The organism is Lewinella sp. IMCC34183 (assembly GCF_003390915.1).
GTDB lineage: Bacteria > Bacteroidota > Bacteroidia > Chitinophagales > Saprospiraceae > Neolewinella.
The window spans coordinates 288,019-403,361 of record NZ_QMEM01000004.1 but is presented as its reverse complement, the minus strand read 5'-3'; the positions used below and the strand labels follow the sequence as shown (position 1 = coordinate 403,361).

Here is a 115,343-nt window from a genome sequence, read left to right as displayed (position 1 = left end):
CCACCAACATCATCGCGGGACTGGCCGTGGGTATGCGCTCTACCGCCCTGCCCATTCTGGTCCTCGCGGCTGCCATCATCGGCGCGTACTACTTCGCGGGACTTTACGGCATCGCCATCGCCGCCGTAGGTATGCTCTCCAATACCGGTATCCAGCTGGCGGTCGACGCCTACGGGCCGATCTCCGACAACGCCGGCGGTATCGCCGAGATGGCCAACCTGCCCAAGGAGGTACGCGAGCGCACCGATAAGCTCGACGCCGTCGGTAACACCACCGCCGCCATCGGTAAGGGCTTCGCCATCGGCTCCGCCGCCCTGACGGCCCTGGCGCTCTTTGCCGCCTTCATGCAGACGGCCGGCATCACCAGCATCGACATCGCCAACCCCTACGTGATGGCCGGCCTCTTCCTCGGGGCCATGCTGCCCTTCCTCTTCAGCGCCTTCTCCATGGAGGCTGTGGGCCGCGCCGCCAACGATATGATCCAGGAGGTACGCCGGCAGTTCCAGGAAATCCCCGAGCTGAAGGCCGCCCTCGAGGTGATGCGCCGCTCCGGACACGACGAGACGAAATGGTCCCCCGCCGATAAGGCCACCTTCGATGCCGCCGACGGCAAGGCCGACTACGCCAAGTGCGTGGAGATCTCCACCGAAGCCTCCATCCGCGAGATGGTGATGCCCGGACTGATCGCGGTACTCGCGCCCGTCGTCGTCGGCTTCGCGCCGCGCCTGTTCGGGGCCGACGTGGGTGCCGAGATGCTGGGTGGCCTGCTGGCCGGCGTGACCTCTGCGGGCGTCATGATGGCCATCTTCCAGAGTAACGCCGGTGGCGCCTGGGACAACGCCAAGAAGATGTTCGAGGAGGGTGCCTCGGTTCAGGGTACGGTCTACTACAAGGGTTCCGAGCCCCATAAGGCCGCCGTCGTCGGCGATACGGTCGGTGACCCCTTCAAGGACACCTCCGGTCCCTCGCTCAACATTCTGCTCAAGCTGATGAGCGTAGTGGCGCTGGTGATCGCACCGCTGCTGTAAGCCGCGGCCACCGTCCGCCAGGACACGCCCCCCGGAATACCTTCCGGGGGGCGTTTTTTTTGGGTCCGCCCACCAAAATCCGGGTCCGCGGCATCGTAACTTCAAACACCCACTATGAAGACTTTCGACTCTCCCTATTTCCGACTGAGTGCCGCGCTGGCCGTCGTTGCCCTGCTGTTTGGCTTTTTTGTCGCTACCCCCACCGCCCCGCGGGTGACCACCGTACCCGCTGTCGAAGTGGAAGTTGCCAAGGACCGTGACGTGTTCAAGGTCGTGGAGCAGATGCCCCTGTTCCCGGGCGCCGACTGCGGCGACCTGGAAGACTACGCCGACCGCAAGCCCTGCGCCGAACGGGCCCTCCTGGACTACGTCTACGACCACGTCAAGTACCCAAAAGAAGCCAGGGACCGCGGCAAGCAGGGGATGGCGGTGGTCAGGTTCGTGATCGAGCCTCACGGCGTGATGTCCGATATCCGGCTGGTTCGCGACCCCGGCGCCGGTCTCGGCGAGGCGGCCCTGAAGGTGGTCGGCAAGATGAAGAACGACAATACCCGCTGGGAGCCCGGACTGCAAAAGGGAAAGCCGGTGCCGGTAGAGTTCAACCTGCCGATCCGCTTTAAGCTGGAGTAGCGGCGGGGTTTGCCCCACCCCGGCGGGTCCACGGGCAAGCAGGTAGTAATCAGCAACTAAACCCACAGTAGCATGCACGAACAGCTACCCGAAGACGAGATCTTCAAGATCGTCGAGCAGATGCCCCTTTTTCGCGCGGAAGCCTGCGGACAGCTCGAAGCCTACGCCGAAAGAAAAGCGTGCGCGGACCAGGCCATGCTAGAACATATCCATCAACATATTACGTACCCGCCGCAGGCCAGAGAAATAGGTAAAGAAGGCCTTGCCGTGATCACCTTTATCGTAGAAACGGATGGAAGCATATCCAATATTCGGCTCGCTCGGGATCCGGGGGGCGGGCTGGGCGAGGTCGCTTTGGCGGCGGTCGAGCAAATGGAGGCGAACGGGGCACGCTGGGAGCCCGGGATACAAAAGGGTAAGCCGGTACGGGTGCTGTTTCATTTGCCCGTCAAGTTTCAGATCACGGGAGCAAACTGATCCACCGGTAGCTCACTCCCGGTAGCGCGACCCCCGGCGGAGGAGGGCGGCGGCTGCGATCCACGCCGGGTTGTGTTGCCTTGCGTACCTTTCGGGCATGTCTACTTTCCCCAAAATCGGCATCCTCGGCGGCGGTCAGCTCGGTAAGATGCTCTGTCAGGCGGCCAGCGCGTGGCACCTGCCCGTGTACGTTCTCGACCGCGACGAGGGCTTTCCCGCCGCGCCCTACGCCACCGTCTTCGAGCGGGGCAACTTCCGCGACTACGACGACGTCATGGCCTTCGCCCATAACCTGGACGTGGTCACCATTGAGATCGAGCACATCGATACCCGGGCCCTCCACGACCTCGTAGCGCAGGGCGTGAAGGTGTACCCCCAGCCCGACAAGATCGACCTGATCAAGGACAAGGGCCTCCAGAAACAGTTCTACGCCGACCACGGCATCCCGACCACCGACTTTCAGCTCTTCGGCACCAAGGAGGAGGTGATTCGGGCGGTGGACGCAGGTGCAGTGTCTATCCCGTTCGTTCAGAAGACCCGGACCGGTGGCTACGACGGGCAGGGAGTGGCGGTGATCCTGCACGACCGCGACCTGGAGGAGAACCTCCTCGACGGTCCCTGCCTGATAGAGGACCTGGCCGACATCGATAAGGAACTGGCCGTCATCGTGGCCCGCTCGGCCACGGGGGAGATAAAGGTCTTCAATACCGTGGAGATGGAATTCCACCCCACGGCCAACCTGGTGGAATTCCTGGTATGCCCCGCCGCCCTCGATGGCGACACCGACGGTCGCGCCAGCAAACTGGCCGTAGACGTGGTCCGGCATATGGAGATCGTGGGCCTGCTGGCCGTCGAACTGTTCCTGACCAAGGACGGGGAGTTGCTCGTCAACGAAGTAGCCCCCCGCCCCCACAACAGCGGTCACCACACCATCGAGGCCTGCGCCACCAGCCAGTACGAGCAACACCTGCGGGCCATACTCGGCTTGCCGTTAGGCGACCCCCAGCTCCTGCGCCCCGCCGCCCTGATCAACCTGCTCGGGGAAGAGGGCAGCACCGGAGATACCGTGTACGAAGGCTGGATGGACGTACTGGCCATCCCGGAAGTCCACCCCCACCTGTACGGAAAAGCGGAAACGCGGCCCTTCCGCAAGATGGGCCACCTGACCGCCCTGGGCGATACGGTTGCGGTAGCCCGGCAGCGGGCCGCCCGCGCGAAGGAACTGCTGCGTATCGTGGGCGCCTGATACCTCTCTCAGGGGCGGGACAGGGCCGCCAGGATCTTGGCGTGAATCTCCGTATTTTCAAAAACGCCCCGGAAGGCTCCGGCGCCCGGGCCGTAGGCAAATACGGGAACGAGAATACCGGAATGGTCCACGCTGAGAAATTCCGCCCGCACGGTACCATCGTGGTCGCCGCCCGCCACGCCCAGTCCACCGGTTTCGTGGTCGGCGGTGACGATCACCAGCGTTTCGCCGTCGCGGTCCGCGAAGCGTAGCGCCGTGGCCACCGCGCGATCGAAGTCGAGCATCTCGGTGACGACGGTGGTGATGTCGTTAGCGTGGCCCCCGTTATCGATCTGAGCACCCTCCACGAGCAGGAAGAAGGGCCGTTCGTCGTCTTCCAGTACGGAGAGGACGTGGCCAACGCCGCGCGGGAGGAAGTCGCCTCGCCCGGCCAGGATCGTCGGCATCTTTTCCGCCCCGTGATACACGGCCCGTGGCGTGGTGAGGTCACGAAATTCCTCAAGTTGAGTGGTGGTAAATCGGGCATCGATCATTTGGTCCCGCGACTTTCCGCCGGCCACGAAGAAGGACAAGCCGCTACCCACCAGATCGTCGACGATGCCATCGGTGTCGTCCCGCTCGGGCGTGTGCGCGTAGAAGGCGGACGGCGTAGCCCCGTAGATGGCATCGGTAGTGACGATGCCGGTGCGGAAGTCGCGCTCGGCCAGAATTTCGATCAGGGTGGGGAGGGGACGCCCCGCCGTGTCCACGCCGATGGCGCGGTTGTTGGTTTTGCGGCCGGTAGCCATGGCCGTACCCGCCGCGGCGGAGTCGGTGACCGGATCGTCGGCCGACGCCGTATTCATAAGGCCCACGTCGCGCAGGTTGGTAATTGTCAGTTGGCCCCCGTTGGCCAGCCGCGCCGCTGAGAGTTGCGCCAGACCGTTCCCGTCGCCGATCAGCAGGATGACGTTGCGGGGCCGGCCCGCGGGATCAATCCGGTAGGCGGGCGCGTAGACGGTCGTGGCGGAATCTGCTGTATAGGTGTTTGTGTCAAGCCGGTCCAGGAAAGCGCGGGCAGTGGCGGGTTTATCGGTATTGATGTACCCTACCCCCAGCTTCGCCAGCCGGGCCCAGGCCGTTTTCGTGTCCGGTGTCGCCCAGAACCGGAAGGGTTTACCGGTAGCGGCGGCGCGTTGCAGGACGGAATCCACCCGCGCCTGGTCCGCCGCCGTCATCCGGCCGTAGCCGTTCCAGACGGAGTAGGGCGTGAAGGATTGGCTGATCAGGGCCACCCGGTCCAGGTTCACCCGGTCCAGGTCGTCCAGCCGCTGGTGGTCAAACCGGATGAAAGGGGGATAATTGTCGTAATCGTCGGGGCGTGGCCGGTTGCCGGAGATGGCAAAGGTCACGGCATCATTGTCCGTCAGGGTAGGATAGGCCGCAATTTCGGCCACCACCTTATCCAGCGTGGAATACGCGTCGGTCTTCAGGTCCACGAGCAGTTGAACGGGGCGCAGGGTACCCTTCGTCGCCAGCCCGTCCAGGGTCTCCAGGTACTCGCCGGCGAAGGTCTTGCCCGGGGTGATATCGTCGTGGCCGTGGGCCGTGTACAGCGTGTCGTTCCGGAGTACCAGGTCTACCTCGATGGATGCCGCGCCGGCACTGTAGGCCTGCCAGAAGGGAACTTCCCGCAGGTAGTCGTTGTGGGAGTGTACCCGGTAAGTTTCCTGGGCGGGCAGGGACACGCAGAGGGCCGGGAGCAAAAAGAAAAGGAGGTGATGGCGGAGGGACACGGGCATTACTTTAGTGACCTAGAATTACTGTTCCGTTCGAACGGCCCGGAGCAGGCGCGTGAAAATTTCGTTGTTCTGGTAGATCCCCGGGAAGTGGTCTTCGCCCGCGCCTTTGGCGAAGATCGGCACGAGTTCGGCACTGTGCTGGTTGGAATTGAAGCTAACCGCTACCTCGTCGGGGATTTCCTTCCGCTGCCCGAACACCACCTGCGAATGGTAGCTTTTCGCCAGGCTCACCCCCCCGGTCTCGTGGTCGGCCGTGACAATCAGCAGGGTATTGGGGTGCTCCTCTACGTAATCCAGAAGTATCCCGAGCGTCTTATCGAAGTCCGCTACCTCCCGGATCAGCATGGTATCGTTCTCCGCGTGTCCGGCCCAGTCGATGTACGATCCTTCCACCATGAAGAAGAAGGGCGCTTCCTGGTGCGAGAGGTAATCCAGTCCCATCCGGGCCGCGTCGGGCAGGAAGTCGCCTCGCCCCTCGACTTTGGACGGCAGGGATTCCGGGGCTAACAGGTAGCCGTTCTTCCGATCGGGGTCGGCGGCGGAAAGCTGCAGGCTATCGAGGCGGTAGCCCTGCGCGGCGAGTTCCCGGTATAGGTCGCGGCCGTCGCTACGTCGCCTGAAGTAGTCCAGGCCCCCGCCCGCGAAGAAGTCCACGCCGCTACCGACCAGGTGGGCGGCGATGTCCTCGTGCTGGTCGCGGTCGGCCACGTGGGCGTAAAAGCAGGCCGGGGTGGCGTGGGTGATCGAGGTCAGGCTGACCAGCCCGGTCCGGTACCCGTACTCCTCCCGCAATTGCTCCAGGATGGTGGGTACGGCTACGGTATCGGGAGAGACAGAGATCGCCCGGTTATACGACCGTACGCCGGTGGCTATCGCCGTAGCCGCCGCGGCGGAATCGGTCACCTTATTGCTCACGCTGTTGGTCTTGACCAGGCCAATCTTGGTAAAACGCTGAAAATGGGGCGTCCCCTCCCCGAAATAGAACGCCGAGGATACCTGTGGAACGCCCATACCGTCACCGATAAGTAAGATCACGTTGGGCGGTTGCTGGGCGAAGGCCGGCACGTTCAGGGTGAAGCACAAAAGAAGGGTCAGCGGAAAGAAGAGGTAGCGCATACGGAGGTGGCTTGATAAAAACGGCCGACGGGAAACCCTGTCCCCGCCGGCCCCGATGAAGAATGAAGGTGCTAGTAGCCTACGTTTTGCTGCAGATAGCCCGGGGTGTTGGAGGCCCCGTCGATGGCCGATTGCGGAATCGGGAACAGGCGGTTCTGAGGATCGCTGTCGGTTTTCTCCGTCCAGCTGTCCTCGTACTTGCCGAAGCGTATCTGGTTGGTCCGACGCAGGCCTTCCCAGTAGAATTCAAAGCCCAGCTCCCGGAATAGGATGTCCAGGTCTATGCTTTCCAGCGCCGCCGGAACGGGCTCGCGCGCCGTGCGCGACGTGCGGACCGTGTTCACGTCGGCCAGGGCACCGGCTTCGTCTACGGTGCGCAGTCTTGCCTCGGCCCGCATCAGGTACATCTCCGCGAGACGCATCAGTACGATGTCGATGCTGCTGTAGTTATTCGCGTTCGGGGACGTACGACTGAAGGCATACTTGGACACGCGGTAGCCCTTGGAATGGAGGCGACCCTCGTTGGTGAAGTCGATCTGCAGTTCGTGATTGACGTAGTCCACGTCCCGGTCGGGACCGTTGCCCTTGATCTGAATGACGGGGTAGATACGGTAAACGTTGGGATCGTCGTCGCAGCGCAGGAACGCGCCGTTCTCATCCTTCCGCGGCCCCCAGATGACGCCCCGGATGATGCCCCGATTGAATTCGTACTCCTCGGCGGTGGTGCAGTAGTAGTGTTCTTCGTCATTGGCCGGCGTCACCCCCGTCAGGTCGCGCAGCTCTTCCGGTACTTGCTGGTTTTGCATATAGAAGCGGTTATCCGCCTCGGCCGGATCGACGTCGTACGCCTCCGTCCAGGAACGGTAAAAGTCGGGAGTGATGGCCGGTCCGTCGGTGCCGTCGGAACTGGGAAATTCCGGGCGTCCCCACATCGAGCCCGCCAGCGACCAGTACGTCCACCGGCTGTGTTCCTCCTCCAGTACGCCCCGCTGGTCCAGGGCGAAGATCAACTCGCGGTTACCGGAGTTGGTGTCGTCGAAGAGCGCGAAGTATTCCGGGCTCAGTTCGTACAGTCCGGAGTCGATCACTTTACCGGTATATTCGATGACCCGGTCCATATCGTCCTGCGTGAAGTTAGGCGTCCCGTAGGGGTCGCGGTATACGGCCGCGTTTAGGTGGAGGCGGGCCAGGAAGCCCCAGACGGCCGTTTGCGTCATGCGGCCTGCCCCCCGGTCGGTATTGATGACGTCGACTACCGAGGTGAATTCACTTTCGATGTAATCAATCGCGGCCTGTCCACGTAGAATTTCCGACGTTTCGAAGGAATTCTCCTTCCGGAATACGACGCCCCAGCTGTCGAGCATCAGCATATTCAGGTATCCGCGCAGGGCAACCATCTCATACAGGGCGGCCTGGGCTTCTTGATTGCCGTTATCGGCCAGGGGGCGCAGGGTTTCCAGGGCTGTGAGGGTCCGGGAAATGTTGCGGGTCAGTTCGTTCCAGGAAGTGGTGACCAAGTCGTTGGTCGGCGTGATACTGTGCGTATGGGCTGCCAGGAACTTGCCGCCGTCGAACCAGTCGGTGCCGCCGCGGTGGGGAAGAATAGCTTCGTCGGAGGCGAGGAGCTGCAGGCCGTAGTAGTTGGTGTGGCGCCAAGTCCAGGATACCTGCCCGTAGGCCGGTGCAATGGCCCCGCTGATGGTTTCCGATAGGCCGCTGCCCGTGAATGATTCGTCCAAAACGACTTCCTGCAGGTCGGTACAGGCACTCAGGATAGTCACTGAACCGACCAGGAGGGTGGGGCGAAGTAAGTTTTTCATTGGGTTATTTTGCTGGGGGGTTAGAAAGTGACGTCCAGGGAGAAGAGGACCGTACGGGCCCGCGGGTAGCTGAAGTAGTCGATTCCGAAGGTCTGGATGTCACCGACTGAGCTGCCGGTATTGATCTCGGGGTCGAAGCCGGAGTAGTCGGTAAAGAGGAGCAGGTTCTGGCCGGTCACGGACAGGCGGATGTTCTGGACGGCCTGCCCGATACCCAGCCGTTCCAGGTCGAAGGTGTAGCCCAGGGTAGCGTTGTTCAGCCGAAGAAAACCACCGTCCTCCAGGTAGCGGGTGGAAACGCGATTTGAGTTGGACACGTCCTCGTCGGGGTACTGTACCGCCAGGTCAGTGGTGTTGAGCGAATTGGCCAAGTTGCCTTTGCTAAAGATGGAAAGGGCTACGTGGTTGAAGATCCGGTTGCCGGCCACCCCGTTGAAATTGACGCCCAGGTCGAAGTTCCGCCAGGCGATGTCGGCGTTCAGGGCATAGATGTACTTCGGCAGCGCGGTACCTGCGGCGAAGCGGTCGTTGTCCAGGATCTCGCCGTCGCCGTTGCGGTCGGCGAACAGGTTCAGTCCGTCCTCGCCGATGCCCAGAAAGTCTTGCAAGAAGAAGGTACCGATCGGCTCCCCGTTCAGGACACCGTTGACGGTGGCGCCGGTCTGCCCCGCTCCGATCACCGACCCGGTGGTCAGTATGCTGTAAGGGGAGTCGGTCACCTTGTTGGTAGTGTAGGAAACGTTGCCACCGATGCCGTAGATGAAGTCGCGACTTTCGTTGCTGCGGTAGTTCAGCGCGAGTTCCACCCCCGTGTTACGGATCTCCATATTGGGGATATTGGTCCAGTAGCGGTCGGTGGGCTGAATCGGATCGACGGGGGCAACCTCTAACAGGATGTTCTCCGACACCTTATTAAAGGCATCCAGGTTACCGGTCAGGCGATAGTTGAATAGCGCAAAGTCCAGTCCGACGTTCGTTTGGGTCGATACCTCCCACTGGATGTCGGGGTTGGCCAGGCGGGTGTAGATCGTCCCGTAGGGGTACTCGCTCAGCGTCGTAGCGCCCGGGTCAAGCGGATAGGTATTATTGCCGGTATTGCTTTCGGTGAAGCTGGCCTGGGTGATCTTGGCCGGTATTTCCTGGTTGCCGGTCTTTCCCCAGCTACCACGGAGCTTGAGGTAAGTAAGTACGTCCCCGGCGGGTAGGAAATCTTCGTTGGTTATGTTCCAGCCCAGGGCTACGGAGGGGAAGTAGCCGTATTTATTATTGGTGCCGAACTTGGACGAGCCGTCGGCGCGCATGGTTACCGTGACCAGGTAGCGGTCGTCAAAGCCGTAATTCACACGGCCGAAGAAGGACTGTAGTTCGTTGATCGTGGCGAAGGCCGACTGCCGCGTTGGTTCGCTGGCTGCCCCTACTTGGAAGCGGGGCTCTACGCCGTTGTTGGGGAAGCCTTCGGTAAAGAAGGCCTTTTGGTTTACCTCGATCTGCTGGTAGGTATGGCCGGCCAGGAGGGTCAGGTCGTGTGCACCCCGGTCCCATTCGTAGGTCAGCGTATTTTCCGCTTGGGTATTAGTGTTGGAGGTGGTATAGGTATTCAGGCTTCCCAGCTCGAAGTCCGTAATGCTGGGGAAGGGCAGGTACTGCACGTCCCGGTTGGTCGTCGAGTAATCGACCCCCACGCTGAGGCGATACGTCAGGCCCTCCACGATTTCCAGGGACGGGGAAATGTTGGCCAGGAAGCGGTTGTTAAGGGCGATGTCGTCGAAGATGCGCTCCCGTACCAGGGGGTTGATGTTGTCTCCCACGAGTTCCGGAAGCGCGTCGCCGGCGGTGGCCGGGAAGGTCGGGTTGAGCTGCAGCATGTCCGTCACTACCGAGTTGCTGTTGGCACGGTTATTCTCAAAGCGGGTGGCGGATAGATTCAGGGCTACGCTGAGCCGGTCGTTCAGCCCGCGTTGGGTAAGATTGAGCCGGCCGGCGTACCGTTGCAGGTCGTTGTTCCGCAGGATGCCCTCCTGGTCGTCGGCGGAAAAGGAAGCGAAGTACGACCCGCTGCCCGCCCCCCCGCTCAGGGAAAGATTGACCCGGTGGGTGTTGGCTGTACGGGTCAGTTCGTCCTGCCAGTTGGTAGTTGCCCCGCCGTCGTTCAGTACCCCGTTGATGGCATTGATCTGCGCACGAAATTCGTTGGCCGAAAAAACGTCGATCTCGCGGGCCAGCGAACCCACGGCGGTGGAAGCCGAAACGTTGATCTGCGATTGCCCCGCCCGGCCCTTCTTCGTAGTGATCACGATTACCCCATTGGCCGCACGTGCCCCGTAGATGGCCGCGGCGGAGGCATCCTTCAGCACGTCGATGCTTTCGATGTCCGCGGGGTTGATGAAGTTGAGCGGGTTGGTGGGTACGCCGTTACCGGAGTTGTCCAGCGCGAAGCCGTCGACTACGAAGAGGGGAGTCGTGCCGGAGCGCAGACTGCCTACCCCCCGGATGACGATATCCTGGGCCGCTCCCGGTTCTCCGCTGGCTGCGGTAACGTTAACGCCGGCGACCTTGCCCTGGAGCAGTTGCCCGGGATTGACTACGACGCCCTTGTTAAAGTCTTTGTCGCTGACGGAAGCAATGGAGCCGGTGACGTCGGAACGTTTCGTAGTACCATAACCCACTACCACGACCTCATTCAGTTGGGTGGCGTTGTCCTGCAGCACGATTGACAGTTCCTCTTCGTTGCGTACGATGATTTCGCGGGGCTGCATGCCTATATAACTTAGGCGAAGGGTATCGCCCACGGCGGCGGAGACTTCAAAACGGCCATCAATGTCGGTTACGGTTCCGGAGCCGGAGTTTCCGACCATTACCGTGACGCCGGTCAGGGGCTGGTTATCAATATCCCGGACCGAACCGGAAATGTATTCGGATTGGCCGTATCCATAGGCGCTGATTAAAAACGCGCAGAGCAGGCAAAGCGGTAATTTCATATACTGTGAGTTAGCTGGCCGCAAAGCTATTTGCTACCGTAGCGCACTGAAAAAGTTAGCCCGTTACGTTTGCGTTAAGTTGCCCGCCCGTGTATTACGGTAGTATTAACCCGACCCTGCCAACCGTCAGCTGAATTCGGACGCCAGCGCATCCTGCGCTACCCCACCACCACCGAAGAATTCCGAACAACAGGTACCAGGCAAAAGATCCCTGGTCCTCTTCTCTTGTGGGTTTCTTTACTACTATCGCCGGAAGGATAAGCAGGGCGCTTTTCAGTCTGTGCTGACCAACGGCTACCGGTCCCTGCTGACGCTACTAGAAAATTTATATGCAAGTTTAAACTTGATGAATCCGATATATTCCGGTACATTACAATTAGGCCGTCGGAACACCGGAATATACACATCCCGATTTATTTATCTGCCAGTCCGGGCGATACCCTTTAGTATCCTATCCTAAACCTTTGCTTCGCGGTGGTCCCCCAGACCCGGCCGGGAAGGTAGTTTATTCTCTATTCACAACGGATCACACTATGAAACACTTATGGTTAGGCTTAGTATTATTGGCCAGCACCCAGCAGCTATTTGCCCGTGTATTGCGGGTAAACAACTCGGTAAATAGTACTGCCGAATATACCGACCTTACTACGGCCCATGCGGCGGCGGAGGCGGGGGACACGCTAATGGTTGAGGGCTCTAGCATCGGGTATGGTAGATTAACTATTACGAAACAGCTGACGATTATCGGGCCTGGATATTTTCTGGGTGAAAACGCCAAAGCCCCCGCAAGCCTGAGTGCAATCGTCGGTCAGTTCTTTATCAAACCAGGAGAGAATAATGATCCAAGCGCTGGTGGCGTAGGTACCGAGATTATCGGTCTAAGCTTTACTGAGGAAGACAATACCAGTATTATTGTAAGCGCTAATAATGTTTTGATAGCAAAATGCTTCCTCAGCCGCGACATATATATTGGAAATGTCAACGCTATAACTATCGTACAAAACTTTTCGATCGCCAGTTATGCGCTGAGATTTGCAAATGCTTTTGGAGCGGTGGCTAATAATTTAATTTTTACCAATAATATTGTAAATAGCTTTCGGGTCCACGATATGTCATCCGGAGTAGTAAACCATAATTTGTTCTTAGGTGCTGATGTACATATAACAAATTTCGTGGGCGAATTTCGTTCTAATATTCTAGCGAGTACAAGGAGTGAGGATATTAAAGTTTCTACAGTAGGGGTTGGTAATACATCCCATAATACAGCTGCAACCGGCCAGATTGGCGACGACCACTACAACAACACATCAACGCCTCCGGAAATTTTCGTCGGTGAGTCCGGCAACAGTACCGATGGTCAGTACCGCTTACAGCAAGACGCAACCGCCGCCACGGGCAATGCCCACGACGGTACCGACCGTGGCCCGTTCGGGGGCGAACTGCCCTACGTGCTGTCGGGGCTGCCGGACCTACCGGTTATACTAACGCTACAGGTGCCCGGCGCCGCCCACCCATCTTCCACGCTCAGCGTCACCTTACGGGCTATTTCCGGCCACTAATTCCTGCGCTATGCATCTACTGGTATACTTACTTGCCCTGCTGGGCACGGGACCCCTACTGGCGCAGGCGTCGGTTGCCGGGGGGGAATGGTTCATCGACACGGACCCCGGTTACGGCAGGGCCACTCCCTTTGCCTCCGTCGCCGGAGGTTCGCCTGTCCGAATCGACCACGAGTTTACCGCAGCCGACCTGGGGCTGACGCCCGGCGTACACACGTACCACGCGCGGGTCCGCGATACCGCCGGCAGGTGGTCCCAGACGCTATCTCGCACCTTCTACGTACTCAGTGGCCTGGGCCCGGCCGGCCTCGTGGGGGGTGAGTGGTTTTGGGATGCCGACCCCGGCTATGGTATGGGGCAGGGGTTCGTCCTGACCGGCGATACCGCTACGGCGAGTATTCCGCTGGACCTATCGGCCCTCGATCCGGGGGTGCACTACTTCCAGGTCCGCGCCGCGGATGCGGCCGGCCGTTGGGGCCCCACCCTGCTGCGGTCTACCTTCATCCGCAGCCAGGCGCAGGCCCGGATCGACCGCCTTACGTATTACTACGCCGCCGGCGGAGATACTACGGCTACCTTCACGTACCGCCTGGCCGAGCCGGTGCATTACGTCGAGGTAGCGTTCGCCCCCGAGACCACGGACCTGGTCGACGATGAAACCTACGACATTTGCCTGACCGCCATCCGCACGGACGACCGGGCAAGTTTTGCCACCTGCCGCTCCTTCCAGTATCGGGCGGGAAGCACTGCGGTGGAAGATGCGGCGGACAGCTTCCTGCGGCTCTTTCCGAACCCTACTACCGGTACCTTCCGTGTCGTTCTGCCAGGAATGGAAACCGCCGCGGGGGAATTCCACCTGTTTGACACGGCGGGAAGGTCCGTGCTACGGCGGCATATTGTGGCCGGCGAAACGGGTACGATGGACTTTGCCGTCGGTAATCTGGCGGCCGGCGTATACTTTGCCGTGCTCGAGCGCGGCCGGTCGGTACGGGTACAACGCGTCACGATCCGGTGAGGGTCAGGTACGTAAAAAGCCCCTCCCCCGAAGCGTGACCGAGGTCGTGCTGCCCAGGGAAGGGGCCCAATCAACTAAACTGTTCTCACTCCATTATTTCCATCCGCCGCCGAGGGCCTGGTACAGGTTTACGGTGGCGGCCAATTGATCTTGCTTGGTCTGGATAAGTTCCTGCCGGGCCTCCAGGGCTTCCCGCTGGGTAAGCAGTACCTCCAGGTATTCCGCCCGGGTGGACTGGAAGAGCTGGTTGGCGATGCGGATCGACTCGTCCAGCGCCGCCACCTGCTCCTCCTTGCGGCGGTAGGTATTGGCGAGCTGTTCGATGTTGGACACCTCCGTAGCTACCTCGCGGTACGCTTTCAGGATCGACTGCTCGTACTCGAACACGGCCTCAATCTGCCGGGCACCCGAACTCTGGTAATCGGCCTCGATGGCCCGCCGATTGATCAGGGGGGCCATGGCGTCGCCGGCCAGCGAGAGGAGTAAGGACTCGGGCAGCTGCACCAGGTACCTGGGATTAAAGGACTGCAGTCCCAGTCCCGCGCGGATGCCGAAGGAAGGCAGGAAGTTGGCCCGGGCCACCTGGATATTCAGGTCGGCCGCGGCCAGCTCGAACTCCGCCTGCCGGATGTCGGGGCGGTTGCGCAGCAGCTGGGAGGGGACCCCGGTCTCCACGTAGGCAGGCTCCCGCTCCAGGAAGCCCTCGGACCGACGGGCGATCGGCTGGGGCGTGCGCCCCAGCAGAAAGTTGATCCGGTTCTCCACGGCGGTGATCTCCTGCTCGATGGCGAAGGTTTCCCCGGCGTTCTTCTGGATTTCCGCCTCGAAGCGCTTCACGCCAAGCGAGTTGGCGCGGCCCGCCTGCTGCATCAGCCCCACGACGCGGAGGGCGTCCTCCTGTAGGGCGATGTTGTTACGGAGGTTGACAAGCTTGTTGTCGAGGGCGATCAGTTCGTAGTAGGAGTTGGCCACCTCGGCCACCAGGTTGGTCACGACGAAGTTGCGGCCCTCACGCGTGGCGAGGTACTCCAGGACGGAAGCCTTGGCGGCATTGTGCAGCTTGTTCCAGATATCGAGCTCCCAGCTGGCGTAGAGGCCAACCTGGAGGTTGGTCAGGAACTCCGGGAAGTTGCGGTCCTCGCGGATGTCGAGGCTTTCCTCCAGGGCCCCGTTACGGGTGTAGCGTCCGACCTTTTCCACGTCCGCGCCGACCCCGGCGTCGACGAAGGGCAGGTACTCACCCTGACGGGCCTGGATCTCGTTGCGGGCCACGCTGATGCGCTGGGCCAGGATGTTTATCTCCCGGTTGTTGGCCAGGGCGGTATCGATGAGGGAAACGAGGAAGGGATCGGTGAAGTAGTCGTCCCAGCTGTGGCCGGCGACGGCCTGCGCCGTATCCTGGCGCGCGGGCGCCAGCGGGAAGGCGTCCGGAACGGCGACCGTCGGTGTACGCGTGGCCACCTGCGGAATAGAGCAGGCGCTGAGCAGTAGCAGGAGCATTCCCGCCAGGAGGAGGGGGTGCTTAGATGAGGTCGGTATCATTGTAGGGGTATTCTTCGGTTAACGGATCGAAATCTTCGCCCTGGATCAGTTGCTTTCCTTCGCCAAGCTTGCCGAAGAGGTAGTAGAGACCAGGGATCAGGAGCACCCCGAACAGGGTACCGAACAGCATGCCGCCGAGGGCGGAGGTGCCGATGGTGCGGTTGCCGACGGCGCCGGCACCGGTGGCCAGGACCAGCGGAATAAGGCCGGCCACGAAGGCAAAGGAGGTCATGAGGATGGGGCGGAAGCGCATCTTGGCCCCCGAGACGGCGGCGTCGAAGACCGACATCCCCTTCTGGTGCTGCTGCACCGCGAATTCCACGATCAGTACCGCGTTCTTGCCGAGCAGGCCGACCAGCATGACGAGTCCCACCTGGGCGAAGATGTCGTTGGCCAGGCCCATGACCTTGAGGAGGAGGAAGGAACCGAAGATGCCCACGGGCAGCGACAGCAGCACCACGAAGGGCAGCAGAAAGCTCTCGTACTGGGCGGCCAGCACCATGTAGACGAAGATGACCACGAGGCCGAAGATGACCAGCGACTCGTTACCGCGCCGCGCCTCGTCGTAGCTCAGGCCCTCCCAGGCGATGTCGTAGCCCTGCGGCAGCGTGGCCTTGGCGACCTCCTGTACCACCTTGATGGCGTCGTTGGAGGTGTAGCCCGGCGCGGGTTCGCCGCGGATGGTAGCCGAGTTGTAGAGGTTGTAGCGGGTGATCTCGTTGGGGCCCTGCTGCTTGACCAGCTTCATAAAGGCGGAGTAGGGGACCATCTGTCCCTCCTCGTTCTTGACGTAGTAGTTCAGGATGTCACTCGGAAAGCGGCGGTACTCGGGGCCGGCCTGGGTGTACACCTTGAAGAAATTATTGAAGCGGATGAAGCCCTGCTCGTAGGTACTGCCGATGAGGATGTTCAGGTTCTCCATGGCCGCGCCGATGGATACGCCCTTCTGCATGGCCAGCTTGTTATCGATCTTCAGTTCGTACTGCGGGTAGTTGGCCGCGTAGAAGGTGAAGAGGCCCTTGAGCTCCTTGCGCTCCCGGAGGGCATCCATAAACTCCTGGTTCACCCGGTCGAATTCCTGGTAGTCGGTACCGTTGGTCTTGTCGAGCAGGCGCAGCGCCAGGCCGCCGGCGGCACCGTAGCCCGGTACGGCGGGCGGCTCGAAGAACTCGATGATCGCGCCGAAGTCGCGCGTTTCCTCCTCCAGTTCCTCGATGACCTCGCGGACGGAGTGCTTCCGTTCGTCCCAGGGCTTCAGGTTGATGATACAGGTACCGGCGTTGGAGCCCCGGCCCTCGGTGAGGATCTCGTAACCGGCCAGCGAGGACACGGACTGTACGCCATCGATCTCCTCGGCAATCTTCTGCAGCTCCCGCGACACCTTGTTGGTGGCCTCGAGCGTGCTGCCCGGAGGCGTCTGGATGATGGCGTAGACCATCCCCTGGTCCTCGCCGGGGATGAAGCCACCGGGCAGGACCTGGTTGACCAGCACGATGCCCACGATGCCCGCCCCCAGCAGCAGCAGGGTGACGAAGCGGCGGGCGACGATGCCGTTCAGTACCCGCACGTAGCGGCCGGTCAGCCGCTCGAACCACCGGTTGAAGCCGTCGATGAGGTAGTTGATGGGGTTGCGGCCGCGCTCCTTGCCGTGGTTGTTCTTGAGGATCATGGCGCACAGCACCGGCGTGAGGGTCAGGGCCACGATGCCGGAAATGACGATGGAAGACGCCATGGTGATCGCGAACTGCCGGTAGAAAACGCCCACCGGACCGCTCATGAAGGCCACCGGGACGAACACCGAGGTCATCATCAGCGTGATGGCCACGATAGCCCCGCCGATCTCGCCGAGTACCTCGCGGGTCGCCGCATAGGGCTGCAGGTTCTTCTCTTCCATCTTGACGTGGACGGCCTCCACCACCACGATGGCGTTGTCGACCACGATACCGATAGCAAGCACCAGCGCGAAGAGAGTGATCAGGTTGATGCTCAGTCCGAAGATCTGCATCACGAAGAAGGTACCGATCAGCGAGATCGGCACGGCCAGGGTAGGAATGAGCGTCGACCGCCAATCGCCGAGGAAGATGAACACTACCAAAGCCACCAGCACGAAGGCCTCGCCCAGGGTGTGCAGTACTTTCTCGATCGAGGCGTCGAGGAAGGTGGAGACGTCGTAGTTGATCTCATACTCCATACCGCTCGGAAAGGCCTGCTGCAGGTCGGCCATCTGCTCCTTCACGTTCGCAATTACGTCGGAAGCGTTGGTGCCGTAGTTCTGCTTCAGCACGATGGCCGCCGAGGGGAAGCCGTCCTTATTGGAGTAGATATCCTGGAATTCGCTGCCAAGTTCCACGTCGGCCACGTCGCGCAGCCGCAGCACCTGCCCGTCGGGGTTGGCGCGGACGATGATGTCCTTGTACTGGTCTACCTGGTTGTAGCGGCCTTCGTACACCAGGGTGTATTCCAGGCTCTGGGCGGCGATGCCCGAGCTGCGACCGAGGCGGCCGGGGCGGCCGATCACGCTTTGTTCGTCGATGGCCTCCATCACCTCCTCACTGGATACCTCGTAGGCCCGCATGCGGTCGGGCTTCAGCCAGATGCGCATGGCGTAGGTCTGGCTACCGAGGATCTGGGCGCTGGCGATGCCGTCGATGCGCTGGATCTCGGGGATGACGTTGATGTTGGCGTAGTTGTAGAGGAACTTCTCGTCGGCGGCGGTGTCGCGGCTGTAAAGGTTCACGTACATCAGCATACTGGGCTGGACGCGCGAGACGACCACGCCCTCCAGCTGTACCAGGGGGGGCAGGCGGTTGATAGCCTGGTCGACGCGGTTCTTGACGTTGACGACCGCCTGGTTGGGGTCGGTGCCGAGCTCGAAGATGACCTGGATGGTCGCCTCGCCCGCGCTGGTGGCGTCGGAGGCGATGTACTTCATGCCCTGCACCCCGTTGATGGCGCGTTCGAGGGGGATGAGGGTAGACTGTACCAGTACGTCGGCGCTGGCGCCGGGGTAGGCTACGGTGACGATCACCCGCGGCGGGGCGATCTCGGGAAATTGGGAGATCGGCAGCGAGAATATCGCCAGTACGCCGATCAGCACGATAAAGAGGGAGACCACGATCGCGAGGACGGGCCGCCGGATGAAATTCTGGAACATGGGACGGTTCTTTTGGGGTTAGGCGACTAGTCTACACTGAGCGCGAGTTGGGACATGGCCCGCTCCGGGGCCTGGTAGTCGACCTCGATCGTGTCGCCGTTGCGCACCTTGCGCAGTCCCTCGATTAGGATGCGGTCGTCGGGCTGGAGTCCGTCACGGACGACGTAGACGTGCGGCAGCTCCTCGGCGATGACCACCGGCCGCTGCTCCAGTTTGTTGTCCTTGGTGACCACGTAGACGTACTTCTTGTCCAGGATCTCGAAGGTGGCCTTCTGGGGGATGACCAGCGCATGCTCGTAGGGGATCGGCAGCAGTACGCTGCCGGTTTCGCCGTGGCGCAGCACCTTGCCGGGGTTGGGGAAGGTGGCCCGGAATTCGATGTTGCCGGTTTCGTGGTCGAATTCGCCTTCAATGGCCTCGACTACGCCGTCCTGTCCGAAATCCTGCCCGTTGGCCATGCGCAGGCGCACGTGCTGTTGCTTGGGCTTGTCGGTGTTGGCCACGTAATCGAGGTACTCGGCTTCGGGGACGCTGAAGTAGATCCACATCTTGCTGTTGTCGGACAGCGTGGTGAGCAGTTCGCCCTCTTCCAGCAGGCTGCCCTCGCGGGCTTCCAGGTGGTCCATGATGCCGTCGTAGGGTGCCCGGATATTGGTGAAGTCGAGGTGGGCTTCAGCCAGGGTTACCTCGGCGTTGGCGCGGTCGACGTGTGCCTTGGCCATTGCCAGTTCGTTGGGGGCTACGACCTTCTCGTCGGCGAGCAGCTTGGTGTTTTTATACTCGATACCGGCGAGTTCGGCTTCGGCCTTTTTGATCTGCAGCTCGGCCTCGTAGATGTTGGGCAGGATCTTGAACATCTTCTGGCCCTTGCGGACGGACTGGCCCTCGTCGACGTAGATCGACTGCAGGTAGCCCCGCTCCAGCGCCCGCAGCTCAATGTGGCGGCTGGCGTGGACTTGACCCACGTATTCGCGGGTCACGGTGACGTCCTGGATGAGGGGGGTGGTGACCTCCAGTTTTGGGGTCACTTCGTGGTGTTCGGCTTCCTCGTGTTGGCAACTGCCGGCGAGGATGAGCACGAGCGAAAGGAGAACGGCTAATTTGCTCATTCTTGAGTTTAGTTGATGGTAAACGGAAAAGAGGTAGAGTGCCGGCGGAGCCGGATGCGGAGACGGAAGTCACCTGCGGGGTGACGCGTCAGAAAAGCAGGGGAGGGGAAATGACCGGTTGAAACGCTCCGGAGAAAGGAGGCGTGCGGCGACTGGAGATCAGTTACCGAACCGACTGAAGGGTGGCGGTCAGATCACAAAAACCTGGTGCAGGATAGTACGGGAGGTAGCCACGACGGGCTCTACTATGGGCTTGCGCAGCACCTGCGGCGGACTCGCCAGGCAGGGGCTCGGCTCCAGGAAGGCAGCCAAAAACGACAGGCAGGTCCGCAGCACGGCGGGGGAATGCGCGTCGTATCCCTTGAATTCGCGAACTTCCTCTTCTTCCCGCTCGGCGGGGGATTCGGGGAGGTGCGATTGACCGTGGGGAGCCTGGTACATCACCGCGTGGTCGTCATCCGCGAGCCGGGCTGAATAGGAAACTTCGCCGGCCGTGGTCTGGGATACCGTATCCATTCCCCGCGGTGCGAGGCCCGAAAGGAGGGCAAGGATCAGGTACAGAAGCGTCATGCGAAGCCGGCGGCTAGTGACAGCAAATGTATTTCGCGGGAAGGGGTGGATAAATGCTTCGCGGGTGCGGCAGTATTACTATTGCCCGGCCCGGTGACCAAATGCCAAAGCGAATTTTATAGTGGAAAAGCGGACCGGCATACCCGAACCGGTCATTTTTCTTCCCGTAGCGTATGAATATTTCGCTTTGGAAAGGGGCGGCGGCGGCGCGCGGGTGCGGGGAAAATCACAAAACGATACTAAATTGACACGCCGGTGACGCCGATATGCCGTTCCGGGGCGCAAATCGGTCGCGGGGAAAAGGCTGACGGTCAGAACAGGGCAGCTGACTCGTGCCGCAGCAGCCAGGTTTTCCGTTCGATACCTCCCGCGTAGCCGGTAAGTTTTCCGTCGGTGCCCACCACGCGGTGACACGGAACGATCACGGCGAGCGGGTTTTGCCCGTTGGCCGCCCCCACCGCCTGGCTGCCGTTGGGGTTACCGACAGCCCGGGCCAGCTCGCCATACGTAGTGGTATACCCGCGGGGTACGGCCCGGAGCTTTGTCCATACGGCCCGCTGGAAGTCGGTCCCCCCGGGATCGAGAGGCACGGTAAATGGCGCGCGGTTGCCGGCGAAGTAGGAGTTGAACTCTTCCGCGGCCAGGGCCAGGTGACCACCGGCGGGCGTATCCGGGTCCCAGGCCTGCTCGTGCGATGGTGGTTCATCCAGAAAGGTAGCGTGGCTCAGGCCCCGGTCGGTGGCCCGCAGCTCGATGGGGCCGAGGGGGCTGGGAATAATTCGTCTCACCCGATCAAGGTAAGGCCGGAGAGATGATTGGCCGCTTCCCAGGGCGAATGATTGCTGGTTCTACTCCCGGTAGGCGTGGCTCCTTACTGGACAGACCCGGCACCCGCGACCCCGCCCGCACATCGGATGTCCTGCATTTTCAAATGCAGGCCAAGTCAATATTTAGAGGACGGACACCGTTAACCCAATCATTCCAATTATTTGGTTGGAATCGATCAGTTGTCGTCTGAACCTAAACCAATGAGTAATCTCATCAGGGGCCTGTTCGCAGGTCAGTACCGTCAGGTAATATGCATTCTGGTGGTAGCGCTTTTACCCTATACTTCCGTGGCCACTGCCCAGGGAACCGCAAACCTAGCCCTTAATCGCGAGATCCTGGCCTCCTCCGAGATAAACGGTAACCTTGCCGCCCTCGCAGTCGACGGGAACCCATCCGACACCCGCTGGGAGAGCGTGGTCAAGGTAGATCCCCAGTGGATACAGGTAGACCTCGGCGCGACACAGAGGATCAGCCGGGTCAGGCTGGCGTGGGAGGGCGCCTATGGAAAAGACTACCAAATCCAGGTATCGGACGACGCCGGTACCTGGCAAACCATCCAGACGGTTACCGGCAACACCGCCCTGGACAATGACCTCACCGGCCTGACCGGCGAAGGACGATACGTCAGGATGTACGGAACCGCCCGCGGCACGGAATTCGGCTATTCGCTGTGGGAATTCGAGGTGTACGGCGACGCGAGCGCCCCCGACGTAAGCCTTACCGCACCGGCCAGCGGGACCGTCGTGACCCTCCCCGACACCATCACGTTGACCGCCAGTGCCACGGCAAAGGACGGTAAGACGATCACCAAGGTAGATTTTTACAGCGGCGACGCTTATCTGGGTTCAACAACTACCGCTCCCTTTTCCTACACCTGGCCGGATGCCCCCGCCGGAACGCACACGCTTACCGCCCGGGCTACCGATAGCGACGGCTTGCTGACCGTTTCCACGCCGGTCAGGATATCGGTCAATGCGGTAAACGTTGCGCTCAATGCGCCGGCCACCGCATCCAGTAGCGAAAAGCCGGCCGCCTTCGCTTTTGACGGTAATCCTGCTACCCGGTGGGAAAGTGTACACGACGTGGATCCGCAATGGATATACGTCGACCTGGGGGAAGAATACACCATCGACCGGGTGAAACTTACCTGGGAAAGAGCCTACGCGGGCAACTACCGCATCGACCTGTCAAACAATGCTGTGGACTGGACCACGATCGCCAGCGGGACGAATAATTCCGGGCTGGGGAACAACCTGGTGAATGACCTGAACCACCTGACCGGCTCGGGCCGCTACGTAAGGATGTACGGTACCACCCGGGCGTCGAATTCCTTCGGGTACTCCCTGTACGAGTTCGAAGTGTACGGCTCCCAGGGGGCCAACGTGATCACGGCCCCCGTCGCTGGGTCGACGTACACCGCACCGGGTACGCTGGACGTGGAAATAACGGGCTCGGCCGCCGGTAACGACGTGTCACGCATTGAATTATTGGTTGACGACGGCGTGGTGGATACCCGCACCGCCGCCCCCTTCGACTATACCGTAGCGGTGACGGACCTTCCCGCCGGGAACTACGAGTTGCACGCCCGTATTTATCACCAGGACGAATCCGTGACCGTTTCTTCCACCGTCCACGTCTACGTGGTGCCGGCCACCACCGGCGCGTACAGCTGCGGAGAACCGGTGACCTTATCCGCCGCGGGAACCCCGGACGGCGGCACGTACCGGTGGTACACCGTCCCCATGGGGGGTACGCCGATCGCCAGCGAAACCGCAGCGGAGTATACCACGCCCCCGGTTGACGTCACCCGGACCTACTACGTGGCCGCCGTGAGTCCGCAACAGCAAGAAAGCCAGCGGGCCCCGGTGACGGCCAGCTCCAACAAGCTGGCGCAGGCCAACACCACAGGGCTGACGAGTTCCTACCCCTTCCACGGCAACGCGACGGACGCGACCGGTAAGGGCAATACCGGTATCGTCAACGGCGCTACGCTGACGGCGGACCGTTTTGGTAAGGCCAACAGTGCTTACAACTTTGACGGGGTGGACGACTTCATCACCACCAGTACCTCGTTTCCCACCGACATTGAGGGTACGAATATTTTCTCGCTGAGTGTGTGGTTCAACACTACCACCACCCAGGGGGGGAAAATGCTGGGGCTGGGCACGAATCAGTACCAGGCGAGCGGACAGTACGACAGGCACATCTACATGACCAACGACGGGCGCGTCGTCTTCGGCATCTTCATCGATACCCACCGGATCATTGCGACGGATGATTCCTACAACGACGGGGCCTGGCACAACGCCGTGGCCATCCTGTCGCCGAGCGGGATCAGATTATACATCGACGGGGTATTACAGGCAAGCGATGCAACCGTGACGGAAGGGGAAAAGTATACGGTCCCCGGCTACTGGCGGATCGGCTACGATAACCTCGCGGGATGGCCGGATCAGCCCACCAGCCACCATTTCCAGGGAGCACTGGACGATATCAACATTTACTACTCCACCGAGATCACCGCGGATGACCTGACGAGCCTGTACGGTGCCAGCGTGCGGCCGGTAAGTGCCGGAGAGACGATCGAGCTGAAGGCCAACTACCGCGAAGGCGTTAGCTACTCGTGGACGGGCCCCGCCGGCTTCACCTCAACCGAACAGAACCCGACCATCCCCGACGCTACCCTCGATAACGCTGGTGATTATACCGTCACGTCCTCCAACGGCACCTGCACTTCCGACCCGGTCACGGTGGCCGCAGTAGTGAGCGCCGCCGCCGTGCTGCCTACGGCGCTTCTTTCGTTCCGGGCCGAGCAAGTGAACGGTAGGGTAGCGTTGCGGTGGACGACGGCCAGCGAGACCAACAACCGGGGGTTCGAGGTCGAGCGCTCCGCCGACGGCAATTTCTTCCGGCCTATCGGCTTCGTGGCGGGGGCCGGAGACAGTCGCAACCTACTCGCGTACACGTATGCGGACGATGCCCCGGGGACGGGCGTTGTGTATTACCGGCTCCGACAGGTGGATTTCGACGGCGGAGCGATCTACTCCGGAATAGTCACCGTCCGATCCACCGCACCCGAGTCGTTTTCTATCCACCCCAACCCCGTCCGGACGGCCCTGACGCTGACGTACGACGGGGCGGTGGCCGGTACGGCCACCTTCACGCTGACGGATGCCCGGGGGCAGGTCGTTCTGACGGGCCCGCTGGAGGGGGGCGGTAAGATTCCGCACCGGCTGGACATGGAGCGGTGCGTGCCGGGCCTGTACTGGCTAACGCTACGACGGGAGGGCAAGGTGATCCACCAAAGCAGGGTGGCGAAGCAGTAGCGGAATGCACATCGGATGTGCGCCTACCGCTCGTTGTACCCCCGGCCGGACAGGATCCGTTCCCGGCATTTCTCCACCCGGGCCGTACGGGTCTTTGCCTGCTTGGCCGAGGAGAAATACTGACGGTAGCCCCGTTGCCGCCCGGCCGTGAGCGCCTCGAAGCCGGCCTGCAGCTCGGGGTCATTGGCAAAGACTTCGCGGACCTCATCCGGAAGGGTTAGCTCCTCATCCGCTATCCCCGGCACCTGCGTCCCCGCCCGTTCCAGTTCGATGGCTTGCCGGATGTAGTCCCTCAGTTCCGGTTCCAGGTTGGTAATGTCCGTGGGCTGTTCGAAGCGGAATTGCCGTCCGACGCGGCTATTCTCTCCCGGTCGGGTGAGAATGCCGTTCTGATCCTTCATAAGGACCCCCTTGAAGAAGAGCAGGGCACCATACCGCTTAAAGCCCTGCAGGATGGCGACGTTGCCGCCCGCGTAGGTGTAGCAGGGTTTGCCCCATTTGATGGTCTCATCCAGCCCGCAATCGAGCAGCAGCGAACGCAGGAGCAGCATCTCTTCCCGCCAATCTTGCTGTCGGTCCAGGAACCGATCTACTTTCGGATTCATACGCTGTCGTTTAGGAATCGAAAATACGCCTTGCTGCCCATCGGGCGCAAGCCTAGAGCCCTGGCTACTCCACCAACGTCATGGTTGTCGGGGCGCCCTGGTTGCGGGCTTCACAGGGGTCGTCGATGGCCGTCAGGGTTACGGTATCACCTTCGCGGGTGAATCGGTATACGCCCGGGGTATCGTAGCAGGGATCTTCCGCCTCGGTAGCGTGAACGGTGATCTCGTTACCGTCGATGGTATACTCGGAGACCACGTCCACCTCCCCGTCGGTGCCCATGTCGATGGTGATGGTGCCGTCGTCCTTCACGATGAGCAGGTTGTGCAGGGTTTCACCCGAGGGTGTTGTCAGGGCATACGTCCACTGGCCGGTGAGCGATTGGGCGGAAAGCGTGGAGGCGGCGGCGAAGAAGAGCAGAAGAGAGGTCAGGTAGGATGCGTGCATGGCGTTGTATAGTGTGTTTATACCCGGTCCGTACCGTAGTGGGTGGGACCGGCCGGTGTGTCCTGTATAAGATAGCGGCTTCCCCGCTGAGAAGCAAGGCATAGGGCGGGGAAGCCCCGGCGCGGCGCGGGTCTTCCAGGTGACGCTGGTCCGAGAACCGTTCAGTCGTTTCCGCATTACCGTAGCATGCCGCAACCACGTATCGAAGCGATCGACGCCCTGCGGGGATTTGCCCTCGCGGGGGTGGGCCTCGTGCACTTCCTGGAGCGGTTCGGGGGCGGTCTCTTGGCCCCGGAGGCCCTGGCGCGCATCGATCACGGGTGGGTAGACCTTGCCTTTCGCGCACTGTTATGGAGCAGTTTCGGCAAGTTCTTTGCCTTGTTCTCGATCCTGTTCGGGCTGAGCTTTTACCTGATGCGGCAGTCGGCCGCCGAACGCGGGGAATCCTTCGCAGCGCGGTACGTCTGGCGTGCCTGCCTCCTGGCCGGCATCGGCTTCCTGCACCAGTGTATTTACCGGGGGGATATACTGCTGATTTACGCCACCCTGGCGCCCCTGCTGCTGCTCGCTGACCGCCTTCGTACGCGGTGGCTGCTGGTGCTGGTGGCCGGCTGCTTCTTCAGCGTGCCCCGGCTGCTGTCGTTCGCGATCTGGGGCGATGCCCCGGTCTTTGACGCCGCACCGGTGCTGGAGGCGGACCACGCTTCGGTAGGCGCCTACACGGCCCTCCTGCAGGAGGGCAGCTTCGGGGAACTGGCGCGGCGGCATACCACTACCGGACTGGCCATTAAGGCCAACCTTTACCTCGGTGTGCTCGGCCGGTACTACTACACCTTCGGCTACTTTCTGGTGGGGCTACTCCTCGGGCGGCTTCGGTTTTTTGCGCGGCCCTGCTACCTGCGGGGAGTGCGGCGAGCGATCGTGCGGAGCAGCCTGACGGGTCTGAGCGTGGGTACGGTCCTGATGCTGTTGCTGTTCAGCCAGGCGGAGCAGCCCTTCGACTGGTCGGGCTGGCTGCCGGTGGTCGCTCTCAACTTTTACGACTGGACCAACGTCGCCGTCGCCGCGCTGCTGCTCGTCTGGTTCGTTAACCGGTTCCAGACTGCGGCGGGCCGCCGGGCCCTCACCATGTTCGCTCCGTACGGGCGGATGGCGCTGACAAACTACGTGCTGCTGTCCGTGATCGGTACCTTTTTGCTGTTCGACTGGGGGCTCGGCTTGTTTTCCGTACTGCGTATCCACCAGCTCGGGGTGCTGGCCGTGGCCGTGATCGCGGTGCAGATGACCGGGAGCGCGCTGTGGCTCAGGTATTTCCAGCAGGGTCCGCTGGAGTGGGCGTGGCGGTCACTGACCTATCTCGGCGAGCGGAGGCTAAGGTGGCGGCGGCGCGCGGCGGTCCCCCGACATCGGATGTACCCCACATCCGATGTCGGGATCGAGAAAAGGGGGGGAGTTGCAGCGAAATGATACCGCGGTTACGGATGGACCTCCCGTGCGATCTCGTCGGCAAGCTTGTAGAAAGGAGCATTGATCTCCTGGAAGATGGTTCCCTGGGCGTCGATGTATGCCTGGGAAGCGCCGCCCTCACAGAAGGTGGCCAGGTTGCGGGCGGTGAAGTCGTTGAGCAGGCCGTCGTTGCCCTCGATCGGCACGAAGTAATGTTCGGCGTCCCAGTCGCTGTCTATGATGCGGGCTGCCCAGAGGTCTTTGTGCCGCAGGCTGTCGACGCATATATTGATGACCGCGAGCTTTCCCCGGTTGCGTGCCTGAAAGTCCTGCATCAGGGGGATGTCGTCAACGATGGAGGAGCCGGCAAACTCCGCGGACCAGAAGTTGATCAGCAGTTCCTGGCCGGCGTAGCGGTCCAGCAGGGCCCGCAGTTCGGGCTGGTCGAGGATAAGGGAGTCCGCCTCCAGGCCCTGCTCCAGGCGGGTTCCCCGCTCCAACAGGTGCTCGAATTGCTGTAGCCTAGCGGTAAAGGCACCGTCGGCTGCCGGATCGAGACGGGCGTAGTATTGGCCGGGATCCTGTCCCATGGTGAGCATCCACCCGGCCAGGGCGCTATAGTAGGAGGTATAAATGTTGTCAGGAAAATTCTCCCGCAGGAAATTGGTGTTCCAGTCCCCGCTATCCTGCCACAGGCGTTCGCGCCAGTCTCCGTAGGTGAGGGGGGTATCGCTGCGGCGGGAGAGGTCTTTCACGTGCTCCAGGGTCAGCACGGCCTCGAGACCGTTGGCCAGCCGGAAATCGTTGATGTGGTTCAGTCTGACCGATGCCGCGTCATCAAAGGGCGGGAAAGCCTGACCGTCGATGGGCAGGGCTGCCAGTTTTGGGTCATCGGCCATTCCTGACAGCCAGCTTTCGGTGAAGGTAAAGCGGCGTAGCCGCAGCAGCTGATCCAGGTAGGAGTATTCCTCCGGGCTAAGGGGCGTTTGCGTCATGAGGTGTTCTAGGTCCGCCTGGTTGCTTGCGCCGGTCACTACGGGGCTTTGTACATCTCCGGCGTAGACCGTTTCGAGGATTCTGCGGTGGGCGGCGACGACGCTGTCGGCCCGGGCGGCGAACGCCACCGGGGTATCCGGAGCTACGATGTAGCCGTAGTCAAGGTCCAGCTGATCGAGCCGCTGGAAGTTGATCTTGCCGGCGCCGGTACCCGCGGCGATGATGGTGGCATCCGGATTGGTGGGATCGAGGGTGAGGGACAGCACATCGCCGGCCGAAAGGATAAGGGGATAGAAGCCATTTTTCAGCCGCAGGGCGTAGTTGCCGCCTTCCGTAACCTGGTCGACGGTAAAGTGGAACGCACCATCCGGCTCCATGCGCATCCCCTTGGTGCGGAAGCCGTCCGGGTTCAGGTTACCCCGCAGCCGAGAAGCGTAGAATAGGGTGATGTACTCGCCCGCTCCGCCGGCAACGCGTCCGCTGACGGTAGCTCCCCCGGTGGGAAGGTCGGTCGCGGTGGGTGCTTCGGTAGGGCCGCAGGTCAGAAGGATGCAGGACAGCAGGAGCAAGGTGAAAACCTTCATAGCGGGAAGTATGGCCGCAGGAAGCCCTCCGTCAGCCCGTTGGTCATATGGGTACGACGTGTAATATAGTCCGTGAGGTAGTGCTGCACAAGGGGTTGTGGGATCGGGGGTGACCCGGAAGAAGGGCTCGGCGAGGGTTGAGCTGCACATCGGATGTGGACCACATCCGATGTGCAGGCAGAGGTGAGCAAATAATTATTTGCCCAGGAATCAACCTGGCATCCACGTTGCCGGTAAAGTGATTAGTAATCAATCAATTAGGCCTTTGAATTGCAAAAATATCCGTCCGGAAGAAGCCCGCTGAGCGGGACCCACATCCGATGTAGTCACGTAAATCCGGGCGATGGTGAGCGTATTTTCAACATCCGATGTCGGGTACATCCGATGTGGCTAGTTGACCGTAGACAGGCCTTACAATCCGTGCGTCAAATAGTAAACTCCCACTCCCGAAAAGTACCCCAGCAAGGCCAGCCAGCTGATGCGCTTGAGGTACCAGACGAAATCGATCTTCAGGATACCCATCATGGCCACCCCGGCGGCCGAGCCGATGATGAGGGCACTGCCGCCGGTCCCCGCGCAGTAGGCGAGCAACTCCCAGAAGTCGTTGTCCGGTGGGAAGATATCGAGGGAGTACATCCCCATAGCACCGGCCACCAGCGGTACGTTGTCCACGATGGAGGAGACCAGGCCGATGATGATGTTGATGAGGTAGATGCTGCCAAAGGTATCGCTCAGGACCACCGCGAACTGGCTCAGCAGTCCCGTAGTCTGCAGGCTGGCCACCGCCAGCAGGATGCCCAGGAAAAAGAGGATACTGGGCGTATCTACCCGCCGGATCACGTGGGCCACCGAGAGGGAGTGGCGCTCTTCTGCCGGCTTGTGCCGATGGAGGAGCTCGGTGACGACCCACAGCACACCGAGGCTCAGCAACATTCCCATGAAGGGCGGCAGGTGGGTAAGGCTCTTGAATACCGGAACGAACAGCAGCGCGCCGACGCCCAGCCACAGGACGAGGGAAGACTCGCTGGGCGCTACCTCAACCTGCGCGTGGAGGTCGTCCACCTCCGCGGGCGGCTCCACGGTACCCCGTTTGGTAACGGAGAGGACCGCCAGGGGTACCAGCAAACAGGCGAGACTCGGCAGGAGAAGGGCCAGGACGATATTAACGGCCGTGACCTGCCCGCCGATCCAGAGCATGATGGTGGTAACGTCGCCAATGGGCGACCAGGCGCCCCCCGCGTTGGCCGCGATCACGACCACGCCCCCGAAGAACCACAAGTCGTCTTTGTCGCCGATCACCTTGCGCAGCAGGGTGGCCATTACGATGGTCGTGGTGAGGTTGTCGAGTACCGAGGAGAGGAAGAAGGTCACGAAACTCAATATCCACAGCAACTTCACGCGGTCGGTGGTCTGGATGCGGGACGTGATGATCTCGAAGCCGCCGTGGGTATCGATGAGCTCGACGATCGTCATGGCGGCCAGAAGGAAGAAGAGGATCTCGGCGATCTCCCCGGTATGTTCCAGAATGCTTTCCTCGATGAAGCCCTCCTCGGGACCGCCCGGGAAGAAGGTGTTCTGCCCGACGACCAGGATCGTCCAGCAAACGACGCCGGTCAGGATGGCCGTGGCCGCCTTGTCGATCTTGATGGTGTGCTCCAGGGCGATGCAGGCGTAGCCGAGGACGAAACAAAGCAGGAGGAAGGTAATCATCGATCGCTTTAGCTTGTGCAGGCAGCTACCGCCCCCGCAGTACGGGACCGGCAGTCGCTTCCGTCTGACGATAACCCGGTTTTTGGGTCACATTCCCCCGATGGCTGGAAAAAAAATTACGCGTGAATAAATCGATCCGCTACGGGTCGAAGGGAAGGGTAAGGCTACTGCGGTCTATCGTAGGTGCTGTTTTGGGCATTGGAAGCTACGCTTGCTGGAGTTCACCGCGTATTCCGGGGATGGGGGCACGGATATAGGCGCGGATTGCAGCCCGCGCGGCGACCGGATTTCAGGAACCGTATGTCTTCGTCGCCCGAAGCCCCAGGGCATTTCCGATCACCGATACCGAACAGAAGCGTAGCGCCACAGGGTGAAGAAGCTCTGCCGGATGTTGCGCATGACGGTATCAATGCGGTGAGTCTTCACGATGCCTCGCAGATCAGGGTGATCATAGTGCTCTAGATGCCCACATACGGGTGCGCACCTATGGGAACCGTTGCACCCGCGCCCTGCCGCCGTTTCCCCTCGCGTGGCTTGTCCCGTGGCAGCAGGCCGTGGTCCTGATGTAGAGCTTCAGGCTGGCGGGGCTATCGTACGGCTGCAAATTCGTCGGTGCGCAGGAGAACGCTTAACTCGATCCGAGCGTGCCGAACGACTTGCGGAGGTGCTGCGATGGACTGATCCACGGCAGCGGATGTTCCGGCCGGACCGAAGCGTCGATGGCATTGTGCGGATGGGCGTTGGCGACAAGCAGTAATACGATCCCGGCAAGACCGGCGTACCTTGTCTTTGACCAGTAACCGCTGCTCCCCTCCATGAACCGACTACTTATTCTTATTCTCTTTCAGGGCTTCGCCGCCACGCTTTTCGCGCAGACGAACCGCGTGTACTCCTACTTCCCGGAGGGAACGGTATTACACGCCGATCTAAACTACGCCGGGGATACGCTCAGTAAGCACCTACTCGATCTATACCTGCCCCCGGACGCTACCGGGCCGCTGCCGCTGGTCGTCTGGATCCACGGTGGGGCATGGATGCTCAACGACAAGTACGCCGATATGAGCTACATGCAGCAGACGGTGCATGACATCGTAGCGGAGGGTTACGCGCTAGCGTCCATTGATTATCGCTTCAGTACCCAGGCGGTCTTTCCCGCCCAATTGCAGGATTGCTACGGAGCGCTGGGCTTTCTGACGGAGCACGCCGCTGACTACGGGCTGGATACTTCGCGCATCGCGCTCATCGGGTTCTCTGCGGGCGGGCACCTGGCTTCTCTTGCCGGACTGGCCCACAACGCGCGCATTGACGACTTTTACCCGTACGGTTCCCCCCGCGATTTTCGTATCCGTGGCGTAGTTGACTTTTACGGGCCGGCCAGCCTGATCATGTTCCCCGGTGCCGATGACCCGGATTCCCCCGAAAGTCGCTTGCTGGGCGCCGCGCCGATGGAACGGCCCGACCTGGCGGCGGCAGCCAGTCCGGTCACCTACGTCGATACCGGCGACCCGCCCTTCCTGATTGTCCAGGGCGAAAAAGATGAATCGGTCGACCCTTCCCAGTCGCGGCTCCTGAGTGCCTGGCTCAGGGTCCGGCTAGTGGATAACGAACTGATTATAGTACACGACGCGCCCCACTACGGCCCCATGTTTGATGTGGCGGAGGTGCGGAGTCGGGTACTGGACTTTTTACGCCGGGTGCTACAGTAGGCCGGGCTACCGGGCCGAACGGTGGTGGAGGGATGAGGCCGGCAGCGGCCGATGATCCGGGATCCGCCGGTCTTCGCGACGCGGCGAGGTTCTGCCACGCTCTTGCGGGCCAGTCCGTGGCGCGGGCCGGGTGGGGTAGGGTTCGCGGGTGTGGTAGCGATCGTGGGGAGCAGCTTTGTGTCCGGATTTGCGGCGGTTCTTTCGCGCTTTGTGTCTGGCTTTGCGTTGCTCGCGATAGCGTTCGTGATCAGCTTTGCGCTGCTCGCGGTAGCGTTCGTCCTGGGCCTTTTGCAGGTCGCGCTCGTGGTGCATGCGCTGCACGTGGGGCGGCTGCGCCAGGACCGGTACGGAGGCCAGTGCAGCAAAGAGGAAGAGGAGCAGTTGGGGAATCCATTTCATAGCAGACGGTTTGTCTTACAGTCACTATAAACGGAAGCAACCGCCCCGCTACCCTTACGTGGAGGTTAAAGGAAATCTAGGGAAGTATTATCGTGGCGGCTACCAGCCGAAGGTCTTCCGGTCAAACGATCAGCAACGGCACCTGCGCTCCGCCGCCGGTCATCAGCTTGCGGGTGATGTCCCCCACGCGGCTGCCGAGCAGGTTCTTCTGGCTCCAGCGGCCGATGACGAGCAGGTCGACGTTGTTTTTGGTGGCGTAGTCGCGCAGGGCGGCAACGACGTTTTCGCCGGCGGTCAGGGCAAAATCGGCGCCCCGGACGGGATCCAGATCTACCCGCTGGCGGAATTCGCTGAACTTCTTCCCGGCCGCCTTCTTCACGCGCTCCACCATCTCGGCGTCCTGGTCGCGCAGGTAGGGGAAGTAGGCGTTCGGCAGGTGGTAGACGTGTACGAAGGTGAGCCGGGCGGAAAAGAGGTCGCGCAGGGCGGCGGTGGACCGCAGGGTACGCTCGGTAGCGGGTGTGAAGTCGATGCCGGCCGCCACGTGCCGCCAGTTGGTCTTGACGCGGCGCGGGAAAAGCCACAGGGGGGTGCCGTCGAGGTCGTTGTTGATCACCCGGAAGGGCAGGTGGCCGGACCCCTCCGTTTTCTTCTTCTTGCCCATCACGAGCAGGTCGATGCCGTATTCCTTGCGGGCGGAGAGGATGGCCGCGGCGGAATTGTTCTCCTCCCGGACTAAGGTTTCTACCGTACAGTCGGTGGCGGAGAAGGCGGAGCGGTATTTCTTGTCGATCTCCTTCGCGATGGCGCCCTTGAGCTTTTCATAGTCGGACGCCTCCAGGGCCTCGTTGACCAGGAAGTCGTAGCGCACGTTGTGGAACAGGGTAACCTGCCGGACGGCGCTTCACCGCCTGGCCAGGTCGGCCACGTAGGCCACGATACCGGCATCGGTGGGGGAGAGGTCGAGACAGATCAGTACGCTAGTTGGCTTCATCTTGGGCGTTTTGCAGCAGGTTTTTGACGTGGTCCACGTACGACTTCCGTTCCCGTTCGGTGGCCCGTTTCTTGAGCAGGTTGACTTCTTCCTGCAGTCCTTTCCGCAACGAATAGATCACGAAAAGGATGAGCACGGCAAAGGGTAGCCCGGCGGCGATGACCACCGACTGCAGGGCCTCCAACCCGCCCGCAAACAGCAGGGCGGCGGCAACCGCACCCTCCAGCAGCGCCCAGAAGACCCGCTGCCCCACCGGGGCGTCCAGCTTACCGCCGGTGGTGATGCTGTCGACCACCAGGGAGCCGGAGTCGGAGGAGGTCACGAAGAAGATCGTAACCAGGATGATCCCGATGAATGAGGTGACCTGCGACCACGGCAGGGCCGCCAGCATCACGAACAGCGAAGTCGAGATATCGTCCTGTACCGCGGCTACGATGTCGGCCGTACCCTGCAGCTGCAGGAAGATGGCCGTACCGCCGAAGACGGACATCCATAGGAAAATCAGCAGAGGAGGCACCAGCATGACGCCGAGCACGAACTCGCGGATGGTGCGCCCCTTGGATACGCGGGCGATAAAGATGCCCACAAAGGGTGACCAGCTGATCCACCAGGCCCAGTAGAAGATGGTCCAGTCGTTCTGCCAGTTGCCACCGGTGTAGGTTTCGGCCCAGGTACCCACGCGAATGATGCCGTCCAGGTACTGCCCGGTATTCTGCACGAAGCCGTCGAGCAGGTAGACCGTCGGCCCGAGCAGCAGGATCGCTACCAAAAAGATGATGGACAGCCGCATATTAAGTACGCTCAGCAGGCGGACGCCCTTGTCAAGCCCCAGTACCACCGAGGCGGTTGCGGCCAGGGTGATGAGCAGAATCAGGGCCAAAAAGGTACTCGTGGTGTTGGGGATCCCAAAGAGGTAGTTTAGCCCCGCGGCCACCTGCTGCACGCCGATGCCCAGGGTAGTGGCCAATCCGAAGAGGGTGGACACCACGGCCAGCGTATCGATCGCGTCGCCGCGCCAGCCATATATCTTATCACCCAGCAGGGGATAGAACAGGGAGCGGATCGTAAGCGGCAACCCGCGGTTGTAGGTAAAGAAGGCCAGTGCCAGGCCGATAATGACGTAGGGCCCCCAACTGTGCAACCCCCAGTGCAGGAAGGTGTATAGCATGGCCTGCCGCACACGGTTCAGGGCGTCGCCGTCGCCGGGTTCCAGAGGCGGCCGGTCGAAGTGGCTGATGGGCTCGGCCACGCCGTAAAAGAGCAGCCCGATACCGATGCCCGCCGAGAAGAGCATGGAAAACCAGGAGAAGGTGGAAAACTCCGGGCGCGCTTTCTCTCCCCCCAGCCTTAGCTTACCGTACTTACTCAGTGCGAAGTACAGCGCGGCTACCACGTAGACGTTGATCGCCAGTACGAAGAACCAGCCGGCGTTGTCGGACGTCGCCCGCTGGTAGGCACCGAAGACGGTAACTATGTCCTCGCTGAAGAAGAAGGAAACCGCGATGAGCAGCAGGATGATCGCGGCGGCCGGATAGAAAACCGGACCGTGAATGTCAAAGTGCTTGCTCTTGAATAGATTTCCCATGTTGCAAGGTATATATTAAACTAGCCGCCCATAAGCGGAGGGCGACTGACTTACTCTACCAGCCACATCTCGGCGTTCTGGGTATTTCCGCCGAGGTCATTCACGGTCTGTTCGTAATTGGCGGCGTTGAGGCTCTGCTCCTGGCCGGGATAGAGGAAGCGCAATGGCAGCCGGTCGTCGTTGAGGTTCTCGCAGGTGGCACTGACGAACGGTACGCCGTCGAACGACTTGCCGGACGCCACGTACCAGCGGCGCAGCTCGAAGTAGGGCTCCAGGCCGGTGAAGAAGAGGGCCAGCCACTTCTGCTCCCAGATGTCGGTCATGCTTTCGTAGGCTACGCCGGAATTGTCGTAGTAGTCAGCAAAGCCATCGTAGCCGAAGGGGCCGAAGTCGACCTGCCAGTAGTCCATGCTCGCCAGGATACCCTCTCGGTAGAGCTCCTCCACGTCGCCGTCGGTCCAGCCCTTCGCCGCGGCCTCGGCCAGCAGGGAGGAGGCGCGGGCCAGCTCGGACAGCAGGTCCGCATAGATGTCGGCCTGGTCGTCGTAGCGGGGGGTAAAGACGTCCTCGGTGCCGGAAATGGCCTCGGCGTAGGGAATATCGCCGTAGGCGTTGGTCAGGTTGGCGTAGATCCACGCGCGCAGGGTGATCGCGGCCCCCTCCAGGGCGGCATTTTCGCGCTCGATCGCCAGCCGCTCCACGGCGATGACGTCGGTAAGGCTACCGAACCAGCCCTCCCAGTCGGTCGGAAAGGCGTTCCAGTTGTAGGCGTCGACCTATAGGCGGAGGGTCTTGGCGGTCAGCTGGGCGGCGTTGTTGCCGACCAGGAAGGAAGCGTCTACGGACGTATTCACGCTCTGGCGGATGGCACCGGGCAGGAGGACCTCCGGCGAGACCGCGGTCGGCTCGTTGGGGTTGGTATTGAATTCCTCGAAGCTGTCGCAGCCCGCGAAGAGCAGCAGCCCGAGGGAAAGAAAAACGAATTGGGTGAAAGACATACTGGTTTTGCTGTGCGCCGGCGCAGCGGCCGTGCGATTTCTTGATTGGTTGGTTACAGGGGCCCGTGACTAGAAGCCGAGGTTCAGGGAGAAACCGATCTCGCGGGTGGAGAAGATCTGGGTACTCTCGAAGCCCGGCACGAACAGTCATTGCGGATGCTATAGGTCTCCGGATCGATGGTCGGCACGTCCGTGAAGAGCAGCAGGTTGCGGCCCACCAGGCTCAGCCGGGCGCGGTGCAGGCCCATCCGTTCGGTGAAGGTGGCGGGCAGGTCGTAGCCGAGGGTCACTTCCCGGAGCTTGAACCAAGTGGCGTCGTAGGTGGCCGCCTCGATGTTGTCGCAGTTGAAACCGTTGCCGTAGTAGGTGTAGAAGTAACCCACTTAGCCGACACCTCCGGGCTGTACGGCCACGTCGTTGGGGCTCAGCTCGGTAGCGTGGTCGATCTCGCCGTTGCCGTTCTCGTCGGTCCACTTGAGGCCCGGGCCCACCACACCCGTGCCCGGCTCGTCGACGGTGTAAACGGGCTCGCCCTCGTTGTTGTAGTCCACCAGGAAAGACTGCCGGCCGTCGAGGGTGGAAAGGGGCAGGTTGGGGTCGTCGTCGTCGGTGATGGTACCGCCCGTAGCGTAGAGGGCGTGGGATCGGGAGTAGATCCGGCCACCGATCTGCCCGTCGACGAGGAAGCTGAACTTCACCGGGCCGAAGGGGAAGGAGTTCATCACGCCCAGCCGCAGGTCGGGCTGGTAGGAACCGGCGCTGACCTCCTCGTCGCCGATGAGGGGCAGGCCGTCCTGATGGATGATCTGGTTGGTTTCCGGGTCACGGACGAAGCCGAGGCCGTACAGTTCGCCTTCCTCGGCAACGTACTCCAGGTCGGAGCCGTAGGAAAGCAGGGATTCCGCATTGGTCTCGTAGAAGGAGATCTCGTCCTCGCGGTAGCTACCCAGCAGGATGCCCCGGGTGGAGGGGGCGCGGCGGTATTGCCGGCCCTCGTCGAGCACGTCGGTGCCGTAGCGCAGGCGCAGGTCGAGGCGGGGGGCGATCTCGTACTCAAGTTTCAGGTTACCGATCAGGCGGTTGCTCTGGAAGGAGTTGGTGTTTTCGTTGGCGATGAACCAGGGGTTGTTGACCCACAGGTTCTCGACGTAGCGCTGTTGTACGCCCTCCTGTCCGGGTTGCCAGTAATCGCGCAGGGCGCCGATCTCCACCTGCCGGGGGTACCACAGCCAGCCGTACTGTACGGAGCTGGACTCATCATAGCCCGCGTTGGGCACGTTGTCGGAGCCGGCGTCCACGAACATGGCGTTCAGCCGGATCTTCAGGCGGTCGTCGAAGAGGCGGCGGCCGATGCTCGTCTGGAAGGTGTTGCGTTCCACGCCGGTGTTGGGTACGATGCCGCGGTTGTCGAGGCGGGTGTAGGACAGGCGGATGTCGCCGTCGTCCGTCGCGTTGTTGATGGCGACGTTGTTGATGGAGGTAACGGCCGTCTGGTAGAAGTCGCGGACGTTATCCTCGGCGGGCGTGAAGGGCACGGCCTCCCCGTTGGAGTTGAACTGGCGGATCAGCTGCCCGTTCATGCGGGGCCCCCAGTTTTCGCCGTAGGCCTCGTAGGATTCGTTGGGGCCGATGTAGTTGGTTCCGTTGACGTAGCTGTACTTACCGCCGCCGCCGAAGCCGTACTCGTTCTGAAAGTCCGGCATCTTCAGGATTCCGCCCACGGTGGTGGTGGTACCGATGTCGACGCCCCAGCCTTCGATGTTCTGGCCGGTCTTGGTCTCGATCAGGATGACGCCGTTGGCCGCGCGGGCGCCGTAGAGGGCGGAGGCGGCCGGTCCCTTGAGTACGTTGACCGACGCCACGTCGTCGGGGTTGACGATCTGGGCGGCGTTGCCGAAGTCGATGGTGGTGGAGCCGTTTAGGCCGTCGTCGAAGGTGTACAGGTCGTTGGTGATCGGCAGGCCGATCACCACGAAGAGCGGCTGGTTGTTGCCCAGCAGGGAGGCCGCGCCGCGGATGTTGATGTTGGCCGAGGCCGTGGGGCCCGTCGATCCACCGGTCACGTACACGCCCGCCACCTTACCGGCCAGGGGGTTGGTTACGTTGGTGGGTTTTACAGTGGAGATCTGCTCGGCGTCCAGCTTCTGCACGGAGTAGCCGAGGGCCTTCTCCTCCCGCTCCACGCCGAGGGCGGTCACCACCACTTCGGAGAGGTCCACGGAGCCGCCGAGGCGGCTGGTGATCTTTGATTTTCCGGCCACGGAAACCGTCCGGCTCTGGTAGCCTACGTAAGAAACCACCAGGGTATCCCGGCCGGCGGGCACAGAGAGCGAGAAGGTGCCATCAAAGTCGGTCACGGTCCCCTGGGAGGTACCCTTCACCAGCACAGTAGCGGCAATTATGCCCTCGCCGTTATCGGCATCGATGACCTTACCGGTAAGGGTGCGGGACTGGGCGAAAAGCAAAGAGCGACCAGCAAAATGGGGAATCTGCCGGCCCGGAAGGGTAGGTGTTGAACCATCGGAAGTGTATTGTTTAGCTAACGGCCCGCAAAACTATTAAAAATAAACTTATTAGTTTCTATAGAAACTAAAAGGGTTACTCTTTCAGACGTATTCCCTGGCCAGGTATCTTAAAAGGGTGGTGGCGGGGTATTTTCTCCGGTGGGATCGAGGTCCAGGCCGTCGACCAACAGGCCGATAGTCGCTTCCAGTTGCTCGATCTGGCTGGCGGACAACCGGCCGATCAGGGAGTGGGAGCTTTCCGCAAATTCATTGAGTAAATCCAGTCCCTGCGAGGTCAGGGAGATCTGAATGCCCCGGAGGTCACGGGTATCGGGGCAACGGACGATCAGTTCGCGCTTCTCGAGTCGCTGAATGATGCCGGTCACGGTGCTGGCGTTCAGCTGCAGGTAGTCCTTGATGGCCGTTGCGTTAGTCGTGTAGTCGGGTTGCAAGTGCAGCCAGTGCAGGCAGAGTACCTGCGGCAGGCTGACGCCGAATAGCTTTTCGGTCCGCTTGTTTTCCAGGTTTATGATGCGCGTCACCTTTCTGAGCTTCGCTAGAACCGGGAGTGATTTCATACTTCGGGAGAACGGTAGCTTGCGCGGAAAGGTACTTTACGCCCGCCGAACCTGGCCCTCTTATTCAGCCCACGTGCTCCGGCACCCGCGTCCGCGCCCGCGCCTGTACCGGGGAGCGCCGCCCCTTCTTTCGCCGGCCGAGCCATAGAAGAAAGCCGGTGACCGGCAGGGAGGCCACCACCAGGCTCGCCAGCAGCGCGATCACCTTGCCGGGAATGCCGCCGATCGCGCCCACGTGTACGTCGTAGTTCATGCGCATGACCAGCCGGGCGAAGTCGGCGTCGCCGTACTTCGCGTAGACGCTCGGGGAGGGGATTTCCTCCAGGGTGTAGCGGTCGAAGAAGCGGTAGTCGTTGCGCCAGTACGTGCCTTCGTCGCGGGAGATCTCCACGTAGACGCTCGCTTCCCCGTCGTGGGGGTAGTGGATCTCGAAATTCCTCGCCGTGGGGTTCTCCACGCGCAACCGGGGTACCAGCAAATCAAAGGGCTCGGTAGCCATTGCCGTGGTAGCGGGGGCCGCGCTGACGTTCCCGGGGATCACGAAGCTCGGATCGCCGTCGCCGCCCAGGGCCCGGTACATCCCCTGGTAGAACCACGGCAGGCCGATCGCCGAACCCGTCACGGCGAAGAGCAGGCCGAATACCGCTACGTACGTGCCGCCGATACCGTGCAGGTCGAAATTCTTGCGCCGCCAGCCGGTGGTGGGTTTCCAGCGGAAGGAGAGGTTGCGCCGTAGGTGCTTCACCCGGCCCGGCAGCCAGATCAGCAATCCGGACAACAGAATGAGTAGGAACACCAGCACCCCGTAGCGGACGAGCGGGCCGCCGATGTCCGGCGGCAGCCACAGGTACATGTGCCCGCGCAGCAGCCACGGAAAGAAGCCGGCCCGGTGATCTTTGATGTGCAGTAGCTCACCGGTGGTGGGGTGCAGCAGGGCACTGCGGTAAAACTCCGGCTCGAGCTGGTAGAATATCACCTCCACGGGCTGCCCCGGGTCGGCGTAGAGGGTGCCGTGTACGGCCCGGTCGGGGTAGATGGCCCGTCCAAGTTCCCGCGCCCGCGAGGCCGGCAGCACGTCGGCGGCCGCCACGTCGAAGGCGTAGGCCGGCTCGAAGAGGGGCTCGATCTCGTCCCGGAACACCCAGGCAGCCCCCGTGAGGCTCACGAGCAGTACGATGATGCCGGTCGCCAGTCCCAGGTACTTGTGGACGGCCAGTAGCAGGCGGTAGCGGGTGGTGTTCCTTTTCACTGGTTGCTGGTTGCTGGTTGCTGGTTGCTGGTTAGCGGAAGCGGTAGGTGACGGCCAGGCGGCCGTTGATGCCGGGCTCGGACTGCCAGTAGAGGTAGCTGCCGTAGTTGGCGCCGGAGTAGAGGTATTCGTTCAGCAGGTTGTTGACGTTGAGCTGCACGCGGAACTTGTCGTTCTTCCAGAACAGGCCACCGTCCATGCGGAAGTAGTCGGGCAGGTCGGTCTGGTTGTCGGCGCCCCAGGTCCAGGTCGAGCGGTTGATCTGGTACTGGTAGCCCAGCGAGGCCCCGAAGCCGGCCAGGGCGGAGGTGCGGCCGAAGGCGTAGGTGAGCCAGCCGTTGGTGACGTGCTCGGCGTGACCGGCCACGCGGGTGCCGATCAGGCTGGGGTCGCTGTCCTCGGTGATCTCCACGTTGGTGTTGGCGTAGTTCAGGACGAGGTTGAGGCCGGGGTAGAGCTCGCCCTGCAGGTCGAATTCGAAGCCTTTTGAGCGGATCTCGCCCAGCTGGATGGAAAACATGGTATTCTCGGGGTCGGTGACGAGCACGTTGTTCTTCGTGATGCGGTAGGCCCCGAGGGCGGCCCGCAGTTTGCCGTCGAAGAAGGACTTCTTCACGCCGCCCTCGACGTCGCGGGCGCGGACCGGATCGAAGGGTTCGTCGTCGGCGCTGACGCCGTTGCTGGGCAGGAACGACTCGTCGTAGAGGGCGTACACCGCCAGGTCGGGCAGTACGTCGTAGCTGACGCCGACGCGCGGGGTGAAGGTGTCGTCCGCCGCATCCTTACCCACGGTTTCCAGGTGGGTGAAGCGGCCGGCGAGCGTCACCCGCAGGCGGTCCCCGAAGAAGCCGAGTTCGTCCTGCACGTAGAGGGCCGTAGACCGAAAGCCGTTGTAGGGGTCGGGGTAGCGGTCGCGCAGGTCCTGCGAGCGGTCGAAGGTGAGCGCCCCGAAGCGGCCGTCGCCGGGCGCGTAGATGTTAAAGGGGGTTTCCTCGGTCTGCGAGCTGTAGAAGTCCGCATAGTACTCCTTGTCCGTATAGTCGAGTCCGGCCAGCAGGGTGTGGCTCACCTGGCCGGTACGGGCTTCACCGTTCACGAAGGCCTGGGCGTAGTTGCCGAGCGAGAGGGCATCCCACAGGCTCACGGTACGGTACACGTCGCCGTTGTCCTCCAGGCTCGCGATCCAGGCCGAGTAGCCCTCCTGCTCGTAGTCGAGGCGGGCGACCTGTACGGTGGCCTGCCAGTCCGGGGAAAAGCGGTGGTTGAAGTTGAGGCGGACCGTGGATTCGGTGATGTCGGTGGCGGGGTAGTCGGGGTCCACGAAGCGGAAGTCGCGGTCGAGGCTACCGTAGCCCGCGCTCACCGGTGCGAAGATGTAGGCCGAGCCGAGGAAGCTCTCGGCCTGCTGGTAGATGACCTCGCCGGTCAGGGTGGTCCGGTCGGAGAAGCGGTAGGTCAGGGCCGGGGCGATGGTCAGTCGCTGCGCGTCCTCATCGCCGCGGTGGGTGTCGGAGGTCTGGTACATGCCGTTGAGGCGGTAGAGCAGCTTGCCGTTCTTGGTCAGCCGCCCGCCGAGGTCGAGGGCACCGCGGTAGTAGTCGAAGCTGCCGCCCATCAGGGTCACTTCGCCGACGGGCCGGTCGGTGGGCTGCTTGGTCACCACGTTGTAGAGGCCGCCGGGCTCGCCGGCCGAGAGCATAAAGCCGGCCGGCCCCTTCACGAATTCGATCCGCTCGACCAGGCTCATGTCTTCCGACAAGGGGCCCCAGCTGTCGCTCACGTTAAAGCCGTTGCGGAAGGCCGGGATGCGGAAGCCCCGCATGTTGAGGCGCGCGAAGTTGCCCCAGTGCTCCAGCATCGTGACCCCGCTGACGTTGCGCGACAGTCCCTGCATGATGTTGGTGATCTGCTGGTCGCGCACCAGCTCTTCGCTTACCACCTGGATGTTCTGCGGCAGCTTGGCGATGGGCGTCTGTAGGCGCAGTGACGGTGAGGTCGCCGATTGCGCGTAATTATCGCGGCCGCTGCGTACCACCACCTCGGCCAGCTGCTCGTCCTGTACGGTCAGGCGGATGCGGCCCACGTCCGTGGTCTGTCCGTCGCTGATGCGCACGTTCACGCGCTCGTTCGCCAGGCCGATACCCGAAAGGAGCACCACATAGTCGCCGGCGGGGATCCTTTCCAGCCGGAAGTTGCCGTCGCGACCGGATTCGACTCCACGGGTGGTGCCCTCCAGACTTACGCCCACGAACTGCAGGGGTCGGTCGGCTTCGTTCACGACCGATCCGCTAAGGGCGCCGTGCTGGGCGGAGAGGGTAGTGGTCAGTGCCAGCAGGGCAAGGAATAATGGTGCTCTCATGTCTTTTACTTTATTTAGACTAAGTCCAATTAAAAGCAAAAGTAAGTAAGTCTCGGAAACTGACAAGGGCTCCTAGCCAATTTTTTGGGCGCAGGGGGTGCGGGTGCGGGGTCTGTCGGGGAAAACCAGCGGATTTGGCACCCCGGCGAAGTCAATTAACGGAGGTTTAATGTGAGTTTACCTGTGCTTTGCACGGGCTGGCGTCCTTTACGGCTATTACCTACCGCCTTCTGTTTCAGCGCTCTATCAGACTTATCAGCTACCCTCTAGACCAAGCCAGTATGGGAACGTTTTACCACCTGAGTCTCCGCCTCCTATTGTGTATGTGCTGTGTGCACGGCATACTGCTGCCCTCCCTGTCGGGGCAGGCGTCGGTGGCGGCGCCGCCGGTCGGCGCACCGGTCGTGCGCGACACCGTCCGGGGCACGGTACACGATACGGGGGGGCTGCCGCTGCCGGGCGCTACCGTACGCGAGCGGGGGACCACCAACGGGACGGTGACGGACTACGACGGCCGCTTCGTACTACCCGTAACCACGACCCCCGCCGAACTGGAGGTTTCCTATGTCGGCTTCGGCAGCAAAACGGTCACGGCGACTCCCGGTGCCGCGCAGGACATCACGCTGTCCGACAACGTCAACTCCTTCAACGAGGTGGTGGTCACCGCCCTCGGCATCAAACGGGAGGAGAAGAAACTGGGTTTTTCCCAGGCGACCGTACAGGCCGACAACCTGGCCCAGACCGTACCCAACAACTGGACGTCGGGCCTGAAGGGAAAGGTAGCCGGGCTCAACATCACCCAGGCCGGTTCCGGGCCGATGGGCTCCCAGCAGATTACCCTACGGGGAAACAATTCCCTGGACCCCAACGGGAACTACGCCCTGATCGTCGTCGACGGCGTGCCCGTCTCCCAGGAGTTGACCGCCTCCGGCTCCTCGAGCGCCTACGGCGGCAGCGACTCGCCGATCGACTACGGCAACGCCATCTCGGACCTTAACCTGGAAGACATCGAGAGCGTGACGGTACTCAAAGGTCCCGGAGCCACCGCGCTCTACGGCAGCCGGGCGGCCAACGGGGCACTGGTCATCACGACAAAGTCGGGCCGGAAAACTCCCGGTCTCGGCGTTACCTATAACTCCAGCATTGCCCTCGACCACATCCAGCGGTGGCCCGACTGGCAGTATGAATACGGACAGGGTACCGGCAGGAGCTTCGACGCGAACGGCGACCCCTACTATTCCTACGGCTCCTCCGAGGACGGCAACAACACCGGCAGTACCAGCAGTGCCTGGGGGCCGGCCTTCGCCGGCCAGTCGTTCTACCAGTACGATCCGGCGACCGAGGGGCAGTCGGCGGAGCGGCGGCCCTGGCGCGCCTATCCCGATAACCGCAAGGATTTCTGGCGAACGGGCGTGACCTACAACAACAATGTCTCCCTCCAGGGCGGCAACGAACAGGGCTCCATGCGCCTCTCGGCCGGTCACTCCAAGAACGAGTGGATCATGCCCAATACGGGCTTCGAGCGGCTCACCGCCTCCATCAATGCCGACTACCAGGTGTCCGACCGGATCAAGGTCGGCTCGGTCATCAACTACAACAACCGCAGCAGCGACAACCTCCCCAGCACCGGCTACAACAACGGATCGATCGCCTACTTCATGATCTTTCAGAACCCGAACGTGGACCTCGACTGGTACCGGCCGATCTGGCAGGACGGGCAGCGGCAGATCCAGCAAATCCAGCCCTACAGCTCCTACATTGATAACCCCTTTCTCATCGCCTACGAGGCGACCAACTCCCTGGCCAGCAACCAGCTCGTCGGCAACATCTTTACCCGGATCGATCTGGCCCCGCGGCTGGAGTTGATGTTGCGTACCTCGCTGAATACGTACTACCAGGACCGGGAACAAAAGCGCCCGTACAGCATCAACCGCTACGAGCGGGGCTTTTACGAAAAGCAAAACGTCTTCAAGCAGGAAGTGAATTCCGACTTTCTACTAAGCTATTCGGACCAGTTTACCGACCGGTTCAGCTATTCCGCTTCCCTGGGGGGCAACGCCCTGGACTACCGCTACCGCCGCACGGATGCCTACGTGGACGCCCTGGTGGTGCCCGGCACGTACAAACTGGCCAACGGCGTGAACAACCCCATCGTCCAGACGTACGACCGCAACCGGAAGGTCAACAGTCTCTACGGGCTGTTGTCCCTGTCGTACGACGAGAAGGTCTTTCTGGACCTGACCGGCCGCAACGACTGGTCGAGTACCCTGCCGGTGCAGAACAATTCCTTCTTCTACCCCTCGGCCAACGTAAGCGTCATCCTCTCGGAGCTTTTCGAACTGCCCGGGGCGTTGCGCTTCCTGAAGTACCGCTTCTCCTTCGCGCAGGTCGGCAACGACACCGACCCCTACCGCACCAGTAAGTATTACAGCCAGAGCGCCTTCCCCAGTTCCGCCTCCCTGTCGACCAACCTGTACAATCCCAACTTCAAACCGGAGATCACCACCAGCTACGAAACCGGCGTGGAGGCGCGCTTCCTGAAGAGCCGGTTGAACGTGGACCTCACGGTGTACCAGACCACCACGAAGAACCAGATCATCTCCATCCCCCTTGACATCACCACCGGCTACAGTTCGGCGGTGCTTAACAGCGGGGAGGTGCGCAACCGCGGCGTGGAGCTGACCCTTACCGGCAAGCCGGTACAAACCGAAACGCTCAACTGGACCAGTACGCTCACCTTCTCGCGCAACTGGAACGAGGTACTCGCGCTGGCCGACGGCATCCAGGGCCAGCAGGAAATCGGCTCCGCCGGGCAGGCTACGATCATCGCCAAAGAAGGGGGCACCACCACCGCGATTTACGGTGCGGCGTTCGTGCGCTCACCCGACGGGCAGATCGTGTACGACGCCGCCGGGCTGCCGGCTTACCCCAGCGATATCTCCTACATCGGCGACGCCGCTCCCGACTGGAAGGCCGGCCTGTTCAACAGCTTTAGCCTGGGCAAGGCCACCCTCAACGTTACCCTCGACGGGCAGTACGGCGGCATCATCTATTCCCAGACCCACCACAAGCTCGTGGAGCAGGGTAAGCTGCGCTCCACCTTTGCGGGGCGGGAAACGGGTTACATCGTAGGCGACGGCGTGGTGGTCAACAAGGACGGCACCTATTCTCCCAACACTACCGAAGCCCTGACCCCGGACTGGTACACCCGCTACTACCGGCGCGCGAACGTGGAATCCAACTCCTTCGATGCCTCCTACCTGAAGCTACGGGAAGTGAGCCTCCAGTACACCTTTACCGGCAACTGGCTGAAGAACATACATATAGAGGGCTTGCAACTCGGCCTCTTCGGCCGCAACCTGGCGGTACTTTCCGACTTCCCGATCTACGATCCCGAGACGGCGACCCTGAATGGCGACACCTTCCTGCCGGGTGCCGAGATCGGCCAGATGCCCTCTCCGGCCACTTACGGCTTCAACCTCAAGCTCACCCTCTAAGCTCCCCTTCCGTATGAAATATCCAGCATTCTCCTGGCTAGCCCTGCTTATCCTCCTCCTACTCGGCGGCTGCACCGGGGACTTCGCGGAGGTGAACGAGGACCCCAACCGGATCGCCACCATTAGTCCCGGTACGCTCGTCAACCCCATCCTCTACGACCTGGCCACCCACAACGCCGGCCGGAGCCACGCCATCACCTTCGACCTCATGCAGGTCACCGTACCCTTCCCCAGTGTATCCGGTGGGCTACACCGCTACGACGTCAGCCAGAACATCGGCAATTCCTCCTGGTACTGGTATTACCGCATCGCCAACAATATCAAGGAGATGCGCGCGGCCGCCGTAGAGGCGGAAGACCCCAACTACGAAGCCATCGCGCTCACCCTGAACGCCATGGTGTACGCCAACCTGACCGACCTGTTCGGCCCGGTACCGCTAGAGGAGGCCTCCCGTGGGGAGGAGGGTAAGCTGTACCCCGCCTTCAACTCCCAGGAGGAGGTGTACGCCACGATCCTGGGCGACCTGGAACGGGCCAATACGCTCTACGAGGAAGACCGGGACATGGTCTACGCGCCCGACATCCTGTTTCAGAACGACGTAAGCCGCTGGCGGAAATTCACGAATTCACTGCACCTGCGCCTGCTGCTGCGGATATCCGGCCGGGAGACCTTCGGCTCCTTCGGGCGGGTAGCGGAATTGCTCAATGCTCCCGAGCGGTATCCCGTCTTCACCTCCACCGGGGAGTCTGCCGTCCTGGAGGTGACCGGCGTCACGCCGAACGTTTCTCCGTGGGGCCGCCCCCAGGATTTCCGGCTGAGCACCAAAATGACCACCTTCTTCCTGGATTACCTCAACGCGGTCGACGACCCGCGCCGGCCGGTCATCGCCACCCTGGCGCGGGATTCCGCCAACCAGAGCATCGGCTACCGCGGTATTCCCAGCGCGTATGCCGGCCCGGAATCCCAGTTTACCTACAATGCCTCCACCCTCAACATCGAGCAGGTGGAAAATCCCATGGAGATCTTCTTCCTGACCTACGCGGAGGTGGAATTTATCAGGGCCGAACTGGCCCAGCGCGGGTATACCGACGGTGCCAAAGAGCACTACGAAGCGGGGGTGACGGCCGCGATCGAGCAACTCGGGGCCACGGTTCCCGACGATTACTTCGGTACGGCGGCAGCTGCCTACGACGGTACCCTCGCGCGCATCATGCTTCAGAAGTACTACGCTTTGTATTTTGTTGATTATCAGCAGTGGCTGGAGTACCGCCGGACCGGACTGCCCGAACTGCCAACCACCGAGGCGATGCTGAACGACCGTCGCATGCCCGCGCGGTTCTTCTACCCCCAGGATGTCCGCATCAACAACGAGAGCAACTACCGGACCGGGCTTGACCTGCTTGGAGGCCCCGACGATATTAACACCCGGGTCTGGTGGGATACCACCGATTAACCCCCTAAAAGCTGCCATGAAATTTATCGCATACTTCCTTCTGCTATCTTCCCTGGGCCTCACCGCGCAGGAAACCGCTACCGGTACCGTGTACGCCGACGCCAACGGTAACGGCCGGCGGGACCGCAACGAAAAGGGGATCGCCGCCGTCAGCGTTACCAACGGCGAACGGGTCGTGCAGACCGACGCTTCCGGCAACTATTCCCTGCCGGTCGGCGACGACAACATCATTGCCGTCGTCAAGCCCGCGGGCTACGCGGTTCCCGTCGACGAGAGCAACCGGCCCCGGTATTTCTACCGGCACAAGCCGAAGGGTTCCCCCCGGTCCGACTACCCCGGGGTACCGGCAACCGGTGACCTGCCGGCTTCCGTCGACTTCGGCCTGTTGCCGGCCGACGAGTCCGAGCAATTCACCGCCCTCATCTTCGGCGATCCCCAGCCGTACACCCTCGAAGAGATCGAATTCTTCGCCCGCGGCGTAGTCGCTGAGGTGGAGGGGATCGAAAACATCCCCTTCGGGCTCAGCCTCGGCGACTTGGTCGGCAACGATCTCGACCTGTTTCAACCTTATATCGATGCCGTCAAACGGGTGGGTATTCCCTGGTACAACGTCATGGGCAACCACGATATGAACTTTGATGCGCCCCGCGACGAGCTATCCGACGAAACCTTTGAGGCACACTTCGGGCCGGCCAACTACGCCTTCACCTACGGCAAGGTCCACTTTATCGTGCTGGACGATATCCTCTATCCCGACCCCCGCGACTCCAGCGGCTACTGGGGGGGATTCCGGGAGGACCAGCTAAACTTCGTAGAGAACGACCTCCGGTTCGTACCCGAAGATCACCTGATCGTACTAGCTTTCCACGTTCCCCTCAACGAATACGGCGGGGAAACCTACCGCGATGCGGACCGCCAGCGCCTGTTCGATATCCTGAAGGACTTTCCCCACACGCTCTCCCTTTCGGCCCACACCCACATTCAGCGGCAGGATTACTTCTCCCCGGAAGAAGGCTTCGAGCGCGACACTCCCCACCACGAGTACAACGTGGGCACCACTTCCGGCGACTGGTATTCCGGGCGGCTGAACGAGGACGGCGTGCCGGTGTCCACCATGCGCGACGGTACGCCCAAGGGGTACGCCTTCCTCCACTTCGACGGCAACCGCTATACGACGGAGTACCGCGTAGCCGGCAAGCCCGCAGACTACCAAATAGAAATCTTCAATCCCGAGGTCGTGGCCCACGGCCGCAACACCCAGGCGGGGATCTACGTCAACTTCTTCATGGGCCGCGCGGGCGACGAGGTCCTCTACCGCGTGGACGACGGCGACTGGAAGGCCATGGAACACGTGGAAGAGCAGGACCCCACCTACGAGGCCTCGGTCTACGAATGGGATACCACCCCCGAGCTCCCCGCCGGGCGCCGCGGGTCCAACCCCATCCCGAGTACCCACCTCTGGCGTGGTGGTATTCCGGTGAGGCTCGAACCCGGCGAGCACACCATCGAGGTTCGTGCTACGGACCAGTTCGGGAAGACCCACCGTGGTACGAGCACCTACCGGCTGGAAAAAAGCGTTTCGCGGTAGGGGGAGAGTAGACTATGCGGTGCCTAGCCATTCCCGTTGAGTGCCTCCCGGTGCTCGCGCGCAAAGTCCGCGAAGCTCAGTGGTTTGTGCTTCGTGAGGCGCCGCACTTCCCCGTTTAGGTCCATGGCGTGCCCCCCGGCGACTACATCGGCAAACTGCACCACCAGGCCTTGGGCAAACCACTTCGAAAGACCGGATAGGCGAAGTATGATCCTAAACACCGAAGACGGTAGGTTGAGGTACCGTACTTTTCTACCTAGTGCATCGGATAGCTGTCCGGCAATTTCCCCCATCGTCAGCACTTCCGGACCGGTGAGGAAGTAGGTCGCCCCGGCGTGGTCGTCCTCCACCAGTACGCGGTGAGCGACGCGGGCCACGTCAGTGGTGTCGATGTAGCCAACCTTTCCCTTGCCCGCTACTTGCGGTAAGAACCCCTTGGAGACGGATTTCGCCAGCGACAGGAAGTTTTGCATGAAGGCCGTCGGCTTCAGGATGGTCCACGCTATGTCCGCTCCCCGCAGGTAGTGGTCGATTGTGGCGTGCGATTTTGCCCAGGGTACCACGGATCCCAGGTTCGCGTCGGACGCCGACACCTTAACGATGCGGTGAATGCCCGTGCGTACGGCGGCATCTATGGCGTCTTTTTCCCACCTCACCTGCCGCGGATCGGGAGGCGTGATCAGGAATAAGCGGTCGCACCCCTGCATACAGCCGGTCAGTGTTTCGGGCCGTTCGAAGTCGCCCAGTACCGCTTCGATGCCCTTACGTATAAATTGATCGATCTGCGCTTGCTTGCGGCACATCGCACGGAATGGCACCTGGTGGTCATACAGTAGGCCACAGAGTTTACCACCGATATCTCCGGTGGCTCCGGTTACAAGGATCATCTGATCAATACTTTGGGGATTATTAACGAAAGACCCGGCTTCAGGGGGTCGCACGTACAAGCCAGGCACTAATCATATTGTTCAATCATTTGATTTAAAGTATTTGCGTCTTGTCCGTTTTCGGTCAACTCCCGTGCCCCACCTACGTTTGCTACTGCGATGCCCGACGACCATTCCTTGCCCAGCATTTCCAACCTGTCCGTCTCCACGGAAGAAAAAATCCGTCTGGCCGCGCTGCGCGTATTCATGCAGAAGGGGTACGACGGTACCCGCACGCGAGACATCGCGGAGGTCGCCGGTATCAATGTCGCCACCCTTCACTATTACCACCGTAAAAAGGAGCAGCTTTTCGAGTTGGTAGCGCGGGAGGCCATGCGGGACTTCACCGGCATGTACCGCGAGGTATTCACCCACGACCTGCCCCTGGAGGAAAAGATCCGGGCCTTCGTTAATCGCAGTATGGACCTCTTCTCCGAGCAGCCCGACCTGGCGATGTTCTGCCTGGCGGAGAGCGAGCGCAATCCCGCCGCCTTCCGCAGGATAGTCGACTTTCGGGAAGGCTACGAGGTGGTTGCCGCCGACCTCCGGGCCCTGAGCGCAAAGCAGAAAATCCGACCGATATCCGCCCCCGTCTTCATCAACGCGCTGGTCGGCATGACGATCTACCCCTTCCTCACTCGGAACACTATCCAGCAGACCGCTTCCGTGCGTGGTACGGAGTTTCAGGAGATGCTGGCCGAACAGCGACGGGTGGTACCGGAGATGATCATCGCCTATCTCTTCGGCCACCCGGCGGGTCCGGCGGCTATTCCTTCTGAGAAGTAATGCACAGAACTACCGTGGTGGCGGTCGTTGCTGGGTTTATCGATCACCTCGCGTCCACTAGGCCGCAGGGGCCGAACGCGCTGTCCGTTTCCGAGATTTCGATGCCGGTTACCGATAATCCCGCGGCAAGGAGCCATCGGGCGTTGCTGCCGTACCCGAAGTCGGAAATGAGTACGCGTTGCAGGTTCAACCGACCAGCTCCGCTACCCGCTTTGCGCACCCCCAGCATACGGTATAGCCCGCTCCACCGTGGCCGTAGTTGTGGATGACCTTACCCTCCCGTTCCACGCGGATTTCGGGCCGACCGGGGCGCAGGCCTACTACCACTTCGTCGACCACCACGTCGTCCAGGTTAGCGTTCGTGATGCGGCGGCAACGTTCCAGGATCCCGGTGGTAAGTTCCGGATCGGGGGTGGTGTTCCAGTCCCCCTTGATGGAGGTGCCCCCCATGATGAGGAAATCGCGGCGCGGAATGAGGTAGGCCGCCTGCTCGCCCGCCGCGTCGAAGGAATAATCGGCGATGGTGTGGCGTACGTCCGCCCGGTTCTTGACCTTCAGAATCTGACCCTTGACCGGGTACATGGTGGTATCGCCGACCAGCTCGCGGGCGCCGAGTCCCGCACAGTTTACGACCAGGTCGTAGTCGTCGGCCAGTTCCACCAGGTCGCTGACGGCCGAGCGTTCAATTTTTCCGCCCAGTTTCAGCACCTCCGCTTCGAGGGCAGCGAGGTATAGCTGGGTTTCGATCAGCGGGGCCTTGACAGTGTAGCCGTATTCGGTGTCGCCGGGCAGTTCTTCCGGAGGCAGCGTGTGCAGGGTGCCCGGCGGAATGGCATCCTTCCACCAGGCGTCCGGCTCCTTTACTAATACGGTAAGGTCCACCAGGCTGATGCCGGCCTCCGGCCGGTCGAGCTGGGTCAGGTAGCGTTCGTAGGACTCCCGCGACCAGCGGTTGACGGCCGCCACCGGGCGGGCCAGATAGGGGAACCAGATGGCCGCGGCCTTGCTGGAAGTGATCTCGGAAAGCGCGTCCCTGGTGAATGCGCGCACCCGGTGTCCCGCGTGCAGAAGTTCGTGGGCCGTCGAAAGCCCGATGATGCCGCTGCCGACGATGGCGATGTTCAACTGATTGGCTTTGTTACCGGACAAGGTACGCACGGCGGATCACCGAAAGTCGCGCCCGGCGTTCAGGAGTAGGGGGCGGTCTGGTTCCGCGAGTAGTCGGCTCCTGCGCAGCCCGCCCCGGCCAGGCTCCGGTGAGGGGCACCACCCACTCGATCTCCATCAGCGCCGTGAAGTCGTTGGGCAAGTCATCCGGAACCGGCATGTAATTGAAGAACTTGTTGGGTCCGCCGTTGACGCGGAGCAGGCCCGTGAGCACGACCAGGACGGTAAGGATGATCCGTTTTATAAGGGCCAGTTTTAACGCTGGGTCAGCAACTGATCGAGCTGCGCCAGCCCCTGCGAGAACCCTTCCTGGAAGCCCATTTCGACGGATTTTTCGAGGTCGGCCAGGTCCTCGTAGCGGATGGTCACCTCTACCGTGGTAGCGTCTTCCCGCGGCACGAAGCGTACCTCCCACTTGGAGCGGGGCCAGTCCTGATTGATGTTGCCGGCTTCGTCGCAGAAGGCGTCCAGGGCTTTGAACTCCGAGGGCGAGGTGACGCTGCTGTAGTCGGCCAAGCAATAGTGGGATTCTCCCCCGGGGCCGGTCATGGCGTAGCGCCACCGGCCGCCGGGGCGAAAGTCCATGCTGATCGTTCGGTTCCGCCAGGGGGCGGGGGCCCACCACTGGTCGAGGAGCTCGGCTTCCGTTCACGCGGACCAGACCAGGTCGCGGGGCGCACCGAAGCTGCGCGTGACGTGGATGGTTTTGGCTTCCTTGTTGACGGTGAAGTCCAGTAAGGCACTACTTCTCATGTTGCTCATGTTTAAGGTTAATTAGTAAAGCATCAAGCTGGTCGAGGCGCTTCTCCCAGATTTGGCGGAACGGGGCCAGCCACGCATCGATCTCCTTCATTTTGTCGATCTCGAGCGAGTAGTACACCTCGCGCCCCCGCTGCTCCTGGGAAACCAGTTCGCATTCGTGCAGAATTTTCAGGTGCTTACTCACGGCCTGCCGGCTGCTGTCGAAGTGTTCGGCCAGGGCGTTGGGCGTCATGGCCTGTACCGCGATCAGCGTCAGAATGCTCCGGCGGGTCGGGTCGGCAATGGCCTGAAAAATATCTCTGCGCATGGGTCGGGCTTGATTTGAAACCGATTGGTTGCAAATTTATGGGCAACCGATCGGTTTCGCAATATCCGGCTTAACATTTTTGTACGAGGGCGGTGTACCCGGACCGGGCGGCGCCCCTTCGCGATGGCGCCCCCTCCAGCATTCGTAGGTGCGGAAGGCGCGGTGGGAATCAATTCCCCCAAACCCCCCAGGGAATTTCGGGTTCTACCACCGCCCCACTCCCCGCACATGCCGCACTCCCTACGCCTCCTGACCGCCTTTTTCCCCCTGATCATCTTCGCCTGCGGCCCTTCCGAAAGCGAAGCGGGCGAAACCGTTTCCGTAGATCCCTCCGAGGTAGGGGCCGGCCCGGAAACCGATACCACGGAAGACAACCGCCTGGCCCTCGACCCCGGCCTGTACGTGACCGACGGCTCGAACTGCAGCGACCCGGCCAACGCCGGCTACCGCGTCTGGACCGGTCGGGGACTGGAAGGATCCGCCACGAAGGGGTGCACGCTGGAAATCACCTCCCGCGACGGCGAGACCTACACCGGCCGCCAATCGTGCGTGAATACCTACGACGACTCGCGCACCGACACCGACGTCACCATCGAGGTGCTCGAGCCCGGGTCCTTCGTCCTGACGGAAGCCGACGAAACCACCCACCTTACGCTCTGCCCGGAAGGAGAAGCCCCGGAATGGGTACAGGAAAAACTGTGGGGAGAATCGAAATAGGAGAGTTCAGTAAGCGTCCCCGATCCGGAGCGACTTGCCGATGGCCTGGGCCTTGCTCTTGCGCGGGGACAACCGGTGGAACCAGGAAACCGTCTTGATGACCTCCACCCCCCGGGAAACAACCGTGGTATCGTTCCCCACGAAAGTCCGGTACTCGAAAAGGTAACGTTCGGGAAATTTGACGGGATAGAACCCCAGGGTAAGCAGACTTACCGTGACATGGGGGGTAATGCACAGCGTATAGGGAGTCCGTAACTCCAGCAATTCGATCGTCCGATCGGCCCGCAGCGAATCCTCAACCAGCGCGTAGGCACCGGAGTGTCTCAGGATCCGGTATTCCCGCCGGTACGCCCCGCGGTTGCTGACGTAGGCAGTTGGAACGGAGGCCTTGGGATTCTCGTCTACGCCCGCCGTCGGGTACGCCCGAAAGGACACGCAGGAGGGCAGAAGACTTACGGCCAGGAGAATAACGCCCGTCAGAATTCTCATTTCGCAGTGATTTACGTGGCGGTAACTACCTCCGTACCCGAAAGATCGGCACCCGCGCTCCGCCGCCGCTTCGCGCCTACCGGGGTGGTAAGATCCTACCCGGATCCGGGCCACCGGCCCGGCTGGCCGGTATTTTCCGGGGCGTACCGCCACAGCGTTTCCCTGGACAGATCCTTGGCGTCTATGCCAAGTTCCTGAACGAACAGGTCGGTCAGCAAGGATTCGATCTCGGTTCGGTTCACCGTATGGGGGTAACGCCGCGAACGGCGGTAGTACTTACCGGCCATTCGGCGGGCGAGGTGCCCCAGGGTGGGTTGCGTAATTTGCGTCCCAAAGCGATAAGCCACCATCAGCCCGACCAGACTTACGGTTAAGCACACCCCCCCGGCAATTCCCGCGAAGTGCATGAGGGGCAGAGAAGCAAGCACGGCCAGCAAAAGGGGGACGATTACATAAGCTGGTGGCTCCAGGAGCCCCAGGTCTATTTGTAGCGCACCTTCCAGCCGGCGCACGAGCGCACGCCGCCCAGCGCGCGGCAGTAGGGTTGACGTGAGGGTGCCCGGTGCCAGGGGGATCGAGCGGGTGGGTTCGACTTGTCTGAAGGCCGCACGAAGCCGGTAGAAGGCCTGTTGTAGCGTACAGTCGCTGCGTTCCGATCCGGGAACCAGCGCACTTACGTAGTCGCATAGTTCCCCGAAGGTTGCTACGTTCCGTACCGCCTCCACCTCCAGCGTAACCCCGAAGGAGCGCTGCAGCGACATCAAGGCATCCGCCAGGTCGCCGGGGTCGGTAGTAACTAGGGTGTCGCGCACCCTACCAAGGTAGGGGATAAACTGGTGGCCAAGCAAGCGGTCGGGCTACCCGATCCGCCCGGCACCCGCGCCCCGCCGCCCCCATGCCGTACCTTGCGGTGAAGCAGCGCCTCTCCCGCAACAACGCAAAGACCCAACAACCCAACCACGCACCAACCGAAAATGGAAACCACCGAACTCCTGAAGCGCGTCCGCCGCATCGAGATCAAAACGAAGGGGCTGAGCAAGCAGATCTTCTCCGGCGAGTACCACTCGGCCTTCAAGGGGCGGGGCATGTCGTTCTCGGAGGTGCGCAACTACCAGTACGGCGACGACGTGCGCAACATCGACTGGAACGTGACCGCCCGCTCCGGCGAGCCCTACGTGAAAGTCTTCGAGGAGGAGCGCGAGCTGACGGTGATGCTGCTGGTGGACATCTCCAAATCGAGTTTCTTCGGTACCGTCAAGCAGCCGAAGAACGAGCTGATCACCGAGATCTGCGCCACCCTGGCCTTCTCGGCCGTCAACAACAACGACAAGGTGGGCCTGCTGCTCTTCAGCGACCGGGTGGAAAAATTCCTGCCGCCCAAGAAGGGTAGGGGACACATCCTGCGCATCATCCGCGAATTGCTCGACACCCGCCCGCAGGGCAGCGGCACGAACATCGGTATGGCCCTCGACTACTTCACCAACATGGTCAAGAAGCGGAGCATCTGCTTCCTGGTCTCCGACTACCTGGCCACCGGCTACGAGCGCTCCCTCCGCCTGGCCGCCCGCCGTCACGACCTGGTGGGCCTCCACCTCTACGACCCCCGCGAACGGGAACTGCCCCGCGTGGGCCTCCTGCGCGCCCGCGACGCCGAGAGCGGCGAGGTGCACTGGATCGATACCGACAGCAAGCGGGTACGGGAGCGCTACGCCGACTGGTACGCCGACAACCTGGCCTACTTCAACGCCTCTTTCCGCCAGAGCGGCGCCTCGTCGATGAGCGTGGAAACCACGGAAGATTACGTGAAGGAGCTGCTGCGCTTCTTCAAGCAGCGGGGGTAGCCCGCCACCACTTACACTACGGAACGGAGCAGGGACCGCCGGCGGGGCCGCGGGTGCCGTGGGCGTGCCGTGGATTTCACCTCCTCAGGCCGGCAGAACAGGGATTCTACGGTATAGTCCACCTGAATTACGGTATTGTCCACCCCCGGAACCGGGAGGCGTTCTACTTTCACCGATGCGTTATTTGTTAGTAGATCATGCACTTTATGAAACAAATGACGCCCTACTTATACCTCACGGTATTTTATTTGGAATCGGGTGAAGTGTGAGCCGCTACTACTGGTCGTGCGCCGTCCTCCCGCCTCCACCCCGGATTTACGAGCGGCCCCGGCCGCATTTACCTTAATCAATTGACACGATATGATCATGTTCAGCTACAGACGTCTCCCGCACTCCCGTGCGCAGCCGGACGGTAAGTACGGTATGCGGTTGCGCCTGTGCCTTGCCCTCTTACTCTTCTCCCTGTGCGTAAGCGCCCAGCAGACGGTCACCGGCACCGTTATCGATACCGATGGCGTACCGCTGATCGGGGTCAACATTGTAAAGGAGAATACTTCCAGTGGTACGGTCACCGATATCGACGGTGCCTACTCCATTTCCGCCAGCCCGGAGGAGGTGCTGATCTTCTCCTACACCGGCTACGAAACCCAGCGATTTACGGTTGGCGACCAAACCACCATCGACGTTACCCTGGCGGAGAACGCCGAAATTCTCGACGAGGTAGTGGTGATCGGTTACGGAACGGAGCGTAAAGAGGATCTCACCGGCGCGGTGAGCGTCGTCGACACCGAGGAAATGCAGAAGCAGGCCTCGAACGACGTCACCCAGATGATGCAGGGCCGCGTCGCGGGCGTCTCCATCACTTCCGACGGGCAGCCCGGCGCCACGCCCACCGTGCGGATCCGGGGGGTAAGCACCTTCGGTCTCGGGGCCGGCGCCGAGCCGCTCTACGTGGTCGACGGCTTCCCCCTGCCCGGCGGCATCCGGGATATCAACCCCAACGACATCGAATCCATCCAGGTACTGAAGGACGCCACCTCGGGAGCCATCTACGGCAACCGGGCCGCTAACGGGGTCATCATTATCACGACCAAAAGCGGCCGCAAGAACGCGGGCTTCAACGTAAGCCTGAATGCCTACGCGGGCATTCAGACCGTGCCCGACCGCATCCCCCTGCTGGAGCGGGAAGGCTACCAGATGATCAACCGCGAGCTACTTACCAACGCCGGCGAAGCGCTGGTGCCGGGCAACGATCCGTCCTCGCCCTCCTTCGTCGACGACATCAACACCAACTGGCAGGACGAGGGCTATACCGACGGCTCGATCAAGAACGTCAACCTGTCCGTATCGGGCGGCACCGACAAGTCCAACTACTACGCCTCCCTGGATTACCTCGACAACCAGGGTACGCTGGTGGGCACCGGGCCGAACTACACCCGCTACTCCCTGCGCGTCAACTCGGAAACCCAGCTCAGCGATCGCCTGACCTTCGGCGAGAACGTGTACGTGATGCGCTCCAACGAGAACCCGCTGTTCTACACCGGTGCCTTCACCCTCTTCCTGCCCGGCGGCCGGCCGTCCCTGGTCAACGACCTGCTGCAGGCCGCTCCGACCATCCCGCTGCTGGACCCCAACCGGGAAGGCGGATTCGGCGGTGCCGACGCGGTGATCAATAACTCGATCTCCCTCAACGTCCCCGGTTTCAACCAGCTGGTATCCAACGAGGCCCAGATCAATCGCCTGCTGGCGAATGCCTATGCTACGTACGAGTTCATCGACGGACTGACGTACAAGCTGAACTTCCAGTACGATAATACGGACATCACCGACCAGCTCTTCGCACCCCAGTACGACCTGGGCTACTTCTTCCCCCGGCCCATCGCCGAGCTGCAGGTGGGTGACCGGTCCTCGAACTCCTACCTGATCGAGAACACCCTGACCTACACCACCGAGATCGGCAAGCACAACCTGACCGTGCTGGGCGGACAGACGTTCCAGAAGTTCAACTTCCGGCAGGTGGCCGCAGTAGGATCCGGCCTGGAGAAGCCGTACAACCTGAACCTGACCAGCGCGTCCACCTTCAGCGTCACGGACAACCAGCAGCCCGCCGCCCTGGCTTCCTTCCTGGGCCGCATCAGCTACTCCTACGACGACCGCTACCTGCTGACGATCAACGGTCGCTACGATGGCTCGTCCCGCTTCCGCGCTTCGGACCGCTACGCCTTCTTCCCCTCCTTCGGCCTGGCCTGGAAGATCCACAACGACTTCGAGTTGCCCCAGGCCATCACCGCCCTCAAGCTGCGCGGCGGCTACGGAAAGCTGGGCAACCAGGAGATCGGCAACTTCCGCTACCAGAGCACCATCAACCGGGCTATTCCCTACGAATTCGGAACGGGCCGGGTACTGGGTGCCGCCACCACCATCCTGGTGGACCCCTCCATCGCCTGGGAGACCCGCACCACCCGCAGCGTGGGTATGGACCTGGAACTCATGGACGGCCGCGTCGAATTCACGGCGGAGTACTACTCAAACAAATCGGAGAACGTCCTCATCGACCTGCCCATCCCGCTCTCCAACGGTTCGCTGGCCGGCCTGACGACCAACGCCGGCTCGATCCAGAACTCGGGCTTCGAGGTTTCCGCGACTTGGCGGCCGACCCTGGGGCCGGTGAGCTTCGACATCGCGCCTAACTTCTACACGGTCAAGAACGAGGTACTCGACATCGGCACCCTCGACTTCCTGTCCGGCACCGGCGCCCGTACCGAGGTCGGCAATCCCATCGGCCGCCACTACGGCTGGGTGTACGACGGCATCTTCCAGAGCGAAGCCGAAGTGGCCGAGGCCGCCTTCCAGAACGACAACACCGCCCCCGGTGACATCCGCTTCCAGGACATCAACGGCGACGGCACCATCGACGGGGAAGACCGTCAGTACCTCGGCAACGGTAATCCCACCTACTTCTACGGCATCAACTTCGTAGCCAACTACAACAACTTCGACTTCACCGTCTTCGGCCAGGGCAGCGGCGGAAACCTGATCAACAGCAACCTCTACCGGGGACTGATGGTCACCTCCGGCTACACCAACTGGCACACCGACATTCTCGACCGCTGGACCCCACAGAACACCAATACCGACGTACCGCGGGTCGTACTGGGCGACCCCAACAACAACCAGCGGGATTCTGATCGTCCGGGCTGGCTGCAGTCCGGCAATTACTTCCGCATCAATACGGTATCCCTCGGGTATACCCTGCGCGGCGGCCTGCTCGGACGCCTGAACATGCAGAGCGCGCGGATCTACGCGACCATGCAGAACGTCTACACCTTCTCCGCTTACAAAGGATACAACCCTGACTTTCAGGCCGGTATCCTCAACCCCGGCTTCGACTTCGGCACCTTCCCCCGGCCCCGGACCTCCATGGTGGGCGTACAAATTCAATTTTAAACGATCATGAAGAACCGCATTCTATTCCTCCTATTGGCCGTTGGTGCCCTCGCGGGTAACTTCGGCTGCGACGACGAACTCGACATCGTCGACCCCAACCGGCTCTCGTCGGCGCAGTTTTACGTCAACGCCGATCAGGCCGTGGCCGCCGTCGATGCCATTTACAACACCCTCATCATCGACGGCCTCTACCAGCGGATGACGCCGGTCTACAACGACGGCCGCGGCGACGAAGTAAGCAGCCGCAGCCCGTGGATCTTCTTCACCGGGATCAGCTCCTTCACGCTGCCGCCCACCATCGGCGACCTGGATATCTTCTGGCACGGCCACTATATCCTGATCGGCCGGGCCAACCAGGCACTCGAGAACATCCCGAACGTCGAGGACATCGACGGCGATCTGCGCGACCGACTGCTGGGGCAGGCCTACTTCCTGCGTGCGCTGGCCTACTTCAAGCTGACGAATACGCACGGGAACGTACCCATCATCCTGAATACGCCCCAGGGAGGCGACGACTTCTACCCCAGCAACGAGGGCGTGACCCGCGAAGACGTGTACGCCCAGGTAAAGAATGACCTGCAAAACGCCATTGACCGGCTGCCCCTCTCCTACGACAACGTATCCGGTCAGGACGCCGGCCAGGAGGGGCGCGCCACCCTGGGCGCGGCGAATGCCCTGATGGGTACGGTCTTCCTCTACGAGGGCAACTACACCGGGGCGCTGCCGTACTTCCAGGCCGTGGTCGAATCCGGCGAGTACGCCCTGGCCGCCAACTACGCGGACCTCTTCTCGCAGGACCCCGGTACGGAAGCAGCCAACCCCGGCAAGATATTCTGGGCGGACTTCACCACCAGCGCCGCCGCCGAGTTCAACTGGGGTGGAGACCCGAACGTCAACTGGCGGCAGTTTCTCGCCATCACCCCGACCTATTCGGTGGGTGACTTCTACGACTTTATCCCCACGCCCTTTCTCTACGAGGAAATGCGCAAGGAGCGGACGGTCGACGGCCACCTCGACCCGCGGTACCATTCCACGATCCTTTCCTACGAACCCGACGACGGCTACACCACCGCCTACGGCGTAGACTGGTTCGAGCGGGGGTTTGCCGAAGACGCCTACTTCATCAAGAAGTACACCAACGCCGTCAACGGCACGGACGCCTTCACCGCCGGTTTTGACTACCACATCATCCGCTACGCCGACGTCCTGCTGCTGTATGCCGAGTGCCTGGCCAATACGGGTGACGTGGCCGCCGCCGCGGGCTACGTGCAACAGGTACGCGACCGGGCCAACCTGCCGGACCGGGAGGCTGAATTTGCCGGTTACTCCCTGCAGCAGTTCATGGACCAGCTGGAGCACGAACGTATCATGGAACTGGCCATCGAGGGCAAGCGCTGGTGGGATATCCGGCGGTGGGGCAAGCTGGAAAACGACCTGCAAGAGCTGCAGGCCCATGACTTCGAGTTCGACACCTATACCCCGCGGTGGGATGTAGTCCCCATCCCCCAGGCGGAACTGGACCGCAACCAGAACCTGGTCGGCAATTCCGCTAACTAGGCAGTCCCTTTCCCGCCGCCCCGCCAAAAACCCGATTTCCTATGCGATCCTCCCTGCTAATTCTGTTGCTTGCCTGTATTTGCACCCTGGGTTGCGAGAAGGAAACTGAAATCACTCCCACCCCAACGACGCCACCGGCTCCGCCCACGCCAAACCCGGTGGGAGACACGACCTCGCTGGACGACGGGCCCATTGATTTCTCGACCTTCTCCGATACCTACGGCGACCTGGCCTCCGCCAGCCGCACGGCCGACTGGAGGCACTACAATGTACACGACCCGACCTACGTGGTCGACGACGACTTCACCTGGTGCTACAACACCGACGTCGCCTTCGGTACGGACATTCGCCCCGGTATCCAGATCCGGCGCAGCATCAACCTCGTAGAGTGGGAATTCGTCGGCTGGGCGTTTCCCGGACTGCCCAGCCGTGGGGAAAACTTCATCCGCCGGAACGGCGGCGAGCCCTTCGCCGGCCTCTGGGCCCCCTACGTGATGAAGGTGGGCGACGAATACCGGCTTTACTACTCCCTGTCCTCGCCGACCCCCCGCCTCAGCGTAATCGGGCTGGCCACCTCCGACCGGCCGCAGGGCCCCTTCATCGAACGGGACCTGGTAGTCACCTCGGTAAACGACGCGACCCGGCAGACCAACGCCATCGACCCCACGGTAGCCATTGCCCGCGACGGCAGCTACTGGATGTACTACGGATCGGCCTGGGACGGGATCTACAAGCTGGAGCTGGACCCCGCAACCGGCCTGGCCAGACGCACCAACGACAAGGGAACGCGGGTCGCCCAGCGGGGCTTCACCGGGAACCGGATCAACGGAAACCTGGAGGGGCCGGAGGTCATCTACCACCCCGAGTTCGACCAGTACTACCTCTTCCTCTCCTACGACTGGCTGGAAACCAAGTACAACGTACGGGTAGGCCGCTCCGACAACGCCACCGGCCCGTTCTACGATATTCGCGGCCGGAACCTGAACGAGGACGTCGACGATCTGCCGATGCTCATTGCGCCGTACCGCTTCACCGGGCACGGCGGCTGGCAGGGGGTTTCCCACCCGGGCGTCTTCGAAAAGAACGACACCTTCTACATGGGCCACCAAGGCCGCCCGGACGTCAACCCCTTTTTCATGGTGATGCACGTTCGTCAGCTGTTCTGGACGGAGGACGGCTGGCCCGTGGTCAGCAGCCAGCGGTACGCCGCCGAGGCGGAAGACGCCGTGCAAGCCGATGAGATTGCCGGCGACTGGGAGATCATTCGCTTTGATTACCAGGTCGTGCCCGGCTACGCCGAAGAGCAGACCTCGGCCGACTACGTCAATGCCGAACCGGTCCGGCTGGGAAGCGACGGCACCCTGTCCGGCGCCCTGGAAGGTACCTGGACCTACAGCGCCCCCTGGCTCACCCTCACCGCCGGCGGAAACAGCTGGTCGGTCCGGATAGAGCGGGGCCGGGACTGGGAGAATGAGGTAGCCCGAACCATTTTGTTTACCGGACTGCAGGACAACGGCTACGCCATCTGGGGCAAGAAAATCGGGGAATAGTGATGCATGTGCCTACGGTTTCGGATCGGGCGATGGTCCTGGTGGACAAGCCGCGAAAGAACGCTGCAGGACAAAGCCCTTATTTGTCGGACGGGCTCGACGCCGCGGGTCAGTTCACGGGAACCAACGGTGGGAAACCGGGAAAGCTGACTCAGGATTCTGGCAAATGGCCGCTAGAGTGGAAGCAGGCGAAGGGCTTACCTTGGACCGTCACGTCAAAAAACCTCAGACGCATGCAAACAAAAAATAGCATCAACATGAAATCATACACCTTCTTGCTCACCCTGCTGCTGGGACTGGCCACGGGCCTGCAGGCCCAGACAGTCGCCATCTCGGTGGACGCCGACGCGGACTCCACCACCATCAGCCGCCACATTTACGGCCACTTCGCCGAGCACCTCGGACGCAGCATCTACGGCGGCTTCTACGTAGGCGATACCAGCGATATCCCCAACCGCGAAGGCATCCGGATGGACGTGGTCGAGGCGCTGAAGGAGATTGAGATCCCGAACCTGCGCTGGCCCGGCGGCTGCTTCGCCGACACTTACCACTGGATGGACGGCATCGGGCCCCAGGAGGACCGCCCTTCCATCCTCAACGTATGGTGGGGCAACGTGAAGGAAGACAACAGTTTCGGCACCCACAACTTCCTCAACCTCTGCGAGATGCTCGACACCGAGCCCTACCTCTCGGCCAACGTGGGCAGCGGTACGCCGCAGGAGCTGGCCGACTGGATTCGCTACACCACCCACCCGGCGGGCAGCAGCCCGATGCCCGACCTGCGCGCCGAGAACGGCCGCGAGGAACCCTGGGACGTCAAGTTCTGGGGCATCGGCAACGAGGCCTGGGGCTGCGGCGGCAACATGCGCCCGGAATACTACGCCGACCTCTACCGCCGCTTCGCCACCTTCATGACCGGCTGGCAAAACAACGAGCTGTACCGCATCGCCTCGGGCGCCAGCAGCGGCGACTACGAGTGGACGGAGGTGCTGATGAAGAACATTCCAAAGAACCTCATCGAGGCCATCGCCCTGCACCACTACGCCGTCATCGACTGGGGCGCCAAGGGGCCCGCCGTTGACTTCACGGAGAATCAGTACTTCATCACCATGAAGGAAGCCCTGAAGATGGAGGAGCTCATCGAGAAGCACGTAGCCATCATGGACGAGTACGACCCCAACAAGCGCGTCGACCTGCTCGTCGACGAGTGGGGTGGCTGGTACGACGTGGAGCCCGGCACCAACCCCGGCTTCCTGTACCAGCAGAACACCATGCGCGACGCCATGCTGGCCGGTGCCACCCTCAACATCTTTAACAACCACGCCGACCGGGTCAAAATGGCCAACATCGCCCAGGCCATCAACGTACTGCAGGCCGTCATCCTCACCGACGAGGAGAAGATGCTGCTGACGCCGACCTACCACGTCTTCCGCATGTACGTACCCCACCACGACGCGCAGCTGATTCCCCTGTCCTTCGAATCGCCGATGTACACCTTCGAGGGAGAAAGCCTGCCCGCCATTTCGGCGTCCGCTTCCCGCGACGAGGAGGGGAAAGTGCACTTCTCGCTGGTCAACATCGACAGCAAGCAATCGCACGAGATGGAACTGGACGTAGCGGCCCTGGGCCTCGGCAGCGTAACCGGTGAGATCCTCACCGCGGAGACCCTGCAGGAGCACAACACTTTTGAAAACCCCGATCAGGTAACGCCTTCCGGTTTCGACGGCGCCAAGATGAGCAATGGCAAGCTGCGGCTGACCATCCCGCCCTTCTCCCTGGTCGTCCTGGAAGCCACGAAGTAATGATAAAGCCGATGTCACGTCTGACTGCACAACTAATGGGAGTGTACCTCCTGGGGCTGCTATGCTGCCTCACCGGAAAGCTGGTCGCGCAGACCAGTGACATCTCCGTCCACGACCCCGTGGTCATAAAGCAGGGGGATACCTACCACCTGTACTGCACCGGACGCGGCATCGGCCACTTTACTTCTACTGATCTCGAGAACTGGGAGGAGGCCCCACCGGTCTTCGCCGAGAAGCCAGCGTGGACGGACGGGGTCGTCCCCGGGTTCCGCAACCACATCTGGGCCCCCGACGTGCTCTTCCACGACGGCCAGTACTACCTCTACTATTCGGTCTCGGCCTTTGGGAAGAATACCTCGGCCATCGGCGTGGCCACGACCGCGAGCCTGGACCCCGACGACGCCACCTACGGCTGGACCGACCATGGGATCGTCATCCAGTCGCAGCCGAACCGGGACCTCTGGAACGCCATCGACCCCAACATCGTATTCGACGACGCGGGCACCCCCTGGATGTCGTTCGGCTCCTTCTGGAACGGACTGAAGTTGGTCAAGCTGGACCCCTCCCTGACCCGGATCGCCGAGCCCCAGGAGTGGCATACGATCTCCCGGCGGGAACGTGACTTCGACCTGGCCGACGCCAATCCCGGCAACGCGGCCCTGGAAGCTCCGTTCATCTTCAAGCGGGACGGGTGGTACTACCAGTTCCTCTCCTGGGACCTCTGCTGCCGCGGCGAGAACAGCACCTACAAGGTGGTGGTGGGCCGCTCGCGCGACGTGACCGGGCCCTACTTCGATCAGGAGGGCAAAAACCTCTTCCACGGAGGGGGCACGCTGGTCATCCAGGGCAACGAGAACTACTACGGCGCGGGGCACTGCAGCGTCTACACCTTCGACGGTGAGGACTACCTGTTCCTGCACGCCTACGACGCCGCCGACCGCGGCCGGTCGAAACTCAAGGTCCGTACGATCCGCTGGTCCGACGAAGGCTGGCCGATGGTGCGGGGGCTGGAATAGATACACGCCTCCACCAGGGATTCGCCATCGATCCGGGGAGGTGCCAAACGACAATCAACGACGGCTACGGCCAACTACAACCTGCAATAGACTATGAACTTTGAGCTGAAATACTTGGCGCTTGCCTGCCTGCTTTGCACCTGCGTCCCCGCCGCCCTCTCCGGGCAGACTGCCGCGCGCCACGCGCTGACGGTGGACGCCTCGAAGTCCGTGGCAGCGGTGCAACCTACCATGTACGGCATCTTCTTCGAGGACATCAACTTCGCCGCCGACGGGGGACTCTACGCCGAGATGGTCAAGAACCGCGGCTTCGAATTCACCCTGCCCAAAACCGGCTGGGTGGAGCCTAACAGCGACCGCCACTCCATGAACGCGGCCTCCGGCATGGCCGACATCGTCAAGGTGAAGGACGACCCCGCCAACCAGAACTACCTGCGGGTGACCGTGAAGGACCCCGCCGGGTACCAACTCATCAACGAGGGCTTCCGGGGCATGGGTGTCCGGGAGGGGGCGACGTACGACCTAACCTTCAGGGCCGCCGCCGGAAAGGGTGACCTCTCGGCCGTTACGTTTCAGTTTCTTTCCCAGGACGATGAGGTGATCGGCGAAACTACCGTATCCCTGGACGGAGACGGCTGGCAGGAGTACGCGGCCACCTTCGAGGCTACCGCTACCGACCCGGAGGCCCGCCTGTTGCTCACCTTCGACAAGGCGGGTACGGCCAGTATGGATATGATCTCCCTTTTCCCCCGCGACACCTGGAAGGGACGGGAGAAGGGGCTGCGCAAGGACCTGGTACAGCTGCTGTACGACCTGGAGCCCGGCTTCCTCCGCTTCCCCGGGGGCTGTATTGTCGAAGGACGTACGCTCGCCCGCCGCTACCAGTGGAAAAAGACCGTGGGCTCGATCGACGAGCGCGAACTGTTGGTCAACCGCTGGAACACGGAGTTCGACCACCGGCTCACGCCCGACTACTACCAGAGCTTCGGCCTCGGCTTCTTCGAATACTTCCAGCTGGCGGAGGACCTGGGCGCGGAGCCCATGCCCATCCTGAGCTGCGGCATCGCCTGCCAGTTCAATACCGGCGAGCTGGTGCCGCTGGAGGAGCTGGACCCCTACGTGCAGGACGCCCTGGACCTCATCGAATTTGCCAACGGCGATACCACCACGGCCTGGGGGAAGGTGCGGGCTGACATGGGCCACCCCGAACCCTTCGACATGAAGTATATCGGTATCGGCAACGAGCAGTGGGGACCGGAGTACATCGAGCGCTACAAGGTCTTCGATGCGGCCATCAAGGCCAAGTACCCCGACATCGCCATCATCTCGGGCAGCGGCCCCTTCCCCGAAGGGGAATACTTCGACTACGGCTGGGAGCAGCTGAAGGAGATGAACGCGGAGATCGTCGACGAGCACTACTACAACTCGCCCGAATGGTTCCGCGAGAATGCCACCCGCTACGACGACTACGACCGGAACGGACCCAAGGTCTTCGCCGGGGAGTACGCCGCCCAGAGCGTGGCCATCGCCAGCCCCGACAACAAGAACAACTGGAACTGCGCCCTCTCCGAAGCCGCCTACATGACCGGCCTGGAACGCAACGCCGACATCGTGGTCATGACCTCCTACGCCCCGCTGATGGCCCACGCCGACGCCTGGCAGTGGACGCCGGACATGATCTGGTTCGACAACCTCCAATCCTACGGTACGGCCAACTACTACGTGCAGAAGCTCTACGCCAACCACGCCGGTACGGACCTGCACCACATCACCGAGAACGGCGAGGCCGTCACCGGCCAGAACGGGCTCTACGCCTCTGTGGTCAGCGACGCAGAGCGCGGAGAAGTCTACCTGAAGGTAGCCAACACCAGCGATGCCGCGCAGGAGCTCGACATCACCATCCAGGGGATGTCCCTGGCCCGGCAGGGTACCGCCTACACCATGAGCGGTACGGATATGGACGCCGTGAACTCCTTCGATGAGCCCATGAAGGTGAGCCCGGAGGAAAGCGACATCAGCCTGCGCAACGGCAAACTGAGCGCTACGCTGCCCGCCAAGGCCTTTGCGGTGTACAAGCTGCGGGTGGCCAAGTAAGCCATCTATTCGGGGAAGGATCCTAGAATACGGAGGTGCCACGGAGCGTTCAGCTCGGTGGCACCTCTTTTTATGGGCGGTACGGCATGCGCCGTTCCCGGAGCAGTGTCGGGGATTTTGCGCCGTCGGTCGATAAAGCAGGCAGGTGCGTGGACGCGCGCCTAATTTGTAGGCAATGCTCATCCCCTACCGTATAAATAGCCTATGCAAAAGATACTTATTACCCTGCTCCTGTTGGGGTTGGTGACCCGCCTCTCCGCGCAATCCTCCGCCATCGATTCCCTGGACAAGGCATTTGCGCGGCTCGCCGAGGATGGCTACCTGAGCGGAAACCTACTGCTAGCCGAAGGAGACCAAATCCTGCTCCGGAGAAGTTACGGCTACGCGGACTTTGACGGGAAAGTGCCCCTGCGGGAGGATGCCGTGCTGGAACTGGCCTCCGTATCCAAGCAGTTCACCGCCGCGGCGGTCGCCCTGCTGGTCGCCGACGGCGAACTCGATCTCGATACCCCGGTAGCGGAGTACCTGCCGGAGCTGGCCGCGTACCCCGACCTTACTACCCGCCACTTGGTGCATCACACCGGAGGACTGCCTGACTACATGGCGGCGGCCGGGGAATTAGAGGACCTCCCGGAATTCATAACCAACACCTTCGTGCTGGAGTACCTGCGGGATGTGCGGCCGGCCGCCGAGTTCAGTCCCGGCGAACGATTTGCGTACAGCAACACCGGCTATGTGCTCCTGGCGTCGTTGATCGAGCGGGTCAGTGGACGAGCCTTCGACGAATTCTTGCGGGAGCGTCTCTTCGAGCCGTTGGGCATGGAAGACAGCCAGGTATACCGGCGGCGGTACGAAGCGGAGCGCACGGTAAACCGTTTCGTTCCCGGTTACGTGTGGGACGGGGAGGGGTACGTCATCCCCGATTCGCTGGAGGAATACGCATTCGTCAGGACCCTGGATGGCGTATACGGCGATGGCATGGTAAATTCTACACTGGACGATCTGTACCGCTGGGACCGGGCCCTGGCCGCCGGCGAGTTGCTCGATACCGCACTCCTATTCCGTCCCGGAATTACCGCCACGGGGGATACCACCACGTACGGCTTCGGGCAGGGTATCGGTCAACATCCGGACTACGGCTACACCATCAGTCACTCCGGAGGCTGGCCCGGGGTAGTCACCCATATCTACCGCTTCCCCCACAGCGACCGGGTCCTGATCCTGCTGCGGAACGACGGCGGCGGGCGCGACGAAAGGGTAAACCCCTTACGTAACGCCCTGCGCGCCCTGCACGGTCTGCCCCTCGAACCGGAGTCGCTTGCTCCCACCCGGGCCGGGACCGTCGACCCGGCCGCGGTAAAGGAACTGGAGGGCGTCTACGCGGTATCTCCGGCCTTCAAGCTGACCTTTTTCCTGGCGGAAGATGGCAGGTTTATGACCCAGGCTACGGGGCAGCCCGCCTTCGAGATCGGTAAGCATTCCACCGCGGATCGGTACATGTTGCTGAAGATCGCGGCGGAATTGCAGTTTCAGCGGAACGCTGCGGGAAAGGTGACGAGCGTCATGCTGTACCAGGGTGGGCAGGAGATCGAAGCCGTACGGGAGGAGTAAGGGTATATTTGGGGCTTACTACCTTTCCCCCATGAACATAGCCCTCGCCCAGATCAACGTCCACGTAGGCAACTTCGACGCCAACCTGAAGAAGATGCTCGAGTATACCGAGCGGGCCAAACGGCAGGGGGCCGACATCGTGGTGTTCCCGGAGCTGGCCACGGTGGGCTATCCGCCGCGCGACTTCCTGGAATTTGACGACTTCATCGACCAGGCCAACCTGGTAGTGGAAGAATTGGCCCGGGCCGCCGACGGCATCGCCATCGTGGTGGGATCGCCGACCAAGAATCCGGTGGTCGAGGGCAAGGACCTGTACAACAGCGCTTACTTCCTGGCCAACGGACGCATCCAGCAAGTGCAGCACAAGACCCTGCTGCCGACCTACGACATCTTCGACGAATACCGCTACTTCGAACCCGCCGCCGAGTGGAACGTGGTGCGCTATCAGGACAAGACCATCGCCATGATCGTCTGCGAGGACAGCTGGAACGTCGGCAACGAGAACCCGCTGTACAAGATCAACCCGATGGACCTGATGCTGGAGCACCAGCCGGACTTCATCATCAACATTTCGGCTTCGCCCTTCGCCTACGATCACGCCGAAGAACGCGTACAGGTACTGCGGGCCAACACCGAGCTATACGACCTGCCGATGTACTACGTCAACCACGTGGGTGCCCAGACGGAAGTGCTTTTCGACGGTGGCTCCCTGGTACTAAATGGGCGCGGGGAGGTCGTCGACGAGATGCCCTACTTCGAAGAGTGCCTCCGCGTCTACAACACCGAGGAGGTAGCCGGAGGAGAAGACCTGAGCGGCGAGCGGCAACGCGACAAGATGACGCTCATCCACGACGGGCTGGTCATGGGCATTAAGCAGTACTTCGGTAAGCTCGGCTTCAAGCGGGCGATCCTCGGTCTCAGCGGGGGCATCGACTCGGCCCTGGTGGCCGTGCTGGCCGCCCGCGCCCTGGGGGCCGACAACGTCCGCTGCGTCCTCATGCCCAGCCAGCACAGCAGCGACCACAGCGTCAACGACGCCCGCCAACTGGCCCAGAACCTCGGCAGCCAGTACGAGATCGTACCGATCGAGAGCGTCTACCACACCTACATGGACCTGTTGAAGCCCCACTTCTTCGGTACCCAGGAGGGCCTGACCGAGGAAAACCTCCAGGCCCGCATCCGGGGCATGATCCTCATGGCCTTCAGCAATAAATTTGGGAACATCCTCCTCAACACCAGCAACAAAAGCGAGATGGCCGTCGGCTACGGCACCCTCTACGGCGACATGTGCGGCGGCCTCAGCGTCATCGGCGACGTCTACAAGACCGAGTGCTACGAGCTCGCCAAGTTCATCAACAAGGACGGCGAGGTCATTCCCGACAACATCATCACCAAGCCCCCCAGCGCCGAGCTCCGCCCCGACCAACTCGACAGCGACAGCCTGCCCCCGTACCCCGAGCTCGACGCCGTCCTCTACCAGTACATCGAGCTCCACCAAAGCCCCCAGGACATCATCGAGGCCGGTGCCGACCCGCTGCTCGTCCAGAAGGCCCTTCGCCTCGTCAACATCAACGAATTCAAGCGTCACCAGACGGCCCCCGTGCTGCGGGTGAGCCGTAAGGCATTTGGGATGGGTAGGCGGTTTCCTATCGTGGCCAAGTACCTTAGTTAGTGAATTACTGCGTTGGTGCATTACCGCGTTAGCCCGCAGGCAGTGCGCGCAAACGCAGTAATTCAGTAACGCGCCAACGCAACAACTCCTTCCCTTGGAACCACTCATCACCAACGACGCAGTAGTCTTCGGCCTCCTCATGGTCATCCTCGCCGGGGTATTCACCACGGCCAACAGCGAGCGACCGTTCTGGAAGACCTTCTACACCTACGTGCCGGCCCTGTTGCTGTGCTACTTCCTGCCGGCGCTGCTGAACTGGCCGCTGGGCATCATCGCCTACGACTGGTACGACTACGACGTGATTGACGCGCTGGCCCGGCAGGGGGTGACGCTGCCGGAGGGGCTGTCGTTCGGGGAGATCAACCGCTACATCGAAGCACAGGGGCTCGACCCCGCCGACTTTGCCGGCTATACCGGGCACAGTGCACTGTACTTCATGGCGAGCCGCTACCTGCTGCCGGCCAGCCTCATCCTGCTCTGCCTCAACATCGACATTCCGGGCATTATCAATCTCGGCTACCGGGCCATTGTGATGTTCCTGGCGGCGACGCTGGGCATCGTGCTTGGCGGCCCGATCGCGCTGCTGGTCGTCACCAACTTCTTCCCCGGCCTCATCGACCTGGATCCCGACCTGCTCTGGCGGGGGCTGAGTACCATCGCCGGCTCCTGGATCGGCGGCGGGGCCAACCAGGCGGCCATGCAGATCATCAACGAGGTGCCGCCGGGCATCTTCGGGCAGATGATCGTGGTCGACGTGCTCGTGGCCAACATCTGGCTGGCGTTCCTGCTTTTCGGGGCCGGGCGGGCCAGGCGGATCGACCGCTTCGTCGGGGCGGACAACCGCGCCATCGACCAGCTCGTCAAAAAGATGGAGGACTACGCCGAGGAGGTCCGTCGCATTCCCACCAGCGTCGACACCTACAAGCTCATCGGCGTCGCCTTCGGGGGCGTGGCGGTGGCCCACCTCGGGGCGGACCTGCTGGCCCCTTTCTTCGGGCAGTTCGAGGAGGCGCTGGAGGCCCTCCGCCTGAATACCCTCACCAGCGGCTTCTTCTGGATGGTGGTGCTGGCTACGACGGTCGGTTTTCTGCTCAGCTTCACCGGGGCGCGGCGGCTGGAGGGCGTGGGCGCCAGCCGGTGGGGCGGCGTATTCATCTACATCCTGGTGACCACCATCGGCATGCAGATGAACATCGGCGACGTGCTCGATAACCTGGGGCTCTTCGCCGTCGGCCTCATCTGGATGCTGGTGCACATCACCGTGCTGCTCGTGACCGCCTGGATCATCAAGGCGCCCTTCTTCTACGTAGCCGTTGGCAGCCAGGCCAACGTAGGCGGCGCGGCCAGCGCGCCGGTCGTGGCCAGCGCCTTCAATCCCGTTCTCGCGCCCGTCGGTGCCATCATGGCGGTGATCGGCTACGCCCTGGGCACCTACGGCGCGCTGCTGTGTTCCTACCTGATGGAGATCTCGGTAAGCTGACCGTTCAACCGCTGGCGGCCTTCGCGGCGCTCCGTCGATTTCAAGTAGTTTTGTCCCCCGGCGCGGCCGGAAGCCGCATCTGACTCCGCGGTCTGAAACCGCGTCTAACTCCGCGGCCGGAAGCCGCATTGTACGCCCATACCTATGCAAGATTCCATCCTAGTTACCGGCGTTTCCTCCGGCATCGGCCTCACCACGGCCAAGTACCTGCTCGATCGTGGCTTTCACGTGTACGGTTCCGTGCGCGGGGACGCGGGTGCGGGGGAACTCGCGGAAAAGCCGGGTTTCACGGCTTTGCAGTTCGATGTCCGCGACCGCGACGCTATCCGCGCCGGTATCCAACGCATCCTCGCCGACGGCAACCGGCTGGTCGGGCTCGTCAACAACGCCGGGGTGGCCATCACCGGGCCGGTGGAGACCGTCAGCGAGGTGGAGTACCGCCGGCAGTTCGAAGTCAACGTCTTCGGACTGGTAGCCGTGTGCCAGGAGGCCCTGCCGCTGCTGCACGCCACGAAGGAGGCCGGCTTTGAGCCCCGTATCGTGAATATTGGCAGCGTATCGGGCTACCTGACCTCGCCCTTCACCACCATCTATTCCGCTTCCAAGTTTGCCGTGGAGGCCCTTACCGACGGCCTACGCCGCGAGTTACTGCCCTTCGGCATCGACGTGATCAGCGTGGCACCGGGCCCCGTCAAGACACCCATCTGGAAGAAGGGCCGCGAGCAGAAGGAAGCTTTTCAAAACAACCGCTACAGCGAGATGCTCGACAAGCTCGACCCCTACACGGAGGCCGCCGAGGCCGACGGCGTGGAGCCGGAGGTAGTGGCCGCCGCCATCTACGAGGCCCTCACCGCCAAGGACCCCCAACCCGCCGTCCTCGTCATGAAGAAGGGCTGGATGGCCAAGTTGCTGAAGCTCACGCCCAAGCGCTTCCAGGATCGCTTCTTTGTCAAGCGCCTAGCCGAAAACCGCCGCTACTAGTACAACGCGGTCTCCGACCGCGCAGTCCGATGCGGCCTCCGGCCGCGCCAGTAAAACGCTGCCTCCGGCAGCGATAGTAAAATGCTGCCTCCGGCAGCGAAGTAAGAAGCGCTTTCCAAGCGCGAATTCCCAAAGCGTAATGACCCCACCCAGTATCCTAATCACCGGCGTATCCTCCGGCATCGGCCGCGTTACCGCCGCCCATCTCCTGCAACGGGGCTTCCACGTTTACGGCAGCGTACGCGGCGGCGATGCCCCGCCCGAACTGGCCGATAACCCCTCCTTCACCACCCTCACCTTCGACGTGCGCGACCGCGCGGCGATGGCCGCCGCCGTAGCGGACATCGGCGCCGCGGGCCGCCCCCTCCTCGGCGTGGTCAATAACGCCGGCGTGGCGGTCCCCGGCCCCGTGGAGACCACCCTGGAAGCCGAGTACCGCCGGCAGTTCGAGGTGAACGTCTTCGGCCTGATCGCCATGTGCCAGGAAGCGCTGCCCCTGCTGCACGCCGCCAAGGAAGCCGGTCACGAACCCCGCATCGTCAACGTAAGTAGCGTGAGCGGCTACCTCACCTCGCCGTATATGACCTTCTACTCCGCCTCCAAATTCGCGGTGGAGGCCCTGACCGACGGACTCCGGCGCGAGCTCCTGCCCTTCGGCATCGACGTAGTCAGCGTGGCCCCCGGCCCCACTAAAACACCCATCTGGTCGAAAGGCAGCACCCAGACCTCCGGTTTCGAAGGCAACCGCTATAGCCACCTGATCCCCCAGCTCGACCCCTACACTAAGGCCGCCGAGCGCAACGGCGTGGAACCCGAGCAGGTTGCCGCGGCCATCCACCGCGCCCTGACCGACGAGCGGCCCCGCCCCCACGAACTGATCATGAACAAGCGCTGGCTGGCCAGGCTGGTGCGGCTCATGCCCCGGCGCTGGCAGGATAATTTCTTTACTAAGCGGTATCGATAGGGTGGCGCAGCCGGAGGCTGCTTTGAACTCCGCAGCCGGAGGCTGCATTTTACTTCCGCGGCCGGAGGCCGCATTCTACTATGCACCTGACACTCGAAGACATCATGGCCCGCCCGGCCGCCTACCGCCGCGACCTGCTCAATACCCTGCCCGGTCCCCGTGGCGTGCACCTGATCGGTACCAAGGGGTATCGGGGGACGGAGAACCTGGCCGTCTTCAGTTCGGTAGTGCACGTGGGGGCCAGCCCGCCGCTGCTGGGCTTCATCATGCGGCCGCTCACGGTGCCCCGCCATACGTACCACCACATCCTTGCCAACGAGTGGTTCACGCTGAATACCCTGCACCCGGACTTCCTGGAGGCGGGCCACCAGACCAGCGCCAACTACGCGATCGGTACGTCTGAATTCGGCGCTACCGGACTTACTCCCCTGTACAGTGAAGCCTGCACCGCCCCCTATGTGCAGGAAAGCCCGGTACGCATCGGACTTACCCTGGAGGAGGAGCATGCCATCGCGGCCAACGGGACCATTTTCCTGGTCGGCCGGGTGCGGGAGATCTTCGTGCCCGACGACTGCGTGGCCGATTCCGGTCACGTCGACCACCTTCGCCTGGATACCCTCACTTGCGCGGGACTCGATACCTACTATCCGGTAGGAAAACCTACCCAACTCGGGTACGCCCGTCCTAATACCCAGAACCCATGAAAAACTGGTTGCTCCTTCCACTTTTCAGCCTGCTTCTCGCCTGCGGTGGGGCGGATGAAGTCCAGACCGCTGGTTCGGGCACGGCGGACCATACCGTCGCTCCGGCTCCGGGTGTACAACCGCCGCCGCCGCCGCCGGCCGCCGGGGGAGAGTCGTACACGCTACTGGAGCTGTCCGACTTCCGCGAGGTGGAAGGCTGTACCGTACTGCTGTGGCCGGAAGACGGGGAATCGGGCCGTTACGTCTACGGCTTCAATTACGCCGAGGGGCCGGCCGAGGGCCGCTTCGGCGGTCGCTTGCAGTCTCTGGAGGTAGAAAGTGAGGAAGCCGGTACGGAGGGACGTCCGAATACTTACGTACACGCTAACGACGACTACGAAGTGACCACCACCTTTACCCGCGAAAACCAGGTAGACAGCGAGCTGTGGGAAATTTCCGGGACCGTGATCGTACGGGAAAAGCGGTCGGGCAAGACCGTCCGGATATCGGTACTCGGGGAGCAGGGCTGCTGAACGACTCCCGCGCCGCTACCGGCGGAAAACCTTGCCCGTGCCGGACCTCGTCACCACGGTATACGCACCCGCCGGCAAGCCGGAAAGATCGAGCTTGATCAATCCGGTTTCGCTTGTGGCGATCGCTACCCGTGCCGTTACCTCCTGCCCGAGGGCATTGTAGACGCGCAACCCCGCGAGCTCCCTGACGGGGCCTTCGACCATGAGAACGTCATGGGTGGGATTGGGATACAGGCTCAGGGTGTGTGGGGAAAGGTCTACCCGGCGGACGGGAGACTGGGTCTCCGTACCGTCGAAGTCCGTTTGGGTGAGGCGGTAAAAGGTGGTGCCGGGGTAGGGCGACCGGTCGGTGGTCTCGTAGGTGTGCCGGCCCGATGAAGTTCCGGCGGCCGGTACTTTCTTAAGGGTCTCCCAGATGTGACCGTCCCCCGATTTCTGTACCAGGAAGAAGTCGTTATCCGTCTCCTGGCCGGTGGCCCACCTCAGGAGAACGGCTCCCCCCGGCCGGGCGGACGCGGTGAAGTACAGGAGCTCGATCGGCAGGCTTGCATTGGCGCTGGCTAGGGTGAATGTGCGTCCGTCCGTAAGCGCCGTCACCCCGGCGAACTGGAAAATTCCGTCTTCGAGGTCGACCGCTCCGGCGATGGGCGTTTCGTCGTCGAAGGCATCGTCGCCGTCAGTATCCACCAGCAGGCGCAGGTCGCCGGCGGACACATTGCTCAGGCCAGAGAGGTCCCAGCGCAGATCCACGGCACCCACGTCCACGGCGGCGGTGCCGGCACCGTTGCGCTCGCTGATCTTCCAGACCCGCGCGAAGCGGCCGTAGGTACCGGGCGGCAATCCGGATATGGTGCTGAAGTCTGCGGCCCCGCCCTTGTGGCCCCAGGTCATGAATTCATTGTCGCCGAGGCCCTGCGGGTTGCGTACCCTCAGGATGCTTGTCCCCTGGGCGTCGTCGTGCAGGTTGCTGGAGTTGACGCGCCCGATACCGGCTACGTCGTTATCGTAGTCTCCGCTGCCCGGATCGTCGTTCCGGTACACATCGTTGGTGGTGAGCGTGTATCCGTATTTCGCGGACAGGTAATTGGCGACCAGTATTCGCTTGGCGTCGTTGAGGGCCTCTCCGTAGTAAATTATTTCCCCGATGTCGCCGGTAAAGTAGAATTCCGGAGCTCCCTCATTGGCTCCGGCGCCGACACGGGTGTTGTGGGTTGTATTTACTGGCATCGTACCGGTTGCTGTGACCGCCGTATTGCCTTTGATCTGCAGGCTTTTGCCGCCGGAGCCGGCGGTATACCGGAGGGTTTGTCCGGACCAGCTCCCCACCGTGGACGCACCACTGTTTAGAGTAGCCCAACCTCCCCCGCTCTGACCCGTCCAGAAGGACCATTCATTCGAAGTAGCAACCGAGTAAAGCATATACCCGGAAGTGGGCGTAGCGCCTCCATTCCGGCTAGAAATCACGGTTTTGAAATTGTTGGATGCGTTGACCTTACTGACGGAGAAGAGGGTGAAGGCGGCGGTATTAAGGTCCGCAACGTGTTCCCGTTGGAGGTACTGACTGCTGCCGTTAAAGGTCAGCGCGGCGTGGCCATTGACCAGGGCCCGCTTCATGGTGGCGCCGCTGCCGCCGGCGAAGTCATTTCCCTTTCCCGATCGGTCCGCCCAGTTGCTGACGGTCGCATTATCCGCGTCAGTCAGTTTATCCGCGTCGAGCCACAGGTTCAGGATCGAAGAGGAAGTACGGTAACTAACGCCGCCCGGTCCGTCGGGTGCCGGTGAAACGGTGGTGGCGAAGGTGAACCGCCGTCCGTCGGCCAGGGCGGTGACGGCGGTGAACGTGTATACTTCGCCACCCTGGTCCACTGCTCCGGAGATGGGCGTCTCGTCGGAGAAGAGGCCATCGTTGTCGGTATCCACGAGCAGTCGCAGTCTGGTGGCGGTGTATCCCGGTAGCCCGTTGAGGTCAATGCTGAGGTCGACGGCCCCGACGTCGACGGCGCCGGCGCCGGTACCACTTCGTTCGCTGATTCGCCAGATCCGGGTGAAGCGTGCTTCCAGTCCGGCGGGCACATCCGTTACCTGAAAGGCGCCGCGGGTGGCGTTGTTATGGCCCCACAGGAGGAACTCGTTGTCGCCCAGTCCCTGGGGGTTGTTGATACGCACGTTGCCGGTGCCCCGGGAGTCGGTATGCAGATCGGTGGAACTGAGCCGCCCGATCCCGGCCACGTCGGTGTCGAAATCGCCGTTGGCGGCATCGTCCTGCCGGTAAATGTCGTTGGACGAAATGGTGTAGCCGTACTTGGCGGAGAGGTAGTTCTTGATGAGGTACCGCTGGGTCTCGCTCACATAGGTGGTAAACACGATCACTTCGGCAATGTCGCCCGTGAAAAAATAGTCCGGTGTATTGGACTCCGTGTGGCCCGCGCCGATGCGCGTAGGACGGGTCGTATTCTGCGCGACCGTCGAAGTGGATTGTGTATTGGTTAGGCGGCTGACGTTCAGATGCTTCCCGTTGGTTCCGTTTTTGTGGCGTATGGTCTGTCCAGCCCAGGCATTGACGGTATTACCAATCAAATCCAGCCTATGGAAGGCGGGAGTGTTATCACCGGTCCAGAAGGTCCATTCGTTGTTGTTGGAAGACGGGCGGGAATAGAGCATATACCCCCGGCGGATATTGTCGACATCACTCCGACTGGTAATCACCGACTTAAAAATTAGCGTTACTGCTGACCTTGGATGCCGCAAATACAGTATAGCTGGCGGGGTTGAGGGTCGCGCTGTACGGCGATTCAAAGTAGTGAGCGCCCCCGTTAAAGTAGAAGGCAGGCTTGCCGTTTACGCGATTGGTGTAGTATACGGCCCCGTTTCCGGCGGTAAAATTATTGCCCTTACCCGAAGCATCGGACCAGGAGGTGACGGTGGCACCGCTGGTGGCGCTAACCTTGGAAGCGTCAAGCCAGAGCGAAAGGGTGGAGGTACCGTCGGTGGTGCCGACGCCGGCGGGACCCGTCTGGGCAGTTGCGTAACCGGCAAATAAAAGGGGGAGGAGGATGAACGTCAGTTTTATCGCAACATAGATTTCATGAGAGGAGGTGGCGATGTCAACCGGGAACAGCGTTCACGGGCAACACCGGATCATCGTGTAATGAGAACCTACCCTCATAAAAATTAATTGCATCCGTAGCCTTTCTTTTTGCAGATTGACGTCTCACGGTTCGGTCGGCCAGATGGTGTTATGAAAGTCCGCGTTTTGGTCACCCGCCTTGCACCCGCGGCCGCGTCACATGGCCCTGAGCCGTAATCTCTTGCGGCCCGCCCGCGTTATCTTGGAACATCCCATACGCTACCGTCCATGTCTACCCGCAAACGTTCCCTGCATGCCGCCCTCGGCGCCGTCGCTTTCCTGGCCCTGACCGCCGCCTCGGTGGCTCCCGTCAACGACAAGTTTTTCGAGATCATGAAGGCCATCGAGGTGTACACCAACGTGTACAAGGAGGTGAACACCTACTACGTGGACGAGATCGAGCCCAATAAGCTCATGCGTACGGGCATCGAGGCCATGGTGGAATCCCTGGACCCCTACACCAACTACATCAGCGAAACCGACGTGGAAACCGCCCGTCTGCGGCAGAGCGGGCAGTACCAGGGCATCGGCGCCGAGATCGAGTACATCGACGGGCTGCCCACCATCCTGACGCTCTACCGCGACCAGCCCGCCGACGCGGCCGGACTGAAGACCGGCGACCGCCTCCTGGAGATCGACGACCGCGAAACGGTAGGCTACAACCGCGAGCAGTTGGAGGAGATCATGCGGGGCTTCCCCGGCACCGTGATGACCCTGACCGTCGACCGGCCCGGCGAGGGCATGAAGAAACTGCAGCTGACCCGCGGCGACGTGGAGATCCCCAACGTGCCCTACTCCGGCATGCTCGAGAGCGGCGTGGGCTACGTGGCCCTGACCACCTTCACCCAGAATGCCGCCGGTAACGTACGCGAAGCCGTAGTGAAGCTGCGGGCCGATAACCCGGACATGAAGGGTGTGGTGCTGGACCTGCGCGGCAACGGCGGCGGCCTGCTCAACGAGGCCGTGGACATTGTCAACATCTTCGTACCCAAGGACGAGCTGATCGTGACCACAAAGGGCAAGGTGCGCGACTGGAACCGCAGCTACGCCACCAGGGGCAACCCGCTGGACACCGAGCTGCCCGTAGCGGTACTCATCAACGGCCGCTCGGCCTCGGCCTCCGAGATCGTCTCCGGGGCCCTGCAGGACCTGGACCGCGGCGTGCTGATCGGACAGCGCAGCTACGGCAAGGGGCTGGTGCAGAACATCATGGAGACCGGCTACGGCAGCCGCGTGAAGATCACCACCGCCAAATACTACATCCCCAGCCAGCGCTGCATCCAGGCGATCGAGTACCGCGACGGCAAGCCCTACGATATTCCGGACGACCAGCGGCCCGAGTTCAAGACGCGCGCGGGACGGACCGTACTCGGCAGCGGAGGGGTGGCCCCGGACATCGAGGTGGACGTGCTCGGCAGGAACAACGTCGCCCAGGGCCTGCTGGAAGAGTTCATCATCTTTGACTACGTGAACCAGTGGGTGCGCGAGCACCCGTCGATCGACTCGGTAGCGGAATTTCACTTCCGGGACTGGGACAACTTCCAGGCCTACCTGAACCAGGCCGACTTCAGTTTTGACTCGCGGGCGGAGCAGCTCCTCGAATCCGCCGCCGAGCGTGCCGCCGAGGAAGGCTACGACATCTCGACCGAACTCGCCGCGATCCAGGAGAAGATGGACCGTGAGCAGGCTACCGCCATCGCCGGCCTGAAGGAGGAGATCATCGACATCATCGAAAAGGAGATCGCCGGGCGCTACTTCTACCAGCGCGGACAGGTACAGATGGGCCTGCGCAACGACAAGGAAGTGCAGGAGGCCATTGCGGTACTCAACGACCGGGCACGATACAACGAGATCCTCAGCAAGTAGGCGTTCGCCGGCCTAGTGTAGGGCGACCCCGGACCGCATGTCGAAGACTTCAAAGAAGTCTTCCGGATTCTGGACGGTCGAGCCGTCCTTGCGGATCACCTCCACGTCCACGTTCCGGTTTTTGAAGGTGGTGACGAAGTCATCCATGATCTCCACCACGTCGTAGTCCAGGAACTGGTTCTGGCGGGCGTCGATGGTGAGCAGGGCACCGTCGGAGATCTTATCGAACTGGTTGCGGATGGCCCCCTTATTGAAGAAGGTCACCTCCTCGGCCAGGGTGATCTGTATGTGCTCCCGCTCTCCCTCCTCGTTGCGCATGTGCAGGAAGTGGGAGTTCTGGTAGCTGGTGTAGAGGATCACGATGACGCCCACCGCCAGGCCGAGGCTGATGCCGATCAGCAGGTCGGTAAACACGATCGCCACTACGGTCACGACGAAGGGTACGAACTGGCGCCAGCCCGCCCGGTAGATGGCCATGATGGTGGCCGGTTTGGCCAGCTTATAGCCGACCAGCAAGAGGATGGCGGCCAGTACCGACAGCGGAATCAGGTTGAGGATGTTGGGGACGAAGATCACCGAGGTGAGCAGCAGCAGACCGTGGAGGATGGCGGCGAGCTTGGTACGGCCGCCCGACTGGATATTCGCCGAGCTGCGCACGATCACCTGGGTGACGGGCAGGCCGCCGATCATTCCGGAAAGGATGTTGCCGGTTCCCTGGGCGAGCAGCTCCCGGTTGGTGGGCGTGACGCGGCGGCGCGGGTCGAGTTTATCGGTCGCCTCCACGCACAGCAGCGTTTCCAGGCTGGCGACCAGTGCGATCGTGAAGCCGGTGATCCAGACCGACGGGAGGGCGACGGCGCTGAAGTCGGGAAAGCTGAATTGCCCGATGAAATCGTCGAAACTCGACGGCACCGGCACGCTCACGAGGTGCTCCGAGCTGATGCCGAGGCTGCCGTTGCCCATGGTGACCTCCCAGATGATGCCCACCGCTACCGCGACCAGCGGGCCGGGGACGATATTGAAGACCTTGCTCTTCTTCAGCAGTACCGTTTCCCAGAGAATAAGGATGCCGAGGGCAATGAAGGCGATCGTGGTGGCCCCATCATCGGTATAGTTGAACATATTGAACAGCTCCGAGAAGGTGTTCTCCCCGTCGGGCTGCAGGAAGGCATCGTCGCCCTCCGGATCGGCGTCGTAGCCGAAGAAGTGGGGAATCTGCTTGAGGATGATGATGAGGCCGATGCCCGTAAGCATCCCCTTGATGACCGAGGAGGGGAAGAAGTAGCCGATGACCCCCGCGCGCAGCACGCCGAAGAGCACCTGGATCGCACCTCCGATCACCACGCAGGTCAGGAACATCTGGTAAGTCTCCAGCTCGGTGATGGCCGTCAGTACGATAGCCGTCAGTCCGGCCGCCGGTCCGCTGACCCCGACGGGGGAACCGCTGACCGCACCCACGACGATACCTCCCACTATGCCGGCGATGAGACCGGCGAAGAGCGGCGCTCCACTGGCGAGGGCGATACCGAGGCATAGGGGGATCGCCACGAAGAAAACCACTACACTGGCAGGAATGTCGCCTTTGAGGTTGTCAAAGATGCCTAAACGACCGTGTTGGGAGGTACTCATACCGGAATGACTGATTAATAGTATTACTTCGTGCTTGGTAAAGTAAGTCCTTTAATCCGAATCGGTAACAGTCTGGGCGGAATGAAGGCTATTCGATCAGTCGGCCGTTTCGAGAAACTGCATCTCGTAGAGCTCGCGGTAGCGTCCGTCCTCGAGCTGGATCAGTTCCTCGTGGGGTCCCAGTTCCTTGATCTCACCCTTTTCCAGAACCATGATGTTGTCGGCGTTCCGGATGGTGCTCAGGCGGTGGGCGATCACGATGCTGGTGCGCCGGTCGATAAGCTTCTCGATGGCGTGCTGGATGACGCCCTCCGTTTCGGGGTCCACGCTACTGGTGGCCTCGTCCAGGATGAGGATGTCGGGGTCGAAGACCAGGGCGCGGACGAAGGAGATCAGCTGCCGCTGCCCCATACTCAGGGTCGCCCCGCGCTCCATGACGTCGTAGTCGTAGCCGCCGGGCAGCCGCTCGATGAAATCGTGCGCGCCGATGAGCTTGGCCGACTCGATGACGCGCTCGCGGCTGATGCCGGGATCACGGAGGGTGATGTTCTCCATGACGGAGCCGGTGAACAGGAAGACGTCCTGGAGCACCATCGCCATCCGGCTGCGCAGCGCCGTGAGCTCGTAGTCACGCAGGTCCTTACCGTCCACCAGGATCTCGCCCTGCTGGTACTCGTAGAAGCGGTTGATGACGTTCGTGATGGTCGTCTTGCCGGAACCGGTGCTGCCCACGATGGCCAGCGTATCGCCGGGGCGGAGGTGGAAACTCAGGTCCTTCAGGATCCACTCGATGCCGGTGTAGGCAAACCACACGTTGCGGAATTCCACCTCGCCTTCCAGCCGCTGGGGGGCGAGCGAGCCGGTATTTTCTATCTGGTCGTCGCGGTCTACCACCTTGAAAACGCGCTCGGAGGCGACCAGTCCCATCTGCAGGGTATTGAACTTATCGGCCAGCACCCGGATCGGGCGGAACAGCATATTGATGTAGATCGGGAAGGCCACCAGGGCCCCGAGGGTGACGCCGCCGGCGCGGGCCACGTCCTGCGCGCCCCACCAGACCATCAGCGCCAGGCTGGCGGCGGCGATGATGTCTACCGTGGGGAAGAAAATGGCGTAGTACAGGATGGCGTCGATGTTGGCCTTGCGGTAATCCTGGTTGATGTCCGCAAACTTGCGGGCTTCGGAATCTTCCGCGTTGAAGATCTGCACGATGCGCATGCCGGTGATGCGCTCCTGCAGGAAGCCGTTCATTTTTTGAATTTGGGTACGGACCTGCTGGTAAGACTTCTTCACCGCTTCCTTAAAGAGGTAGCTGGCCAGCATCAGGAAGGGCATGGTGGTGAGGCAGATCAGCGTAAGCCGCCAGCTGGTGGTCAGCATGATGGCCAGGACGGCGAAGATCGACATCAGGTCGGCCAGGATCGTGATCACTCCCTCGGCGAAGATGCTATTAATCGACTGAATATCACTGATCGTGCGTGTAGTGGATGTGCCGATCGGCGTCTTGTCGAAATAGCTCAGCCGCAGTCCGTTGATGTGCTTAAAGACACGCACCCGCAGGTCACGGATGACCGATTGCCCGAGCCAGTTGGAGCTGTAGACGAAGGCGTAGCGGCACAAAGCCTCGACGATCAGCAGGCCGGCGATGACCAGGGCCCAGAAGGTGAGTCCCTGGGTGTCGCCCACGAAGATGTAATCGTCGACCATCTTCTGGATCAGCCGGGGCCGGGCGATGGAGAGGGGGGCGAGCAGTACGGCCAGCGTGATGGCCAGAATGGCGATCCCCTTATACGGCTTGGCCAGCGCCAGTACCCGCCACAGGAGGTAGAGGTCGAACTTTTGCTTCTCTTCGTTGGTGGCCATGAAGGAGTGTAACGCGCCGGGGGCGCTTTGGGTCGGCTTTAGGGGGCATTTTCTTCGGCGGGCGGCAGGCACCAACGCGGGTGGCGGGTCCGCGGGTGCAATATTGGGGGGCGGCGGCGGCGAACGTGGGTACCGTGGCCCGTGTTCCATCCCCGTAGACACCTAGCTTATCTCCCGTGAAGAACGTCCTTGGCAATGACCTTATCGCCTGTTGCAGCGATCCGCTGACCGGCTTTTACCGCGACGGCTACTGCCGCACCGGCCCCCTCGACAGCGGGCGCCACGTGGTTTGCGCCATCATGACGGAGGAATTTCTGGAATTTACCAAGGCGCGCGGAAACGACCTTAGTACGCCCATCCCCCAGTACGACTTTCCCGGCCTGCGGGCGGGGGATGCCTGGTGCCTCTGCGCCCTGCGCTGGAAGGAGGCCTACGACGCCGGCGTGGCCCCGCCCGTCAAGTTGGAGGCTACCCACGAATCGGTCCTGAACTTCATTGACTTTGCGGCGCTGCTGGAGCTTAAGCTTGCGTAGTTGCTGGTTTAAAGGGGTCACTGCGCTGCGGTATAGGGTTTGATGGATAGCGCCTGCGGCGGCGCCAAGGTGCCTTATGGTGGGAGGAGTTTTACCACAGATCGCCTGGGACGGCACGGGCGCCCTTTGAAGTGGGACAAGTTTTACCACAGATCGCCTGCGGCGACACGGGCGCGCTTTGAAGTGGGAGAGGGTTTACCACAGATCGCCTGCGGCGACACGGAGGCGCTGCGCTTAGGCACGGATTTGCACAGATCCGCGCAGGGCTGATGCGGAAACGCGAGTTGCTGACGCGGGATTACACTGAGGGGGCCAGACCTGCGGTCTGACCGCGGCTCCGGCACGCGTTGCGCCAGGATCGTACCAGCATCTGTGTGACCAGCGGCCACCGAAATAACCAAAACCATACGTGGTTGGTGCAACTCGCCCTTGCGGCCGCCCGGTGGCCGGGCCCCGAACCGGCGTGAAGAAACCTACACTGTATGAGCCGGGGTGAGCAAAACGGGAAACCAGTCAGCAACCTGCGGCCGCGGACATCGTCGGAGCGGGAGGTGCCGACGCGAGTTTGTAGGTTTTAGCCGGTTCGGGGTGTGGGCACCGATCAGGCGGGCGCACAGGCTTGATCTTTTGGTTCTTTTCCATCAAGGGAAAAGAACAGAGGGCGGCGATTTACCGGCGGGATGGAGTTTACCACAGATCGCCTGCGGCGGCACGGAGGCGCTGCGCTTCCACACAGATTAACACAGATTCCCGCAGGACTGATGCGGAGGCCCGCAGTATTGAGGGTGGATTACGCAGATTGGGCCGGACCTGCGGTCTGGCCGCGGGACCGGCGCGCATTGCTCCGGAGGAATCAACACCCATCTAACTACCAAAAGACACCAAGTTGACCAAAGAGTCAGACGGGTAAGGAGGACCGCCCTTGCGGCCGCCCGGTGGCCGGGCCCCGAACCGGCGTGAAGAAACCTACACTGTATGAGCCGGGGTGAGCAAAACGGGAAACCAGTCAGCAACCTGCGGCCGCGGACATCGTCGGAGCGGGAGGTGCCGACGCGAGTTTGTAGGTTTTAGCCGGTTCGGGGTGTGGGCACCGATCAGGCGGGCGCACAGGCTTGATCTTTTGGTTCTTTTCCATCAAGGGAAAAGAACAGAGGGCGGCGATTTACCGGCGGGATGGAGTTTAACACAGATCGCCTGCGGCGGCACGGAGGCGCTGCGCTTCCACACAGATTAACACAGATTCCCGCAGGACTGATGCGGAGGCCCGCAGTATTGAGGGTGGATTACGCAGATTGGGCCGGACCTGCGGTCTGGCCGCGGGACCGGCGGGATATGGTTTCACACAGATTGCCTGCGGCTAACACGGAGGCGCTACGCTTCAGCACAGATTAGCTTCGCTGCTACCTTTGGCGGTTTCGCAGATTCCTGTAGGGCTAATGCGAGGCGCGCGGGACTGATGCGGGATAGCACGAATTGGGCCAGACCTACGGTCCGTCCGCGGCAAAACTCGGGATAGTGTTCCTGCCAATCACGTGTCCGCCAGCAAACACGAGGGTGTCCGATACCGAACACATAGTATATTCATCGATAAGTAATCCCCTGACATTCAGTGATGGTTTTTTCTGGCACGAATCCTGCCAGCTATTGGGCATGGATCGTACCCTAGATACAAAAACAGTCAGCCGACGCAAGCGAAAAACTATTCTCAAATGGGTGGTGATCGTGCTGCTCGCGGGGGCCGCCGTCTGGTTCGGGCTGCGGTGGCTGCGTCCCTCGGCCGACGAGGATAGCCTGCGCTTCGCTACGGTGGAGCGGGGTGAGGTGGTCAATACCGTCAACGCTACGGCTACCGTACTCCCCGCCTTCGAAGAACAGATCAACTCGCCCGTGGCCACCACCATCGACGAGGTGATGCTGACGGCCGGATCCGAGGTGAAAGCGGGCGAACTGCTCATGAAACTCGATCGCGACTACGTACAGTTGCAGCTTGACGGGCGACGCGACCAGCTGGCCGTCAAGGAGAACAGCATCGGGCTACTCAGTCTCGAGTACGAGCGCGACCTGAAGGAACTCACCTACAATGCCGAAATAAAGGAACTGGAGCTGGCCGCCGCCACCGCACAACTGGCCGACGCCCGACGCCTGCTGGAAGTCGGAGGGGCTACCCAGGAAGAAGTAGAGGCCGCGGAACTGGCCGTCAAGATCAGCAAGCTGGAGTCGCAAAAGCTCAACAACCAGCTTGACTACGCCCGCAACAGTCTCGCTGGCAGAAAACGGGCATTGCAACTCGAAGTCGGCATGGAGGAGAAGGAAGTCAGCCAGCTCAGCCGCCGCCTCCGGGAGACCGAAGTGCGCGCGCCCCGCGCCGGCGTCGTCACCTGGGTCAACGAGAACATCGGTCAGCAGGTCACCGAGGGCACCGCCCTGGCCCGGGTGGCCGACCTTGGCCGCTACCGCGTGGAAGCCAGCGCCTCCGACCGCTACGCCGATCAGCTCGCAGTGGGCCTGCCCGTGGAGCTGCGTATCGGCACGGAGCGCCTGGGGGGAACGATCGCCGCCATCCTGCCGGAGGTGAGCGAAAACCTGGTCACCTTCCGGGTCGATCTGGAAAATCCCAGCCACCCCGACCTGCGCCCCAACCTGCGCACCGAGCTCTACGTGATCACCAACCGGATCGAAGACGCCCTGCGCGTAAAGAACGGACCCGTCTTTCGCGGAGGGCGTACCCAGTCGGTATTCGTGCTGAATGACGGCGAAGCTACCCGTCGTGACATCGACCTGGGGTTACGGAACGGCGACTTCGTGGAGGTCACCGGAGGGCTAGAGGCCGGCGACCGCATCATCATCTCCGACGCAAAATCACTGGAGAACGTCACCTCCTTCAAACTGGAAGAGTAATGAGGAACGTACCCCACCGCGCCCGCTACCAATGCACCCTGCTGCTTGCGCTGCTGCTTTGCACCTGCGTTTCGGCGCAGAACGTCCTGTCTGCGGATGGTATCCTAGCGCTCTCCGAATTGCAGGCCGCCGCCGCCGCCCGCGCCGAACAGGTGCTGATCGCCGAGCAGCAGCAGCGCGCCGCCCGCCTGGAACTCGATGCCTTCGAGGCCGGCCTCAAGCCCCGCCTCGACCTGGCCGCCACCTTACCTAACTACTTCCGTACCTCCACCGAAGTCACTCAGGACGACGGCACCATTGCCTTTCGCGAGATCGAGCTGAATAACTCCTCGATCTCCCTCATCGCCAACCAGCGCATCGCGGCGACCGGTGGCCTCATCGGCCTGGAAACCCGCCTGCAGCGTACCGACAATTTTGCCCAGGACACGAAGAGCTACAACGGGAGCCCCGTGCGCCTCACCTTCCGCCAGCCCATTCTGGCCTTCAATCCCTGGAAATGGGACCGCCGCTTGCTCCCCCTGCAACTGCAGGTGACCGACGCCGCGCTACAGGCCGCCCGTGCCGATGCCGCCCTCGATGCGACGGAGCTGTTCTTCAATCTGGTGAGCGCCGACCAGGAGCGCCGCATCGCCGAAACCAATCGGAGTGCCAACGCGACGCTGTACGACATCGCGACCGAGCGCTACAAGCTCGGGCAGATCACCCGTGGCGACTTGGTACAACTGGAGCTCGAGCAAGCCAGCGCCGAGCAGAACCTGCTCCGGGCCGAGCGCCTGGTCGGCCGCGCTTCCGCGGATATCCTACAGTACCTGGGGCGGCCATACGATGGACAACTGCTGCAACCCGAAGCCCCCACCGCAACCGATGAGCTGATCGAACTGGACATCGCAGCGGCCCGAGCGCTCACCCTGCTGGCCCAGCGCCCCGAGCTGCTCCAGATCCGGCAGCGGGTACTCCAGGCCGAGCGGGAAGCCGACCGTATCAAGCGCGACTACGGCCCCCGCCTCGACCTGAACGCCAGCATTGGCCTGATCCGCAACGCAGACGAGCTGGAGCCCGTGTACCGCGACCCCCAGAACGAACGGGTAGTGAGTCTGACCTTCGCTGTGCCGCTGCTCGACTGGGGCGAACGCCGCGCCCTCAACGAGCGTGCGCAGAGCGAGATCGAACTGTCGCGGCAACTCGGAGACCGTCGGGAAAACCAACTGGAAGGCCAATTAACCCAACTGCTCGACCAGTGGGCCACCCTCCAGGAAGAACTGGTGCTCGCCACCCGCATCCGCGATCTGGCCGAGGAGCGCTTCCGGATCAGCCAGGAAAGCTACACCCTCGGGGCGATCCCCCTGACCGACCTCACCTTCGCCCAGCAAAACCGTGACCTGAACACCCGCGCCTACGCCGAAACGCTTCGCGCCTACTGGCTTACCTACGCGGGGCTGGAGCGGCTTACCCTCTGGGATTTTATTAACAATCGTCCTCTGTATGAATCCCTGGATTAGTGAATTGCCGGATTGGCGGATTGCCGGATTGCCGAATTGCCGGATTACTGCGTTGACCCGCACCCACCCGAGCCCAGCGAGGGGAAAGAGATGCACCAACGCAGTAATCCACCAACGCACCAACGCACCAACGCACCAACGCACTAATCCACCAACCAACCCACCAACAATGATAGAGCTACAAAACATCTCCAAATCCTACCGCACTGACACCATCGAGACGCTGGCCCTGCAGCATATGAACCTCTCCGTCCCCGCGGGTGAGTTTCTGAGCATCATGGGACCCTCTGGCTGCGGCAAATCTACCCTGCTCAACATCATGGGGCTGATCGACGAGCCGACGGAGGGTAGGGTAGCGCTGGCGGGAAAGGAAGTGACTAACTACAACGGTAGCAAGGTGGCCCGCTTCCGCAACGAGCAGCTGGGCTTCATCTTCCAGAGCTTCCACCTGATCAACGACCTGTCGGTGGTGGACAATGTGGAACTGCCGTTGCTGTACCGTCGGGTAAGCGGCAAGGAGCGGCGGCGGCTGGCGCTGGAGGCCCTGGAGCGCGTGGGGCTGAGCAACCGCGCCAACCACTTCCCGACCCAGCTGTCGGGCGGGCAGAAGCAACGAGTGGCCATCGCCCGGGCCATCGTAGGTCGGCCCAACATCATCCTGGCCGACGAGCCGACCGGTAACCTCGACAGCCACATGGGCGACGAGATCATGGACATCCTTACCCGCCTGAACCAGGAACTCGGCACCACCATCGTGATGGTGACCCACGACGAGCGGATGGCTAAAAAGACCCACCGACTGGTACGGCTTTCGGACGGAGAGCGGGTCAGTTGATATACGATATACGATTCTCGATATGCGATTTGGCTACCGCATGTCTTTGCTCTTTACGCTCGTGGACTTCCGCCCTTCGCCGGCTCGACTCCTTAAGGCGGTAGCATACGAGCGTAGCGAGCAGATAACGGCGGTAGCAAATCAAATATCGAGAATCACATATCAAGGCTCGCATATCAACCTTAGAAGACGGAAAAGCAGCTTAAACAATGATAAAAAATTACCTAACCCTAGCCCTTAAGGTCCTCCGGCGCAAGCCCTTTTATACCTTCATCAGCCTGTTCGGCATCAGCTTTACGCTGATGATCCTGATGCTCGTCACGTCGATGGGGGACGCCCTCTTTGGCGCCCATAAACCGGTATCGGATCTGGACCAACTCGTGTACACCCCCTTCATCGAGCGCTACACCGAATTCTACGACACCACCTACACCGTAGATACGATCGTGATGGACGACGGCGCACTGCGCTTCGACAGCCTGCAGAGCGTCGAGCCGAACGGGAGTATGAACAATTCGAACGGGCCGATGAGCTTCCACTTCCTGGACGAGCACATGCGCGACTTTGAAAATGTAGATAGCTATACCTTCTTCTCCGACGCTTCCCACATCGACGCCTACCTGGACGGACGCAAGGTCAGCCTGAATACCTACTACGCGGACGCGGGCTACTGGCAGGTATTCGACTTCGATTTTATCCACGGTCTGCCATTCGGGCCGGACGATGTCGAACAGGGTAATAAAGTGGCGGTCATCACCGACCGGGCCGCGCGCAACTATTTCGGCGAGGTTTCCGCCGCCGTTGTCGGCAGCGAGATGGAGCTGGGCAGCGAACGCTTCCGTGTCGTCGGCATCGTAGAGCGGCCCCTGATCGACGACCGGACCGTGCGGGGCGACATCTTCCTCCCCGTCACCACCATCGACAACCGGCAGTACACCTCGACCGAGATGTATGGCCCTTTCCAGGCCGTCTTCAAGGCTACCGCCCCGGGCAAGCGCGAATCGATCAAGCAACAGATCGAATTCCTGGCCGACAATTTCGAAATGCCGCCGGAGAGCGACTACGAGAACATCCGCTTCCGGCCGGGAACCTACGTGGAGATCTTTGCCGGTAGCACGGTGATGGAGAACGACTACGACAAAGCCAAGCTGATGCTCTTCATCCCCGTGGCGGTGCTGCTGTTTCTCTTCCTTGCCCTGCCGCTACTCAACCTGATCAACCTGAATATCAGCCGCGTTTATGAGCGCAAGTCGGAGATCGCCGTGCGCAAGGCCTTCGGGGCGGACAGCCGCGACATCCTCTACCAATTCATTTTCGAGAACCTGGTACTCACCTTCATCGGTGGCCTCATCGGCCTCGCCCTGGCCGTACTCGTCATCAAATACGTGAACGCCAACGACCTGCTCGGCATCGTACGACTCTCGTTTTCGGTACAGAACTTCTTCTACTTCCTCCTCGTCATCCTGCTCTTCGGTTTGTTCTCCGGCCTGCTGCCGGCCTACCGCATGAGCCGCACCAACATCGGAACCGCCCTCCGCTAACTCCCCCCGCCATGCTCAGCCATCTGCTCAAACTCATGTGGAACAAGCGCCGCGCCAACGGCCTGATCTTCCTCGAAATCCTGCTGGCCTTTGTCGTGCTCTTCGGCGTCTACGCCTTCGGTTTCTACAACCTGGACCGCTACAGCTCGCCCCTGGGCTTCAGCTACGCCAACAGCCTGGGCGTCAGGGTCGACATCGCCGATGACCTGGACTCCCTGGCCAGTATCGAGCTGCAACGGCGCATGGTGCGGGAGGTAGGTGCCCTGCCGGGCGTAGCCTCGGTCAGCATGCTCGGGCCCATCAACCCTTTCGGTGGAAACACCTGGAGGACGGGCAGCGACGACAACGGCTTTGACCTGAACACCATGATGGTCTTTGCCGACGAGCACTTCGCCGAAACCATGGAATTGAAGTTTCGGCAGGGCCGGTGGTTCACCGTGGCCGATGGCGCCGGCAAGTACGATCCCATCGTGGTCAATGGCAAGTTCATCGACCAGTACTACCCCGACCGCGAGAGCATGCTGGATTCCGTCATCCAGATCAACGGAGAGAAAAAGATCGTCGGGGTGGTCGAGGACTATAAGTATCACAGCAACTTTGCCGAGAATATGCCCCTCACCTTCTTCACCCAGCAGGAATACAACCCCGACGGTACCGACCCCTTCGAGCAGTTGGTCATCCGTGCCGAGCCGGGCCGCACCGCCGAGATCGAGGAACCCCTCTACAACCTCCTTACCGACCTGACCAAGAATACCGACGTGGTGATTTGGAACATGGCCCAGGACCGCATCAAGGCCAACCGCCCGGTGGTCATCCCACTCATCATTCTGATCTCCATTTCCGCCTTCCTCCTCATCAACATTGCCCTCGGCCTGTTCGGTGTCCTTTTCACCCAGATCAGCCACCGCCGTGCCGAGATTGGCCTGCGCAAGGCGATGGGAGCTACGCCCGTCGAGATCACGACACAGTTCGTCCTCGAGATTTTGATCGTTACGGCCGCAGGCCTACTCTTGGGGACGTTCTTCGCTGTGCAGGTGCCGTTGCTGGAACTACTGCCGATCCCCGACCGCTTCTTTTACCTCGGTATCGTAGCGGCCATCGTGACGATCGTGCTCATCGTCGTGCTCTGCGCCCTCATCCCGAGCCGGCAGGCCGCGCGGCTCCATCCGGCGCTGGTACTGCACGAGGAGTAACTTTTTAGCACCGTGGGCCGTGTGATCCGCGACGGCCCGGTAGGGTGTGTAACCATCCAACGAAAGCCCCGGTAGACTACGTCATACTACTGACCCTCACTTCGACAACCCATCCAGACATGCTTTTTCAGTACCTGCTTCTCGCCCTCTTATTTACGGCTTTCTTCGCTCCCGGCGACGCGCAACGGTCGAGCCGGTACCTCGTGACCGAGATCACCGAAACCGATACCTACAACCTCACCGTCCGCCTCGACGAAAACCGTGAAGCGGATATGCTGGACTACATGGAGGCCCTTACCGGACAGGACCTCTCCGAACCCGGGGCCGAAACCATCACCGCCGAGAACGACGGCATCAACCTGACCTACCTAGCCAGCCGCCACATGCTCGTGCTTTCCACGTCCGCCCCCTCGGCGGACAACGCCGACCGTGCTCACCGCATCGGCGAGGAACTGAAGCGAAGCCTGAATATCGGACCCGATGGGGCTGCCGGAAAGCAGTAAGGTGACCCGTGACCATCCCAATCCAAAAGACCTACCACTATTATGAAACCCATGCTCTTCACCTTCCTGCTCCTCCTCGGCACCTGCGTCAGCGCCCAGCGCAGCGCCCAGACCGAATTGGAAGACGGCACCCACTATACCTATACGCTGAAGTCGGACGCGGTGGACCGATTTGAACTCGTACAGGCATTCGCCCGCGCCAGCGGAGTGACGGTGCACCCTAGCTTCTCCGGCGACTGGACCACCACCGACAGCGACGGTATCGAATACAGCCTCAATACCCCCCGCCACTTCCTGGCCATCCGGTACCGCGGGGACGATGCGGCCACGACGGAGGTCGCCCGTCGCAAAGCAAGGGTGATACGCGAAGACCTTCACCTGCCGCAGGAGGCCCCGACGCCGGAACGCGGCGGAAAAATCTAGTTAGCATCAGCAACATCCTCATTATCGACGACGACCGTACGGTCTGCAAAAGCCTCGAGCTGCTGCTCAAGCGGGCCGGATACACGGTAGACAGTATCCACGGGCCGGCGGACGCCCTCGACCGGGTGCGTAGCTTCCGCCCCGACCTGGTGCTGCTCGACCTTAACTTCTCCGTGGAAACCACCGGCCGGGGCGGAATGAAGTTGCTCGGTGAGCTGCTGCGGGCGGTCCCGGAACTGCCCGTCATCCAGATGACGGGCTGGGCCACGGTGCAGCTGGCGGTGGAGGGCATGAAGGCCGGCGCGCGCGACTTCATCGCCAAGCCCTGGGACAATCACGAGTTGCTCAACGCCATCAAGACACAGCTGGATAACTCCCGTGGTTCGTGGGGCGCGGACGCGGGTGCGGGGCCGGTAGGTAAGGAAGACCCCTTTGGCTCCATCGTCGGAAATTCGCCGGCGCTTACCGCCGTCCTCGACCAGGCGCGGCGGGTGTCCGCTACCCAGGCCCCGGTGCTCATCACCGGCGAGAGCGGTACGGGCAAGGAACTGGTGGCCGAAGCCATCCACGCCGCGAGCCGGCGCAATGAGGCGCCCTTCGTGGCCGTCAACCTGGGGGGGATACCCGAGGGCTTGTTCGAGTCGGAACTGTTCGGCCACAAGGCCGGCGCCTTTACCGACGCACGGGCGGACCGCAAGGGGCGCTTCGAGCTGGCGGAGGGGGGTACGCTCTTTCTCGACGAGATCGGCGACCTGGCCCCGCCCGCCCAGGTAAAACTGCTGCGCGTGCTCCAGGAACGGCAGTACGAGCGGCTGGGAGAGAGTAGATCGCGCGCCACCGACGTACGCATCGTCAGCGCCACCAGCCGCAACCTTTCCGCGCGGGTAACGGCGGGCAGCTTCCGGGAGGACCTGCTCTACCGCATCAACCTTATTCACCTGCACTTGCCGGCCCTCCGCGACCGGCCCGACGACGTGGCGCTCCTCGCCGAGCACTTCCTGACGTCCGCGCGCGGGCGCTACGACCGACCGGAACTGACCTTCGAGCCGGCCGCCCTGCACTGGTTGCGCCGCCAACCCTTCCCGGGCAACATCCGGCAGCTACAGAACCTGATCGAGCGGACGGCCATCCTGGCGCCGGAAGAGAGGATCACGGCCGACCAGCTGGAGCGGCAGTCGGGTACCCAGGGGCCGGTCACGAACTTCGCTCCTTCGGGCGTTACCCTTGAACAGATGGAGATCAAAATGATCCGGACTGCCCTGGCCCGCAACGACGGGGAGATTACCGCCACGGCGCGGGAGCTGGGCATCACCCGGGCGGCGCTGTACCGCAGGATCGAGAAATTTAAGATTTAAAATTTCACATTTTAAATTGAGGGCTTGTCCGCCGCCGCCAAATACATCGTCTACCTCGTCGCGCTTCACCTGGTGATCGGAGGACTGATCTACCAGGTGGTGGGGAAGGGGCCGGTCCTGCTGCTTGTGGAGATGGTCCTGCTCCTCTCCGCGTACGTAGGCTACCGGCTGTACGAGGTGCTGGTGGCGCCGCTGCAGCTGCTGAGCCGGGGGGCGGGTGCACTGGCCGACCAGGACTTTTCGGTAAAGATGACCAAGTCGGGAAGTCCGGAAATCGACCGGCTCGGGGAGGTGTACAACCGGATGATCGATCAGCTGCGCAACGAGCGGGTCACGGCCCGGCAGCGGGAAGACTTCCTCGACCAGCTCGTGAATGCCGCGGAGGTGGGAATAATCATTCTGGATTTCGACGGCCGCGTTGAATCGGAGAATGCGTGGGTGGCTGCGCGGCGGAGCGGGAGTCCGGAATTCGCCGCGGCGGTGCTCGAGCCCAGTCTGGCACTCGGGGCGGGGGAGAAGCGGCTGTTCAGTACGCCCGACAATCGCCGGGTGCACGCCGAGAAGGCCTCCTTCGTGGACCGCGGTTTCGAACGGGGGTTCGTGGTCCTGCAGGACGTGACGGCCGATCTGCTGCGCGCCGAAAAGGAGGCCTACGGAAAGGTGATCCGGATGATGGCCCACGAAGTGAATAACTCCAACGCGGCGGTAGTTTCCCTTTTGAAGACCATACTGGAGGTGGCCCGGGAGGAGGATCCCGAGTTGGGGGACATCGCCCGTGAGAACCTGCCCGCCGTGATTCTGCGGGCCGAGAACATGACCGCCTTCATGCGCAACTTCGCCCGGGTGGTCCGACTGCCGGCCCCGGCCCGCGAGCGGGTCGACCTGAACGACATCCTGCGTGGCGCCACTGAAGTGATGGTATCCCTGCTGAGCGAACAGGACATCGCGCTGACCACCGATCTGCCCGCCGCGCCGGTGTGGCTCCGGGCCGATCGGGCCCAGCTCGAGCAGGTAATCATCAATGCGCTGACTAACGCGCGAGAAAGTATCGGCACCGGCGGCCGCATCCACGTGAGCAGCCGGTCGGTACCGGCGGGTTTCGTGATCGGCGACGACGGGCCCGGCATACCCGAGGCGGCAGCGGGTCAGCTCTTCACGCCCTTCTTCAGCACCAAAGCTGCCGGGCAGGGTGTGGGCCTGACCCTCACCCGCGAGATTCTCGAAAATCACGGCGCCACGTACCGGCTGGCCACGGAAGCCGACGGCTGGACGCGGCTGCGGGTGACGTTTTCGTGATCGGACATCGGATGTGCTGCACATCCGATGTGCAGTTGACCGGGCAATTCATCACCACAAAATAGCATCATCTCACCCAAAAAAGGCGAAAACGAGCGCGTACATCGGATGTGCGCCACATCCGATGTGCAAAATACTAACGCATTAGTTGAAATACTAAGATATTAGTATTATACTTGTACTAATCAATTAGTAGACATGCAAAAGCTAGCCCGGCGCGAAGCCCAACTGATGGAAGTCCTCTGGCGACTCAAGAAGGCCTTTGTCAAGGAGATCATCGAGGAACTACCCGATCCCAAACCGCACTACAATACCGTTTCCACCATGGTGAAGATCCTGGAAGAAAAAGGTTTCGTGGCCCACGAGAAACTGGGCAACGCCTACCGCTTCTTTCCCGTCGTTGCGGAGGAGGAGTACCAGAAGAAAGCCGTGGACGACGTCGTGAAGCGCTTCTTCGACAACTCGCCCATGAAGCTCGTCAACTACTTCGCGAAGGAGCAGCAGCTCGACCCCTCGGAGCTGGAGCGCCTCATCCGCCTCATTAAAGACCAGGAATCATGATCTATCCCGTCCATGTTGCCCTCCTGCTGGCGGCCTGCTACCTGTACTATCAGTACGTACTGCGCACCGAGACCTTTTTCCGCCTTAACCGTTGGCTGCTGCTGGGGGGGATGGCTGCCTGTTTCCTGCTGCCGCTGGTGACGGTGCCGGCCGGCCTGTCGCTGCGGACGGCCACAGGGGGAGTAGCCCCGCGACTTACGGCCTTTCCCCTGGCCGTGGCTCCCGCCGCACTCCTGGAAGTAGCGGACCCCGCGACGGCAACAACCCGCGGGCAGTCAAGTATGCAAGACCCAAAGCGTACCTACGCCGCACCAGCCAAGGTTGCCGCTTCGGATAGTAACCCCGCACCTGCGTCCGCGCAAACAGCCGTTGCCGTGGCCCCCGCCTGGTACACGGACCTGGACTGGAGAGGCCTCCTGGGCTACGCCTACCTGCTGGGCGTGGTGGTACTGGGATTGCAATTCCTGATGCAGCTAGTAGGTGTGCTGCGAACGATCCGCCGGTCACCCGGCTACCGGATGGACGACCTGTATATCGTGGAGATCGAAGAAGATGCCGCACCCTATTCCTTCTGGAACCGGGTTTTTCTGAACCCTGACGGATACGATCCCGCTACCCGCGACCGGATCCTGGAACACGAGCGGGTACACGTACACGGGCGGCATAGCGTCGACCTCATTCTGGCCGAACTGCTCATCGTCGTGCAGTGGTGCAACCCCTTCGCCTGGCTATATCGCCGCGCCGTGGAAAACAACCTGGAATACCTGACCGACGCTGAGGTCCTGCGCCGCGGTGCCGACCCGGTAGGCTACCAACTCAGCCTCCTGCAGGTGGCCGTACCCCGGCACGCCCGGGGGCTGGTCACCAACTACAACCAACACTTTCTCGAACAACGAATCAAAATGATGAAGACCAAAAGATCCTCCAACCGGGTCGCCTGGAAGTACCTGGCCCTGCCTGGACTCCTCCTCTTCTCGCTGAGCTCCTTTAATGCAGTGGCGCAGCAGACGACACCCGATACCCTCGACCGTCCCTACGGTAACCGGGCACCCTTGCCGCCGCCCCTACCTCCATCCGCCCCCGCGCCGCCGCCCGCACCTTCCGCTCCGGTGCCCCCACCTCCGGCTCCGGCACCCCCGCCGCCCGCGCCGGCACCGCCACCGCTACCGGAAGGCGTAACCCAGGTCCGCAGCTGGACGGCCGAAGTGACCGGCAACGAGGTCTGCTTCACCTTCCGGGAACGGAACGACGGAGACGGGAACAGTTACAATTTCCAGACCGATCGCTGCTTCGACAGGGCGGTGCTGGGAACCCTGCCGGGGAACAGCATCGGTGAGTTTTCCCTGAACCGCGAAGCCGGTACGCTGACGCTGCGCGGGACCTTCGAGAACGGCATGGGTACCGGCACCTACAGCTTTGTCTCCTCCGCCGACTACAAGCGCATGCTCGCGGATCGCGGGTACGGCAAGTACGCCAACCGGGAACTGACGCTTTTCTTCCTGAACGACATCACCGCGGGGTACCTCGACTACCTGGAGCGGGAGCAGTTCAACCCCAACCACGACGAACTGATGCAGCTGGCGATCTTCGACATCGGCGAGCAGACCATGAAGGCGGTACTGGCCGACCTGGATGCGGCCGGCTACGAACGACCGGAACTGGAAGGGTTGATCCAGTTGCGCATCTTCAACATCAACGCCGCCTACGTGAAAGCACTTTCCGAAGCGGGATATTCCGGCCTGACCCTGGAAAACGTGGTGCAGGCCAAGATCCACGGGCTATCGCCGACCTTCCTGAAGGAGATGGCGGGCCTGGGCTTTGGAGACGTGCCCTTCGAGCAGGTCCTGCAACTGGCCATCCACAGCGTGACGCCCGCCTACGTAGCGGAACTGGCCGCCGCGGGCTACGGCAATCTCAGCGCCGAGGAGATTATCGCCGCCAAGATCCATAACGTACAACCTGAGTACGTATGGGCAATGGAGCGCGCGGGCTTCGCCGACCTTACATTGGAGGAAGTGCGGAATGCCTCCATCCACGGGGTCGACCCGGATTACCTGAAGGAGCTTTCCGACCTCGGCTTCGCGAACCTGACGATCGAAGACGTGATCGGGGCGAAAATCCACGGCGTCAACGCCCGGCAGGCCAAGCAGATGATGGAAGCGGGGCTGGAGATCGACAATTTGGAGCAACTGATGAATTATAGCATCCATCGGGTGACTCCGGACCTTGTGGTTGGGCTGCGCGACCTGGGGTATACCGAGCTGAAGGGTGAGGACTTCGTTAACGCCCGCATTCACGGCATCACGCCGGACTTCGTCGCCTCCTACGCCGACCTGGGGTACGGCAAAATTTCCTTCGATACGCTCACGAATCTGCGCATCCACCACGTCACTCCGGAATTCATTAAAAAGAACCGCCGGGAGGGCGATACCCTGGAAGACCTGATTAACTATTCCATCGTGCGGTCTTCGCGGCGGTAGGGGTTTTGCACATCGGATGTGCACCACATCCGATGTACGGCATCCATACGTGTACCGAATACGCGGCTTCATCACCTGGAAAATTCGAAATCGACGGAGCACATCGGATGTCCCGGACATCCGATGTGCCAAACATCCGGTCGCCCCGCCACCTATAGAGGGGCCCGACGCCCTGACCATGCCCGACACCGATACCCTGCCCCAGCTCGACTACCTCATCTCCATCCTGCAGGAAACCTACGGCCGGCAGACCCGCTACAGTACCAAGTCGGCCCTCGATCAGCTGATCGCCACTACCCTGAGCCAGCGCACTAACTACGCCGACGAAAAGGCCGCCTACGACAAGCTGCTGGCAACCTTCGGCGACTGGGGCGGGGTCGCAGGTGCAACGGTCGCGGAAATCGAGGATTGTATCCAGACCACCCGCTGGCCGGAGATCAAGGCCCCACGCATTAAGGAAATACTTACGTACGTCATCGGTACCTACGGCAACAACCTCGACCGGCTACTGACCGAGATGCCCGTCGAAGAGGCCCAGGCGCTACTCATGGAGCTGCCCGGCGTAGGCTTCAAGACCGCCACTTTCGTACTCCTGTTTTCCCTGCGCCGGCCCGTGTTGCCAGTAGATACCCACGTACACCGGGTGAGTACCCGCTTCGGGATCCTGCCGGAGAAGATCAGCCAGGCCAAATCACACGGCGCGCTACTGGAGATGTTGCCCGCCGACGCCGACGAACTCCTCAACTTTCACAAGTTGCTGTTCAAGCACGGGCAGCGGGTGTGCACCTACTCCCACCCGAAGTGTGGCAATTGCGTGGTGCGTGAGCGGTGCCGGTACTTCGCGAGTCACTGAGCACATCGGATGTCCCGGACATCCGATGTGCAAAACTCAGTGCGGCAGCCGCGGCCGCAGCAAGCCGTATACGTAGGTACCCAGCACCGCGCTGGCAATGACCAGCAGGATCGTCCAGATGCCCTGGCCGAGCAGGGTAAACAGCGGACCCGGGCACGCCCCCGTCATCGCCCAGCCGAAGCCGAACAGGATGCCGCCCAGGATGTACCGCTTGTAGGTGTGCGCCTTGGGCTTGAGGCGCAATTCGCTGCCGTCGACGGCGTGGATATCAAAGCGCTTCAGCAGGGACACGAAGAGGGCCCCCACCACCACGGCCACGCCGATGATGCCGTACATATGGAAGCTTTCAAAGCGGAACATTTCCTGGATGCGAAACCAGGACACGGCCTCCGATTTGGTCATCACGATGCCGAAAATGGTACCGACGAGCAGGTAGACTAGAAATTTCATGGCTTACTGGCTTAGGTAGGGGAGGAGTGAGGGAAGGATCAGCCACGTCATGACCAGTCCTCCGATAAAAAAGCCGATCACGGCTACCAGGCTGGGCAACTGCAGGTTGGCCAGTCCGCTGATCGCGTGGCCGGAGGTGCAGCCCCCCGCCCAGCGGGCCCCGAAGCCGATCAGGAAGCCACCCACCACCAGGAACAGCCAGTTTGCCGGGCGCAGCAGCCGCTCCATGTCGTAAAGTTCGGCGGGGACGAAGCCCGCCCCGTCCGGGTAGCTGATGCCCACCGAATGCAGGTAGCCAGTCGTTTCCGCCGAGATAGCCACCGGCTCCGGATTGGCTAATACCGTCGTGGCAATAAACCCACCCAGTACCGCGCCGCCGGCGAAGACCAGGTTCCAGGTCTGGGCGCGCCAGTCGATCCGGAAAAAGTCGGACGAACGGCCTGCCCCCGCCAGGGTACACATGGTACGCAGGTTGGAGCTGACGCCAAATTCTTTGCCGAGGAGTAACAGGACCAGCATGGTCACCGCGATCAAAAAACCGCTTACCGACCAGTGCCAGGGTTGAGAGATAAAATCCAGGATTGCTTGCATACGGGTGGTATACACCGCAGCGGGGGAGGGGTTGCCCGGATATATGAAGGTTTCGTCATATTACGGTCGTTCTTGGGGAGCGGGTCCGTCCGACGTCCGGAACCAACGCCTTATCCCCCCTTTTCTGATGAGCCTTGCACCTGCGGCCCCGCCAGAAAGCGGTTGCGATCGAGCCAGCGGGCCAGTACCGACTCGTAGCGCGCCGGCAGCAGGCGGGTCACCTTGTCGATCCAGTAGGCGTCGCGGCCGATGAGGATGCGCGACTTCCGCTTTTCGATGCCGGCGATGATCTGCCGCGCGGCCTCGGCGGCGGTGGTCTTGGCCTGTTTTTCGAAGGTACGGATGAAGCGTTCCCGTTCTCGTGGGTCGTCGATCTCCACGTTGCGGTGAATGTTGGTGGCGATCCCGCCGGGATGTACGCAGCAGACGTGCAGGTGCCCTCTCATCTCCACGCGCAATGTCTCGGTGAAGCCACGCACCGCGAACTTGCTCGTATTGTAGGGCCCCGATCCGGGGAAGGCGAACAGCCCGAAAACGCTGCTGACGTTGACCAGGCTGGCGCCCGGCTGCTGGCGCAGGTAAGGGAGGAAAGCCAGCGAACCGTAGATCACTCCCCACAGGTTCACGCGGAGGGTCCGCTCGTAGGCCTCGACGCGGGTATGCACGACCGCCTGCTGCCGTACGCTGAAGCCCGCATTGTTAACGACGACGTCCACCCGACCCAGCTCCTCGTTCACGGCGGTAGCAAAGTGCTGCATAGCCTCCCGGTCGCCCACGTCGAAGGCCCGACGGAGCCCCCGCGTCCGCTCCGGCAGCTCAGCCCAGGTCTCGTCCAGGGCGTCCTCCTTCAGGTCGTTGAGGGCGAGCACGGCCCCGCAGGCGGCGAGCTGCCAGGCGAGTTCGCGGCCGATGCCGGATCCGGCGCCGGTGATGACGACCACCTTTCCGTTGAAATCTTTCATATCCGCAAGGTAGCGCGCCGGTGGCCGCCGCGCTAGAACCAGTGGCCCAGGTAGAAATAGAGTGCCCCGCCCGAGGTGCCGGCACCGTACACCAGCTCGATGGGGCCGAGGGGCGTGTCCAGTCCGTAGCTCACCACTCCCGCCCCGATGTAGCTTTTGTCGATCGAGCTCGGTACGTTGTACGGATTGCCGATGCGCGCGCCGCGCGCGCCCAGGTGCAAATAGTGATTGCTGAAAAGGCGCTGCCGCCAGAACACCTCGGCCATGAGCAGGTTGTTGCCGCTGGCCTCGGCGAAGTCGAGGCTCGGGAACGGCTTGAAGTTGTTCATAAGCTTGCGGTTGGTACTGCCGAGGTAGTAGCGGTAGGGCAGCGCCGAGCGGCCGGTGAACCCCCCGAGGCTCATTTCGATCCCCAGCGACGCTTTTTCGGCCAGGGGGATCATGCCCAGGAAGTCCACGTCGGCGTTGTAGGCCCAGCCCGGCACGCCGTTGGAGACGTCACGGATGGCCCGTGCCTCGGCGTCGATCGTGAAGCCGCGCAGGGGGAAGTGGGGCCGGTCCAGCTTGTCGTAACGCAGGTAAATCTTGGGTACGAAGTAGAAGTCGTCCTCCAACGTGAAGAGTTGGGCGGTGTCCACCTCCTGTATCTGGTCGGAGCCCGTCACGTAGTACTTTAGTTCGGCGGCGATGCCGGTAAAGCTGTTGTGCGTTTGCCGGATATCCCAGTACAGTTCCGCGTTCCAGTCGGAAAAGCGGAAATCCACTCGGTCCAGCACGATCCCCAGTTCGTCGTTGCGTATGTCGTCGACGTCGAAGCCCACGTCGGCATAGTCGTGGCGGCTGCGGAGGCCGAAGGCGGAGCCGTTGATGCGGTTGACCCGATAGTCGAAGCGGTAGCGCAGGCGCTCGCCCGCGATCAGGTCGAGGCTGGTGGTGGAGTTGTCCACGATCTGGTCGAAGAGCGTCAGGTTCAGCAGCAGGTTGGCGCGGTATACGGGGTCGTAGTGCAGGCCCAGTCGCGCCTGCTGTCCGAAGGCGGGCAGTTGCTCGAAGATCAGTTCCAGCGCCACCTTTTCACTCTCTTCGTCGATGTACTCCCAGCGGTAGTTGATGTTGGCATAGCGGCCGGTGACGTGCAGGTCGGTCAGCCCCTGCCGAAAGTCTTCCCAGCTGATCTTTCCGGGCAGCTGGTCGTCGAAGAAGCTTAGGATCTGCCGGTCGCTTAGTTCTTCGCTTCCGCTGATCTTGAGCGTGCCTACGTTCAGGTATTCGGGGATTTGCACGTCGCTCGTATCGCGGGTGCTGCGGTTGGCCCGCTGGGTGGCGGCCAGGGAATCCAGCGTGGGCTTCAGTTCCAGGGCGGCCAGGTAGCCGGCGTTGATGAGGGTGTCGATGTCACTGAAGCTGAGTACGGTGAAGCCGTCCAGGGCGGGCTTGATGTCGAGGTCGGTCACCTCGTACTGTTCGAGGTTGCGGCGGTTGGCCTGGAAGAAGGCGATCTGCATGATGAGGTCGGCCACACTGCTGATCTCGTCGGCCTTCAGGGGGTCCGCCTCCACGCTCACGCCCAGCACGTAGTCCATCCCCTTCTCCTTCACTTCCTCGGCCGGGTAGTTATTGGAGACGCCGCCGTCGGTGAGCAGGTGTCCGTTCAGCTCGTAGGGGCTCAGCACGCCGGGCAGGGCGGCACTGGCGCGCATGGCCTCGGCCAGCATACCCTCCTCGATGACGAGGGCGTCGCCGCTTTCGATGTCGGTGGCTACGGCCAGGAAGGGAATGGGCAGGTCGTCGAAGTCGCGGATGTGACCCACGTCCGCCGTCCAGTTGGAGAAGAGGTCGTGGACCCGCTGCCCGTCCGACAGGGCCGTGGGCAGCTGGATGCTGAAGTCCTGCATGGAAATCGACAGCAGGTACTTTTCGTTGTAGAGCTTTTCGTAGATGGTGCGGTCCTCGCGTTCCACGGCGTCCTGCAGCTCGTCCATGATGTCAATGCTGCGCAGCAGTTGCTCGAGCTGGTCGGCGCTGTAGCCGGCCGCGTACAGTCCGCCGACCACCGCCCCCATGCTGGTACCGCCGATGTAGTCGATGCGTACGCCGCTCTCCTCGATCACGCGCAGGGCCCCGATGTGGGCGTAGCCCTTCGCGCCGCCCCCGCTCAGTACCAAGCCTACCTTTGTATCACCCTGGGCGCGTACGCAGGTGCAGAGCATACAGGTCAGGAGCAGAGCTAAGGTGGCTTTCATCGGAAAAAAGGTGGCGGGGAGCGGGTGGTCAGACAAGATTAGTGATTTTTACGCTAGGTGCCGGGCCGGCGTCAGCGGTCGATGCCCGTGGCGGAGTACCTTGGCGGTTATGCTACGGCCCACCGCGTGTTTGCTGCTCCTGCTCGGACTCGCCCACCTGTACGGCGGGGGACAATGCACCCCGCTGCCCCCTACGGAAACGTATGATTTTCTCAATCCGCGGGTCATCGACTTTGATTCCCGTCTCGCGCCCTTCTTCCTGCACTTTGGGGGAGCCTACCGCGAGCAGCTCGAGCAGCCGTACCGGCAGCAGCGCCGCGATAACGTGGCGGAGTGGCACGAGCGGTTCTGCGACCAGGCCGACGCTGAAGAGATCGATGCCGTCGTGTACGGCGACAACCTCAATCAGCTGGAAATCCTGCTCCGGCTCATGGGCCGCGAGGACGCCCGCGTGGCCGACCTGCCCCCGGGCCTGCAGGCCAACGGCTTTGCCCGCCACCTGCTGGAGGCCCGCTGCCGCGAAGTGACCGAGTACCTCATCTACGCCAAGCGGGTGGAGCCTTTCGTCGTAGCGCCGGACGATGCCTTTGCCGAGCGGAACATCTCCCGCGCCGACATGGAAGACCTGCTGACGGAGGGCCTCGACCGCTTCCCCCGCCTCGAGAGCCACTACGTACGCCTGCGCTATGCCTACCAGCTGATCCGCTTGGCCCACTACCTGAAGGAGTACGCCTACGTACTGGAACTCTACGATTACCTCATGCCCAAGGTGGACGCCAACCCGAGTCTGCTCGACGACTGGATCGAGGGGCACCGCGCGGGAGCCCTGCAGGCATTGGGCGACTATCCGCAGTCGGCCTACCTCTTCAGCCGCATCTTCGAGCGGAGCCCGAGCAAGCGGGAAAGCGCCTACTACAGCTTCGCGATCCAGACCGACGAGCAGTGGCGGCAGGCCCTGCTCCTCTGCCAGAACGACCACGAGCGGGCCATGATGTATGTCCTGCGGGCCCACGACGGGCGGGCGGTCGTGTTGGAGGAACTGCGGCACATCTATGCCTTCGAACCCACCAACCGGGCCCTGGAACTGCTCACCATGCGCGAGTTGCAGGAGCTCGAGCGCGAGCTGCTGGGCAGTAACCTGCGGCCCGCGGGGCCCCCGGAAGCGGCCGAGGCCCGGGCCGTGGAAATGCAGGCCTTCGTCAATAGCGTGATCGAGGATGGGCTGACCGAGCAACCGGAATTCTGGCGACTGGCCCGTGGGGTGCTGGAATTGCTGGTGGGGGATTACTTCTACGCCGACCGCACGCTGGCCACCCTCGGACAGGATACGGAGAGCGACAGCCTGCAGCAGCAGGTGGCCATCCTTCGCGACGTGATCGACGTGCTGGAGCTGAGTCAGGTGAGCGATTCGGTGGAAATCCACTACTACGGCCTGCTCACCGATCCGGAGACGCAACAACGCTACCCGGATTTCCGGGAGCTGGTCAACCGCAAGCTCGAGGCGATCTACCTGCGCACCGGCCGCGAGGCGAAGGCCAACCTGATGCGCTACGGCTTCGACGCCATCGCGAAGAACCCCGCTATCGAATCGTTGCTCGCCCTGGAGCGGCTTACCGACAGCCTGAACCGCAACCGCTTCGACCGGGCCCTCTTCACCGACCGCATCGGGGCCCATCCCGCCGACGACCTCAACAACCTGCTCGGTAACCACTACCTGCAACGCGGGCAGTGGAAGGCCGCCCTTGAGATCTACCGGCGCATCACGCCCGGCCGCATCGATGAATATGGCCGCTACGCCCCCTTCGTCCGCCAGCTCAACGACCGGGTCAACTTCTCGCCGCCCGCCGATGCGGCGACCTACAACAAGGTGCAGTTGCTCGACCGCCTCAATGCCCTGGAGGAAGAAGCCGACCAGAGCACCAACGATACCCTGGCGGCGCGCAATTACTTCAACATCGGGCTGGCGCTCTACAACCTGACCTACTTCAGCTACAACTGGCCCTTCGCCGACGTCTTCCGTTCGGGGACCAGTGCCGCCCGCGCCGCCGCGCGACGGGACCCCACTAGCGTTTTCTCCAATCCCAATGCACCCCTCGGCAACCTCGAGCACTTCAGCATGGACCAGCCGCTCTACTACTTCGAGCGGGCCCTGCGCCGCGCCCCGGACCGGGAGGCCGCCGCCCTGGCCACCTACTACGCCGCCAAGGCCGAGCGCAACCAGCACTATGCCCTGGGGCGGCCGGGCGGGGCGCGGCCGTTCACCTACTTCGGAATTCTGGCGGACAACTACGCCGACACCGATTTCTACGAGGAGCTCATCGCGGAATGCCGCACCTTCGCCTGGTACGTAAGTCGCTGATCCCCCGACATCGGATGTCCCGGACATCCGATGTCGGGGGAGGGAGTGACAGAATTACGTCAAGAAACACCGCAAGGCCCCATGATTGCTGGGTTTGCTAATCCTTCCCGGGGTCTGGCGGTTCCCTTTTTCCTGCTTACCGCCCCCCGGACATCGGATGTGGAACACATCCGATGTCCGGGGGGCTCAACCATCACGCTATGCTTTCCCGCCCCCGCCGTAACCGCTCTTCCGCCGCCGTCCGCGGCCTAGTCCGTGAAACGGAACTGACGGCCGGCCACCTGGTGCAGCCCATCTTTCTGATGCCCGACGCCAAGGCGCGGCTGGCCATCCCGAGCCTGCCAGGCACTTACCGACTGGGCATTGACGAAGTACTCCGCGAGATCGAGCAGTGCGGCGAAGTGGGCCTCCATAGCTTCATGATGTTTCCCGCCGTGCCGGAGGAGCACAAGGACAAGACCGGCACGTATGCCACCGCCGAGCAGAATTTCTACCTGCACGCCGCGCGGGCGATCAAGGACCGCTTTCCCGAGGTGTGCCTGATCTCCGACGCCGCCCTTGATCCCTACAGCACCGACGGGCACGACGGCGTGGTCATCAATGGCAAGATCCACAATGACGAGAGCCTGAAATTGCTGGACGCCATGGCGGTAGCCCAGGCGCAGGCGGGCTTCGACGTTATCGGACCCAGCGATATGATGGACGGCCGCGTAGGCAGTATGCGTCGCGCCCTCGACGGAGCCGGACTCACCGACACCTCCATCATGTCGTACACAGCCAAGTACGCCAGTGCCTTCTACGGGCCCTTCCGCGATGCCCTGGACAGCGCGCCGCGACAGCTCGCGGATGTACCCGCCGACAAGAAGACCTACCAGATGGACCCCGCCAACGCCCGCGAGGCCCTGCGCGAGGGCGCCCTCGACGCCGCGGAGGGCGCGGACTACCTCATGGTAAAGCCCGCCCTGAACTACCTTGACATCATCTGGCGGCTGCACGAGGCGCACCCTCTGCCCATCGCCGCTTACCACGTGTCGGGGGAGTGCGCCATGCTGCTGGCCGCCGCCGACAAGGGCTGGCTGGACTACGAGCAGGCGGCCACCGAGGCCCTGGTGAGCATACGTCGGGCAGGCGCGGACGTGATCATCAGCTACTTCGCCAAGGACTACGCACGGTGGCAGCGCGGTGCGTAGCGGACGGGGGGTGCTAAGCTTCCAGCGCCTCCAGCAGGTCGTCGAGGTCGTCGAAGCTTTTGTAACCGACCTTTTCTTCGCTGCTGCCCCGCAGGGCCAGTCCGGGTAACACCGCCGCGGCCTCATCAACCTCATCAACGTCAATGTCAAGGTGCAGGAAGGCCTCCCGGTCGCCCAGTACGCGCTGCAGCTCACCGAGCGAGAAGGGGCTACCCTCGGCCAGGTCGGTGAACGCGATGCCGCCGTCGGCTACATCCAGAAGAATGGTCCCGCTGGTCTCGGAGAGGCGCTCCTTCACGTCTGACACGGAGTGGTACCCGGCAACGGGAATGCGAGTCAGCACCTCGATACCCGCCTGCCGGAAGGGGGCGGCGTCCGTCCCGTACGGGAGCAACAAGTGGGAAACCCCCGCCGCGGCCAATTCCTCGGGAGAAACCTCCGCACCCGCGTCCGCGCCTAGCTCGGCTACGCAGACGGGGCCCTCGACCCATTCGCGGATGGCCAGAAAATCGGTGAGGGACAGGCCGTCCGCAGTGCCCAGGGAGAAGCACAGGTAGCGCGCGTTCCAGGCGGCGAAATAGCGGGCATCGGTCAGGTGCGTCAGGCCGAAGGCGAGAAGGGGGAGGGATAACATCGGGGATATACTTATTTACCGGCAACGACGACCACGATCTCGCCCTTCACCTTGCCGCGGGCGGTGTAGTCGGCTCGTAGTTCGGCAAGGGGGGCGGTGGTGATCTCTTCGAATTTTTTGGAAATCTCACGGGCTACGCACGCTTGCCGGTCGGGTCCGCAGTGCTCTTCCAGCTGGCCCAGCAGCTTGGCGATGCGATGGGGGCTTTCGTAGAGGACGAAGGTATTCGGCAGCTCGGCGAGGTAGGTCAGGCGGGTTTGCCGTCCTTTTTTATGCGGCAGGAAGCCCTCGAAGTGGAAGCGGTCGCAGGGGATGCCACTGGCCGCCAGGGCGGGCACGAAGGCCGCGGGTCCGGGCAGGCAACTCACTTCGATGCCCGCCTCCCGGCAGGCACGGACCAACAAAAAGCCCGGATCGCTGATGCCGGGCGTGCCGGCGTCAGTGATCAGGGCGTAGTCGGAACCGTTCTTGAGTTCCGTAACAAGCTGTTCTACCAGCGCGTGTTCGTTATGGGCGTGGTACGCCCGCAGGGGCGTCTCGATGCCGTAATGCTGGAGGAGCGGACGCGAGGTCCGCGTGTCTTCGGCGAGGACCAGATCGACCTCACCGAGCAGGCGACGGGCCCGCTCGGTGATGTCTTCCCGGTTGCCAATGGGAGTGGGAATTAGGTAAAGCACGGGCGCAAAGGTCGCTGCGCCGAGTGGTTACAGCAAATCTTCCTCGTCCATGACGTGGCGAACGCTGCGGCGCACCATCTCTACGGTAGCGCCATAGGCCATGTGGCTGCCGAGTTGGCCGGCCTGCAGGCTCAGGGGTTCGTTCATGGGGCCGGGGGTGAGGCCGAGGATCGGAAGGGCCAGCTTGTGGGCGGCGGTCCAGAGGGCGGCACCGAAGGGGATACCGGCGGGCGTCTGTACGGCGGGGAAGGCTTCGACCATGACGCCGTATACACCACCTACGATCGCACCGAAGGCGATGTTGACGGCCGACTGCGCGGTCTCTTCCTGGTTGCGGTTGATGTTCGTATTGGTCAGCTCCTCGGCTCCCTCGACCACCTGCAGGCGGGCGTCGTGCTCCTCGTAGGGCTGTCCGGTGGGGAGCGAACGGTCAAGCAGTGACTTTACGCCGGTACCTACGATACCGCCGATCATACCGGCAACGAAGCCACGCATGTAGTCGGGCTCGCTGGAGGTCTGGGTACGGCTCAGGTAACCGCCGGCCGCGCCGAGGGCTCCGGCGGCGTAGGTGCTGAGGTCGTGGGCTGCGGAAGAGGCATAGTCGCTCACGTCGTGGGCGGTAGCGGAGACATACTCACCGGCGGCGTTCAGCTTGCGCGAGGCCTGGGCCTGTGCTTTGCTGGCCGAAGCGGCGGCCTGGTGGTATTTCTTATCAGCGTAGCTCTGTGAAGGACGCGGATCTATACTTTGGATGGTGTGCGACACACTGTCGACAAGGGAATCGATAAATGACATTGGCGTGTTTTCTTATCCCAACGGAAGCGTACGCCACGGAGTTCGTTGCAAATTCGGGGGCTCAGTTGTCCTTTTTCCCGAATAAGCGCTTGATCCACGACTGCTTGCGCTCCTCGCGGCGCTCCTCCTGCCGGTTGTCGCGCTGCAGTTCGCGGGCGATGCGGGCGGCGTACTCCTCCGCCGATTCGCTGTTGCGCTGCCGCTTGTCGTCCACTTTTTCCCGGATGGTCGCCTCGTCGAACTGGTTGAGGGCCCGGGCGATCTCCTCGCTGAGGTTGAGGTCGGCGAAAATGGGCAGTTCCTCCAGGTAATCTGGACAGTCGAGTTCCGCCAGGGTCATCTCGTCGAGGGCCGGAAACCCGCCGCCCTGGTACGCCTTCAGGGCGGAGCTGCCCTGCACCTTGCGCATGAAGGTGCCCCAGATGGGCAGGGCCGTGGCGGTGGCCGAGCCGCGGCCGAGGGTGCGGAAGTGGACGGCGGGGTACTCCGCGCCTACCCAGGTACCCACGACGAGCTTGGGCGTGAAGCCGAGGAACCAGCCGTCGGACTGGTCCTGGGTGGTCCCGGTCTTGCCCGCCAGGGCGCCCCGGATCCCGTAGGTGGACCGCAGGCGGGCGCCGGTGCCGCCGTTGACTACGCCGGCCATCAGGAAGGTAGCTACCTGGGCCGTGCGCTCCTCGAGTACCTGTTCGGTTTCGGTGGGGCGGTCAAAGGATACCAGCACCTTACCGTCGGCGTCCTCGATGCGGTCGAGGTAGTGCAGCCGTTCCGGCCGCCGGCCGCGGTTGGCGAAGGCGCTGTACACGGTATTCATTTCTTCCAGGCTGGCCTCCACGGTCCCCAGGGCGATGCTGGGGATGGACTGTACCTCCTGCGTTACGCCCATCCGGTTGATCTGCCGGGCCAGCCCGGGCAGTCCGCTGCGGACGGCCAGGCTCACGGCTACCGTATTGACCGATTTGCTCAGCCCGCCCTTCATGGAGTAGGCACCCAGGTACTGCCCGTTGGGGTTGCCGGGACTGTAGTTGCGGTAATCGGCGTAGACCACCTGCTCGGCCTCGGTGTATTCACAGGGTTGGATGCCCACCTGCAGGGCGTTGGCGTACACTACCGGCTTGATGGTGGAGCCCACCTGCCGCCGGCTGCTCACGTGGTCGAACTGCACGGACTGAAAATCGACGCCGCCCACCCACGCGCGCACGATGCCCGTAGCGGGCTCGGAGGCCAGCAGGCCGGCGTTGAGCAGGGTGAAGTAGTGGCGGAGGCTGTCGACTGGCCGGAGCAGGGTATCGACGGGGGCTCCGGTGCGCCAGTCGTAGACGGTCATCCGGCGGGGCTTGCGCATCTCCTCGAGGATGGCCGCCTCGTCCAGTCCGCGGTCCGCCAGCTGCCGGTAGCGGGTGCTGCGGCGCAGGGCGTTGCCGAAGGCACTCTCCCAGGGAGCCTGCTTGCTCGATTTCCAGTCGTCGGCCAGGTTCTGCTGGATGCGGGGCAGCTGCTCCCGGACGGACTCTTCGGCCATCCGCTGCAGGCGGGAGTCGATGGATACGAAGATGCGCAGTCCGTCGCGGTCCGCGTCGTAGGGGCGACCGTCGGGGTGCTGGAGGTCGGCCAGGGCGTCGCGTACGTCGGCCCGCAGGCGCTGGCGGAAGTGGGGGGCGGAACCGATGCGGTCGTTGTCGCGGGTGTAGCGCAGCTCGATGGGCAGCTGGGCTACGCTATCGGCCGTGGTGGCGTCGATGCTGCCGTTGCGGGCCATGAGGGAGAGCACCACGTTGCGGCGGCCGCGGCTTTGGTCGGGGTGGGCGCGCGGGCTGTAGGTGGTATTGGCCTTCAGCAGCCCCACCAGTACGGCGGCCTCCTGCAAATTGAGGCGGGCGGCGGGCTTACCGAAGAAGCGGTGGGCCGCCACCTCGATGCCATAGGCGTCTTCGCCGAAGGGGACGGTATTGAGGTAGAGGCCCAGGAGCTCGCGTTTGCTGTAGACGTCCTCCAGGCGGCTGGCGATCACCATCTCGCGCAACTTGACCTTCAGCATGCCGAGGCGGTCGTACTGCCGGCGGGGGTAAAGCTGCTTGGCCAATTGCTGGCTGAGGGTACTACCGCCGCCGCCGCTGCGGTCGCCCATCATAACGGTGCGTACGGCTACCCGCAGCAGCGCACGCAGGTCGATACCCTGGTGCTCAAAGAAGCGGGCGTCCTCGGTAGCGATGAGCGCATCGGTCACAAAGGGGCTGATCTCATCGAGCGGGACGCTGACGCGGTTGGTAGCGAAGTACTTGCCGAGCAGCACGCCGTCCTCGGTGTAGATCGAGGACGCGTCGTCGTTCTCCACCTTGGCCAGTTCCTCCCGCGAGGGCAGGTGGCCGTAGGCACCCAGCAGGACGCCGAGGTACAGAAAGATGAACAGCACGGCCACCAGAGCGAAGGAAGCACCTACCGCCTGCAGGGCGAGTTTGCCCTTCGGCTGGCTGCGGACGTACCGGACGGCGGCTTGGCCCAGGCGGGCGGAGGTGGCCCGGAATTTCTTGACGAGTGGATGTGGCATAAATCGGTTTCGACGGCGGTAGACGGGTAAACAGATTATACACGTAATACGCTGTGCGGGGCTACGGGTTTTAACAAAGCTTAACCCCCGGCCGACCTAGTGCACCTGAAACAGCGCGTTGGCGAACAGGAGTTTACCGTTCTCCCAGAACGCCCGGTACAGCGGATTGTCGACCAGGTAAATCACCTGGCCGCGGCGCATCGGCTCCACGCCGAAGTCGAGGGTCTCCTGAATCTTACCGTAGGCCTTGTTGCCGACGAAGCCCGACACCCGGGGATTGGAACGCACCCGCCCGACGTTCCACCCGTTTTCGAGGTAGGCGTAGGCGTCGTCGCTCACCTTCAGGGCGGAGTAGCTGTCGCCGATGCCGAAGCTCAGCGGGTGGGTAGCGTCCATCTCCACCTGCACGATGGCCCCTGGGATAAAGCCCTCGATGAAGCGGCGCTCCTGTCCGGCGTAGGGTTGCAACAGGGCCTCCTGCTTGGCGGCCGCGGAGAGGGTATCGGCGGGTGCGTCCTTCTCCTTCAGCCCGAAGCCCTCCTTGCCGGCCAGGCTCCCGTTGGCGCCGCCGAGCGCGATCAGCTTGCCGCCGCCGCTTACCCAGTCGCGCAGGTCGCCGAGCTCCCCCTCGCTGAAGCCGTAGCGGCCCTGGGGCAGGACCAGCACGTCGTAGTCGCCGGCCAGCATACTGCCCAGGTCCTCGCGGTAGAAGATACTGACGGGGTACTCCAGCTCCTGCTCGAAGTAGTACCACGCCTGCCCGAAGTCGTTGGGGCCCACGCCGTCGCCGGAGAGCAGGGCCACCTTCGGGGCGGTGATCAGCGCGTAGTTGCTGCCGCCGAGGTCACCCCCCACCGTGGCGCTGAAGCCGGTCTGCAGCACCGCGGGTTCGGCTTCGTGGGCGGCGGTGATGCGCCGCAGCGTACCGGCGAAGTCGGGGTGAACGCGGTTGTCGCCCCGGTTCACGATGAGCGTGCCGGCGGGGTAGGTGGTACCCCCGAAGGAGAAGTCGGTCTCCGAGCTCCGTACCTGGATGCCCGCGTGCAGCAGGGCGGCCAGGTAGCGGGCGCTGTTCATGCCCTCCCACGGGATGGCCAGGGCGTAGGTCTCCGCGAGGTCGACCCCCTCGAGCGGGTTGGTGTAGGGGGCTTTCTCCCACGCTTCGGTTGACAGTTCCAGGCGGTCGGTGGTCGCGGTCGTCCGCAGGCCGTAGGCCAGGGGGATGGACCAGGCCGTGATGTCGTAGGTCACCGAATCCTCCACCGTGGCCGCCGGGTCGAAAAGTACCTGCGCCAGCACGGAGCGGGGCTGGTAGGCGGAGACGATCAGGTCGCCCGCGCTCACTTCGCCGTCGACCTCTTCTCCGCTCTGGTAGTCGGTGCCGAAGTAGCCCCGGCCCGCGGCGGCGCGGCTGTATTCGATGCCGTTGCGGTCCAGCAGCTGGGTGAGGGCGCGGAGTTTGCCCTGCGGGTTGTTACCGCTGACGACGTAGGTCTTGTAGCTGCCCTGCGGGCTGGTCATGGACCGCCGGAAGTAGTTACCGAACTCCGTGGTCAGGCGATCGGCCTCGCGGGCCGCGATCTCTACGGTGCTAAGGGCGGTAGTGCGGTGGTGGGCGACGCGGTCGCTCAGGGTCAGCGTATCGCCCGTGGGCAGGTCGATGGCGCGGCCGCCGCGGCTGTGGCCGCCCTGCTCGTAGGTCATGCCGATGGCCCCGTTGAAGGTGGGGTAGGTGTCGCCGTAGCTGGGGTAGAGCAGGTCGAAGCGCTCACGGGTGAAGTACAGCCAGCCGTTCTGGTCGAAGTAGCGAGCGTGGTTCTGCCCGATCTCCGTCTGAAACTCCCCCTGAAAGTCCGTGATGTACTCGTGGAAGGGCGCAGCCGCGGGCGCGAAGTAATACGGGGAGGTGTAGCCCTGCTCGTGCAGGTCAGCGTGGATGTGGGGCATCCACTGCCGGTACTGCGCGATCCGCTGCCGGCTCTCTACCTGTGTCTGCCAGGCCCAGTCGCGGTTGAGGTCAAACAGGTAATGGTTCACGCGGCCGCCGGGCCAGGGCTCGTTGTGCTCGCGGGTGGCGGGGTCGGTATCGGGCAGGCGGGTGGCGTTCTGCCGGTACCAGTTGGTATAGCGGTTGTAGCCGTCGGGGTTCTCGCTGGGGTCCAGCAGGACGACCACGTTCTCCAGCCAGGCGCCGGTCCGGCTGTTGGTTGGGTCGGCCAGGTCGTAGAGGACACCCATGCTGGCCTCGGAGCCGGCAGCCTCGTTGCCGTGCACGCTGAAGGAGAGCCACACGATGGCGATGTCGTCCAGGGCGGGATCGGAATCGCCCGGCAGCAGGCCGGCGCGGCGCAGGTTATTCTCGCGGATGGCCTCGATGCGGGCCAGGTTCTCCGGCGTACTGACGGTGGCCAGCAACAACGGACGGTCCTCGTTGGTGGTGCCGTACTGTTGCAGGGTGACGCGGGGGCTCTCCTCCGCTACTTGCTGGTAATAATCGACCAGCATATGGTGGGGGGTGAAGGTCTCCCCGAGCTGGTGGGGGAGGAAGTCGCCGGGGGCCGTCACCTGGGCGGCGAGCGCGGGTGCAAGGGCTAGCAACAGGAAGATTAAGCGCATCTGGTGTGAGTTTCTGGGGCGCGCTAAGGTACGGCAATGGTTTAAACGGGTTTTGGAGCTGGGTGATCGCGCGTCTTCGGAAAAGGATCAGGACCTCAAAGCGTGCTTGCACCTTTGAGTGTCCGGTTGGGTAGGCGGCTACATTGTGGACGCTCGCAGGTCGCCCGGCTTCGATCCGGACGCTCGCAGGTTCCTTTCGCTGGCGCTCGGGAACGCTGCGAGGTCCTTTGGGCGTTGATGGAGGAAAACTACTATAATAGCGATGCCTATTAAAATGTAGTCAGCGAGTCAGATCAACCCATGCCAATCAAAATAGAGCCCGGCAAGCGATACCATATTTACAATCGTGGAGTGTTTCGCCAGACGATCTTCCGAGACGACGACGATCGTATTCGGTTTTTGGACATGATGAAGCGTTATCTGCGAGGTCCAATTCACCCCTTGGCCTATGCCGTGATGCCCAATCATTTTCACCTGTATGTCTACGTAGATAAGGTGGATGACCTGGACCCATTCTACAGAAATAAACCCTCAGCTATCGGGAATACGATAGGTCATCTCTG

The 115,343-nt window shown here is 62.2% G+C and carries 84 protein-coding genes and 2 pseudogenes (1 of these 86 running past the window's edge); 44 read left to right on the top strand and 42 right to left on the bottom strand.

The window, feature by feature from the left end:
* The 4 genes from DQG19_RS11400 to DQG19_RS11385 all read left to right on the top strand — a co-directional run.
* On the top strand, positions 1 to 1,028 hold the 3' portion of the coding sequence (locus DQG19_RS11400) for a sodium-translocating pyrophosphatase (RefSeq protein ID WP_116126376.1). 1,234 nt of this gene lie to the left of the window's left edge; only the last 1,028 of its 2,262 coding nucleotides appear in the window; the start codon falls outside the window, past its left edge; its stop codon occupies positions 1,026 to 1,028.
* Positions 1,029 to 1,142: 114 nt separating this feature from the next.
* The gene (locus DQG19_RS11395) at positions 1,143 to 1,658 is read left to right on the top strand and encodes an energy transducer TonB (RefSeq protein WP_116126375.1); all 516 of its coding nucleotides are present in this window, start codon (positions 1,143 to 1,145) and stop codon (positions 1,656 to 1,658) included.
* 72 nt (positions 1,659 to 1,730) lie between these two features.
* On the top strand, positions 1,731 to 2,135 hold the full coding sequence (locus DQG19_RS11390) for an energy transducer TonB (RefSeq protein WP_116126374.1): 405 nt from the start codon (positions 1,731 to 1,733) through the stop codon (positions 2,133 to 2,135).
* Between the two features lie 97 nt (positions 2,136 to 2,232).
* Entirely contained in the window at positions 2,233 to 3,381 is a 1,149-nt protein-coding gene (locus DQG19_RS11385) for a 5-(carboxyamino)imidazole ribonucleotide synthase (protein ID WP_116126373.1), read from the top strand.
* An 8-nt stretch (positions 3,382 to 3,389) separates the two neighbouring features.
* Here the strand turns inward: DQG19_RS11385 and DQG19_RS11380 are convergent, their stop codons facing one another.
* The 4 genes from DQG19_RS11380 to DQG19_RS11365 all read right to left on the bottom strand — a co-directional run bounded on the left by DQG19_RS11380 (position 3,390) and on the right by DQG19_RS11365 (position 11,076).
* Positions 3,390 to 5,156, bottom strand: a complete 1,767-nt coding sequence (locus DQG19_RS11380) for an alkaline phosphatase (RefSeq protein WP_198661729.1) — start codon at positions 5,154 to 5,156, stop codon at positions 3,390 to 3,392.
* Between the two features lie 24 nt (positions 5,157 to 5,180).
* The gene (locus DQG19_RS11375) at positions 5,181 to 6,278 is read right to left on the bottom strand and encodes an alkaline phosphatase (RefSeq protein ID WP_116126371.1); all 1,098 of its coding nucleotides are present in this window, start codon (positions 6,276 to 6,278) and stop codon (positions 5,181 to 5,183) included.
* Positions 6,279 to 6,349: 71 nt separating this feature from the next.
* On the bottom strand, positions 6,350 to 8,098 hold the full coding sequence (locus tag DQG19_RS11370) for a RagB/SusD family nutrient uptake outer membrane protein (RefSeq protein WP_116126370.1): 1,749 nt from the start codon (positions 8,096 to 8,098) through the stop codon (positions 6,350 to 6,352).
* 20 nt (positions 8,099 to 8,118) lie between these two features.
* Positions 8,119 to 11,076: a SusC/RagA family TonB-linked outer membrane protein gene (locus DQG19_RS11365; RefSeq protein ID WP_116126369.1), complete on the bottom strand. Its 2,958-nt coding sequence runs from the start codon at positions 11,074 to 11,076 to the stop codon at positions 8,119 to 8,121.
* Positions 11,077 to 11,609: 533 nt separating this feature from the next.
* Between DQG19_RS11365 and DQG19_RS11360 the strand changes: the two genes are divergently transcribed.
* Both DQG19_RS11360 and DQG19_RS11355 read left to right on the top strand, forming a co-directional pair.
* Complete coding sequence (locus DQG19_RS11360; RefSeq protein ID WP_116126368.1) at positions 11,610 to 12,635, top strand: hypothetical protein; 1,026 nt, start codon at positions 11,610 to 11,612, stop codon at positions 12,633 to 12,635.
* A 10-nt stretch (positions 12,636 to 12,645) separates the two neighbouring features.
* On the top strand, positions 12,646 to 13,650 hold the full coding sequence (locus DQG19_RS11355) for a T9SS type A sorting domain-containing protein (protein WP_116126367.1): 1,005 nt from the start codon (positions 12,646 to 12,648) through the stop codon (positions 13,648 to 13,650).
* A gap of 93 nt (positions 13,651 to 13,743) precedes the next feature.
* On the opposite strand, the gene DQG19_RS11350 is transcribed toward DQG19_RS11355, so the two are convergent.
* The 5 genes from DQG19_RS11350 to DQG19_RS11330 form a co-directional block, all read right to left on the bottom strand.
* Positions 13,744 to 15,192, bottom strand: coding sequence for an efflux transporter outer membrane subunit (locus DQG19_RS11350; RefSeq protein WP_116126366.1), 1,449 nt, complete (start codon positions 15,190 to 15,192; stop codon positions 13,744 to 13,746).
* Complete coding sequence (locus DQG19_RS11345; protein ID WP_116126365.1) at positions 15,173 to 18,346, bottom strand: efflux RND transporter permease subunit; 3,174 nt, start codon at positions 18,344 to 18,346, stop codon at positions 15,173 to 15,175. The genes DQG19_RS11350 and DQG19_RS11345 overlap by 20 nt, the downstream gene beginning before the upstream one ends.
* Positions 18,347 to 18,372: 26 nt before the next feature.
* Positions 18,373 to 19,455 carry an efflux RND transporter periplasmic adaptor subunit gene (locus DQG19_RS11340; RefSeq protein ID WP_116126364.1) on the bottom strand — a complete coding sequence of 361 codons (1,083 nt, stop codon included), beginning with the start codon at positions 19,453 to 19,455 and terminating at the stop codon, positions 18,373 to 18,375.
* 189 nt (positions 19,456 to 19,644) lie between these two features.
* On the bottom strand, positions 19,645 to 20,025 hold the full coding sequence (locus DQG19_RS11335) for a hypothetical protein (RefSeq protein WP_116126363.1): 381 nt from the start codon (positions 20,023 to 20,025) through the stop codon (positions 19,645 to 19,647).
* A gap of 311 nt (positions 20,026 to 20,336) precedes the next feature.
* A complete protein-coding gene (locus DQG19_RS11330) occupies positions 20,337 to 20,813 on the bottom strand; it encodes a methylated-DNA--[protein]-cysteine S-methyltransferase (protein WP_116126362.1) in 477 nt (158 codons plus the stop codon).
* A gap of 240 nt (positions 20,814 to 21,053) precedes the next feature.
* Here DQG19_RS11330 and DQG19_RS11325 point away from each other — a divergent pair, with 240 nt between their 5' ends.
* Positions 21,054 to 24,179, top strand: coding sequence for a discoidin domain-containing protein (locus DQG19_RS11325; protein WP_116126361.1), 3,126 nt, complete (start codon positions 21,054 to 21,056; stop codon positions 24,177 to 24,179).
* A 23-nt stretch (positions 24,180 to 24,202) separates the two neighbouring features.
* Here the strand turns inward: DQG19_RS11325 and DQG19_RS11320 are convergent, their stop codons facing one another.
* Both DQG19_RS11320 and DQG19_RS11315 read right to left on the bottom strand, forming a co-directional pair.
* Positions 24,203 to 24,784, bottom strand: coding sequence for a YdeI/OmpD-associated family protein (locus tag DQG19_RS11320; protein ID WP_116126360.1), 582 nt, complete (start codon positions 24,782 to 24,784; stop codon positions 24,203 to 24,205).
* A gap of 64 nt (positions 24,785 to 24,848) precedes the next feature.
* Positions 24,849 to 25,229: a hypothetical protein gene (locus DQG19_RS11315; RefSeq protein WP_116126359.1), complete on the bottom strand. Its 381-nt coding sequence runs from the start codon at positions 25,227 to 25,229 to the stop codon at positions 24,849 to 24,851.
* A gap of 186 nt (positions 25,230 to 25,415) precedes the next feature.
* Between DQG19_RS11315 and DQG19_RS11310 the strand changes: the two genes are divergently transcribed.
* The gene (locus tag DQG19_RS11310) at positions 25,416 to 26,696 is read left to right on the top strand and encodes a DUF418 domain-containing protein (RefSeq protein WP_116126358.1); all 1,281 of its coding nucleotides are present in this window, start codon (positions 25,416 to 25,418) and stop codon (positions 26,694 to 26,696) included.
* A gap of 8 nt (positions 26,697 to 26,704) precedes the next feature.
* On the opposite strand, the gene DQG19_RS11305 is transcribed toward DQG19_RS11310, so the two are convergent.
* Positions 26,705 to 28,255, bottom strand: a complete 1,551-nt coding sequence (locus DQG19_RS11305) for a hypothetical protein (protein WP_116126357.1) — start codon at positions 28,253 to 28,255, stop codon at positions 26,705 to 26,707.
* Positions 28,256 to 28,666: 411 nt separating this feature from the next.
* On the bottom strand, positions 28,667 to 29,965 hold the full coding sequence (nhaD, locus tag DQG19_RS11300) for a sodium:proton antiporter NhaD (protein WP_116126356.1): 1,299 nt from the start codon (positions 29,963 to 29,965) through the stop codon (positions 28,667 to 28,669).
* An 815-nt stretch (positions 29,966 to 30,780) separates the two neighbouring features.
* Between nhaD and DQG19_RS11295 the strand changes: the two genes are divergently transcribed.
* A complete protein-coding gene (locus DQG19_RS11295; protein ID WP_116126355.1) occupies positions 30,781 to 31,671 on the top strand; it encodes an alpha/beta hydrolase in 891 nt (296 codons plus the stop codon).
* Between the two features lie 6 nt (positions 31,672 to 31,677).
* Here DQG19_RS11295 and DQG19_RS20880 read toward each other — a convergent pair whose 3' ends face one another.
* The 10 genes and pseudogenes from DQG19_RS20880 to DQG19_RS11255 form a co-directional block, all read right to left on the bottom strand.
* Complete coding sequence (locus DQG19_RS20880) at positions 31,678 to 32,070, bottom strand: hypothetical protein (RefSeq protein ID WP_157974462.1); 393 nt, start codon at positions 32,068 to 32,070, stop codon at positions 31,678 to 31,680.
* Between the two features lie 121 nt (positions 32,071 to 32,191).
* The gene (locus tag DQG19_RS11285; RefSeq protein WP_116126353.1) at positions 32,192 to 32,941 is read right to left on the bottom strand and encodes a universal stress protein; all 750 of its coding nucleotides are present in this window, start codon (positions 32,939 to 32,941) and stop codon (positions 32,192 to 32,194) included.
* A 109-nt stretch (positions 32,942 to 33,050) separates the two neighbouring features.
* A complete protein-coding gene (locus DQG19_RS11280) occupies positions 33,051 to 34,649 on the bottom strand; it encodes a BCCT family transporter (RefSeq protein ID WP_116126352.1) in 1,599 nt (532 codons plus the stop codon).
* A 50-nt stretch (positions 34,650 to 34,699) separates the two neighbouring features.
* Positions 34,700 to 35,383, bottom strand: a pseudogene (locus DQG19_RS21640) (SusD/RagB family nutrient-binding outer membrane lipoprotein); the annotation flags it as partial.
* A gap of 42 nt (positions 35,384 to 35,425) precedes the next feature.
* A complete protein-coding gene (locus DQG19_RS21225; RefSeq protein ID WP_198661727.1) occupies positions 35,426 to 35,647 on the bottom strand; it encodes a hypothetical protein in 222 nt (73 codons plus the stop codon).
* Positions 35,648 to 35,730: 83 nt separating this feature from the next.
* Positions 35,731 to 36,030, bottom strand: coding sequence for a hypothetical protein (locus tag DQG19_RS21220; protein WP_198661726.1), 300 nt, complete (start codon positions 36,028 to 36,030; stop codon positions 35,731 to 35,733).
* Entirely contained in the window at positions 36,031 to 38,112 is a 2,082-nt protein-coding gene (locus tag DQG19_RS11270) for a carboxypeptidase-like regulatory domain-containing protein (RefSeq protein ID WP_198661725.1), read from the bottom strand.
* A gap of 167 nt (positions 38,113 to 38,279) precedes the next feature.
* Positions 38,280 to 38,693 (bottom strand): MarR family winged helix-turn-helix transcriptional regulator, encoded by a 414-nt coding sequence (locus tag DQG19_RS11265; RefSeq protein ID WP_157974461.1) that lies wholly within the window; start codon positions 38,691 to 38,693, stop codon positions 38,280 to 38,282.
* Positions 38,694 to 38,793: 100 nt separating this feature from the next.
* Complete coding sequence (locus DQG19_RS11260) at positions 38,794 to 39,978, bottom strand: PepSY-associated TM helix domain-containing protein (RefSeq protein WP_116126350.1); 1,185 nt, start codon at positions 39,976 to 39,978, stop codon at positions 38,794 to 38,796.
* Between the two features lie 31 nt (positions 39,979 to 40,009).
* Entirely contained in the window at positions 40,010 to 42,337 is a 2,328-nt protein-coding gene (locus DQG19_RS11255; protein ID WP_116126349.1) for a TonB-dependent receptor, read from the bottom strand.
* Between the two features lie 281 nt (positions 42,338 to 42,618).
* Between DQG19_RS11255 and DQG19_RS11250 the strand changes: the two genes are divergently transcribed.
* From DQG19_RS11250 to DQG19_RS11240, 3 genes are read left to right on the top strand one after another with little or no spacing between them, the layout of a single operon-like run.
* A complete protein-coding gene (locus DQG19_RS11250; RefSeq protein ID WP_116126348.1) occupies positions 42,619 to 45,834 on the top strand; it encodes a SusC/RagA family TonB-linked outer membrane protein in 3,216 nt (1,071 codons plus the stop codon).
* Between the two features lie 13 nt (positions 45,835 to 45,847).
* Positions 45,848 to 47,287, top strand: a complete 1,440-nt coding sequence (locus DQG19_RS11245; RefSeq protein ID WP_116126347.1) for a SusD/RagB family nutrient-binding outer membrane lipoprotein — start codon at positions 45,848 to 45,850, stop codon at positions 47,285 to 47,287.
* A gap of 16 nt (positions 47,288 to 47,303) precedes the next feature.
* On the top strand, positions 47,304 to 48,875 hold the full coding sequence (locus tag DQG19_RS11240; RefSeq protein ID WP_116126346.1) for a calcineurin-like phosphoesterase C-terminal domain-containing protein: 1,572 nt from the start codon (positions 47,304 to 47,306) through the stop codon (positions 48,873 to 48,875).
* Positions 48,876 to 48,898: 23 nt separating this feature from the next.
* Here the strand turns inward: DQG19_RS11240 and DQG19_RS11235 are convergent, their stop codons facing one another.
* Positions 48,899 to 49,762: an SDR family oxidoreductase gene (locus DQG19_RS11235; RefSeq protein WP_116126345.1), complete on the bottom strand. Its 864-nt coding sequence runs from the start codon at positions 49,760 to 49,762 to the stop codon at positions 48,899 to 48,901.
* A 159-nt stretch (positions 49,763 to 49,921) separates the two neighbouring features.
* Here DQG19_RS11235 and DQG19_RS11230 point away from each other — a divergent pair, with 159 nt between their 5' ends.
* Positions 49,922 to 50,587 (top strand): TetR/AcrR family transcriptional regulator, encoded by a 666-nt coding sequence (locus DQG19_RS11230; RefSeq protein ID WP_116126344.1) that lies wholly within the window; start codon positions 49,922 to 49,924, stop codon positions 50,585 to 50,587.
* A gap of 186 nt (positions 50,588 to 50,773) precedes the next feature.
* Here DQG19_RS11230 and DQG19_RS11225 read toward each other — a convergent pair whose 3' ends face one another.
* The 4 genes and pseudogenes from DQG19_RS11225 to DQG19_RS11210 form a co-directional block, all read right to left on the bottom strand.
* On the bottom strand, positions 50,774 to 51,712 hold the full coding sequence (locus DQG19_RS11225; protein ID WP_157974460.1) for an FAD-dependent oxidoreductase: 939 nt from the start codon (positions 51,710 to 51,712) through the stop codon (positions 50,774 to 50,776).
* A 13-nt stretch (positions 51,713 to 51,725) separates the two neighbouring features.
* On the bottom strand, positions 51,726 to 51,968 hold the full coding sequence (locus tag DQG19_RS11220) for a hypothetical protein (protein WP_116126342.1): 243 nt from the start codon (positions 51,966 to 51,968) through the stop codon (positions 51,726 to 51,728).
* A gap of 41 nt (positions 51,969 to 52,009) precedes the next feature.
* A pseudogene (locus tag DQG19_RS11215) lies at positions 52,010 to 52,390 on the bottom strand (SRPBCC family protein); the annotation flags it as partial.
* Positions 52,391 to 52,496: 106 nt separating this feature from the next.
* On the bottom strand, positions 52,497 to 52,823 hold the full coding sequence (locus DQG19_RS11210; RefSeq protein WP_116126341.1) for an ArsR/SmtB family transcription factor: 327 nt from the start codon (positions 52,821 to 52,823) through the stop codon (positions 52,497 to 52,499).
* A gap of 228 nt (positions 52,824 to 53,051) precedes the next feature.
* On the opposite strand from DQG19_RS11210, the gene DQG19_RS11205 reads away from it, so the two are divergent.
* Positions 53,052 to 53,540, top strand: coding sequence for a hypothetical protein (locus tag DQG19_RS11205; protein ID WP_116126340.1), 489 nt, complete (start codon positions 53,052 to 53,054; stop codon positions 53,538 to 53,540).
* Positions 53,541 to 53,546: 6 nt separating this feature from the next.
* Here DQG19_RS11205 and DQG19_RS11200 read toward each other — a convergent pair whose 3' ends face one another.
* Together DQG19_RS11200 and DQG19_RS11195 are read right to left on the bottom strand one after the other, a co-directional pair.
* On the bottom strand, positions 53,547 to 54,029 hold the full coding sequence (locus DQG19_RS11200) for a hypothetical protein (RefSeq protein WP_157974459.1): 483 nt from the start codon (positions 54,027 to 54,029) through the stop codon (positions 53,547 to 53,549).
* A gap of 95 nt (positions 54,030 to 54,124) precedes the next feature.
* On the bottom strand, positions 54,125 to 54,841 hold the full coding sequence (locus DQG19_RS11195; RefSeq protein ID WP_116126338.1) for a hypothetical protein: 717 nt from the start codon (positions 54,839 to 54,841) through the stop codon (positions 54,125 to 54,127).
* Between the two features lie 162 nt (positions 54,842 to 55,003).
* On the opposite strand from DQG19_RS11195, the gene DQG19_RS11190 reads away from it, so the two are divergent.
* The 14 genes from DQG19_RS11190 to DQG19_RS11125 all read left to right on the top strand — a co-directional run bounded on the left by DQG19_RS11190 (position 55,004) and on the right by DQG19_RS11125 (position 75,260).
* Entirely contained in the window at positions 55,004 to 55,870 is an 867-nt protein-coding gene (locus DQG19_RS11190; RefSeq protein ID WP_116126337.1) for a DUF58 domain-containing protein, read from the top strand.
* Positions 55,871 to 56,293: 423 nt separating this feature from the next.
* The gene (locus DQG19_RS11185; RefSeq protein ID WP_198661724.1) at positions 56,294 to 59,317 is read left to right on the top strand and encodes a SusC/RagA family TonB-linked outer membrane protein; all 3,024 of its coding nucleotides are present in this window, start codon (positions 56,294 to 56,296) and stop codon (positions 59,315 to 59,317) included.
* Between the two features lie 6 nt (positions 59,318 to 59,323).
* On the top strand, positions 59,324 to 60,874 hold the full coding sequence (locus DQG19_RS11180; RefSeq protein ID WP_116126335.1) for a RagB/SusD family nutrient uptake outer membrane protein: 1,551 nt from the start codon (positions 59,324 to 59,326) through the stop codon (positions 60,872 to 60,874).
* Between the two features lie 41 nt (positions 60,875 to 60,915).
* Positions 60,916 to 62,424, top strand: a complete 1,509-nt coding sequence (locus DQG19_RS11175) for an arabinan endo-1,5-alpha-L-arabinosidase (protein WP_116126334.1) — start codon at positions 60,916 to 60,918, stop codon at positions 62,422 to 62,424.
* A 233-nt stretch (positions 62,425 to 62,657) separates the two neighbouring features.
* Positions 62,658 to 64,226 carry an alpha-N-arabinofuranosidase gene (locus DQG19_RS11170; RefSeq protein ID WP_232826498.1) on the top strand — a complete coding sequence of 523 codons (1,569 nt, stop codon included), beginning with the start codon at positions 62,658 to 62,660 and terminating at the stop codon, positions 64,224 to 64,226.
* Positions 64,227 to 64,237: 11 nt separating this feature from the next.
* Entirely contained in the window at positions 64,238 to 65,242 is a 1,005-nt protein-coding gene (locus DQG19_RS11165; RefSeq protein ID WP_198661723.1) for an arabinan endo-1,5-alpha-L-arabinosidase, read from the top strand.
* Positions 65,243 to 65,335: 93 nt separating this feature from the next.
* Positions 65,336 to 67,336 carry an alpha-L-arabinofuranosidase C-terminal domain-containing protein gene (locus tag DQG19_RS11160; RefSeq protein WP_116126332.1) on the top strand — a complete coding sequence of 667 codons (2,001 nt, stop codon included), beginning with the start codon at positions 65,336 to 65,338 and terminating at the stop codon, positions 67,334 to 67,336.
* 204 nt (positions 67,337 to 67,540) lie between these two features.
* A complete protein-coding gene (locus tag DQG19_RS11155) occupies positions 67,541 to 68,947 on the top strand; it encodes a serine hydrolase domain-containing protein (RefSeq protein WP_116126331.1) in 1,407 nt (468 codons plus the stop codon).
* Between the two features lie 31 nt (positions 68,948 to 68,978).
* Positions 68,979 to 70,619, top strand: a complete 1,641-nt coding sequence (locus DQG19_RS11150) for an NAD+ synthase (protein WP_116126330.1) — start codon at positions 68,979 to 68,981, stop codon at positions 70,617 to 70,619.
* Between the two features lie 94 nt (positions 70,620 to 70,713).
* Complete coding sequence (locus DQG19_RS11145) at positions 70,714 to 72,099, top strand: DUF819 domain-containing protein (protein WP_116126329.1); 1,386 nt, start codon at positions 70,714 to 70,716, stop codon at positions 72,097 to 72,099.
* 144 nt (positions 72,100 to 72,243) lie between these two features.
* On the top strand, positions 72,244 to 73,080 hold the full coding sequence (locus DQG19_RS11140) for an SDR family oxidoreductase (protein WP_116126328.1): 837 nt from the start codon (positions 72,244 to 72,246) through the stop codon (positions 73,078 to 73,080).
* A 139-nt stretch (positions 73,081 to 73,219) separates the two neighbouring features.
* Positions 73,220 to 74,044, top strand: a complete 825-nt coding sequence (locus tag DQG19_RS11135; RefSeq protein ID WP_116126327.1) for an SDR family NAD(P)-dependent oxidoreductase — start codon at positions 73,220 to 73,222, stop codon at positions 74,042 to 74,044.
* Positions 74,045 to 74,124: 80 nt separating this feature from the next.
* Complete coding sequence (locus DQG19_RS11130) at positions 74,125 to 74,748, top strand: flavin reductase family protein (protein ID WP_116126326.1); 624 nt, start codon at positions 74,125 to 74,127, stop codon at positions 74,746 to 74,748.
* Positions 74,745 to 75,260 (top strand): hypothetical protein, encoded by a 516-nt coding sequence (locus DQG19_RS11125; RefSeq protein ID WP_116126325.1) that lies wholly within the window; start codon positions 74,745 to 74,747, stop codon positions 75,258 to 75,260. The genes DQG19_RS11130 and DQG19_RS11125 overlap by 4 nt, the downstream gene beginning before the upstream one ends.
* A 15-nt stretch (positions 75,261 to 75,275) precedes the next feature.
* Here DQG19_RS11125 and DQG19_RS11120 read toward each other — a convergent pair whose 3' ends face one another.
* Positions 75,276 to 77,921, bottom strand: coding sequence for a T9SS type A sorting domain-containing protein (locus tag DQG19_RS11120; RefSeq protein ID WP_157974457.1), 2,646 nt, complete (start codon positions 77,919 to 77,921; stop codon positions 75,276 to 75,278).
* Positions 77,922 to 78,615: 694 nt separating this feature from the next.
* Here DQG19_RS11120 and DQG19_RS11115 point away from each other — a divergent pair.
* A complete protein-coding gene (locus DQG19_RS11115) occupies positions 78,616 to 80,253 on the top strand; it encodes a S41 family peptidase (protein WP_232826497.1) in 1,638 nt (545 codons plus the stop codon).
* Positions 80,254 to 80,265: 12 nt separating this feature from the next.
* Here the strand turns inward: DQG19_RS11115 and DQG19_RS11110 are convergent, their stop codons facing one another.
* Positions 80,266 to 81,852, bottom strand: a complete 1,587-nt coding sequence (locus DQG19_RS11110; protein WP_116126460.1) for a SulP family inorganic anion transporter — start codon at positions 81,850 to 81,852, stop codon at positions 80,266 to 80,268.
* Between the two features lie 126 nt (positions 81,853 to 81,978).
* A complete protein-coding gene (locus DQG19_RS11105; protein ID WP_116126323.1) occupies positions 81,979 to 83,745 on the bottom strand; it encodes an ABC transporter ATP-binding protein in 1,767 nt (588 codons plus the stop codon).
* A gap of 176 nt (positions 83,746 to 83,921) precedes the next feature.
* Between DQG19_RS11105 and DQG19_RS11100 the strand changes: the two genes are divergently transcribed.
* From DQG19_RS11100 to DQG19_RS11040, 13 genes are all read left to right on the top strand, one after another.
* A complete protein-coding gene (locus DQG19_RS11100) occupies positions 83,922 to 84,278 on the top strand; it encodes a DUF2237 family protein (RefSeq protein ID WP_116126322.1) in 357 nt (118 codons plus the stop codon).
* Positions 84,279 to 85,928: 1,650 nt separating this feature from the next.
* The gene (locus DQG19_RS11095) at positions 85,929 to 87,176 is read left to right on the top strand and encodes an efflux RND transporter periplasmic adaptor subunit (RefSeq protein WP_116126321.1); all 1,248 of its coding nucleotides are present in this window, start codon (positions 85,929 to 85,931) and stop codon (positions 87,174 to 87,176) included.
* Positions 87,176 to 88,675 carry a TolC family protein gene (locus tag DQG19_RS11090; RefSeq protein WP_116126320.1) on the top strand — a complete coding sequence of 500 codons (1,500 nt, stop codon included), beginning with the start codon at positions 87,176 to 87,178 and terminating at the stop codon, positions 88,673 to 88,675. Before DQG19_RS11095 ends, DQG19_RS11090 begins: the two co-directional genes overlap by 1 nt.
* A gap of 169 nt (positions 88,676 to 88,844) precedes the next feature.
* Positions 88,845 to 89,510 (top strand): ABC transporter ATP-binding protein, encoded by a 666-nt coding sequence (locus tag DQG19_RS11085; RefSeq protein ID WP_116126319.1) that lies wholly within the window; start codon positions 88,845 to 88,847, stop codon positions 89,508 to 89,510.
* A 209-nt stretch (positions 89,511 to 89,719) separates the two neighbouring features.
* A complete protein-coding gene (locus tag DQG19_RS11080) occupies positions 89,720 to 91,051 on the top strand; it encodes an ABC transporter permease (RefSeq protein WP_116126318.1) in 1,332 nt (443 codons plus the stop codon).
* Positions 91,052 to 91,062: 11 nt separating this feature from the next.
* Positions 91,063 to 92,244: an ABC transporter permease gene (locus DQG19_RS11075; RefSeq protein ID WP_116126317.1), complete on the top strand. Its 1,182-nt coding sequence runs from the start codon at positions 91,063 to 91,065 to the stop codon at positions 92,242 to 92,244.
* A gap of 119 nt (positions 92,245 to 92,363) precedes the next feature.
* Complete coding sequence (locus tag DQG19_RS11070; RefSeq protein ID WP_116126316.1) at positions 92,364 to 92,747, top strand: hypothetical protein; 384 nt, start codon at positions 92,364 to 92,366, stop codon at positions 92,745 to 92,747.
* A 42-nt stretch (positions 92,748 to 92,789) separates the two neighbouring features.
* Positions 92,790 to 93,170 carry a hypothetical protein gene (locus DQG19_RS11065; protein WP_157974456.1) on the top strand — a complete coding sequence of 127 codons (381 nt, stop codon included), beginning with the start codon at positions 92,790 to 92,792 and terminating at the stop codon, positions 93,168 to 93,170.
* A 5-nt stretch (positions 93,171 to 93,175) separates the two neighbouring features.
* A complete protein-coding gene (locus DQG19_RS11060; protein ID WP_198661730.1) occupies positions 93,176 to 94,525 on the top strand; it encodes a sigma-54-dependent transcriptional regulator in 1,350 nt (449 codons plus the stop codon).
* 24 nt (positions 94,526 to 94,549) lie between these two features.
* Positions 94,550 to 95,821 carry a sensor histidine kinase gene (locus DQG19_RS11055; RefSeq protein ID WP_116126313.1) on the top strand — a complete coding sequence of 424 codons (1,272 nt, stop codon included), beginning with the start codon at positions 94,550 to 94,552 and terminating at the stop codon, positions 95,819 to 95,821.
* A 198-nt stretch (positions 95,822 to 96,019) separates the two neighbouring features.
* Positions 96,020 to 96,382 carry a BlaI/MecI/CopY family transcriptional regulator gene (locus DQG19_RS11050; protein WP_116126312.1) on the top strand — a complete coding sequence of 121 codons (363 nt, stop codon included), beginning with the start codon at positions 96,020 to 96,022 and terminating at the stop codon, positions 96,380 to 96,382.
* Positions 96,379 to 98,862: a M56 family metallopeptidase gene (locus DQG19_RS11045; RefSeq protein ID WP_116126311.1), complete on the top strand. Its 2,484-nt coding sequence runs from the start codon at positions 96,379 to 96,381 to the stop codon at positions 98,860 to 98,862. The genes DQG19_RS11050 and DQG19_RS11045 overlap by 4 nt, the downstream gene beginning before the upstream one ends.
* Positions 98,863 to 99,040: 178 nt before the next feature.
* Positions 99,041 to 99,715, top strand: a complete 675-nt coding sequence (locus DQG19_RS11040) for an endonuclease III domain-containing protein (RefSeq protein ID WP_157974455.1) — start codon at positions 99,041 to 99,043, stop codon at positions 99,713 to 99,715.
* A 36-nt stretch (positions 99,716 to 99,751) separates the two neighbouring features.
* On the opposite strand, the gene DQG19_RS11035 is transcribed toward DQG19_RS11040, so the two are convergent.
* From DQG19_RS11035 to DQG19_RS11020, 4 genes are all read right to left on the bottom strand, one after another.
* The gene (locus DQG19_RS11035; RefSeq protein ID WP_116126309.1) at positions 99,752 to 100,165 is read right to left on the bottom strand and encodes a DUF6691 family protein; all 414 of its coding nucleotides are present in this window, start codon (positions 100,163 to 100,165) and stop codon (positions 99,752 to 99,754) included.
* 3 nt (positions 100,166 to 100,168) lie between these two features.
* The gene (locus tag DQG19_RS11030; RefSeq protein ID WP_116126459.1) at positions 100,169 to 100,756 is read right to left on the bottom strand and encodes a YeeE/YedE family protein; all 588 of its coding nucleotides are present in this window, start codon (positions 100,754 to 100,756) and stop codon (positions 100,169 to 100,171) included.
* Between the two features lie 110 nt (positions 100,757 to 100,866).
* Complete coding sequence (locus DQG19_RS11025) at positions 100,867 to 101,718, bottom strand: SDR family NAD(P)-dependent oxidoreductase (protein ID WP_116126308.1); 852 nt, start codon at positions 101,716 to 101,718, stop codon at positions 100,867 to 100,869.
* A 32-nt stretch (positions 101,719 to 101,750) separates the two neighbouring features.
* Entirely contained in the window at positions 101,751 to 103,961 is a 2,211-nt protein-coding gene (locus tag DQG19_RS11020) for a patatin-like phospholipase family protein (RefSeq protein ID WP_116126307.1), read from the bottom strand.
* Between the two features lie 109 nt (positions 103,962 to 104,070).
* Here DQG19_RS11020 and DQG19_RS11015 point away from each other — a divergent pair, with 109 nt between their 5' ends.
* Together DQG19_RS11015 and hemB are read left to right on the top strand one after the other, a co-directional pair.
* Entirely contained in the window at positions 104,071 to 106,320 is a 2,250-nt protein-coding gene (locus DQG19_RS11015; RefSeq protein WP_157974454.1) for a hypothetical protein, read from the top strand.
* Positions 106,321 to 106,520: 200 nt separating this feature from the next.
* Entirely contained in the window at positions 106,521 to 107,510 is a 990-nt protein-coding gene (gene hemB / locus DQG19_RS11010; RefSeq protein ID WP_116126305.1) for a porphobilinogen synthase, read from the top strand.
* 13 nt (positions 107,511 to 107,523) lie between these two features.
* On the opposite strand, the gene DQG19_RS11005 is transcribed toward hemB, so the two are convergent.
* From DQG19_RS11005 to DQG19_RS10985, 5 genes are all read right to left on the bottom strand, one after another.
* On the bottom strand, positions 107,524 to 108,144 hold the full coding sequence (locus DQG19_RS11005) for a hypothetical protein (RefSeq protein WP_116126304.1): 621 nt from the start codon (positions 108,142 to 108,144) through the stop codon (positions 107,524 to 107,526).
* Between the two features lie 11 nt (positions 108,145 to 108,155).
* The gene (rsmI, locus tag DQG19_RS11000) at positions 108,156 to 108,821 is read right to left on the bottom strand and encodes a 16S rRNA (cytidine(1402)-2'-O)-methyltransferase (RefSeq protein WP_116126303.1); all 666 of its coding nucleotides are present in this window, start codon (positions 108,819 to 108,821) and stop codon (positions 108,156 to 108,158) included.
* A 27-nt stretch (positions 108,822 to 108,848) separates the two neighbouring features.
* Positions 108,849 to 109,616, bottom strand: a complete 768-nt coding sequence (locus tag DQG19_RS10995; protein ID WP_116126302.1) for a DUF1440 domain-containing protein — start codon at positions 109,614 to 109,616, stop codon at positions 108,849 to 108,851.
* A gap of 61 nt (positions 109,617 to 109,677) precedes the next feature.
* Entirely contained in the window at positions 109,678 to 112,164 is a 2,487-nt protein-coding gene (locus DQG19_RS10990) for a transglycosylase domain-containing protein (RefSeq protein ID WP_116126301.1), read from the bottom strand.
* 96 nt (positions 112,165 to 112,260) lie between these two features.
* On the bottom strand, positions 112,261 to 114,780 hold the full coding sequence (locus DQG19_RS10985; RefSeq protein ID WP_116126300.1) for a M14 family metallopeptidase: 2,520 nt from the start codon (positions 114,778 to 114,780) through the stop codon (positions 112,261 to 112,263).
* Between the last annotated feature and the right edge of the window lie 563 nt (positions 114,781 to 115,343).

Coding starts and splice junctions, on each gene's coding strand:
- DQG19_RS11070 (WP_116126316.1), top strand. CDS start 92,364: ATGCTTTTTCAGTACCTGCTTCTCGCCCTCTTATTTACGGCTTTCTTC.
- DQG19_RS11075 (WP_116126317.1), top strand. CDS start 91,063: ATGCTCAGCCATCTGCTCAAACTCATGTGGAACAAGCGCCGCGCCAAC.
- DQG19_RS11160 (WP_116126332.1), top strand. CDS start 65,336: ATGAACTTTGAGCTGAAATACTTGGCGCTTGCCTGCCTGCTTTGCACC.
- DQG19_RS11385 (WP_116126373.1), top strand. CDS start 2,233: ATGTCTACTTTCCCCAAAATCGGCATCCTCGGCGGCGGTCAGCTCGGT.
- DQG19_RS11175 (WP_116126334.1), top strand. CDS start 60,916: ATGCGATCCTCCCTGCTAATTCTGTTGCTTGCCTGTATTTGCACCCTG.
- DQG19_RS11140 (WP_116126328.1), top strand. CDS start 72,244: ATGCAAGATTCCATCCTAGTTACCGGCGTTTCCTCCGGCATCGGCCTC.
- DQG19_RS11065 (WP_157974456.1), top strand. CDS start 92,790: ATGAAACCCATGCTCTTCACCTTCCTGCTCCTCCTCGGCACCTGCGTC.
- DQG19_RS11370 (WP_116126370.1), bottom strand. CDS start 8,098: ATGAAAAACTTACTTCGCCCCACCCTCCTGGTCGGTTCAGTGACTATC.
- DQG19_RS11255 (WP_116126349.1), bottom strand. CDS start 42,337: ATGAGAGCACCATTATTCCTTGCCCTGCTGGCACTGACCACTACCCTC.
- DQG19_RS11105 (WP_116126323.1), bottom strand. CDS start 83,745: ATGGCCACCAACGAAGAGAAGCAAAAGTTCGACCTCTACCTCCTGTGG.
- DQG19_RS11235 (WP_116126345.1), bottom strand. CDS start 49,762: ATGATCCTTGTAACCGGAGCCACCGGAGATATCGGTGGTAAACTCTGT.
- DQG19_RS11115 (WP_232826497.1), top strand. CDS start 78,616: ATGTCTACCCGCAAACGTTCCCTGCATGCCGCCCTCGGCGCCGTCGCT.
- DQG19_RS11085 (WP_116126319.1), top strand. CDS start 88,845: ATGATAGAGCTACAAAACATCTCCAAATCCTACCGCACTGACACCATC.
- DQG19_RS11350 (WP_116126366.1), bottom strand. CDS start 15,192: ATGATACCGACCTCATCTAAGCACCCCCTCCTCCTGGCGGGAATGCTC.
- DQG19_RS11280 (WP_116126352.1), bottom strand. CDS start 34,649: ATGGGAAATCTATTCAAGAGCAAGCACTTTGACATTCACGGTCCGGTT.
- DQG19_RS11340 (WP_116126364.1), bottom strand. CDS start 19,455: ATGAGCAAATTAGCCGTTCTCCTTTCGCTCGTGCTCATCCTCGCCGGC.
- DQG19_RS20880 (WP_157974462.1), bottom strand. CDS start 32,070: ATGAAATGGATTCCCCAACTGCTCCTCTTCCTCTTTGCTGCACTGGCC.
- DQG19_RS11200 (WP_157974459.1), bottom strand. CDS start 54,029: ATGAGAATTCTGACGGGCGTTATTCTCCTGGCCGTAAGTCTTCTGCCC.
- DQG19_RS11120 (WP_157974457.1), bottom strand. CDS start 77,921: ATGCTCTATTCCCGCCCGTCTTCCAACAACAACGAATGGACCTTCTGG.
- DQG19_RS11005 (WP_116126304.1), bottom strand. CDS start 108,144: ATGTTATCCCTCCCCCTTCTCGCCTTCGGCCTGACGCACCTGACCGAT.
- DQG19_RS11305 (WP_116126357.1), bottom strand. CDS start 28,255: ATGAAGGTTTTCACCTTGCTCCTGCTGTCCTGCATCCTTCTGACCTGC.
- DQG19_RS11355 (WP_116126367.1), top strand. CDS start 12,646: ATGCATCTACTGGTATACTTACTTGCCCTGCTGGGCACGGGACCCCTA.
- DQG19_RS11015 (WP_157974454.1), top strand. CDS start 104,071: ATGCTACGGCCCACCGCGTGTTTGCTGCTCCTGCTCGGACTCGCCCAC.
- DQG19_RS10995 (WP_116126302.1), bottom strand. CDS start 109,616: ATGTCATTTATCGATTCCCTTGTCGACAGTGTGTCGCACACCATCCAA.
- DQG19_RS11170 (WP_232826498.1), top strand. CDS start 62,658: ATGCAAACAAAAAATAGCATCAACATGAAATCATACACCTTCTTGCTC.
- DQG19_RS11230 (WP_116126344.1), top strand. CDS start 49,922: ATGCCCGACGACCATTCCTTGCCCAGCATTTCCAACCTGTCCGTCTCC.
- DQG19_RS11180 (WP_116126335.1), top strand. CDS start 59,324: ATGAAGAACCGCATTCTATTCCTCCTATTGGCCGTTGGTGCCCTCGCG.
- DQG19_RS11345 (WP_116126365.1), bottom strand. CDS start 18,346: ATGTTCCAGAATTTCATCCGGCGGCCCGTCCTCGCGATCGTGGTCTCC.
- DQG19_RS11310 (WP_116126358.1), top strand. CDS start 25,416: ATGCCGCAACCACGTATCGAAGCGATCGACGCCCTGCGGGGATTTGCC.
- DQG19_RS11240 (WP_116126346.1), top strand. CDS start 47,304: ATGAAATTTATCGCATACTTCCTTCTGCTATCTTCCCTGGGCCTCACC.
- DQG19_RS11135 (WP_116126327.1), top strand. CDS start 73,220: ATGACCCCACCCAGTATCCTAATCACCGGCGTATCCTCCGGCATCGGC.
- DQG19_RS11295 (WP_116126355.1), top strand. CDS start 30,781: ATGAACCGACTACTTATTCTTATTCTCTTTCAGGGCTTCGCCGCCACG.
- DQG19_RS11205 (WP_116126340.1), top strand. CDS start 53,052: ATGCCGCACTCCCTACGCCTCCTGACCGCCTTTTTCCCCCTGATCATC.
- DQG19_RS11045 (WP_116126311.1), top strand. CDS start 96,379: ATGATCTATCCCGTCCATGTTGCCCTCCTGCTGGCGGCCTGCTACCTG.
- DQG19_RS21225 (WP_198661727.1), bottom strand. CDS start 35,647: ATGTCTTTCACCCAATTCGTTTTTCTTTCCCTCGGGCTGCTGCTCTTC.
- DQG19_RS11325 (WP_116126361.1), top strand. CDS start 21,054: ATGAGTAATCTCATCAGGGGCCTGTTCGCAGGTCAGTACCGTCAGGTA.
- DQG19_RS10990 (WP_116126301.1), bottom strand. CDS start 112,164: ATGCCACATCCACTCGTCAAGAAATTCCGGGCCACCTCCGCCCGCCTG.
- DQG19_RS10985 (WP_116126300.1), bottom strand. CDS start 114,780: ATGCGCTTAATCTTCCTGTTGCTAGCCCTTGCACCCGCGCTCGCCGCC.
- DQG19_RS11250 (WP_116126348.1), top strand. CDS start 42,619: ATGGGAACGTTTTACCACCTGAGTCTCCGCCTCCTATTGTGTATGTGC.
- DQG19_RS11390 (WP_116126374.1), top strand. CDS start 1,731: ATGCACGAACAGCTACCCGAAGACGAGATCTTCAAGATCGTCGAGCAG.
- DQG19_RS11335 (WP_116126363.1), bottom strand. CDS start 20,025: ATGACGCTTCTGTACCTGATCCTTGCCCTCCTTTCGGGCCTCGCACCG.
- DQG19_RS11035 (WP_116126309.1), bottom strand. CDS start 100,165: ATGAAATTTCTAGTCTACCTGCTCGTCGGTACCATTTTCGGCATCGTG.
- DQG19_RS11360 (WP_116126368.1), top strand. CDS start 11,610: ATGAAACACTTATGGTTAGGCTTAGTATTATTGGCCAGCACCCAGCAG.
- DQG19_RS11365 (WP_116126369.1), bottom strand. CDS start 11,076: ATGAAATTACCGCTTTGCCTGCTCTGCGCGTTTTTAATCAGCGCCTAT.
- DQG19_RS11320 (WP_116126360.1), bottom strand. CDS start 24,784: ATGAATCCGAAAGTAGATCGGTTCCTGGACCGACAGCAAGATTGGCGG.
- DQG19_RS11030 (WP_116126459.1), bottom strand. CDS start 100,756: ATGCAAGCAATCCTGGATTTTATCTCTCAACCCTGGCACTGGTCGGTA.
- DQG19_RS11395 (WP_116126375.1), top strand. CDS start 1,143: ATGAAGACTTTCGACTCTCCCTATTTCCGACTGAGTGCCGCGCTGGCC.
- DQG19_RS11245 (WP_116126347.1), top strand. CDS start 45,848: ATGAAATATCCAGCATTCTCCTGGCTAGCCCTGCTTATCCTCCTCCTA.
- DQG19_RS11375 (WP_116126371.1), bottom strand. CDS start 6,278: ATGCGCTACCTCTTCTTTCCGCTGACCCTTCTTTTGTGCTTCACCCTG.
- nhaD (WP_116126356.1), bottom strand. CDS start 29,965: ATGATTACCTTCCTCCTGCTTTGTTTCGTCCTCGGCTACGCCTGCATC.
- DQG19_RS11040 (WP_157974455.1), top strand. CDS start 99,041: ATGCCCGACACCGATACCCTGCCCCAGCTCGACTACCTCATCTCCATC.
- DQG19_RS11050 (WP_116126312.1), top strand. CDS start 96,020: ATGCAAAAGCTAGCCCGGCGCGAAGCCCAACTGATGGAAGTCCTCTGG.
- hemB (WP_116126305.1), top strand. CDS start 106,521: ATGCTTTCCCGCCCCCGCCGTAACCGCTCTTCCGCCGCCGTCCGCGGC.
- DQG19_RS11080 (WP_116126318.1), top strand. CDS start 89,720: ATGATAAAAAATTACCTAACCCTAGCCCTTAAGGTCCTCCGGCGCAAG.
- DQG19_RS11150 (WP_116126330.1), top strand. CDS start 68,979: ATGAACATAGCCCTCGCCCAGATCAACGTCCACGTAGGCAACTTCGAC.
- DQG19_RS11165 (WP_198661723.1), top strand. CDS start 64,238: ATGTCACGTCTGACTGCACAACTAATGGGAGTGTACCTCCTGGGGCTG.
- DQG19_RS11130 (WP_116126326.1), top strand. CDS start 74,125: ATGCACCTGACACTCGAAGACATCATGGCCCGCCCGGCCGCCTACCGC.
- DQG19_RS11090 (WP_116126320.1), top strand. CDS start 87,176: ATGAGGAACGTACCCCACCGCGCCCGCTACCAATGCACCCTGCTGCTT.
- DQG19_RS11155 (WP_116126331.1), top strand. CDS start 67,541: ATGCAAAAGATACTTATTACCCTGCTCCTGTTGGGGTTGGTGACCCGC.
- DQG19_RS11020 (WP_116126307.1), bottom strand. CDS start 103,961: ATGAAAGCCACCTTAGCTCTGCTCCTGACCTGTATGCTCTGCACCTGC.
- DQG19_RS11125 (WP_116126325.1), top strand. CDS start 74,745: ATGAAAAACTGGTTGCTCCTTCCACTTTTCAGCCTGCTTCTCGCCTGC.
- DQG19_RS11185 (WP_198661724.1), top strand. CDS start 56,294: ATGCGGTTGCGCCTGTGCCTTGCCCTCTTACTCTTCTCCCTGTGCGTA.
- DQG19_RS11190 (WP_116126337.1), top strand. CDS start 55,004: ATGGAAACCACCGAACTCCTGAAGCGCGTCCGCCGCATCGAGATCAAA.
- DQG19_RS11025 (WP_116126308.1), bottom strand. CDS start 101,718: ATGAAAGATTTCAACGGAAAGGTGGTCGTCATCACCGGCGCCGGATCC.
- DQG19_RS11210 (WP_116126341.1), bottom strand. CDS start 52,823: ATGCGCAGAGATATTTTTCAGGCCATTGCCGACCCGACCCGCCGGAGC.
- DQG19_RS11315 (WP_116126359.1), bottom strand. CDS start 25,229: ATGCACGCATCCTACCTGACCTCTCTTCTGCTCTTCTTCGCCGCCGCC.
- DQG19_RS11095 (WP_116126321.1), top strand. CDS start 85,929: ATGGATCGTACCCTAGATACAAAAACAGTCAGCCGACGCAAGCGAAAA.